Origin of the sequence: Halalkalibacter oceani (assembly GCF_040544555.1) — a bacterium.
GTDB lineage: Bacteria > Bacillota > Bacilli > Bacillales > Bacillaceae_D > Halalkalibacter > Halalkalibacter oceani.
In genome coordinates, this window is record NZ_JBEPKD010000014.1 from 1 (window position 1) to 102,433 (window position 102,433).

Sequence of the window (102,433 nt, forward strand, 5' to 3'; positions counted from 1 at the left end):
ACCCTAGACACCCTTGTCGTTGGCTAACAGTTACAGTGACCTTCACTGCTCGGGACTTGAACCCTATAGCCCATGCACATGCCGGGCACACCAAAAAAATGTTGACCCAATGGAAGCTTCTTCATTGGGTCAACAGCCTTCGTTCAATTTATGAGGTTTTCATATTCTTAAAATGCAATTCAAGCTGCCGTTCTTCAATCCATTTGATCAGCATTCTTTCCTTTTCATCTAAGCCCCTGCCAAGCTTACCTTCACACTCATCAATAAGCACTTCAAATAAAGCTTTTACTGCCATAATACGAAAACATTCCCTTCTCCAATTAGGATGTTTGACTACCTACGTGTAGAGTCGATTACAATGTATTCAGGCAAGTTTCGATTCATGCATGTAAATAGTATTTCGACGAGTATTTGCTAATTCCTGCTAGCAGAAGCGTAAAATTCCTATTAAAAATTGCTGCGTTCGTAGGCTTGCTTAATTTGCTCCAATCCCTGCTCCAGCGTTTTGCGCGGACATGCTAAATTCATCCGTTCAAAATCCTTCCCTTCTTCCCCGAAAATCAGACCATGATTTAAGGCTACCCGCGCTTCTTCAATGAACCACTTCTTCCTTTCATCCGCGGTCAATGGCAGTTTGGAACAATCGAGCCAGAGCAAATACGTTCCTTCGCAATCCATCACGCGCATACGCGGCAAATGCGTTTCGACGTAGCGTTTGACAAATTGATAATTGCTCTCTACATAGCTCATCAAGTCTTCCAGCCATTGTTCCCCATAGGTGTAGGCAGCTTCTGTCGCCACTTCAGCAAACATGTTCGTGCCGCTGACGAACATATTGGCTAAATGATTGGCCAGCTTTTCCCGTAATTGCTTGTTTTCCGCCACGACATAAGAAGTCTGGATTCCGGCAAGGTTGAATGTTTTACTTGGCGCAAGACAAGTAAGCGTCCGTTCGGAAGCATCCTTGTTTAACGATGCGAAAGGAATGTGCTGCTGTCCTTTAAATAGTAAATCGGCATGAATCTCATCCGAGACGACGAGAAGATCATGCTTCTTACAAATCGCCGCCAGCTTTTCAAGCTCATCCTGCTTCCAGACGCGGCCGACCGGATTGTGGGGATGACATAAAATAAGCATTTTTGTTTTTTCCGTAATAATCGATTCAAGCTGCTCATAATCCATTTCATACCGGTCTCCATCAAAGGCCAATGGATTGCGAAGCAGCGGGCGCTTGTTCTTTTTGACTACATCATAAAATGGGTAATAAACGGGCGTCTGAATAATGATTTCATCTTCAGGTTCAGTAACCGCCTGAATAATAAAGCTGATCGTCGGAACAACGCCCGATGTGTACAAAAACGAGTCTGCATCGACCTGCCACTGAAAGCGGCGTTGAAGCCAATTTTGCACCGCTTTGTCAACCGATTCACTATGAGCCGGGTAGCCGTAAATGCCGTGTTCCACCTTTTTGTGCAGCGCGTCAATCACGGCTTGCGGTGCCTTGAAGTCCATATCGGCGACCCATAAAGGCAGGATGTCTTTTTCACCAAATCGTTGCTCCGTCATGTCCCACTTCAATGAATTCGTGCCAAGACGGGGGATCACTTGATCAAATTGTTGATTCATTATGTACACTTCCTTCCGAAATAAAGCGACTATGCTCTTTCTTCTATCATATCATGTTTTCCCTTTTACGTATGAATAGGCGCCTCTCTTTTCTGTCCAGTTTTCATTATTTACTATGTCAAGACTATGGCTTCCTATGGTAAGATGAGGAGGCAAATATCGATGTTTTTTGAAGGATAGGTGGCATTTCATGAGTATTTTAACAGTCAAGAATTTAAGTCATGGCTTTGGAGACAGAGCCATTTTTCATAACGTTTCGTTTCGCCTGTTAAAAGGCGAGCATATCGGCTTGATCGGTGCTAATGGAGAAGGGAAATCAACCTTCATGAATATTATAACCGGAAAGCTGATGCCTGATGAGGGGACCGTTGAATGGTCGAAAAAAGTCCGCGTCGGCTATCTCGACCAGCATACGGTGCTGGAGCGCGGGATGACGATGCGTGATGTGTTAAAAAGCGCCTTTCAATATATGTTCGACCTCGAAGCCGAAATGACGGCAATGTACGATAAAATGGGCGAAGCCGACCCCGCTCAGCTTGAAAAGCTCCTGGAGGAAGTCGGTGTCATTCAGGACATGCTGACAAACAATGATTTTTATACAATTGATGCCAAGGTGGAGGAAACCGCCCGGGGACTCGGGCTTGATGAAGTCGGTCTCGACCGTGATGTAGCTGATTTAAGCGGCGGACAGCGGACGAAAGTACTGCTGGCCAAGCTTCTGCTCGAAAAGCCGGATATTCTGCTTCTGGATGAACCGACAAACTATCTTGATGAACAACATATCGTCTGGCTGAAGCGCTATTTGCAGGACTATGAAAATGCGTTCATTCTGATTTCGCACGATCTCCCGTTTTTAAACAGCGTCATCAATTTAATTTATCATATGGAAAATCAGGAATTGAATCGCTATGTCGGGGATTATCATCACTTCCGCGAAGTATATGAAATGAAAAAGCAGCAGCTTGAAGCAGCATACAAAAAACAGCAGCAGGAAGTCGCCCAGCTCAAGGATTTCGTCGCCCGTAACAAAGCGCGCGTATCCACGCGAAATATGGCGATGTCCCGGCAAAAAAAGCTTGATAAAATGGATATGATTGAGCTCGCCAAGGAAAAACCGAAACCGCAATTTCATTTCAAATCGGCCCGGGCAACAGGAAAGCTGATTTTTGAAACGAAAGACCTTGTTATCGGCTATGATGAGCCATTATCCAAGCCGTTACATTTACGGATGGAGCGCGGCCAAAAAATCGCCTTAACAGGAGCGAACGGAATCGGAAAGACGACGTTATTGAAAAGTCTCCTCGGGTTAAACCCGCCGCTTTCCGGTCAGGTTGAGCGCGGCGATTACCAGGAAATCGGTTATTTCGAACAGGAAGTAAAGGACCCGGACCGCACTTGTATTGAAGAGGTGTGGCAGGAATTCCCTGCGCTCAGTCAGGCAGAAGTGCGCGCCGCCCTCGCCAAATGCGGCTTAACGACAAAGCATATTGAAAGCAAGGTAGTCGTCTTGAGCGGTGGCGAGAAGGCCAAGGTCCGGCTCTGTAAGCTGATTAACCGTGAAACGAACATTCTCGTGCTCGATGAGCCGACAAACCATCTCGATATTGATGCCAAAGCCGAATTAAAACGCGCGCTCAAGGATTACAAAGGAAGCATCCTCCTCATTTGCCATGAGCCTGAATTTTACGAAGGTCTCGTAACCGATGTCTGGAACGGGGAAACATGGACGACAAAGCTTGTGTAAACAGAGCTGCAGAAAAAGAATGGGTTTCACTTTTTCTGCAGCTTTTCAACCTCCGCGATAATAAAACTCTCCGGCTTGAATCAAGCCTTTGCTTGATCCGAGCTCTTCAAGACTGTCCTCCCCGCGATAGGTCACCTGCTCATAAGGGGCTTCCATTTGATTGCGGGCCAGCTCTTCCCTTCCGCGCTTAAAGTTTTTGATCAGATCCTCCAGCTGTTCCCGCTCAATAACCGTTACTTTGGCGGCTGAAGCCAGCTTACGGCACGATTCTGTCAAGGAAGGTGCCGTTGTAATAATGAGCGCCTTATCCGCCTCATAATAAGCCTTGGCGGCAAACACCTCCTGGACAGCCGTCAATCCGAGCGGATCCGCTAAGCGCTTCGCCTGGACAACTGTTTTTTGCTCGTATGTATCGTAAAAAAGCAGGTCAGCTCCGAAATCACGGCTTTTTTTCGTCAGAAATGTTTCGTAGTCCAATGCCGTCAGCAGGACATATAAATACTCTTCAAACTCATGCCCGGTCATAAGGTCGATATCAGCGAGCGTGATCTTCGCGACATCAAACTTTCTTTTACGGCGAAGCCGCCAAAAGAGTAGCCCGAGAAAAAGCAATGCGATAAGCGCGAGCACAAAAAAAAGACTCGGCATAAACCATGGGGAGAGAGCTTCCTTCATTTTATTCGCCTCCTTCTTCCTATATTTTATGCGTTTTTCAGCAGTGATGCAAACATTCGTTTGCCAAAATCCTAGCTCATATTCTGACTAAGACTGGGCACACTACTAATAAACGCTAAAAGGAAGTGAGATTATTGGTTGGCTATTCATCACGTAAAAAAAAGGCAGCTCTTCTTCCTGTCGTGCTGTTTATTATGACATTCCTCCTTGTCCAGCTGTTTCATCTGGACTACACGATATTTGGATTAACGCTTTCTGCTCTTTTGACCTTTCTTGGCCTTCGACATATAGCGAAAAATGGAGCCCGGATCAAATTGCTTGATCCATCCGGCTCTCTGCTCGATATTGATGAGATGACAGAACAGGAATTTCAGCAGTTTCTTGTTCCCCTTTTTCAAAGTCAGGGCTATTCGGTTACCCGCCCGAAAAAAAATGAAAAACGAACTGCTGATCTTATTTTACGAAAGCGGGGCGTAAAAGCGGTTGTCCATGCCAAACGGCAAAATGGCCCGCTCGATAAGCAGGCCGTTTTAGAGGTAATGTCATTAAAGCAAAAATACAAAGCTACACGGCTCGTTATTGTGACGAACCGTTCGTTTTCCTTAGCGGCGATTAAACTCGCCCGGGCGAATAAAATAAACTTGATTGATCGGACTTCTCTCGAAGCGATGTACGACGCTTACATCGGACAAAAACAGAATCACCGCTTCATTCAACGGGTCCGCACTCTTTTTTTCCGGGAAGAGCCGGGTCAGTAAAAGGACAATGTCCTTTCCTCATTTTCCAGCAAACTAAGTAATGCTCCACTCGCCACAAGTCCGTTGTGAGAAAACCACTCACATCGGACTTTAAAAGTTCGTGGCGGTTCCTCTCATTGCTTAAAGGAGTGTTTGACAACACTCCTTTACCTTCCCATCCAGCCGCCGTCGACTACGATGACTTCTCCGTGGACGTAATTGGCAGCTGGTGTTGCTAAATAGAGTACGGCTCCGGCGATGTCTTCCGGCTGGCCCCATCTTCCGGCGGGAATCCGCTCCAGAATCTGACGGCTTCTCGTTTGATCGTTGATCAGTGCTTCATTCATATCCGTCGCAATATAGCCTGGAGCCACTGCGTTGACATTGACACCCTGACTTGCCCACTCATTTGCGAGCGATTTCGTAAACTGGGCAACGGCTCCTTTGCTGGCGGCATAAGCGGGAACGGTAAACCCTCCTTGAAACGAAAGCAACGAGGCGAGATTAATAATTTTCCCTTGCTTGCGTTCAAGCATCGCTTTGCCAAATGCCTGACATAAGAAGAAAACCGATTTTGTATTGACCGCCTGAACCAAATCCCAATCTTCTTCACTGAATTCCACTGAAGGGGCACGCCTTTGCACACCGGCGTTATTGACAAGAATATCAATATGACCGGCTTCCTTATTCACTTTGTCGACCAGCTCTTTCATGTGGCTCGTATCGCTGAGGTCATACTGGATTGAAACCGCTCGTACTCCTTTTTTCATCGCTGCTTCCACAACTTCTTCCGCCCGGCCTGATTGGCTGACGACAACAATGTTCGCCCCTGCATCGGCAAAAGCCAAAGAAATCGCCTTACCTAGTCCCCGGTTCCCCCCGGTAATTAAAGCTGTTTTTCCCTTTATATCGAACATACTCATATGAATGATTCTCCTTCCCCGGCTCGCTTTATTCAGAAAATGAAATCAGAGCTTTGACCATGTCACCGCCGGCTTTTAATTCTTTAAATAAGCGGGCAGTCTGCTCGACAGGTTCGACATTTGTAATCAGCTGCAACGCTTCTTCATGCTGATGGAGCAACGCGGCGGCAACTGTAAAATCTTTGTCCGTATACACTCTGGCTCCTTTAAGGGTAAGCTCTTTAAAGTTTACATTTTGTAAATCGAGCGGCGTCGGCTTTTTATACGTGCCGATCAGCATAATTTCTCCCTTGACGTGAGTGACATCCACCAGCCTCTCAGCTACGGAAGGATGAGCAGCGCAATCAAACACCAAATCATTTTTAGGGATAGTCGCGGTCGCCGGATCGACTGTGTGGAAGCCGAGTCTCTCTGCAAGCTCCCGTCTGAACTGATTCACTTCCACGACGGTAACACGCTTCGCCCCGAAAAATTGCAAAACGAGCGAAATACAAAGGCCGATTGGCCCCGCTCCAAAAACAGTAACCTCGTCCCCTCCTTTAAAGCGGGACTCCCTCACAGAATGAACGGCGACAGCAAATGGCTCCACCAGTGCACCTGCCTTCAAGGACATCCCTTCAGGCAATGGAATCACCTGTTCATTCGGTACCGCCACATATTCAGCCATTCCCCCGTCCCGATCAATTCCGACAAGCCTTAGCGATTCGCAGACATGGGGAATTCCTTCACGACAAGGCTTGCATTCCCCGCAATATAAAAGAGGATTAACCGTTACCGCCCTGCCATCTGCAATCGAAGGGTGATCATAAATATGGCCGGCCAGTTCATGTCCCATAATAAGCGGCGCCGTCGCCCGCGGATGTCCCCCTCCGTAAATATTCAAATCCGTACCGCAAATCCCGCAATAAGAGACTTTCATCAAGCACCAGCCTTCTGGCACACCAGGAAGGTTTACCTGCTCAGTCGTGATCGATTCCGGTCCTTGATAAATCGCGGCCTTCATTGTTTTTGCCATCACTATCACCCTTTCTCTCTACACCCATTAAGATAACGCTTTCATAATCATACTTTTTAATTTTACGCCTGATCAATCCCTTCGTCAACGAAACAATCGGAAAACTCTTATTTATCAGACGCTTCATCTATAAATACTGTGATCCGAATGTTTAGTTTCAGCAAAAGAAGGGATAGTAAGAACTAAGTACATTTTTTTACAAGGAGGCGCTCCCATGAGTGAACAGCACCACGTCGTCACAAAAGAAGGGAAAGTAAAGCTTAATAAGGTGGATAACGCAATTGAGCGTATGGATCAAGAACGCGTCGAAGATATTTTAGCCAGCTTTGAAGACTTTAAGGCCTATTTAAGCAAGCGGGTCGATTTAGCAAAAAAAATCGGTTTAAATGAAGAGCAGCTTGCTTTATCTGCCGAAAAAATCGGCGACTATCTCTCCAATCACGTCGAGCCACAAAACCGTGAGGAAAAATTGCTGCAGGAATTATGGAGAGCCGGCAACAAGGAAGAACGTCATATGCTCGCCCATATGCTGGTCAAGCTTGTGGATTAAAGACCAGTTAGCGTACAGGAGCAATGGCTCCACTCGCCACAATCCCGCTGTGAGAAACCCACTCACACCGGGATTTAAAAGATCGTGGCGGCTCCACTCATTGCTTAGAGGCTTGGATAAAAGGTAAAAAAACAACCTTTTATCCAAGCCTCATTTATTCACTTACATTTTCTTTTTTATATAATGCGCCGTTTTCTACATAATGTTGGGCACCGTGTTTCGCCCGTTCAATATTCTCAGGTGAAAGCTGACGGATCGCTTTCGCCGGTACCCCGGCGACGAGCATTCCAGGCTCGATGACCTTTCCTTCTGTAACAAGCGCCCCGGCTGCAACCAATGCACCCTCTCCAATGACCGCGCCATTTAAAATTGTCGCGCCCATTCCGATAAGCGCTCCATCCTTCACTGTGCAACCGTGCAAGATGACGTTATGGCCGATCGTCACGTTTTCACCAACGTTCACTGGATAACCCGGATCGACATGAACGACCGTGCCGTCCTGGACATTCGACCCTTTTCCAATTGTGATCTTTTCATTGTCGCCGCGCATGACAACATTAAACCAGACAGTCGTGTCCTCCTGTAATTCAATATTTCCGATTAACTGGGCTCCTGGTGCAATATACGTGCTCGGATCAACGCTTGGATAATGTCCCTTAAGTTTATGCAGCATATGCTTACCACCTTTTCGAATTAATATGAAAACGGATTAACTCTTTACTTCTTCTTTGCCGCTGTTGATAATTCCTTTCTCTTCAAGCTCTTTAATTTGCTCCGGCGTGTAATTTAATGCTGCTAACACTTCAGCAGAGTGCTGGCCAAGAGTAGGGGCAGCTGATTTAATTTGTCCAGGCGTTTCAGAAAACTTCGATGCCGGACCAATTGTTTTCATCTTCCCAATTACCGGATGTTCCACCTCTTGAATCATATCTCTTGCTAAATAATGTTCATCTTCAACCGCCTGGGCGAAGTTATTAATCGGGCCGGCCGGCACCTTCGCTTCTTCACATTTTTTCACCCAATAATCCGTTGTGTTGACGGCAAAAATTTCTTCAATCATTTCTTCAAGCTCTTCGACATTGTCATGCCGGTCTGTATTCGTTTTGAAGCGCGGGTCTTCGATCCATTCCGGCTTTTCAATGACAAGGCGGCAAAACGCTTCCCATGTCCGTTGATTCGCGCAACCAAGCATCAAATAGCCGTCTTGTGTTTTTAATGCCTGATACGGAGCTGATACACGGTGTCTCCAGCCTGTTGGTTCTGGAAGCGTTCCGTTGGCAAAGTAAGCCGCTGCTTCCCAGATAAACCATGGTAAGCCGGACTCAACAAGTGAAACATCAACATGCTGTCCTTTACCTGTTTGCAGCTTATGAACGTAAGCAGCGAGAATCGAATAAGCCGCTGTGATACCGGCACCGATATCATATACCGCGATACCGGATTTCAATGGGCGCTTTCCAGGTTCACCGGTCATGCTCATTAAACCTGTCATCCCCTGAGCAACTAAATCAAAGCCGCCTTTATGGGCATATGGACCACTTTGGCCATAGCCGGAAATCGAGCAATAAATGATGCCCGGATTGATTTCTTTAATCGTGTCATAATCAATTTTCAATGATTTCGTTACGCCGGGGCGGTAGTTTTCCACAATGACATCGGCTTCCTTCGCGAGCTTATAGAAGATTTCCTTTCCTTCCTGCTCTTTTAAGTTCAGACCGACGCTTTTCTTATTGCGGTTAATTTGGAAAAAGCATGTTGATTCGCCGTTCACATATGGCCCCATCTGGCGCGAATCATCTCCACCGTTTAATTTTTCAATTTTCGTTACCTCTGCTCCTAAATCGCTGAGCACCATTGTACAATAAGGTCCTGCCATAATTTGCGATGCATCTAAAATTTTCATTCCTTTTAATGCTGACATTTCTGTCACCTCCACTTTTTTTGGGAACGCTTACCTTCTTGCTATGTTTCTCTCTATCTATTAGTTCGACTCTGCCAAATCTTCTTTTTTCGTGAAAATAATCCGGCCGCGATTCATATCATTATTCACATGAGTTTCAATCGCTTCGATTGCTTTATGAACATCCCGTTCTTCAACCGCTTCAAGGATCTTCGCATGCTCTTCGGTTACTTCGCGATTGTAGGCTGTGTATTTCAGAGCATTCGCCCGATAAATGAGAAGCAGAGAACGAACATGTTCAAGCATTTGCACTAATCTTCTATTAGAACATGTATGATAGAAGACTTCATGAAACTGGGTATTCAACGTTAAAATATCCAAATGGTTTTCATTTTTCAAAGCGTTACGTGCCTGAGCCAAAATTTCTTCCGCTTTCTCTAAGCTCTCAGCTGTTATTTCGTCGACCACCATACTCATCACTTGTTTCTCTAATAACAAACGGCAGAAGTAAAGCTCTTCATAATCGGTTAAATTAATCGAAACCACTCTCGTACCTAAATGATTTTGAATAAGAAGCCCCTCTTTTTGGAGCTGCCTTAATGCTTCGCGAAGCGGTGTTCTACTAACCTGATATTCTTTAGCAAGCTTTGAAACAATTACCTTTGATCCTGGCTTCAATTCGCCTGTTAAAATCAGATGTTTAATTCTGTCATATGCCTGTTTATATAAAGGCTGCGCCAATTCAAACTGCACTTGTCATCCTCCTTCCCCAAACCACTGAACACTGGATCCAGCTTGGTTTCTATGATAAAAAATACTCTGATAACAGTCAAACTTTATCATAGAATCGAGATTAACACTGTAATCGTTATAATACTTACTAAAGTCGTAATAAATGTCGTACCGGAAACTAACTTCGCCTCTGCATTAAATTGAACAGCAAAGATTGTAGCTGCTGAGGCTGTCGGCATCGCCGCCGTTAAAATCAACACCTTCTGTAAAAGCGGATCCAGCGTAAACAATTGGGTCAACCCGAAGGCGAATAGCGGTGCGACGACAAGCTTCATAACCGTAGCAAATGAAATGTATTCCCATTGAAGGCTCTTCACTTTTATTTGTGCAAGCTGCATCCCCAAAATAACCATCACACATGGTATTGAGGCGTCAGCGACAAATGATACCATCGAAAAAATATTCTCCGGCAATTGCAAGCGAAACAACTTGACCAATGCCGCAGCGAGCACAGCATAAATCGCTGGTATCGTAAAGACGGCCTTCACCGCTAATTTCATATTCATGTTTCCGCGGGCGGCATAATAAAGGCCAACGGAATTTAAAAGAATTGAAGATAAAATATAAAAGGAAATGGCATAATCAAATGCAGTGGTTCCATACGCAAACAAAATGATCGGCGAGCCATAATTTCCGGCGTTCATAAAAGCGGTCGATAAAATCAATCCACTTTCCACCGATGACGGCAGTTTGCGTATTTTCGCATACAATTTCACCGTTACGATTGTTAATGTTAACAGCAGCAGGCTAAAGGCGATCAAATAAACGTATTGGACGGTCACTTCCGTCGTGTATAAAGTCCGAAAAACGAGACATGGCATGAATATATACACAACGAGAGTTGAAATAGCCTTCGTATCGATTTTTTTCGCCTTTTGCAAAACAAAGCCGACCGCAAACACTAACAACACTGGAACAATGACTTCAAAAAATATGCCCACCCGTTACCACTTTCTTTCTACAGTCATTCCTATCGCAAATCAGCTTTATTGCCCATCTGCTGCTGGTTTTGATTTTGTGAATAACTTCTTTATCGCTGGAGCAAATAGTGCCAGCACGGCCAACGCCAATAATGTTGCACTGATCGGTCTTGTGAAAAAGACTGAATAGTCGCCGCCCGACATCGTTAACGAACGACGGAATTCCGCTTCCCCGATCGGTCCAAGCACAACACCTAAGATGACTGTCGCCAATGGAAATTTTAATTTTTCAAGGAAGAATCCAATAATCCCAAACACAAACATAACCCAAATATCAAAAATAGAGTTTCTAACCGCGAATGTACCGATAATACAGAGCATCAGGATTAATGGCCCTAATACCGTGTAAGGTACTTTCATTACGTAAGAGAACATTTTGATAAACGGCTTGGCAAACAACAGGATTGAAAGGTTTACAATTAATAGCCCGATAAAGATCGTATAGACAAGCTCTGCCGATGACGTCAGAAGCATCGGTCCAGGCTGAAGCCCATGAAGAACAAATGCACCGAGGATAACCGCTGTCGTTGCACTTCCCGGAATCCCAAGAGCGAGCAACGGAACCATCGCTCCCATCGCCGCCGCGTTATTCGCGGATTCAGGTGCGGCAATTCCTTCCGGCACCCCTGTTCCGAACTCTTTCTTCGGACGCTTTGACCAACGAACCGCTTCACTATAGCTGAGCATCGATGCAGTCGTCGCTCCCACTCCCGGCAGAATCCCGACAAGAATACCTAAAATAGACGATCTGGCAAGAGTACTGCTAATTTGCTTAAAAATGGCCATTTCGAAGATTTTTGTTTTCACCTTTTGGAACTTTTGCTTAATCGTATGATCTTCCGCACTTTTCCGCAGCACTTCAGAAATCGCAAATAATCCAATTAGAATCGGGATTAGCTCCACTCCGGACATAAGATTGCTTGAGTCAAACGTAAAGCGGGCTGTTCCGGTCATGGAATCCATACCGATTGTGGCAATAAACAATCCAAACAATACACCAATTAATCCTCTCGTTAAATCACCGCCACTTAATGAAGCGACGACAGTCAGCCCAAGTACCGCTAAAGCAAAGAACTCAGGTGACGAGAAGTTCAAGGCAAATGTCGCTAACGGCGGCGTCAGGAAAATCAAGGCAATACAGCCGGCGACCCCACCAATGACCGAGCTTAAAATCCCGATACCGAGCGCCTGACCGGCCTTTCCTTTCTTCGTCATTGGATAACCGTCAAACACCGTCACGATCGCTTCAGGAGTTCCCGGCGTTCTAAATAAAATCGCGCTGATCAGCCCCGAGAAAACAGCTGACGCATAAATCCCCGTTAACAGCAGGAAAGCTGGCTCTGTTCCCATGCCATATGTGACAGGCAACAAAATGATAATTAGCATCGTTCCGCTAATCCCCGGCATCGCTCCACCAAGGAAACCAACAAATACAGCGACCAGCAAAACGAACAGGTTCATTGGATCAAGAACACTGACCACACCAGTCAATAATCCCTCTAGCATGAATCTCCCTCCTTATCGCTCATATCTTAATAAAGAAAATAGCTTAACTCTCTGAATATACCAACGCCTCGTGGTAATGGGATGTTCAGCGTGTTTGCAAACAAATAGATGAAACAAGCCGTCCCAAGTACCCCGGTCAAGGCCATCGAGTACCACTTTCTCATTCCGATAATAAGCGCAATTCCAATTAGCATAAATGGAGTTGTCGGTACAAATCCGATAAAGCTCAAGGATAGAATATAAAGAAACAGCGCTACTATAATAATGAGATAACGTGATTTATGCACTTCTTCCACTTCAAATTCTTCTTCTACCTTCTCAGCTTCACTTATGTTTTCTGCAACGACTGAAGGGCGTTTCATCTGACGCAGTGATTTAATAAGGAGGACAATCCCCATAATCGCTAAGGAAATGAGAACGATTCTTGGCCAAAATTCCGGTCCGATAGATGTTGAGGAAGAGGCAGGAATTTGCAATGTATAAATGAAAAAGAAAACAGAAAAGATAATCGTTGCAATCGACAACACTAAATTGCCCATAAGGTTCATACCTCCTCAAAAAGATCAAGAGGATGTCCTGAAAGGATAGTTTCAGGACAACCCTCAAAGTAATGATCGAAATGCTAGGTTACTTCTAAGAACTATTCGACTTCTACGCCTTCTAGGATTTCTGTAAAGACTTCAATGTCATTTCTTAATTTCTCTGTGTAATCCGCTGAGCCTAACCAGCCTTCACGGAGGTGTAGATAAGAATTCTCTTCATATTGCTGATATTCTTCTGAATCGTAAACCTCTTTTGCAACCTGCTCCAATTTATCGATAATTTCTTGTGGAACTTCGTTGCGAATAAGGAAACCGCGCTCAACCCCATTTGTAATATCCCATCCGTTTTCAACACTTGTTGGTATTTCAGGGAAATCTTCAATTCTTTCTTCCGCGAAGAAGATAAGCGGCTGAATTTCTCCACCTTCAACAGAAGAGATCGTCGGTCCAATTTCCTCTAACATTGCTTCAATATGTCCACCAAGTACAGCTGCGTGCATTTGACCTGCTCCCTCGAAAGGAACAAACTCTAAATCAAGACCCGTTTCACGCTCTAACAATGTGAAGACAACCTGGTCCATTGTCCCTACACCAGTACCGCCAATGCGAATTGTTCCCGGATTGGCTTCTGCCTGGGCAACAAAGTCTTCAATGCTTTCAAATGTTCCTGCTTTTGCTTGTAATGCATACGTGTCACTTTGGAAGCGAGCAAGCGCATTATAGACATTCAATTCGTTATTTGTATTAATTCCTGTTGCAACCTGGATTGGAAGAGCAGAAGTTGCCACGATTGTGTAACCGTCAGCCGGAGCCTTTGCTCCCATTTCTTTCGCAATCGCACCACTTGCCCCTTCCTGGTTAATAACATTAATATTAACACCAAGAATTTCTTCCATTTGCTTCGCTACCTGACGGGCAAAGTTGTCTGTTCCGCCACCGGCACCGTGCCCTACGAGAATTTCAATGTCTCTTTCCGGATAACCGTCAGCAGCTCCTTCAGCAGCTGCGCCGTCGTCTCCCCCATCTGCCGATTCTCCTCCACCATCTGTTTCAGAGCTTCCACAAGCTGCAAGACCAACGCTAAGCAATAATGCAAATAATACATACAGTAAGTTTTTCTTCATCATTTTCCCCCACCTTTTTAGTAAAATTCAAATAATTGATAACGGATACATTTTTGATCATTCAATCTGTTTATTTCGCCAATTCGCTTCTTTGCTTTCTTCCTGTGACTAAGCGCACTGCCAGCTTCATCGCCGCCTCCATCGCACCTGAATCCGCTTTCCCTTTCCCTGCAATATCAAAGGCAGTTCCGTGGGCAGGAGTCGTTAACACAACAGGTAAGCCTCCGCTAACTGTTACCCCTCTGTAAAAACCGAGCAGCTTCATCCCTGTCTGCGCCTGATCATGATACATACCGACGAGACAGTTGAACGGTTCCTTATCTCTCCGTAAAAAGAGCGTATCTGCCGGGAACGGTCCACTTACATTGATCCCGTCTGCCTGTGCCGCTTTCACAGCCGGAATAATTTCGTCAATTTCTTCTCGGCCGATCATACCACCTTCACCAGCATGCGGGTTCAATGCCGACACAACGATTTTTGGATTTTCCACTCCGGCTGTCGTCATGTTTTCATGAGCAAAATTGATTACTTCTTGGACGCGCTGCTTCGTAACAAGCGAGCTGACTTTACTAATAGGAACATGTGACGTTACACGTGTCACCCAAAGGTCGTCCATGACGTTGATTTCGCCAAACCCTTTCTCGCAATCCAGCAAAGAGGCAAAATAATGAATCTCATCTTCAAAATGATGTCCGCCACGATGAAGTGCTTCTTTGTTTAACGGTGCGTACACAATTCCGTCTAAATCGCCTGCTTTAGCGAGATCCATTGCATATTTTAATGTTTCTCCTGTAACGCGACCTGAATCGATCGAAAGCTTTCCTAACTCATACGTCTCAGGATTTAAGTTTCCGAGGTCAATAAACCAAACGCGATCTTCCTCCGGCTTTACGTCAGCCATCGATTTAATTTTTGTATATTCGACCGATAGCCCAGTGACTGCCTCTCCCTGGCGATAAACTCTCTCATCACCAATTAGTACCCATGTCGCGTGATTTTTGATTTCAGCTTTCTGAAGTGCTTTAATAACAAGCTCAGAACCAATACCGGTTGCTTCTCCAAAAAGCAAGCCCATTGTTAACTTTTCTCCCATTTACGCCCCCCCTAACGTGATTTCAAATGAATAACTGAAACAGTTACAACTGCGCTATGTGAGAACCCTTTCATAATTCATTGTTGCTTTTAAAGGGTATCCTGGATCCAGCACCCAGCTAAAAAAAAGAGGTACATAAACCCGATATTCTGCATTTCGACAAATTTCTCAGCGAGTGCAAAAAAATTCACAAATTTGTAACTGACAAGTTAATAGTAAATTAAACCGTTTACATTCGTCAACATATTTTTAAAATTTTTTTAAAAAGCAGTAAACTCCGGCAGCCAACTGATTTTTTGAAATATTTTAATATTGGCAGCTGAAATAACCCACTTTCTTCCTATTTAGTAAACTCATTTTTCAGATTGGAATTCTCCTTATCATTTAACCGCCATATCAGTCAGCGTTTTATAAGAATCATTTCATTCCTGACTCGCTCAATCGATTTTATTCGTCTACTAAAAAAAGGCTGGAAGAGAGGAAAAAAATCCCTTCAAATCCAGCCTTCTATTATTCTATTATAATTTCATCGCCGGTCCAAAAAATTCATAATGCTTTTGTTCCTCAGCGATCCCCCAGTTCGTCATTATCTGATCGACGGCTTTCATAAAGCCAACCGGTCCGCAAAAGTAATAATCAGCGTCCTTATTTCTAATAATGGTTTGGAGCCACTCTTCATTAAGATAGCCGCTCTTATCATATTGTTGATCTTCTGCCGCAGGCCGTTCATAACAATAAAAAGCCCGAACATGCTCATGCCCGGCGGCCAGCTGATCAACTTCAGCACGCAACGCATGGTGCTTGCTGTCAATCGCCGCATGGATAAAGGTCACGTCTCTCCCCTTCTGCTCCCGCACCGCTGTTTTCAGCATGCTGACAAGCGGTGTTAAACCGACTCCTCCGCTGATCAATACTAACGGACGTGCGCTCTTTGACAGGATAAACTCCCCGGCTGGAGCACTAACTAACAGGCGATCACCTTCATTGAGATGCTGATGGAGATAGGTCGAAACTTTCCCCGCCGGTTCTTGCTGATCCTCGCGCTTCACGCTGATCCGGTAATAATCCTGTCCCGGAGCATCCGACAAACTGTACTGGCGAATATGCGTATATTGTTCCCCTGGAATTTCAAGCTTTACACTAATATATTGCCCTGCCAAAAACGGTGGAAGCACCTTGCCGTCAGCCGGTTTCAAATAGAAGGAAGCAATGACCTCACTTTCCTTCACTTTTCGATCAATAACAAATGATTTGAAGTCAGGCCAGCCACCTTGTTGTGCCTCTGCCTGCTCATACATGTCCGCCTCAACCGAAATAAAAATATCGGCGATGACCCCATAAGCGTCAGCCCACGCCTGAATAATTTCCTCCGTCGCCGCTTCCTGCAAAACGTCCTTCATCGCTTGAAGCAAGTGCTCGCCAACGATCGGATAATGCTCTGCTTTCACCCCAAGGCTTCTATGCTTATGGGCAATCTGCTGAACGACAGGTAAAATTGTTTCAAGCTGATCAATATGTAATGCCGCGGCATAGACGGCATTCGCCAAAGCGGCTTGCTGTCTGCCTTTCTTTTGATTCGCATGATTGAAAATATTCAATAGCTCCGGATGATTGGTAAACATCGTCTGATAAAAATGTGTTGTGATTTTCTCCCCATGCTCCTGTAACACTGGTACTGTTGATTTAATAACCTCAATTGTTTTCTGATCTAACATTTTAACTCCCCCTACCCCATTAGTTTATGAAGCTAGTTTCATTCTTTCACTAATGGAGGCTAAAAGCAATATTTTAAATACTTCTTTAATAATTTGGACACAAATCTTACGCATTACATGCCATTTCTCTTTTTTGATGATACCATTACTAGTGAGAGAACTTATTAGACAGAAGTTGTCCACTCCTTAGAAAGGAAAGATACTATGCGCTTAACAAATTATACTGACTACTCCTTACGCACTTTAATTTATTTGGCCGTACGCAAACAGGAAAAGCTGGCGACGATTAAAGAAATTGCCGACAGTTACCACATATCGAAAAATCATCTGATGAAGGTCGTATATGAGCTTGGAAAAGCCGGATACCTCGAAAACATTCGCGGGCGCAACGGCGGACTTCGTTTAGGAAAAAGCCCGGAAGAGATTAACATCGGTCAGGTTGTCCGGCTGATGGAAGAGGATTTTCATACGGTTGAATGCTTTGATCCGAGTAAAAATCTATGCGTCATTTCACCGTCCTGCCGTTTAAAGGGGGTTCTTGGCGAAGCGATGCAGGCCTATCTTCAAGTGCTCCATAAATACACGTTAGCCGACGTCCTCGTAAATGAAGAGGAGCTATTTCAGTTACTGCGTTTTGAATAGACGAAAACAGGCAGCTGCCCCAAAAAGCCAATACTTTTTGGGGCAGCTGCCTTACTCTGGACTGACAGCGGTTCCTTTTATGTTCAAACGATGCACAAACGTTCCTCTTTAATTGTTGTTGTTTCTGCTGTTGTTGTTGTTATTCCGGTTGTTGTTGTTGCCGTTGTTATTGTTATTGTTGTTATTGTTGTTGCTGTTGGAAGGCTGGTTATTTGAGGAGGAATTTCTTCCGCCCTTTTGACCGATCTCCTGAAAATGCTCTCTATCATGCTGACGGGCATTTTCTTCTCCACCCTTTTTTCCAATCTCTTGATAAAAGGAACGATCATGATTTTGGCTTGTCTGTTCGCCGCCTTTTCTGCCAATTTCCTCGAAGTGCTCTCGGTCATGCTGGCGAGCATTCGCTTCTCCACCTTTACGTCCTGCTTCCTCACGTGTCATGTTGCTAGTAGAATTGTTTGTAGCCATTTCCATCATCCTCCTTGAAAAAGTTTATTGGGTGTTACATAACTCTGTGTACCAACATTACCGAAGCACAAAACCCTAAATTTATGATTAAATTGATAATTAGTCCATTTTATCTAGTATTTGTTAATAATTATCTATTTCTTATGATATAGGTTTCCGTCTTCCTCCCTATTCAAACAAAACAATCGTAAAAGGAGGCACATTAGTTTCCTTTCTTCCAAATTATTAGTAAAATAACTACGTGAAGCTTTGCTGATAACCGTATCTTTTTAGAAGAAAGCTGCACAAATGCATTACATATTAGTAACTGCATCTGAAAACTAAAGGAGGAACAAAGATGACACACTTATTTTCCCCGTTTTCCTATAAGGGACTTACATTAAAGAACCGTATCGTCATGGCCCCGATGTGCCAATACTCGGTCGAAGCGAAGGATGGCAAGCCGAATGACTGGCATTTTACCCATTACACGTCACGGGCAGTCGGCGGAGCTGGACTGATTATCATCGAGATGACCGATGTCGAGCCGGATGGCCGCATTACTGATTATGATTTAGGGATCTGGTCCGATGAACATGTTCCGGCATATGCAAGGATTGTCGAAGCGTGTCATAAACATGGCGCAAAAATGGGTATTCAAATCGCCCATGCCGGCCGCAAAGCAGAAGACGCCAAGCTTCCGGTTTCTTCCTCAGCGATTGCCTATGATTCAACCTTCAAGGTGCCAAAAGCGTTAACAAAGGATGACATTAACGCCCTTGTGGAAAAATTCCGCCAAGCTGCCAGAAGAGCCGTTCAGGCTGGATTTGATACGATTGAGCTGCACGGCGCACACGGCTATTTGATTCATCAGTTTCATTCTCCGCTTATTAACAAACGTGATGATGAATACGGAGAGAACCTGGCAAAATTCGGCGTCGAAGTCATTCAGGCGGTAAAAAGTGAGCTGCCGGCGGAAATGCCGCTGCTCATGCGCGTTTCAGCGACTGAATTTGCAGCTGGTGGATATGATGTCAATCACATGATCGACATTTGTAAGCAATATGAAGCAGCCGGTGTCGATATTTTTCATATTAGTGCTGGCGGTGAAGCTCCGCTCGAAGTCGCCGGAATGGGCCCGCACGGCAAACCAGGTACGCACTCCGGCTACCAAGTACCGTACGCGCAGGCGTTTAAGCAGCAATTTGACCTGCCAATCATCAGTGTCGGGAAGCTGGACAGCCCGGAGCTGGCCAATGCCGTCATCGGAAACAATGATGCCGATTTAGTGGCGATTGGCCGCGGACTGCTGCGCGATCCTTATTGGCCGATTCATGCAGCCCGCACGCTCGACCATAAAACCGACATTCCGAAACAGTATTCACGAGCATTGTAGATTTCATGTAACTGGGGGAGATGCTTATCATCTGGTTAACGATTTTACTTTGTTTAATTTGGGGATTTAATTGGGTCGTTATGAAAACGGCCCTTGATTATTTTCCTCCTGTCCTTTTTTCGGCCATTCGTTTCTGTTTAGGAGCCGCTGTTCTTTTAGCTGTTTGCTACTATAAACGGATTCCCTTACCTAAAAAAGGGGACTGGAAATGGTATGCACTTTGCGGCTTGCTGCAAACCGCGTATGTCTTTACGATCAATCAGCAGGCTTTACAGTATATCGATGCTGGGATCACTAGTTTATTGTCATTTACGATGCCGTTTTGGTTCGCCTTCCTCGCTCACTTTTTTCTTGGTGAGCGCTTGACTGCGATCAAAATCACAGCACTCTTTTTAGGCATTATCGGCCTTTTTTTCGTCCTGGAAATTAATCCTCTTCAATTTGAATGGAGCGGATTCGCATTTATTACGCAGCTTCTCGTACTTTCGGGATCAGTCGCTTGGGCGATTTCCAATATTATCGTGAAAAAGATTCTTCAGCACCATAATAAGATTCAATTTACAACTTACCAGATGGCGATTGGCGCTGCTGGTCTGTTAGGCTACTCACTTCTCTTTGAAAGAGGTGAATCGATCCAATGGGGCACCCCCGCTGTTTTATCTTTGCTATTTGCCGGAGTAGTCGCCTCTGCCTTTGCGTTCGTCCTTTGGTTTTATTTACTGGAAAAGGGCGAGGGCGGCAAGGCTTCCCTGTCGCTCCTGCTCGTACCGATGATCGGCGTCCTCTGCGGATGGCTTCTGCTCGGGGAGTCCATTCATCTGATCTCAATCGTCGGTATGGTGCTGATCCTCATTGGAATTGGCCTCGTTAATATAAACGAGACTCAGCGGCTCCGTTCCCCATTTAAACTGAAAAAGAAAGCGATGTAAGACAGTGTAACCAAAAGAGGTTGGGCAAAAGGTTGTTTTTTTACCTTTTTCCCAACCTCTTTAAGCAATGAGCGGCACCGCCACGATCTTTTAAAGCCCGTTGTGAGGAAGCTGCTGAAAAAGTACGATTTCCACTTTTCCAGCAGCTTTTTAGTAATGAGCGTAGCCGTTGCCTGATTTTGAAAGCCTTGCTACGAGTGGGTTTCTCGTAGCAAGGCGCGCAACGCGCGGAGCCATTACACTTCTTCGAGTTACGGAAAAAGAGGTTTTTCAGTGGCCTCGTTGTGAGTGGGTTTCTCACAACGGGCTTGTGGCGTGTTAAGCCATTGCCAGTAGGTCCAAAGCTAGTTTTGTCTCAAGCTCATTTCTTCAGAGAGCTTTCACCAGACAATCACCGTTTATTGGCGCGATTGTTCCTGCTCCTCTGTTTCTTCTGCTTCAGCTTCCACCTCAATGTCTTCTTCCTCAGGCTGCACTTCAGCTTCATCCGTGAGGTCTTCGGCTTCTGTGAATTCTTCGACTACTTCTTCATAGTCGCTGTATGCCTCGGCTGCATTATTATCCTCTAGCTGAAATTTGTTTACCTCTGCTAATAGCGTTTGCGAGAGCTGCAGAAGTTCCGTTGCCGAAATATTCACTTCTTCGATCGCCTTAATTTGATTTTCACTTGAAGCCATCACTTCTTCACTTGATGCGGCAGACTCTTCTGAAACTGCGCTAATATCCTGCATCGCCGCTACTAAATTACGTGACGACTCGGTTGCGGTCGTAAGAGCATGTCTAATCTTTTCCGTACTTTCTTCAATTCCCGTCACATGCTCAACAATATCATGGAACGAGGTTAACGTCTGATCGACTGTTGCTTGTTGACGTTGATTGTAAATTTCTAACTTCTGCGCTTCCGAAGTTGAGGCGACAATTTTTTCATTAATGGTCTTAATGACTTTCTGGATATTGTTTGTTTCTCCCTTTGTTTTCTCCGCAAGCTTGCTTACTTCATTCGCGACGACAGCGAAGCCTTTTCCTGCTTCTCCTGCCCGCGCTGCTTCGATTGCAGCATTGAGAGCAAGCAACCCTGTACTCTCAGAAATCTCCTCGATCGTCACAAGAATTTTAGCAATTTGCTGAGATTGATTCGCTACGTCTTCAACACTGTTGATTACCGTTTGAGCCAATGCCGTATACTCTCTTGACGTCTGATCAAGCTCATTGACGACTTCGATTCCAGCCTGTCCCCGCTCACTCGTTGTGTGAGCCTGAACGGCAATATCCTCAGCATGCTCGTTAATCGTATTAATTTGCGTCGTCATACCTTCAATCAAACGCGAGCCTTGCTCAATATCGCTCGACTGCTGTTGCGCTCCTGTCGCTACCTGTTCAATCGCCTTACTGACTTCATAGCTTTGCGCCGTTGTCTGTTCAGAGACAGCAGATAAAGACTCAGAGGAGGCTGACAGTTGATTGGCCGCATTCTTGACTTCGATCATTGATTTTTGCACTTGTGCCGCCATGTCATTAAAGGTGCGGGCCACTTTGCCAAGTTCATCTTTCCCGCTGTCTTCCACCCGGTAAGCGAGGTTCCCCTCCCCAATAATCTCAGCTCCGCTTTGTAACTGCTGAACCGATTTAGAAATTGAGCGCAGGACGAACATCCCGATTCCGACAAGAAGAATAAGAATAACGGCACTGACGGCTGCCATAATAATTATCAGCATGTTCATTAAGTTTTCTTTTTCCCCGACAATTCGCTCATAGCTTTCCGTCAGCACATTATTAATGTTGCCGACTTCGACATCCATTGTACCGATAATCGATTGGAACACCTGTGAGGAAGAAAGCTGGGAAATAATCAGCTGCTGAATCGAATTAAATATACCCGTATAGGAATTTAACGCATTAATCATTTCCTCCTGCTGCTCTCCCGAATAACCGCCGCTTGTAATTTGCGCTGCAATTTGTTCCCGGACTTGCGAAAATTCACTGACCGGAATCTGATCAGCAATAAAGTCCTTTTCAATCATCCGCAATTCCTGGAACAGCTGTAAAGCTACCGTGTCATTTTGTTCTCTCAGCATTGTGTCAAATTGCTCTGCCGCCTCGTTCAGTTCACCGCGCTTACCGCTGTCAGGACCGTACCCGACTTCCTGCTGGTTTTGAACGAGCTCCTGAAAGCGCGTGGAATACATCGTTGAATATTGGTTCAATATTCTACTGCTTTCACTGATCGCCTCGTTGCTCATCATACTGGCAAGCTCGTCCACCGAAGCTTGCAGCTGATTGATTTCCGATTCCACTTCGGCAACATTTTCTTCATCGAAGGTTTGCAAAAATTCTGATTCATTGACCCGGGCCTGATTAGCATGCAACATGACTCTCTGACCTAAGTTTACAGCATCGACAATCTGTTCCATTTCCTCATCCATGACTAGCAGTTCATTATAAGCATAATAAACAGCCCCAAGTAATAATACAAATCCAATTACTGCAGTTAAAATAATTCCAACAAGCTTCTTACGAATACTCATACTGCCCTCCTTAGTCCTTCTCACACTAAAATGTATACTTTCCTAAAAAAACATCAGGCCAATTATGTATAACACTCCTTCATTTGGAATGGTACTATTATACCTTACCATACTGAAAATGGTTCTATAAAGAAATTTTTTCAAATTCACTTATTTTTCGTCAGTAATCTACAAGGTCTTTCCTCACAAAAAAGGAAGAGGCTGGAGCAAAAGGTTGTTTTTTACCTTTTGGCCCCAGCCCTCTAAGCAGTGACGTAGCCGCCACGCTCTCTTAAAGCTCTTTTGTCTCAAGCTCTTCCTCTTGTAAAGAAAAGCTTTCAGCTTACTTTTTTCTTCCAGAAGCCGAGAATCAGCGCCGTGATCACAGCTCCTGCAATAATCGCCACGGCATAGAGGAACCAATTTCCGTACACAAGACCGATGACAAACGCCCCGCCATGCGGCGCAGGCAATCCAATGCCGAAAAATGCCGTTAACCCGCCGGCTACCGCCGCCCCAATAATTGCTGCCGGCAGCACCCGTCCAGGATCTGCTGCGGCAAACGGAATCGCGCCTTCGGTAATAAAGGACGCTCCAAGCAGGTAGTTCGTTTTTCCTGCTTCACGCTCTTGCTCGGTAAACTTGCTTTTAAAGAAGCTCGTCGCTAACGCAATCCCGATCGGGGGCACCATTCCTCCCGCCATAACCGCGGCATGCGGCCCAAAGTTGCCAGCGTCAATCATCGCAATACCAAAGGTAAATGCCGCCTTGTTGATCGGACCTCCCATATCAATGGCCATCATACTCGCCAAGATGACGCCGAGGAAAACGATGTTGGTCGTCCCCATACTTCCAAGCCAGCTTTCGAGCGCAGAGTTAAACGCACTGAGCGGACTAACGAGCAGCAGCATCGCCATCCCGGTTAGAAAGATATTTAACACCGGATAGAACAGAATCGTCCGGATGCCGCTGAGCGCGTCAGGCAGCCCTGCCAGCATGCTTTTGATCATCAATGCGATATAGCCGCCCAGAAAGCCAGCAATCAGCCCTCCAAGAAAACCGGCATCTCCATTGACCGCGATTAAACCGCCGACCATCCCGGCTGCAAAGCCAGGCCGGTCAGCAATACTCATTGCAATAAAGGCGGCAAGCACCGGGATCATTAAAGCAAAAGCCGTGCCACCGCCGATCGCATCAAGCATTGCCGCTAACGGATGATCTAAGTCAATATCGATCATAAAGGAGATCGCGATTAAAATTCCACCGCCGACAACGAACGGAAGCATATTGGAAACCCCATTCATCAAATGCTTGTAAAAGCCTCCGCCTCTTGTTCCTTCTTCCTTTTTTTCCTCTTGCTTCGAGCCTTGATACATAGGTGCGTTTCCTGCTAAAGCCTGCTCCAGCAATTCCTTCGGCCGCTTGATCCCATCAGCCACGGGAACCTGGATCAGCCGCTTTCCGGCAAAGCGCTCCAGCTCGATTTTTGTATCGGCTGCGACGATGATCGCCTCCGCCTGCTCGATTTCTTTAGCAGTTAAGCGATTCTTCACCCCGCTCGAACCATTGGTTTCCACCTTACATGAAATATTCTGCTCGTTTGCTGCCGCCTTCAAGGCATCCGCTGCCATATACGTGTGGGCAATTCCGGTTGGGCAGCCGGTGACAGCGAGTATCCGGTAGCCTTGCTGACCGGCTTCCTCGTTTTGCTCTTCCTCAACAGCCTCCTGCTCTTTCTTGTCAATCGCCCTGATGACATCATCCTCACTTTCGGCCTGAAGCAATGCCGCGCGAAAGCTTTCATCCATTAAAAAAGTCGACAAGCGCGAAAGTGTCGCCAAATGCTGCTCGTTTGCCCCGGCAGAAGCGGCGATCATAAACAGCAAATGAGTCGGCTGTCCATCAAGTGCCTCGTAATCAAGCCCGGCAGTTGAACGGCCAAACGCGATCGCCGGAGTGCGGACGGCTTCGCTCTTGGCGTGTGGAATCGCGATGCCATCGCCAAGCCCGGTTGTACTTTCGTTTTCCCTTTTCCAAATCGCCTCTTTGTAGCCCGCAGCATCTGCAAGACGGCCGGCTGAATCAAGCTTGGCAACAAGCTCATCAATCGCAGCTGCCTTATCCCCGGCTTTCATATCAATGATCATCGTATCTCTTTGTAACAGATCAGAAATTTTCACTTTACTCACCCTTCCCATATACTGGCATCAATCGTCCGTGCTAATCGTTCAACTTCCTCCAGCCGGCAAAATGTTGAGGAAAACGCCGTGGCACTGCCGGCCGCGACCGCAAAGCAAAAGGCTTCCTTCAGGGAACGCCCCTCTTTTTGCGCTGCTAAAAAACCCGCCACTACCGAGTCTCCTGCTCCGACCGAATTTTTCACTGTGCCCTTCGGCGGAGAAGCGGCAAAAATCTGCCCGTCGGCGCCAAGAAGCGCCCCTTTCCCGGCAAAGGAGACAAGCACATAGTGAATCCCCCGTTCATGAAGCTGCCTGATATAGGGAAGCGCCTGCTCAGGAGCTGAAATCACCGTATCGAAAAGCTCGCCTAGTTCATGATGATTCGGTTTAATAAATGTCGGTTTCGCCTCCAGCACCTGTCTCAGCGGCTCTCCACTCGTATCTACAAACACTTCTGCTCCCTTAGCTTGAGCTTCGGCAGTCATCGTTTTATATATTTCAAGCGGAAGTGATTCTGGGACACTGCCCGCTAAGACGAGCGCGTCACCTGGCGAGAGAGCGGCCAGCTGCTCATACAGCCGGCTGAGAGCCTGCTCGCTGATGACTGGCGAGACGCCGTTAATTTCGGTTTCCTCGCGCCCTTTTATTTTGATATTAATCCGCGTATCTCCCTCGACCGTTGTGAAGTTCGTCCCGATGTCTTCCTGTTCGACCACGTTTTTCACATACTCCCCTGTGAAGCCGCCGATAAAGCCTAATGCTTCGCTGTGATGACCGAGCCGCTTTAACACGCGCGACACATTGATCCCTTTACCGCCCGGCTCCTTTCGGTCAGCCGCGGAACGGTTCACCAGCCCGATCTTGACCTCATCGACCCGGACAAAATAATCCAGTGCCGGATTTAATGTCACCGTATAAATCATAGCGATACCACCTCAATATTCGTCATCTGGCTGACGTCACGCTCTTCTTCGACCTTTGAACTTGTAATTAGCGTCACCTCGTCGACCGCAGCAAACTTCGCGAAAGCAACTTCGCCGAATTTCGAGTGATCCGCTACGACATATGTTTGGCGCGATCGCTGCTTGGCATATTCTTTAATAAAGGCTTCCTGCGGGTCGGGAGTCGTGCAGCCGTCCTGCTTTGTCACCCCGTTCGTTCCAAGAAAAGCTTTATCAAAGCGGAACGTTTCGAGCGTTTGAATCGCCGATCGCCCGACAAAGGCTCTCGTGCCTGATTTTACTTCTCCCCCGACGACGTGAGTTTCAATTTCCAAATCAGCCAACAGTCCAATGTTCATCAGGCCGTTCGTCACCACAGCAACCTTTTTATTGTTAAGAAACGGAATCATCTCCAGCGTTGTCGTACCAGCATCGAGAAAAATACAGTCTCCTTCTTCGACGAACGCAGCTGCTCTTTCAGCAATCGCTTTCTTTTCCTGAATGTTTTTGACCGTTTTTTCAGCCAGTGTCGGCTCCTCAAGCTTTTTTTGCAAACGGGTCGCCCCGCCATGAATCCGCTTTACTTTTTTCTGCTGTTCAAGCTCGGTTAAATCCCGGCGGATCGTCGATTCGGAGCTTCCCGTTTCATCGAGCAGTTCCTGGATCGTTACCGTTTGCTTTTCCTGCAATAATTTCATTATTTTTTCGTGCCGTTCTACTGTCAGCATGTCCCTCACCTCATTGTCTTACTGTCTTCATTATACACGAAAAACGATCATATTCAATCAAAAACGATCATATTCAATCAAAGATATTCAAAACACTTACTGGGAACTTCTTTTTTCCTAGTGGAATAAAATAGAGCTTGAACCAAAAGGGTAGCTTTTCCCTTTTAGCTCAAGCTCGAAGCAGTGTGCGCAGAACAGAACCACTGCCATGTTGTTTCTTCTCACCTTCGACTTCTGTCCAAGCCTCCTCAATTCTCTTTCAATTCGCCACAGCCGCCTCAGTAAACTGACTGTTATACAGCTCGGCATAGAAACCGTTCTGATCGAGCAGCTCCTGATGCGTTCCCTGTTCGATAATGTCGCCGTGGTTCATGACGAGAATTCGGTCCGCGTCACGGATTGTCGAAAGCCGGTGGGCGATGACAAAGCTTGTGCGGTCCTTCATCATTTCGTTCATCGCTTTCTGAATGTTCATCTCCGTCCGTGTATCGACGTTGCTGGTCGCTTCATCAAGAATCAGGATGAGCGGATCCGATAAAATCGCCCGGGCAATCGTCAACAGCTGACGTTGTCCCTGCGAAATATTGGTCGCGTCCTCGCCGAGCACCGTATCGTAGCCATCCGGCAGCGTACGGATAAAATCATCGGCATAAGCGCTTTTCGCCGCCTGAATGATGTCCTCCTCCGTCGCCCCCTCCCGGCCGTAGGCGATGTTTTCCCGAATGGTTCCATTAAACAGCCATGTGTCCTGAAGCACCATCGCAAAACGACTTCGGACTTGCTCGCGTCTCAGCTTCGCATAGTCGATTCCATCCAGTAAAATCCGCCCGCGGTCAACTTCATAGAAGCGCATCAGTAAATTAATCAGCGTTGTCTTTCCGGCTCCGGTCGGGCCGACAATCGCGACCGTTTGACCAGGCTCGACTTCAAGTGTCACATCATTAATGACAGGCTGATCCTTATCATAGCCGAAGGAAATATGATCAAAAGTGATACGCCCCTTTACTTGCTGCAAATCGGTAACCGTTTCCGTTTCCGGCTTTTCTTCCTGCTCGTCAAGCAGCGTAAAAATCCGTTCTGCTGAGGCTAAGGCCGATTGAATCATGTTGGCAATGCCGGCAGCCTGAGCCATCGGATGAGAAATTTGCTGAGTATACTGGATAAAGGCCTGCACATCGCCGATACGAATGCTGCCATTGATAACGAGAATCCCGCCGGCGATACTGACAAGCACATAGCCAAGGTTGCCGATAAACGTCATCATCGGCATCATAATTCCGGAAATAAACTGTGATTTCCAGCCTGCCGTATACAGACGGTCATTCATTTTATCAAAACGCTTAATCGCCTCTTCCTCATGACCGTAGGCTTTCACCACCTGATGGCCGGTGAACATTTCTTCGATATGGCCATTCACCGCCCCAAGCTCCGCCTGCTGATTGACAAAGTACTTTTGCGAGCGTCCGGCGATAAAGCGGATAACAAGCACACTGAGCGGCAATGTTACGCAAACGACCAACGTCAGCAGCGGATTGATGACAAGCATCATTACAATAATCCCGACAATCGTAATGACGGAGGTAATGATTTGCGTCAGCGCCTGCTGCATCGACGTATTGATATTATCAATGTCGTTCACCGCCCGGCTCAACAAGTCCCCATGCGAATGCTTGTCGAAATAACGCAGTGGAAGCCTGGAAAGCTTCTCGTTCACTTCCTTCCGCATACTGGCAATCATCCGCTGGGACACCCCAGCCATTACATATTGCTGAACGTACATAAATAAAGAAGACACGGTGTACAGAACAAGCAGCCAGAACAGAAGCTGTCCGAGAAAGGCAAAATCGACTCCGACCGACTGCACAAAGCTGTCAAACAGCGAGGAAGTCGCATCCCCGAGCAGCTTTGGACTGATCACGTTAAAGAGGGTGCCAACTAAAGCCGCGATCCCTACAAGGATCAGCTTCCCGGCCTGGGGCTTTAAATAACGGGCGAGCCGGCGCAACGTTTTCTTAAATTCCTTCGGCTTCTCCCCAGGCATTCCTGCCGCTCTGTGCCCGCTTCCAAACGGACCTCCTCCTCCACCTGACTGTCCAGCCTTCGCTGTTGTCTTTTTCTGATCGGTCATGCGCTCTCCTCCTCTGATTGCTGGGACGCGACAATTTCCTGGTAAACGCCGCAGTTTGACAGCAGTTCTTCATGCGTGCCAATCCCGGCGACCTTCCCTTCATCCAGCACAATGATTTGATCGGCGTCGACAACTGTACTCACCCGCTGGGCCACAAGCAAAATCGTCGCCTCTGCTGTCGTTTCTTTTAAAGCCTGACGCAGCTTAGCATCGGTCTTATAGTCGAGCGCGGAAAAGCTGTCATCGAACAGATAAATTTGCGGCTTGCGAGCCAGCGCCCGGGCGATAGAGAGGCGCTGCTTTTGACCGCCTGAAAGATTGGCTCCGGCCTGAGCAATTTCAGCGTAAATCCCGTTCTCGCGCTCCCGGACAAATTCACCGGCCTGGGCCGTTTCCAGTGCAGCCATCACTTCTTCATCGCTGATTTCTTCATTGCCAAAACGAATATTGGCGGCGATCGTTCCGGTAAACATCGATGCTTTCTGCGGCACGTAGCCCAGCTTATGACGCAACGTCTGCTGAGCCAGCGCCCGAATATCGACCCCATCAATTTCAATCGACCCGTTCTCCACATCATAAAAGCGCGGAATTAGCTGAAGCAACGTTGACTTACCGGCCCCCGTGCTGCCGATAATCGCCGTCGTCTCTCCCGGCTTCGCCTCAAAAGAGACTGACTCAAGCGCCGGCTTCTCGGCTCCCGGATAACGGAACGTGACATGTTTAAATGTCAGCACACCCCGTTTATCGCTGCCTTCTGCCACTTCATCCGGATCCTGAATATCTGAAGTCATTTGCAGCACTTCATTGATACGTCTCGCTGAAGCCTGTGCTCTCGGAATCATCACAAATGCCATCGAAAGCATGACGAGTGAGAAGAGAATCATCATTGCATATTGCAAAAAGGCCATTAAATTCCCGACCTGCATCTCTCCCGCATTAATCCGGATGGCCCCGAACCAGACGATCGCGATATTCGTATAGTTCATCACGATCATCATCACCGGGAACATGCTAGCAAGAATCCGGTTGACGCGGATGCCCGTATCGCGAAACTGCTGATTCGCTTCGTTAAAGCGCGCCTTTTCAAAAGAAACCCGATTAAACGCTCTGACTACCCGTGTCCCAATTAACGTTTCCCGTAACAGCAGGTTAAGCCGGTCGGTTTTTTTCTGCAATTCACTAAAAAGTGGAATTGCGCGGCGGGAAATGAGCCAGATCGCCCCGCCCAGCACCGGCAGCGCCGCAAGGAAAATGAGCGATAAAACGGCATCGCGCGATATCGCCAAAATAATCCCGCCGACGAGCATCAAAGGTGCTCTTGTCATCATCCTCAGCATCATATTGACGACATCCTGGACCTGTTTAATATCGTTTGTCGTCCGCGTAATTAAAGAAGCAGCTCCGATTTTATCGTACTCCTGCAACGAAAAATGCTCGACATGGACAAACAGCTTGCGGCGAATATCCCGTCCGAAGCCGAGGGCGACCTTCGAGGCGAAAAAGGTGACGGCGACCGTCAGCACAACAGCGAGAATCGAGCAAACAATCATCCAGACGCCAATTTGCAAAATATAGCCAATATCACCATTTACGATTCCAATGTCAACAACATCCGCCATCAGTGTCGGCAAGTAAAGCTCTAATAAAATTCCTCCAAGTGTCAGGAGCAGAACGAGTCCAACTTGCCATTTATACTGCTTTATATAGGTCAGTAAATTTTTCATGCTTTTCCCCTCATTTTATCCTTGAACTGCTCTTCAATATAATTAAGAGCTTTCGTCAGTAATTCAGCCAATTTATCACTATCTTCCTTCCCAAGATAGGCCGTTAACCCTGAGAAGATACTGTAAATATTTTGCTCTATTTCCTCGGCCGCTACCCATCCTTCCTCTGTTAAATGGATTCTCACCACTCGGCCGTCCTTTGCATCCCGCTGGCGCTGAATCAAACCTTTTTCTTCTAACAGGTTGACCTGCTGGGTAACAAACGGTGACGTTACCCGCAAAGCGACGCTGAGATCGGATACTTTCAGGCCTCTCGAATTGCTTTTTTTTAATAGATAAAGGACTCTGCTTTCACTTGTTTTATGGTCAACAGATCGAATATTCGTTTCAAGCTGTTTACGGTGAAGCCGTATAAAAAGCTGGATAAGCTTTTCCGTTTCCTGATCCATTCCCTTACCCCTTTCCAGCCAAATTAATTAAGTAACTAACTTATTCAGTATTCTTTATCATACTCTTTCCGGCTTGAAAGTCAAGAATCTTTATCAGCCAAAAGGTTTACTCTTTTTCCAGAAGGGAAAACGTACATCAACAGCTGATTGGAGGTGTTGATCCCATGCCGTGGAATACAAAAGATTACCCGAGTTCATTGAAAAATCTTGACCCGGCCATCCGAAAGAAAGCAATTGAAATCGCCAATGCGATGGTCAAGGACGGCTATGAGGAAAGCCGTGCGATCCCGATTGCGACGAAGCAGGCGAAAGAATGGTATGAGAATGCAAGCAAGCAGGAGATCAAGCAGATCAAACAGGCCGGCGATCAGGAACTGCAATCCCACAAGAAGAACAGCAGCAGCCGGCCCGAGCTGATGGATAAAGGGGAACACGTCCTTGCCCATGAGGATGGCTGGGCCGTTCAGGCCGAGGATGCCAAACGACCTTCAGAAGTGTTCAGCAAAAAAGAAGAGGCGATTGACCGTGCCCGAGAAATCGCCAAAAATAAGCAAACTCATCTGATCGTCCATAAAAAGGATGGAGCTGTACAGGAAAAGACCTCCTACGAGCCGAAATAAAGACGGACGAAAAGCTAAGAGGCCGGTCAAAAGGCTCTCTGTTTTCCCTTTTGACCAACCCCTCTAGTCCGCGCTTTGATCAGATATATCAGAAGCAATCCTGCTCATAAACTCCTCTGCTGCGCTGTAGCCCTGCTGCCGCAAATACCAGTTATTCGCAGCCGCTTCAATCAATCCGGCGACATCGCGTCCGGGCTGGAGCTGAATTTCAATGGTCGGTACTTTCACGCCCATATAATCGGTAAATTCCGCTTCCTGCTCCAATTCATTGTTAAGCGCATCCTTCTCCCACTTCGTCAGGTTAATATCAAGCGCAATCCTCGTCTCCTCCTGAAACGCCTTCCGCCCATACATTCGCACAACGTTTAACAAGCCGACGCTCCGCAACGCCAAAAATTCCTTTGTTTTTTCATCATGGGTTCCTAACAGCGTCTGTGGACTGAGCTTCTTTAAGACGACGATATCATCAGCGACAAGCCGATGACCGCGTCCGATCAACGTATGAGCCGTCTCACTTTTCCCTACACCTGAATTTCCGCGCAGCAAAACACCGATCCCGGATACATTGACGCACACACCGTGAATCGACATTTCCGGCGCCATCTCCTTCACTAAATAGGCATCCAAATACGTTATGAACTCCGATGTCGTTTCAGGCTTGTTCGTGATAAGCAGGGGAATCCCCTCTTCGATACAATACTTCGTCAAATAGGTAAGCCCTTCTTCTCCCGCCGTTACAATAAAGCAGGGGGGATGATAGTGAACAATGTTTCCAATCCGGATTTTCCGTTCTTCTTTACTTAGCTTATGCAAATAATTAATTTCTTTTCTGCCGAGAATCTGTATTCGTTCTGTCGGAAAAAAATCAAAATGACCGACGAATTCCAATCCGGGCCGATGGACCCGTGACTGGGTAATCAGCTTTTCATTTAAGTTCTCGCCCGCCAGCACGCGCAGCGAAAATCGCCGCACCAGATTTTCAACCGTTATCGTTTTTCCGCTCATACCCGCCTCCTCCAGCCTTCTAACCTTTGATTATACTCAATATAGAAGAAAAGGTCACCCTCCACGCATGATCGCCACGAAATCTTCATGATGCCCGCCGCAAGGCTCGCCTAGCTTTTTTTCCATTCCGTCGCCAGCATGCCGTACACGACCGTATCCACATAATGATCATACAGCCATTCCGCCTGACGGATCGTACCTTCTTGAACAAAGCCAAGCCTTTCCGGCACCGCTCTGCTCTTTGTATTTTCCACCGCCGCCCGAATTTCCACTTTATTCAGCTTCAGTTCAGTAAACGCATAATCCGTCAACGCCTTCGCCACTCTCGTCATAATTCCGTTCCCCTGATAGTCCTTCGCTAGCCAGTAGCCGATATAGGCGGTTTGATTCGCCCGGTTAATCTGATTAAAGCCGGCCACCCCGACTGCCTGTCCGTGAAACAAAATGACGGTCTGTAAGCTTTTCCCTTCAATGAACCCTTGCAACGACATGTTGATATACGATTCCGTATCTTCGACTTTTGTCGTCGTATCAAGCCACGGAAGCCACTGGCGCAAATGCTCTCTTGAACGCTCGGTTAATTCGAAGATGTTGTCACGATCGTTGACCTCGATCAACTTCAGTGACAGCTCATCGTCAATTTTATGTATAAACAAATGATCCCTCCTGTCAGGACATGCTTTATCGCCGAAAGTATAATAAACCTGTGCGAGCTAGTCAAGGAGAACTCCGTTTTTATCGCTTTGTTAAACCAGTTCATTCCCCTTCTCATTTTCTTCAAGTAGTAGTACTATTTTGATACTGTCATAAACTGGAGGTGATCTTTTTGAACCCGCGTCTGCTCATTTTCTTTATATGCTTTTGCAGCTTTCTTCACCAGGCGATTATCCAGGGCATACGCCCGATGGTTCCTTTATTGGCAGTTGAGCTTGACGCCAGTACGTTTGAAATCGGCTTAATTGCAGCAAGCTTTTCTTTTCTGCCATTGTTTTTAGCCTTTAAGGCCGGTAAAATCATTGACCAATTTAAAGGAAGCCTCGCGATCATTCTCGGTATCTTAACGATCTCATTTTCGTTATTAATACCTTTTCTATGGCCGATGCTGCCAATGCTGTACCTCTCGCAAACCTTGTGCGGAATCGCTCATCTTTTCATCGTCATCGCTTTTCAAAACTCGCTTGGACACTATGTAGAGATCGATAAGCGTGACAAATATTTCGGCTGGCACAGCTTCTGGGTTTCAGGAGGACAGTTACTCGGTCCGTTAATCGGCGGCATCATCTCCGAAAACAGCATTTATCATACGTTCTTTATTTTTTCGATGATTTCTTTTCTTGTGACGATTCTCTGTCTGCTCGTCCTGCGTGACCGAAGCGAAAAAACGCCCGCTCAAGCCGGGCAGCCAGCGACGAAGCTGGCTCATGCTGCTGAATACAAAGCTTTTGATTTAATCAAAATTCCCGGGATGGCCAAAGCGATCTCGGCCAGTATGTTCGTCCAGTTTTCCAAGGATGTTCTTATTACATATTTTCCGCTCTTTTTACAATCAAAAGGCGCCTCAACAACACAAATCGGCGCGCTTCTCAGTGCCCAAGGCGTCGCCTCAATGGCGATCAGAAGCATTCAGGGGAAAATTTTAACATTGGGCCATCGCTATACGGTTCTCTTTGTCTCTTTATTGTGGAGCGGCCTCTGCTTTGCATTAATTCCAGCGTTTGACTCCTTCCTTTACTGGACATTGGTCTGTCTCGTTCTCGGCGCGGGGATGGGATTGGCCCAGCCGCTATCAACCGTCGCTGTGATCAATCTCTCACCGGCCGGCTACAGTGGACGCACCTTAGCGATCCGCATTACGGGAAATCGGATCGCCCAGTCGGCAAGCCCGCTATCCTTTGGCATCATCTCCCACTTAGTAGGCTTGACACCGATTTTTTTCATTTGTGGAGCCCTCCTCTTTGCCGGCTCATTTTATGTGAAATCCGCTGCTGGGAAAGAAAAAAAAGCTTAAGACATCGGCCAGCTCACCTTTGTCTTAAGCTCAAAGCATTTTAGCGCTCTAAAAAAGTTAACGCTGAGGATGAAAGAGCGCTTTTACATAGCCCTTGCCCCCATTTGTCATGTCACGGAATGCGTTTGGTCCTTCTCTTAGTGGCAATCGATGGGTAATCATCGGTTCCACCCGGATCGCGCCTGTCTTCATAAAATGGACGGTCGCCTCCCATTCCCGGCCTGGAAACGGGGAGGAGAGCGCATTCCACGAGCCATAGAGACGCAATTCATTGCGGACAATTTTCTCAAAATAAAAGCGTTCGACATTTACGTCACCGTAGGGGATTCCGAGAAAAACGACTTCTCCGCCTTTTTTCGGCAAGGCGAGCACTTGCGCCGAAGTGACAGGAGAGCCTGCCGCCTCGACTGCAAGGTCGACGCCTCGGCCGGCCGTCTTCTGATACATTTGTTCGTGGACCGGTGAGTGAGCGGCATGAATGATCACGTCAGCGCCGAGCCGCCTCGCAAGATCGAGCTTTGCTTCGTCGATGTCGATCGCAAAAACCCGCTTCGCGCCAAAAATTTTCGCCCATTGAACCGCCAGCAGGCCGATGCTGCCGCAGCCGATAATCGCGACATCCGCTCCAGCCTGGATTGTCGTTTGATAGAAGCCATGAGCAACGACCGCGGACGGTTCAATGAGAGCGGCGGTATCATAGTCAATCTCTTCCGGCAAGGAAATGACGTTCCGTTCCGGTAGCGTCACATAGGTTGCAAACGCGCCGGGATGCCGTGCCCCGAGTACTGTTAAAGCTTCACATTGCGATAGCTTCCCCTGCTGGCAGCTTGGGCAGCTTCCACAATGAAAGGCGGGACAACCCGCCACCCGATCTCCTACTTGGACGCTTTGTACATTCGCCCCTACTTCTTTCACGATACCGGAGAATTCATGACCGAATGTCATCCCTTTGACGTATGGGCCTAGTTTTTTATACCGTGATAGATCAGAACCGCATATGCCGGCAGCCATCACTTCAATTATGACGTCATCTTCGGAATTGAGAACAGGCTCTGGCATGTTCATATAACGGATATCCTGCACGCCATATAAATTTAACGCTTCCATGCTACGCCCTCTCCTGACCTTCACTCGTTTTCTTCACTTTCGGCTTTGCGAGAACGCTATAGAGAGCAAAGCCAACGATCAGCGAGTTGAAAATCATTTGATAGTCAACGTAAAAGCTGACCAGCCCTCTTAATGGACCCAGCATAAAATCAAGCATCATCTCGACCATGTTTCATCACTCCGATCTTTTTTGCGCCTTATTGTTCCTCCGGGACTAAAAGCACTTTAATCGCTTCTCCACTTTTGATTGCCTGATAGGCGCTTTCCCACTGTGTAATCGGAAACTCGTGCGTCACAAGCGCTTTCGCATTAACCTGACCTTCATTCAGCAACGCAAGCGACGGTTCCCAGTCGGCCGGCTTCTGACTCCGGCTGCCGACAACGCGGATTTCTTTTTGAATGATTTTTTCCAAATCAAAGGAAACCTCTGCAGTCGCAAATAAACCTACCTGGCCGTACTGCCCCTTTTTCCGTAAAAGATCAAGCCCCTGCTTAGCCGCCGCCGCTGCCCCTGAGCATTCATAAACGACATCAGCGCCATATCCGTCCGTCAAAGAGCGGACGAGCTCTTTCACATCCTCTTCCTGCGTGTTGACGACATAGTCGATTCCGAGCTCCTTCGCCTTTTTGAGCCGGAGTTCATCATTGGTCAATCCCGTAATGATGACCCGCGCTCCTCTGCTTTTTGCGACCTGGGCCGTAAAGAGCCCGATTGGTCCTGGCCCAATGACAACGACAAGATCACCGTTTTCAATCTTCGTTTTTGCCACAGCATGATACGTGCAGGCGAGCGGCTCCGTCATCGCTGCGGATTGATAATCAACACCTTCCGGCAGATGATGCAGGCTCTCTTTTCTGGCAATCAAGTATTTGGCAAAACCGCCATCGACCTGTGTACCCAATCCTTTGCGATGCGGACAAAGATTATAATCGCCTGACTGGCAATAGCGGCATTCCCCGCAAACCTCGAATGTTGTCTCCGACGTGACTCGGTCACCCACCTTGATATCCTTAACCCCCGCGCCGACCTCGACGATTTCTCCAGAAAACTCATGACCGAGCGTCACCGGGGTGCGTACTTTATAATGACCTTCGTACGTATGAATGTCCGAGCCGCAAATGCCGGCGTACTTCACTTCAATTTTCACCTGGTTCTCACCCGGCACTGGTTCAGGTTTTTCTTGAATATGAAGATGACCAAAGCCGTCTTCTGTTTTGACCAATGCTTTCATTCTGTCGCCTCCTAACCTGTTGCTCTTTTATCAGCTGAATAAAGCAAATAGCTTCACGATAATATAATTGATAATGTTGCCGCCCTGGTCGATGCTTGAAATCTGTCCTGCCCCTTCAGGTATGTTGAAATTGCTGTCGATCGCCATTTGCGTAAAAAGCGGCGCCACATCTGTCGCAATGTAAAGGGAGATCGCAATCATAATCGTACCGACGATAACCGAATGGACAATATTCCCGCGTGCCGCTCCGACAATAAAGGCGACAATAAACGGGATCGTCGCTAAATCACCGAATGGAAGCAGGGCATTCCCCGGCAGCACGACCGCCATAAATACCGTTATGGGTACTAAAATTAAGGCAGTTGAGATCACGGATGGATGTCCTAACGCGACAGCAGCATCCAGCCCGATATAAATTTCCCGATCGCCAAAGCGCTTATTTAACCACTCACGCGCCGATTCGGACACAGGCATTAGCCCTTCCATTAAAATTTTGACCATCCGCGGCATTAAGACCATTACCGCCGCCATCGCAATTCCGATCTCGATCACATCACCGATGCTGTATCCTGCCAGGAAGCCGATTGTCGCCCCAAGGACAAGACCGATAAACATCGATTCTCCTAAAATACCAAAGCGCTTTTCAATCGTTTCCGGATCGACATTCCACTTTTTCACTCCCGGAATCCGTTGCAGGCCTTTGACTAAAAAAATTCCCGGCGCGTACGAAATCGTACTTCCTGTTGCGATTGAAACCCCCGGCAAGTCGTAAAACTCGCCGATCATCGGCGCCGTCCAGTCGGCAATTTTCAGACAAACAATTTGGAAAAGAACGGCCGCAATCAACGCAAGCACAACCTGGTTCGTAATCGTGTAGACCATCGCCGCTGTAAAAGTATAATGCCAGAAGTTCCAAATATCGACATTCATCGTCTTCGTTGTTTTCGTCGCGAGCATAATCACATTGACCAGTAAACCAAGAGGAATAATAAATGCGGCAACAATCGAGGCCCAGGCAATCGACGATGAGGCAGGCCAGCCGATGTCGATGACATTTAATTCGACTCCGAGACGGTCAACCATCCCTTGCGCCGCCGGACCTAAATTATGAACGAGTAAATCAACGACCAGAAAGATCCCAACGAAAGCGATTCCAATTGTCAGCCCCGAGCGGAATGCTTTACCCGGCTTTTGGCCAAAAATCATGCCGAGGATAAAAATCGCGACCGGCAAAATAACAGTTGCTCCTAAATCTAAGAACCCTTGAATGAAATTCACGAAGCCCTCCATCTGTCTTCCCCCTTTTTTCCGAGCAGAGCCCGGTTTCCCTGTGCAAGGGAAACCGAGTCATTTATTGAACTGAGTTTCCTACGCTTTCAGCGCTTCGAGAATCTGTTTCTTTGTCTCGTCTGTGCCAATCCCTGTCAAAAACGATCTGGCGTTAATAACCGGAAATGGATATTCTGCTTTCGTCATCGCTGTCGTGACGAGAAGATCCGCTGTATCTTTATGACTTGCCACCTCGGCAATTTTAATTTGGACTAAATCGATTGTTAAATTATGCTCTTTCGCCATCTCTTCAATCGCGTTGTTGACAACCGTTGATGTAGCGATCCCGGCTCCGCAGGCCACTAATACTTTTTTCTTTTTCATTGTTATTCACCTCCTTCATCTGATAAACAAGTTAATTGATCTGTTAAGTATGTTTTCAGCGTTGTCGGATTCATTTCCTTGACTATCTTCTGCAGCTTTTCTTCACTTTGAAGAATGCGCATTAATTGCTGCAACAGCTTAAGTTGGGAATGCGCTTCATCCATCGCCAGCATGAAGACGACCTTCACCGGCACCGTCTCCGTCGGAGCTCCCCCCATCACTCCGAATTCAACCGGATGACGCAAGACAGCCACGCTAATCGACTTCCGCCTGACATGCTCGACATCCGTATGGGGAATCGCCACGGCTACCCCGCCAGTTGGAAGCCCTGTTGAATACTCTCCTTCTCTCTTAATGACAGCATCAACATAGCTCTCTTTAACCAAGCCGTGATCGACCATATTTCTTCCCATTACTTCTAAAATATCTTCCTTCGTTTTCCCGACGAGATCTATTAAAATCGTCGATTCATTCAGCACCCATTCGCTCATGACTCATGCTCCTATCCTGATAAACTCTCTTTCTCTCAATCACTTGAATACATCTCGATCATGTCATATATTTCAGCAACGGTGTTTGCCTCGATCAGCCGCTTCCGGTCTTTTTCTGAAGCGGCCAGCTTGAATAGCTGCCTCAACGCCCGGATATGCTGCTGCTTGTCGACAGCGGCTATGACGATCATCAGCTGGACATCCTCCTCGGCTGTAAAGGCGACCGGCTTCTGTAAGCGTAGTAAGCTCATTCCAACTTCTCTGGCTCCTTCTTCGGGTGCCGCATGAGGAATCGCAAGTCCTGGTGCAATGATAATATAAGGATCGCGCACCGGATTGCGGACGAGCGCTTCGACATATCGCTCTTCCACTACTCCGCCTCGAACGAGTGGTTCTGCCGCCAGTCGCAACGCGTCCTCCCATGATGGAGCCGAATGCCTGAGCGAAATATGCCCCGGTCGGATTAATTCACGTAAGCTGACTTTTTCATCACCGCGGTCAATCGCTGCCACCTGCTGCTGGTTTTGGAACAAATAATAGCCAAGCTCTTTTTTTAATCCTTTTTCATCCTCGATCTTCGTATAATTCCTGACGATGTCGATGACATAATCCAAGTTAATTTCATTCGGACTATAACCATGAAGATCTTGCATCACCTGTTGCTTCAGACGCTGTCTCTCTTCTCTGCCGAGAAACGTCTTCGTTACATAAAGCGGCTTTTCCGTTTCTAGCTTCGTTTGCGAAAAGACGATATCGTAAGAAAGATGATACTCATAAAACTCCCGCATCGATAGCGAGTCGAGAAAAATAAATTCAGGGAACAACCCGCTCAATTCCTGAAACATCAGCCTCGATACAGACACCCCTTGAGGACAGACGACAATCGCCTTAACTTTCTTTTCAATGCTTTCCCCCTGCCTTGTCATCCAGGAGCCGATCAGCATCGTAATATACATCACTTCCACATCTGGCATTTTAGCGCCGATGACTTTTTCAAGCGGTCCAATACTTCTCCGCACTAAATGAAGCAGCTCCTGATATTCCTGGCTGAAGGACTCTTTTACTTCATCGATTTCCGCCAATTGATATTTGATGCGATAACGCCGGCTTAATATGCTGCAGCAGCTTTTTGAACAGCAGCTCTCGTTCTTGAAAGTACACGCATGCACTTTGCTCAAACTGTCTCAGCATATCGGCAATTGCGGCCTGCAACTGCGGAATCACCGGATCGCCCTTCACCTCAGACCAATGAATATTGGAGGTCAGCAAATGCAAGGTAATAAACAGCCGCTCCTGTATCGGCGCCTCTGAACCGGAACGAAAAATCTCTTTTGTCGCCTCGTACTCCCTCGTCTCCGCCAGCTCCTGATAGCAGTCCGGAAAAGGTTCTAACAGGCATCCATTTTCAATTCGCCTTAACACAAGGAGAAAGACATAGGGCATCACTTGAAGCTTTTCGTCAGTAAATTTAATAGCCAGTTCGCTTTCCACTTTTTCGATTTGCTTGTTCAGCTGATCAATTTCAGCTTGTTCAATAGAGGCGGTCGCCATGAACAGCTTTTTCCCGGAATGAATGCCGAAAATGAAATTCGTCACCCTGACCAGCAGCCGGCGAATATGAAGCTCGTTCCCTTCCAACAGATAGCCGGATTTACGAGAGTAACGTACACTCAGCCCATATTCAAAGGCATAGTGATGCACCTGCTTCAGATCACTCAGGATCGTGTTCTTGCTATAACCAAGCTCTGAATGAAAATGAAGAAGGGAAAGCTCCTCTTTACTGCTAATGAGCATGAGCAGAATCAGGTAAACCCGCTGTTCCTCTGTTAAAAACTGAACAGTCTCCTGCTCCCCCGGAACATGCTCCCGATTTATCTTCGCAAAAACAGAGTGATCAACAACAAAATGGCCTTGTCTCGTCCTTTCGATTTCAGGAAGCTCTTCTTCCTTGAGCCAGGCATTTATTTGCTTAATCGTGTACCCCAGCTGACGTCTGGATAACTGATATTTCTTCACTAATAAAGCGCTTGTTACATTTGGATTACGTGCTAACTCATTAAGGATCTTTTGACTTCGCTCATTGAGTGCCAATCAAATCCCTCCTTGCAAAATTGATTATATCACCGAGAGGCACACAGAAGTATGCGCTTTCATCCCAAATTATGGGGCAACGATTGTACAACTTCGCGATTTACTATATCATTCAACGCCGGTAAATGGGAAAGAAACCAACCGCAACATGCTGTTGGTTTCCGTGATGATCTACTTTTAGTAAACCAAGCCCGTATCCAGAATAGTCACTTTAATTTGTGGTTTAACATCGATCTTTGAAAAACCTTCTGGCCAATTTAATTTTTTCCACTCATCAAAAGGCAGTTGCTGCCTAATATACTGCCCGAAACCAACATTATCTGCTGGGATCTCTTGCATCTGTTTAATTACGCCTGTTACTAGTTCCTCCAAATGTGCAGCAATACTGCGCTCTAATGAAAAGATCTCTTCTTTGCTTGATAAGTCCCTTGAACCTTGGTATTCCAATAAATACCCACTGAATTCAATATTCATGGTAACCTGTACGTTATCAATGCTTTCTACATTCACGCCAATCTGCCGATGTGGTGATAAAAAACTAAAAAGTGTTTTTTCATCATCAAGCTTAATACTTAAATCCCCTCTCTTAAAGTCACCTGTCACTAAAAAAAGAATACGTGATGTAGTAGGATCTAAACTTTTCACAAAACGATCTTCTTGAAAGAGCGCCACCCCGTTAGAGATCATTCCTTCCTCCCCAATTAATAAGTAAGCGGCCATCGGATCAATCCCATCATCGTAATAATCACTAAAGAAACGATTCAAGCTCATATCAGGAATCGTATTTAATTTGGCTTCTTTTTTTAATAAAAAAGCGATCGATTCGTCTAATTCAGAGAAATATGGGTATTTGTTTGTCATTAAATCGTTCGCCCGACCTTTTACAACCGAGATTCTAAGTCTTGTTCCGATGATCGGGTCTCTTTTTAACGTGTCAATAATTTGTTTTACTCCTTCTTTCGCTAAATCCTCACCAATTAAAATACTTCTAATCTGACCCGCTACTAAATTTTTATCTGTTTGTCTCGAAAGAAAAATCCACGCTTCTTTACTTGTTTCAGCAATAGTTGAAATCGTTTGCCGGGCTAATTCATTTGAATCATCTACCGGAAATGAAACTGTGACAAGTAACTTCCCCTCATGTTCACCAGCTGTAATTCTATCGTAGCCGATTGTATGTACAAATCCTAATTCTTCTACAATTTTATGATCCGCACATCCCGTGCACAGCAGTACAACAATGATCAATAACAAAATACTATGCTTCATTATGTGCACGCCTCCTTTTCAACAAAAGGTAAAAGAAAAGCAGCGCGATTAAGGTTAGAGTTATGATGCTTTGTACAACAATCATGTTTTGAATCCACAGATCAAGTTCATACCTTGTATTCCATGAATATGTGACAATAAAGCTAATGGCGAACAAAAAAAACGCAGCGAGTGGAGGATGAGAGACCGGACGAATTCTCAGCAACATTTGGACAGCTACCCACATATACATCCCACTTGTTACCAATACTTTCATCATAAATAGAATAAAAATCAAGCCATCAATTCGTTCAATAAATGGGAGCTGGAAATACCTCAGCATCGATATAATCGGATAAACTTGAGTGGTCAGATGATGAAAACTGGTGAAACCATAAGCAATAAACGTCACAACTAGATAAACCATCGTCGTTAACACGTGAGCGAAATAGACATACCTCATGGCTTTAGGTGTCTGCTCAATAAAATGAAAAAGAAAAAGGACCAGTTCAAACCCTAAAAAGGCAGAGAAGGTTTCAATACTCCCCCCGAATAAATCTCCTCGATATTCAAAAAAATAAGGTGTAAGATGTACCCATTCAAAGTCAGGAATAAAATAAAGCACCAACAAATCGAGCCAGACAGTTAAAAAAAACAAAAAAACTATACTTCTTACAATAGCTTGAATACTGCTGGTCACAAAAAAATAGAGAAGAACCACAAACACCACCAACAAAAGATTAACGTTAGTCGAAGGATAAAATATCATTTTGACAATCGATACATATTTTTTAGCAATGGTAAACGCACTAATTGCCCAAAATATGCTTAAAAATAAATACAGAAGCTTATGTATGATGCCTGGAAATATCCCCTCCAGTACTTCATATATCGATTTACCATCTTGCCAACGATAAATAAAATCCATAAGCACAATCAACCCTAATACAAATAGAGAGATAAGAGAAATAAGGATCCAGCCGTTTGTTCCAAAATTCAGCGCTATAATACGAGGTAGAGTAAATAAAATCACTCCCACTTGCGTCATGTAAACTAGAAAAAAAAGATGAATAGGATGAATTTTCTCTGTCATCAAATCAAAACTCCCCGCTTCGATATATGCTCCTTTACTTACTTGTCTTGTTTATTAATTAATGGAACACGAATGAACGTATCTCTCCATTTTGAAAAGGATATCGGCGCCAGTGGTACAAGGTACGACCTTTCTAAACTCGTTAATCTAGCCAAGTAAATAACAATAAAGGTAAACCCTGCAACGAAGCCAAAATTACCAAGTGTTCCTGCCAGAATAATTAGCAAAAAACGTGATACTCTTATGGAAGCACTCATAATAATATGTGGAATGACAAATGAAGCGATGGCTGAAACAGCTACTACAACTATAAGAATATTGCTGGTAAAGCCCGCCTCGACTGAAGCTGTTCCAATAACAATACCGCCCACAATTCCTATCGTTTGTCCAATTTTGTCGGGCAATCGAGCTCCCGCCTCCCTGAGCAACTCAACAATAAATTCCATAATTAACGCTTCAAATACCGGTGGAAAGGGTACTTTAGATCTCGATTCAATTAAACTTTTCAACAAAGCAACAGGTATCATTTCATAATGAAACATTGTTAGAGAAACATAAAAAGCAGTAAAAAAAAGGATAATGAAGAGAGCAATAAGCCTTAAGATTCTAGAAAGTGAGCCAAGTATCCACCGTTGATTATAGTCATCCGGAGATTGGAAGTACTCCCAAAAAGATGTTGGTGCAGAAAAGGCATAAGGGCTTCCGTCACATAGGCCGACCACTTTACCTTCCAGTAATTTAGAAACAACAACATCCGGTCTTTCTGTTGTTAAATACTGCGGAAATAAAGAAAAAGGATACTCCTCTATATACTCCAGCATCATGTTAAGATCATGTATTCCTTCAACTTTTACTTTTTGGAGCCTTGTTTTTATGGACTCCACATAAGAATAAGAAGTCTTCCCTTCAAGATATAAAACATTTAATTGTGTGTTTGTTAAATCGCCAATTTTAAAACTCAGGACTTTTAATTTATTTGTTTGAAGCCTCCTGCGAATTAAAGATAAATTAACTTGAACAGACTCTACAAAAGCTTCTCTCGGCCCAACAATAACCGTTTCAATTTCAGCCGCTGTAATAGATCTTATTTCTGGAGCGAATAAATCAATTAAGTATGTGGCGGTTTCTTGATAAAAAATGGCGGCTTTCCCAGCCAAAATTCCTTCAATTAGCTTTTCTTCACTCTCACACTTTTCATATGGAGAGCTCTCCAACACTGCTCTGACTTCATTTTCACTTATATGAGAAAAAGGATGAATGATATTCTGCTCCAGTTCTTCGTTCCCAACTAAATGTCCAAAATATAAGGTAACAATTTCAAGTTCAGGAAACGAACGAATAACGAGATCATCACAACCACTAAACGCGTTTTTCAAATGATTTAACTTATTTTTGCTTCTGAACATTACGACGTTACCTCACATGTTTATGATCATGATGCTTATATTTCCCTATAACGTACTGATTTATTAACCTTTATTAAAACTATTTTCCCATCATAAAAAGCCTTCAGATGGCAATAGAAAAAAGACGAGAGGTCAATGCCCTCGTCTTTCCGATAATTTCACCCTCATGAATTTAAATCAATGTCATGAATTTCGTTTATTCCACACAACTCTACCCTAGAGGTTGTTCCTTACGCATCACACTTTTCTTTCTTATCGTCTGGCTTTAGTTTCTTATAGAGCAAATTTATTTAAACCTGCTAGAGAGGTTGAAATATCCTTAAAGCACAAAGCGAATATTGCAAAAAGGGATATGTAACTTATAACAAAAGCTACAGCTGGAAAGAAAAATTCCATTCCTCCCAGCTGCACATTTTTTAACTTTCTAATCCAAGGTGTTACTCACAAGCATTATCCTTCCGTTGAAATATCCTTTTTAAGCCGGTCAATTTCGTTTAACGTATCGACTAAATGATTATGGAAGATTTGTCTTGCTACAGCGAGCAGATCCTTAATCATCGGATCGCGCAGTGAATAAATGACACGATTGCCTTCCTTTCTTCCATAAACAATATTATTTGAACGCAAGACCATCAGCTGCTGCGAGCAGGCCGAGCCCTCACTTCCAATTAGCGCTTGCAGTTCATTTACATTTTTATCTCCTTCACATAACTGCTCTAAAATCTGAATCCTTAGTGGATGTCCAAGAGCTTTAAAGAATTCAGCTTTAAATAGTTGCAGGTCCTTTTGCAATATAGCTCCTCCTTTTGGTGACGTTAAGATGTTTGCTGACTGGCACTTAGCTGCGCACACTCTTTAAACGCAAAATGCTTGCAGCCGAGGCATTTCTGTTGTTGAATATGGCGTAACGCATACGTAATCGCGTCGCCCGTATGGAGAAAGAAATGAGATTCCCCAATCTGTTGCGCTAAACCGGAGCGCTCCAATACGTCCTTTGGCTGGGCCTGAACGTTTGTTAATAAAACAAGTCTACCCTGCTTGCTAAATGTTGAAACGATGCTTTCAATCTGGTTCATTCCGGTAGCATCGAGCAGGGGAACCTTCCCCATTCTCAGAATCAGGATCGTCGGGGTCATTTTCAAAGTAGGGATAATTTTCTTCTCAAATAGTTGCGCCGACCCGAAAAACAACGGTCCTTGAATGGTAAAGATGCTCACTTGCGGACAGTCATGATGCTTCGTTACGACATCTGACTTCACTTTTCTTTCAAGTGTACCATGATCGGGTAAAACTTTGGAGACATCAAGCATTTGACTGACTCTTTTGACAAATAACAGCATCGCTAATAGCAGACCGACACTGACAGCAAGAGTTAAATCGGTAAAGACCGTCAGCAAAAACGTCACAAGCAGGACGATTGAATCACTCCCCGTTGTTTTTAACACATGGGCAAATTCCTTACGTTCACTCATATTCCAGGCGACAATCATTAAGACGGGCGCCAGACTTGCCAATGGAATGAGGGAGGCGTATTGCGCAAACAGCAGCAGGACAAGCAAGACAAAAACACTGTGAATCATACCTGACATTTTTGTTACAGCCCCGCTTTTAATATTCGTGGCCGTTCTGGCAATCGCCCCCGTCGCCGGAATGCCGCCAAACAATGGCGTAACCATATTGGCGATACCTTGCGCGCGCAGCTCTTTGTTGCTGTCATGACGCTCTCCTGTCATCCCGTCGGCCACAACGCATGATAATAATGATTCAATGCTGCCAAGGGAGGCGATGACAAGAGCCGGTCCTAATAGACTGATCAGCACAGACAGGGAAACATCCGGCATTTGCAGCTGGGGAAAGCCATTCGGAATCGTTCCATATACTGTACCGACGGTAGCAACCTTATCATCAAGCAGAAAAACCGCGACAAGTGTCGAGACGACAATTCCCACTAAAACACTTGGAATCTTTCGCACGACTTTCCCGGCAAATAGACTCGTAAACAGGCAGATCAAGCCAATCAGCACACTATAGATGTTCAGCGTATCGAGATGAAGATAAATCTCCTTCATATTCAGAAGAAACGACTCATGTTTTTCAACATCACTCAAACCGAGAAAATTGCTCACTTGTCCAGTAAAAATAATAACCGCAATTCCGGCCGTAAAACCGATCGTCACCGGCCGGGGAATGTATGTAATCAAATTACCGAGCTTACATATGCCTAACAGCAGCATAATCGCCCCTGCCATAAAGCCGGCAATTAGTAGCTGCTCATAGCCGTACTGCAGAACAATGGCCAGTAAAATCGGGATAAACGCTCCTGTCGGGCCGGCAATTTGAAAGGTTGAACCACCAAGCAGAGACACGATGATTCCGGCAATGATCGTCGCATACAGCCCGTATTCCGGACTGACTCCCGAAGCAATTGCAAACGCCATCCCTAATGGAATGGAGATAACCCCGACAATGATCCCCGCCATCGCATCTTTTTGAAATGTTTCTAAAGAATAACCACGCTTCACAATAATCCTCCCCAACACTATACATATTTGAATATTTGAATATTCGTATTATAACATGGTTATTCCTTCTATTGTGAACGATTTTCAACCTGAGGTGCCGGATTCCGTAGTACAAGATTCATTGGAGTAGGAACGAGATTCCGTTATTAGGTCTGTTTTATGCTTTTTCCTCAAAGAAGCGGAACCAGATTCCGTTATTCACCAAAAAAAGCGGTTAAATCACTAGTTTAAGCACCGTTAACGGAATAGCGTTCCTCCTATTTTTTATCAAGGCTGATTATAGGTTAATAGCGGAATGACGTTCCTGAAATCAATCTACTTCTAGCAGCTAAAGCCGTATTTTGCTACAATAAGATCGTTCCCCTTCATTTTCTCCCACCCGCCAACCGGCATACAAAACCCTTGTCTAGTAAAGTCAACAAAAGAGGTGATTTTGTATTGAAAAGATCACAATTGTTCGATGAAAAGTTTAGTCAATGGATGGCTGACAACCTCGCCAATGCTGGAAATTCTCGCAGACGTGAAATACTGGCGAAAGGACTTGGGCATGGTACGATGGAATTTTTACGTCATATTTGGTTTCCAGTTGTAGGACATTTTCAACATTTATACCCGGAATGGGAAGTTCGTGATTTCAACAATGGGTTTCGTTACCTTGACCTTGCCTATATGCCAGGTGGGGCCAAAGGTGGAATTGAGATTCAAGGGTACGGGCCTCACGCCAGAGACCTCGATGTCAGACGTTTTAAAGATTAATGCTGGCTACACTCATTATTGGCTCTGAATGGCTGGACATTTTTACCTATTGCCTATCTGTCAATCAGGGACGAGCCTAAGCAATGCCAACAGCTGGTGCTTTCCTTCATTGGTAAATTCATGTCAACGGACGCGCCCTCCCAATTATCCTGGCTTGAAGCCGAAGTTGTCCGTTTTGCCCGCCGTTTGCTTCGACCCTTTACCCCGCAAGAGTGTGCACAGCATCTCAGAATCAGCGATTGTTACGCCAGAGACATCCTCCATAAATTGGTCGACCTTAATCTTCTTCAAATCGCAAGTGGAAAACAACGAATTCGTTCTTACAAAATCAGCATGTAAAACTAAATTAGCATTTCGCTAACATTTCCCGCTCCTCCACACACAGCAAACCCGCGACTCCAGAAAAGAATCGCGGGGTTCCTTTTGACTATTTATTCAATAACTCGCGCCACCATAACCGAGAATTCAGCTCTCGTAATATCGCGCTGTGGCCTGAATGTACCATCCAAATATCCAGAAGTTATGTTATTGCTCGTTAAGGCCGCTATATACGGATAGGACCATGAATCTTCACTCACATCACTGAAAGAGTCGGAACTGTCTCCACTTAGTTCATAAGCTCTAACTAGAATAACGGCCATCTCCTGGCGGCTCAGTCTGCCATCCGGCTTAAATGTACCGTCCGGATATCCGGTCAAAATTCCGGCACTCTCCACCGCGCCGATATCCCCGGCTGCCCAGTGCCCTGCCGCCACATCGGCAAAGGTGCTTTCTCCAGCCTCCAGTCCTAATTCTCTTGCGATAATTCTTGCTGCTTCTGCCCGGCTGATGCTGGCATTCGGTCTAAACGTACCGTCCGGATACCCTGAAATCAGCCCCAGCTCTACAAGAGAGTCAATATAATCAGCTGCCCAGTGGCTTCCAACATCGGTAAAGCGAGGCTCCTCAATCGGTCTCTGCTCAAGCGGTGGCGCGAACTCAGTCAGCAGCTGAGCCTGCGTCAACTGCTCCAGTGCATACCCCATGCCGAGCACATCCCCATCATCCCAGGCGCGCCCGACCAGCTGCATCGAAATCGAATAGCCGTGCGGATTAACGCCCACTGGTACGACGACTGTCGGCAGCCCGACATTTGAAGTGAGGACACCAGTTGCCCGGTCCGCAGTTAATTGACTGGCCGCGCTGTCGTTATTGTACACATCACTGATAAAGCCCGGGTAAACGACGACGTCAACTTCGTATTCATCCATCCATTCAGCGATCACTTCTTTGTAGCGCGCTCTGTATTCCATCCATTGCTCAACTTCTTCTTCCGTCATTCGCGCCCGTTCTTCGTATTCACGTTGGTTGTATAACAGCACATCAGGAGAAGAACGTACTTGTTCGCCATTTTCATATGGAAAATCTTCATGCAGTTCAATATATCGCGCCCAGCCTTCGCCATTCATATTGAGACTCGGCCGATCTCCCGCACTTGGCGGCTCGCTCATCTCAATCATCGTCGCCCCGCCTGCTTCAAGGTCAGCAAAGTGCTCGATCGTCGCTTCTCCTGTTCCATCATCAGCATAGGATGACTCGAAAGAGGAAGGAATATAGCCGATCCGCTTTCCTTCTAAGGCGTTGCGATCAAGATATTCGGTCCAATCATCCGGCTTATAGCTGTCCGCATCTGCTGTCAACATATCAAGCTCATCCGTTCCAGCTGTAACATTGAGAAGATAAGCCAAATCCGTTACCGTTCTCGCAATAGGACCGACGTAATCCTGGCCCCATGTAAGCGGCATAACGCCACGCACACTTGCCATTCCATCCGTGCCGCGGAACGTCGTCAAGCTCGATCCGACCGTCGGCGCGTACAAGGACACACCCGTCTGAGAGCCTAACGCCGCCGGAGCCATGCTCGTTGCGACAGAAACCGCAGACCCACCGCTTGATCCAAAGGACGTTTTCGATGGATAAAGGGCGTTCCACGTTTGCATCCAGCCACTTTCACTAAAGCTGCCTGAGTTTGCAAATTCGGATGTATTTGTTTTCCCGATGATCACAGCTCCCGCCTCTCGCAACTGTTCCACTTGATAGGCATCCGCTTTCGGCTCCCATCCGTCAAGCGCCCGGGAACCGCCGGTCGTCGGCATATCCTTTGTATCAATAATGTCCTTGATCGCAATCGGGATACCGAGCAACGCTCCTTCTTCTCCATTGCTGCGGGCTTGATCTGCCGCTCTTGCCTGTTCAAGTGCATCTTCTGCCACATGGATAAAGGCATGGAATCCTAATGGCCCTCCGTCATAGGCGGCAATTCGATCCAGATAAGCACGGGTAATTTCCTCCGATGTTGTCACACCCGCAGCCAAATCCCGTTGCAGCTCAGCGATTGTTTTGTTCGTCACATCATACTCAGCAGTCGTGTACATGTCTGCTTCTGCCGGAGCCTGCGGCACATCCAATCTCGTCAGCTCTGGACAGGCGGCTTCATCAAACTGTGGCAACTGCGCTAAATCCCAGTTGCCAATCGTACACAGCTCTTCCGTCGTCAAATTCGTAAAGTCCGGTTGCTCAGCCAGCTGCTCCATTGATGCCACTGTTTGCCCGGCCCCTTCTTCTCCGGCCTCCCCTGTCACAACAAATCTGGCAAGCGACTTCGTTTCTCCGGGTTCAATTTCCAATTGATGAAGAAATCCGAAAAAATTAGCCTCATGACCGGTTGTTGCCAGCGGTGTTTCAAATGGATTTCGCTGCTGGTTCCCCGTGCCTTGCAAGGCACCGGCAAACGGTTCAGGGCTTCCTAGCACGACCCCGACTGGATGATTTTCTTCATCAGGAGTTGCGACAAGCAGCCACGCATCGTCCCCATCGACTTCCAGATCACCGCTTGACGTCGCTTGAATGGCACCATGGTTGTCTCCTGTCCCATACCCGACAGAGCCGCCAAACGATACATCGACCGTCACGGACTCATCTGCTATATTCGTAAATGTATCAAAAAATCGTGCCGTATTCGCTTCCTCGTCAAAATAGATTTCACGTGTAATCAAGACATCTCCGAGATTCACAGATTGATTCGTTTCAAACGTATTATCTCCATCGAATTCCAGCCCAAAGCCGCGCATCATTTCTCCATTTAGCCGCGGTTCAGGTGAGGTCGACACTTGAACAAAAATATTCCCAAACCCTTGCATCGGCGTTCCACTTGCCCGCCGAATACTGCCTGTATCAAGATTAGGCGGAGCGGCATCGTGAAACTCCCATTCTACTCCATTATCTGATGGCAGGCTCATCAGGGCTAGCGCACTGTTCATCGGCGCTAATCCGATGATAGCCACCATCATGACAATAAGGGCGAGAAAGCGTGGCTTTCTCCTATGTACGCACCTTGCCTCGTCGGCTTCAGAGGCCGAATTTCGGGGTGATCGGATTCGTTTTTTCACGTCATTACTAGTTGGCATCATTCTCCATCTCCCTTTTCTAACTTGTTGAAAATAACTGAATCTTAGCACGATAAAAAGAATCATGTCTATCGCTCTGTCATATAAGCTAACAACTTTTTTCTAGTTTAATAGAGATGGAGACAGGTTTTTTTCACACGAAAAAGGCGGTGTAAGAACATCCGCCTTGTATAGGTTTGAAACGTTTCATTCAGGAGAGCTTCGCTAACTTTCGAATAACATTCAAAAACAGATCGTTCATGCTTTTCACCTGGTACGCCGTCTGATTAAAGCTGCCTGTAAGATAAACATCCAGTGCCGGCAAATAAAGCATGAACGAACCTCTGGCGCAGAGGATGCCCCCATACCGTGTACGTTTGCATCAACGGAAGAAATTGCTGCTTCATCAGCCCATATCCAGCTTTGCTTTTGACCTCAACTCTGATAAACACAGAAGATCGTCTAATGTACATACGGTCGGACATGTCCCTCCTCTTTTTACAGCGCTTCGACAATGTCGATTTTTCCTCCGTACGGCAATTCAGGCCAATTTGCCGTTAACGAGGTGGCTTCTTCCAGCGAATCTGCTTCGATAATGGAAATGCCAAATACGTCTCCATCATAATCAGAAACCATATCGTTCGTAACCGTTTTTCTGCCATTTCCCGCAAAACGTATCACTTCATAACCGTTCTCCTTTAGCTCATCCAGCCATTGCCATAAATCACGAATATTTTGCTCAGCCTTCTCCTCCGGAACCTGCCCTCCACGATAAATGAATAAATAGTTCAATCGTTTCAACCTCCTTTTATTTCAGTTGCTTTTTGAAACTAACTTGAATTATAATGAGTAAAAAGCTATCAGTCAAGGGGGACCTCATATGGAAAAAACGAAACGAAGCAGACGGTCGGACTGTCCGATCTCTTATTCTCTTGATCTGCTTGGCGACTCATGGTCGCTCTTAATTATTAGAGATATTGTGTTCGCAGATAAGAAAACGTTCGGGGAGTTTCTTGCCTCAGATGAAGGAATCGCCCGCAACATTCTAACCAACCGCCTGACAACTCTCACTCAAAAAGGAATTTTAACGAAGCAGCCGCACCCATCAGACAAAAGAAAAGACCTCTACCAATTAACAGAGGCCGGGCTGGATTTAATACCGATTTTACTTGATTTGTCATTATGGGGGGCTAAACATGAGCCAGCAACCTCAGAATCCCAGGCTTGGCTCGCTAACGTCCAAGCAGACAAAGACACCCTCGTCGGACTCATCCGCGAAACCTTGAAAGAGGGCGGATCCGTTTTCACTGGACCGGATAGTGTCATGAACAAACTGGAACGGCTAGGGAAAATGAAATGACAAAATCTCTCACCTTCGCAATTGAAAAGAAATGCGTAGCTCGATAATTTTTTATAATAAAATAAAACGGGAGGATGAGAGATATGGCGAATATTGAACAGCTGCAAATGATTCATGCTCCGGCTGCGCAGGTGTATCAAGCGCTAACCTCAGCGGAGGGGCTTGCTGAAGTTTGGACGAGAGAACTTCTCGTTCAGGAATATATCGGAGCAGTTAACGTATTTCAATTTGGCAAGAAAGACATAACGAAGATGGAGGTCGTCGAGCTAGTCCCCAATCAGAAAGTCGTCTGGCTCTGTGTCGATTCAGACCCTGAATGGATCGGAACAACGGTCACTTTTGAATTAGAAGAAAAACAGAATCAAACTGTTGTAACGCTCTGTCACGCCAACTGGCAGGAGGTCACTAACTTTTACCGGTTCTGCAATTATAATTGGGCGATCTTCCTGTACAGTTTAACGCGTTACTGCGAAGAAGGAGAAGGAATGCCTTATCAAGCACGAACATTCTAAATAAAAAAGAAGCAGCCTTTTCTTCCAAGAAAAAAAGTTGCTTCCTTTTCCATTTATCAATTAGAAATCTTCCATTTTAAACGACAAGCCCTCTTCCTCCAAAGCGGCTCTCAGCTTTGGAAGTGAGGAAGGGCCGATGCCGTGCAATTGCAAAATCTCTTTTTCCAGATAGCTCGCCAGCTCTGTTAACGTCGTAATGCCGGCATGCTCAAGCGCCCGCCGAGCCGGAGCCGACAGCACCGCAAGAAATCCGGACGTGGGTTTGCGTTCCTGCTCACATGTCGGGCATGTCGGACAGTCGCTGCTTTTATAATAGCGATGTCCCTGATCACATATACGCAATGTTTTAACTGAAGCCATCACAATCGCCTCCTTTTCCCCATCATAGCACAGCTAGGCTGAAAATCGCTGCTGCTTCCATATGGTCAGCGCTACTGCTCCCATCCACAGATAAACCGTTGCATAGAGAACACGCTGCAACAAGCCTCCTGGCAGGCTCATCCATTCAGGCTGATAAAAAAGCAAGATGAGCGCTCCGGTCGTTCCCACCCAGCAAATGAATGTCCACCATGCCAACAGCGGCTTGGACTTGCGAATCGCCAGACCGAGTAGCAGCAGTGCCGGAATTTGCACGACCATACCAGGAATCGAACCGAGCGTATGCAGCCAAAAATCCACATCAGCCGGAACCAGCCCCGCCGCAATGTTGCTCAGCCCGTGCACGACGAGCAGCCAGAGCGCGATATCGACCTTTTTTCCAGCCGGCCACCAGGTGCGAAGGCCGAGTGCACCAGCAATCGTTGCTATACCGGAAAGCGCGAACGACCAATTGATGAGCAAATGGTACGGCGAACAAATGTCGTTCGTCGTCAACAGATATGCATCCTCACCACAAACTGTCACTCCGAGGTCGCTCATCGGCTGATGGAAAAAATCATATGGCGCGGCCACATTCAAAATCACGACATACTCAACAAGAAAATAAGCGCTAATCAACAGCCAACCGATCCAACCAAGCATGGCGACCATCCTATGGCGGCGGTAAGTGAATATAGCGGTCAGCGCCGCTATACTGACGACTGCCATTACGAGATAAGCTGTAGGCATCCTTACCGGCTCCTCTCATTGGAATCTTTGCCTTGATCCCGTTCATAAACCACATAAGCCGCTTCGATAAAATCGAGAAAGGACGGCTCCAGTGGATAAAACTGAACCTGATTCGACTGTTCTGGCGATTTGCGAACTTCCCACAGTCTCTCTAAAAATAACGGTTCGTCACCAAACGTATCCTCCAACTTCTCAGCCATCCGCCGGATGATGCGCTGCACAGACACCGCTTCCGGCCCGTCGCCCTGTACTTTTTTTAACTGTCCAAGCAGACCGATCCATTCGAGCGAATCGGGATCGTCACGATTGACGTTTGGCAACCGCTCCCAAAGCGTGTCCTCATGTTCATTAAAATACGTTTCTCGAAAGTGCTTCTTCTGCGCTTTCTCCCGCCTGCTCAATGTAATCAATTGCTCAAGCATCTCCATACTCACTTCGCCTTCCATCACATGAGTGTGCATCAAGCCTCGTAACGAAGCTTCCATTTTATCCAGCTTGCGGCGCTCCTCCTGAACATAGCTCATTTGCTTGTTCAAGCCGGCCGACCAATTCCACTTCGGCTCGGTTAGCATATCTTGAATTTCCTGCAGCCGAAATCCAACCGCCTTCAGAAACTCGACCTGCTGCAGCTTCTTCACATCATCTTCACTGTATAAACGGTGCCCTCCCTCTGTCCGACTACTCGGCTTCACAAGTCCGATTTGATCGTAATAACGCAGCGTGCGCACTGTCATACCGGTTTGCTTCGTTAAGACTTGGATCGAAATCATTTCCTGCTCCTTTCAGTCCTATCTACAAGATCACTGCCTAAAGAACCTCGAGGTCATTATACAAGATGACGCGACGTCAGTTTCAAGCGGTATCGAAAAAAGGGGGTATCAAATTTTGACACACCCCGAAGAAGCCGCGCAGCCCCAGCACGAATTATCACTTTTTATCGATATTATTCTTTTTCTTCTTGTTTAAAACATGAAGAAAATAAAAACCCGCCAGAAAAAAAAAGGTAGGTGCAATAAAGAGTTCAAATCCTGCTGGTGGTCCTGCCACTCTTCTTCCTTCAATCATAAAATCCATACCAGAATACCTCAACTGAAATTGGACGATCTGAATAATAAAGACTAGCAGCATTCCAATTGAGAATGCGAAAAAAGCCATTACCTCTTCACGTTTCAAAACACCACATCCTCTCTCCCTTAAGCCAGAAGCATAGAACATTTATTTTTCTTTGGAAAAACGAATGGTTTCTTCATACTCTCCTTCCTTTGTCATCCATGAGACCGTAATGGCGGCATTCTGAATTTCCTCTTGAATAATCTCAATATCTCTATTATGATTGCCCCCACTGGTTCCCAATGAAAAAACCTTTTGATTTTCTTCCGAAGCCTCCAAGCTCCCAGTTGTCCTTCTGCCGAAAGACGGAGGAAAATTTATCTCATACGAGAGAGCTTCCACCGCTCCCTCTCCTTTAAAAGTGATCATGCCCGTGTATTCCAAATAATCTTCAGCTATCGAATAATCAATTGTCGCATCCCAAGACTCGCTCTCGCCCCTAACGATAAAAGCGTCTGTGTATGAACAGGCTATCAAACTAATAAACAAGCAACTTATGATGACCACTATTTTGACCTTCATTTTATCCCCATCCTCATCCTCAACCTTTTTTCTCATTATATCACTTTTCCAGTACTTCCCTTTGACATATTTGGTATTTATTCCATCAGTCTAATTTGCATGTCTCCAAAGTCAACAAAAAACAGCTCTATAAATTAAATCACATTCAAATTTTAATATATTCCTTTACAAGAATATTCCCAATATGGCATAATGTTTTCAACAACATGATTGCTTTTGACATGCATAGATGAAAATACGGAGGTGAATTTCTGAAGCAACTACAGCGTTCATCAATTAAAAATTAAAAGTTGGGGAGAGGGTTCAACATGAACGAACAAACTTTCAGTGCCCTGGCTGAGCCCAATCGCCTAGATATCGTCGACCTTTTGCTGCAAGGACCGCTGCCTGTAGGAGAGATTGCGAATCGGTTACAACTCAATCAGCCCCAAACTTCCAAACATCTCCGCGTACTTTGCGACGCTGGTCTTGTCGAGGTTCAACCAGTGGCCAATCGTCGAATTTACAGTCTGAAGCCTGAACCGTTTCAAGAACTCGACAAGTGGCTCGATTCTTACCGCCGATTATGGGAAGCCAGGTTGGATCGGTTGGACGATTATCTTAATGTGCTACAGGGCAAAAAACCGTTAAATTAATAGGAATGAAACAATCACAGTATGAGGAGGAGAAAGTAGGATGTCAAATAACGAAATAATTTCCCGAGTTGAAAATGATCGCATTCTGGTACTCGAACGCATTTTCGATGCACCACGTGATCTCGTGTTCAACATGTTTAAAGAACCGGAGCATCTCAAGCATTGGTGGGGACCTAACGGTTGGGAACTTCCGGTTTGCCACATCGATTTTCAACCGGGCGGTGTATGGCACTTCTGCATGAAGTGTACGGATCGAAATCAAGGTGAATATTATGGAATGGAATCTTGGGGCAAAGTCATTTACAAGGATATTATCGAACCGGAGACAATCATTTACACCGATTACTTTTCGGATGCTGAAGGGAATATCGACGAGAATATGCCGTCTACCGAGATTACATTAGAATTCATTGAACTCGATGGTAAGACAAAGCTAATTAACCGTGCTGAATATGCGTCTGCAGAAGCTCTTAAGTCTGTTATGGACATGGGTATGCTTCAGGGCATCACTGAAACTTGGGATCGGCTGGAAAATTATCTGGATGGTAAGTGAGGAAACGATAATGAAGATGAGACAAAACTAGGTAGCATGGAGTAGCAATGACAACACTTTCCACTTAGCCCGTTGTGAGAACTCCACTAACAACGGGCTTTGAAAGATCGTAGCGGTTCCATCCATTTGTTTATGAGCTTGGAAAAGGGTAAAAAAACTACCTTTTGGCCCAGCCTATTCTCTAAAAAATAAAGCTTATTGTCTGACATCAGTTCAACATTTATGACCAAATATCGGCAACGACGGGATGTGCGAGACCACTGAAAAAGTGAAAATCGTACTTTTTCAGCCGCTTCGATACCCGCCAGCTTTCACCGTCAAAATAGCAAAAGGTCCGTCTTTCCCTATAAGTTTAACTGTTTAAAAGCCTCCATAATCTTTTCCTCGGTGATCGGTTTCGCAATATAGTATTTGGCGCCACTTCGCAAAGCTTGATAAAGCAGATCCTGACTCCTATTTCCACTTATAATGATTACCTTCGCCTTCGGAAAAGCCTTCACCAGTATCTGGAGGGCCTGAATACCGTCGATTCCCGGCATCGCAATGTCCAAAGTGACTAATGAAGGCTGGTAGTATTCATATGCTTGAACCGCTTCGGCGCCATTGGACACTTCATCGACAACGGTATGGCCCAGTTTTTCAAAGATATCTTTTAACATCGTCCGAAAAAAATGAGAATCATCACAAATTAATATACGTTCCATTCCAGCATTACTCCCTGTACTTTTTTCGTGTTGACAACCCTGCAGTATGAAAATTAAAGGAGTCACTTCCTGCAGCGTTCATTTTCGCTGTACACTCCCACTCTGTCCTTTTCCGCTTTTCACCAGGATTTTGTGCCTTGCCAATTAAAAATTCATACTTTTCCTATTGTATTTCCAGTCTTCTGAAAATGTAAGTAGACACTTTCGTATGCACCCTGGTTAACATGCAATAGAAAAAAGCCTCCATTACAGAGACTCCTTTTCACGTCCAGGGTACATTAATGTAACCGTCGTTCCTCGGCCGGGCTGACTCGTTACTTTTACCTTTCCCCGATGCGCATTCATTATTTTTTTAACATGAAACATGCCCAAGCCAAAATTGTATCCTGACTTATGCTTCGTTGAATAAAAGGGTTCAAATAGGTTGTTTATTTGCTCTTTATCCATTCCTCTGCCGGTATCTGTAAAATGAATCTTCACATGACGCTTCGTTTTTTCCATAATAATTGTAATCTGTCCCTGACCATCGATTGCTTCGACTGCATTACTAATAATATTTGAAAAACATTCTGTCATCAGCGTCCGATCAACAGCCAGTTTTACTGATGAAAACTGCTTTTCAAACGAAACCGGGGTATGAACAAACTCATCAATCACTTCCTCCAGCACTAGCGCAATATCAGTCGGTTCAAGCTCGACGTTCAACCTTCGCCGTGTTAGGTAGGACAGCTTTGACACCATGTCCATCAGATGATCATTGGAACGCAGCAAGCTGTTCAGATGATCATCAACTTCTTCATATTGCTTCGTTTCAAGGCTCCGTTTTATAGTAAGCGCATATAATTTATTTTTTGAGATCGCGTTTTTAAATGCGTGCTGCATCAAGCTCGTCCCAAGCTGCATCTTCGTGAGTACAGCCGTCGATTGGAAGCGTGTAAAAACATTGTATCCATATAAAATCAAGCCTGCCAGCAAACTGAACAGACATAGAATCGGAATCAGGATTAATAGCTCAACAGGTGATTGAAAATAGCTGCCCTCCAGTTGAAGAATCAGTAAAAACGCTTCAGGGATGAAGATGATCATCCCGAGACCAAAATATTGCAGCTTCTTGACCTTCTCTTTTTCTATCTTCAGCATCCCTTTGACAAATAAGATAATCGAAGCGAGCATATACGGAATTCCCCAGCTCAAAATATACGAATAATTCATCCAGGAAGTCGTATACGCATCTGTAAAGACAAACGCCAGCAATACCGGAACGAGCAGCAGGACAGTCACCACCGTTTTCGGATAACCGGCGAAATGAATGAAGAAGACGAGGATCAAATAGTAAGGGAACGAATGGACAATGATATTCAAAAAGGCCGTTAAAACAGACAACACCGTCACAGCCGTGTCACCGGCCCCTAAGGAGGTTATATGCGGAAGGATAATTTTTTCCAATCCGACTTGCAGCCCGCTCAAGCCCGCCGTAAACAAAAGTAGCGCTCCCCACACGAGCAGACGGTTTTCACCATGCTTCGCCAGTAAATATAAACTCATCGGTGTCATCACGAAAAATAACAGCAAGAAAAAAGCAACGATCATGTCCCGACTCTCCTTACTCCAGCAGCCCCCATTTGTGGCATTTATCTGCTAACTCTTTCGTCGGGCGACTCCAGTGAAATTTCTCCAATATCCGGCCGACTCGTTTTTTCACTGCTGACAGGCTTACACTGTTCATATCAGCAATTTCCTGCTGCGTCTTCCCTTCCCGTATAAGCTTCAACAGCACGACATCATACGGATTTAGCAGCTTCTTTTTCTTGTCATATACGAGTTTTTTCAGCCTTGGCCCGTATTTCGTAACCTGTTCACTCATCGCATTGGCAATAACCGCAGGAATTTGTTCAAACTCATTTTTATAAACAAAGTCGTATGCCCCGTTCAAAAACGCTTCATTAAACACTTCATCATCATCTTCCAATGAGCTTACTATAATCACCTTTACCGCAGGATACTTGTATGTAATATCCAGTGCAGCATCCAATCCAGTTGCCTTCGCATCCCCTAAAATAATGTCCATCAGCACGACATCAACCGGTGTTTGATTGAGCTCTGCCATACAGGCTTCCATATTGTCTACACAGGAAGTGATCGTAAACCCGGTTTCGTTGGAAAAGTACGCCTGCAAGCCGTTGCTCCAGTCTACATCATCTTCGACCAGCATCACTTTCGCCCGATTCAAGCTACTCACTCTCCTCTCTTCTCTATCGCTATTATCCTATATTTCCGTTTCAAAATGGAGTAGACAATTTCGTGTGTACCAAAGTATTACATCAGTCCTCGTTCATGACTAAAAGTTTATATAAGTCATAGATTTGTTTCCTATGCAAGGCCTAATCAACAAGTACTTCTATCATGCTTAAAAGGTGTCTTTTAAGGTAAAGTGACTAAAATCATGTCGGGGAAAAGGCCGAAGGGAAGGAAACTACAACCTCTCCCGACATCTCCTACATAGTTACGACTTCTCGACAAATATCCTCAAATGAGGGGGCGGTCTGTTTAAACAAGGCACAGACACCACTTACCACTGAGTAGTTATCCCCACGCAGGATTGCTCATCTTATCTTATCCTATCTTTCCTTCAACTGTCTCTCTTTGTCTCTAACATCCGCAGAAGAATAATTGTCGTCTCTGCCCTTGTCGCTTTATCATTCGCGACAAATCGTTCCCCTTCACGTCCATTCACAAGCCCCTGCTGATGAATCGCTTCCACCGAGGCTTTTGCCCACTGCGGAATGTCTTTGTCATCAGTAAAGCTGGTTGATGCATAAGCTTTGTCATTTACCTTTAGCGCTCGTGCCACCATGACAGCGACTTCCGCTCGAGTGATAGGTGCATTCGGTCGGAAGCTTCCATCTTCGTAACCGGTAACAATCCCCTCCTGTACTGCCTGAGCGAGAGCTGGATTCGCCCATCCAGTTTGGTCGATGTCTGAAAACACCAGTGTCGCTCCCTCCCCCTCCAGTTCCAACACATTTGCCAGCATGACGGTAAACTCAGCGCGGGTGATAGGATGATTCGGTTTGAATACGCTGTTCGGATAGCCGTTGACGATACTTTCCGATGTGGCACGCTTAATCTCGCTTTCCGCCCAGTGTCCCGCAATGTCAGTAAATTCAGCTGGTTCAGCTGGCAGTAGCGCTTTACGGGTAAGAGTCAGTGTATAGTTCTTTTTTGTGCCATTCTCCGCCTGCACGATCAACACAAATGTATTGTCGCCTTCCTCAAGATCGACTGTGGCCCTGTTCATCAAGACTTTATCCCTCAGCATCACTTTTGCCCCAGAGTCGGCCCTTTTTACCATAATGTCCACTTGTTCGGCTTCCGTATCTCCTCTGTATTTCATTACACCGGAAGAAAATGCTGGGCTGAGCGTCAGATTTATGTCATCAGCCCACACTTGAAGCTCCGTCAGATGAGCATCGTCGGATAAAACAGGAACAGGACGATCTCTGCTGCCACCCGAGCCTCCACTTTCTGGCGTTGCTCTTGGGGTCGCTGTCGCTATATTGGAAAAGTCGCTGTCACCTTCAGCATCATTCGCCTTTACGGCAAACGTATAAGGTTTGCCGTTCGTCAGTCCGGTAACAGTATAGCTGCTGTCCATAATAGTAGCTTGAATAGGTCGCCAGTTTGCTGGATCATCTGGAGCTGATGAACCCTCCACTTGGTAAACCATATAAGTCACAGTACCTTTTCCAATGACTTCATTCCATTTTAACGTAACAGAACGATCACCCGCCGACGCAGTCAGATTCGTCGGTTCCAGCTTCGTTGCGATTGTGTATTGTTCAGTCATCACTTCGCTATCCATCATCCCGTCTTTCACAGCAATTGCCTTGATGGTCATGTCAGCCGTAACTTCGATTGGGGAGGTATATTCCGCACTGCTGCTTGTCGGCTCGCTGCCATCCGTCGTGAAGTAGACCTTCGCCCCAGACGTCACTGTTGCTAATGCAATGGCTGTTCCTGTCTCAACTGCTCCTCCTGCTGGAGTTGCAGCTGGTCTTGCGACTTGTTCGGAAGCCTGAATTGTATAATGTTCTTCCATCACTTCGCTATCCATCATCCCGTCTTTCACAGCAATTGCCTTGATGGTCATGTCAGCCGTAACTTCGATTGGGGAGGTATATTCCGCGCTGCTGCTTGTCGGCTCGCTGCCATCCGTCGTGTAGTGGATCGCCGCTCCAGCCGTTGTTGTCGTCAGCGTAACCGTTTCCCCATGCGGTACCCTCCCTCCTAAAGGTTCTGCACTCGGTTTAGCGGTCTGCAGCAACACCGACTGAGTCACTGCGAATTCCTGTGCCCTTGCATGATCCGCTTCCACTACGATGGTCGCCGTGTACGTTCCCCTTCCCAACGTGTCCTTCGCTTGCACCGTAAACGTCGTCTCCGGAGTCATATTATCCAGCGTTGCTTCTAGCGGCTGACTGATCGTAAAACTATCGGCATCTTTACCCGTTAAACGAACCGTAAGATTATCCAATTTACCTGAGTACGCGCGCTGGATCGTGATCTTTTTTTTCTCCTGTGTTCCTGAAACGTAACCAGTCTTAAGATGCGCCAGCGTCTGATCAGCAAACTCTGCAATTTGATAGAGGTCATATTTCATCACCGTAGCTTTGTCGCCATTGGCTTCATCGATATAGGCCAAATAGGCGCTTCCATCATCTATAGTGAACGCCAAATTGCCGACCTCACCTTGTGAAAATCCAGCAGTACCAACTGTCTTCCATACGCTTCCGTCAAACGTCATGACCGTCGCTTTCTCTGAAGATGATGAATCCCTGAAGCCAAAATAAGGAATGCCTACATCCATGGCAAAAGCCGTGTACGATCCATTTGGTGAAAACTCTGGCGTTCCTACAGATTCCCATCCATCTTCCCCAATATATTTCGTCACGGTCGCCTTTGACTGTGGGGTAAAATACGCCACATAAGGAGTTCCGTTATCAAGTTGCATGATCGTTTTTTGACTTCCTACCGTAGACAAGCTTGCCTGTTCCAGCGATTCCCATATACTTCCGTTCAACTTCGCAACAATTGCTTGAGGGGTCAAGCTCCTGTATCCAAGATAAGGCGTGCCCTCATAAACATCGATCGAAACACTGCTCCCTCGCGATAATCCAGATGACCCCAAAGAACTCCATCCGCCCCCACTAAAACTGTACGCTCCGATACTCCCAGTTGAATTATTAACAAAAGCGACATAAGGTGTCCCTTCATATACGCTTAAAGAGGTTGTGGTGGCGCTTGTATACCCCACTTCGCTTCCCAACGACTCCCAAGTGGTTCCATTATATTTTTTTACATATACTTTGTCCGGCCCGAAGTCTTCCTCTCCAGTATAAGCGACATAAGGTGTCCCATCATAAAGAACGAGTGAAATCCCTGACGCTTCATTATCCGAAATACCATTTTCCTCCCCTACAAATTCCCAAATTGCCCCGTTATATGCCTGTACGACCAACCTACCACCCTTTGATTCATCTGCATATGCAACATAGGGCACACCCTCATCCACGTCAATTGATACCGTGGTGATCATCGAGTTGCCAGCGGCGACAGCCCCTTCTGAAAATCCTGCTTCGCCCACCGTTTGCCAATTAACATCACTTGCATAGACCGCACGGTGATTAGAAATCAGCAAGTCCCCCCATCCCAAACAAAGAAATGTTACAATCAATAGTAGAGCGAACTTCATATGCCAATTCAACATTTCCAACCTCCCTCCCCCAAAAGTCTCCTCCTATTTACTATTAAGTATCGCCAGGAATCCCTTAGTCACCATAGGGACGTTTAACATTTCCTTGTATAGATTGTCATGGAGCAGACAACCATCTAAATAAGCATAGAACATCTTCGCTATTTCTAAGGAGTTTGTTTCTTGTGGTAAAAATTGATTTGCTCTCAACAGGTCGATAAAATTTCGAATTTCACTAATCCAATCATCATAAAGAGTCTGATACACGGCTCTCGAATTCGAATGACGTTTAGCCTGCATGTAGAAATCGACATAGACTAGAATCCATTCCGGTGTCTTCTGCAATTGTCCAACGATGATTTCCATCGACTCCCGAATGATCTGTTCTAATGAAGAGCCGGTTTCAATCAATGAAATAAAAGGGAGATGAATCTCTGCCCGCCTTTCTTTTCGGTAAGTCAGCAAATCGAGCATGAACTGTTCCTTAGTCTTAAAATGCACATAGAAAGCCCCCTTCGTAAATCCCGCTTGCTGGACAATATCATCAACAGAAGCCCCTGAATAACCTTTCTGACATAAAACCTCAAACCCAGCTTCAATCAACTTAGTATAGGTAGCTTCTCTTTTGAGTTGAAATTTATTTTTCTCCGTCATGTTCATCCCCCTGCCTGCAACTTATCAATTCCAACTTCCTTGTCCCTCCTATTTTTGGTAGATGCAATAAATTTAAAAACTGACTGGTATGTATTTGATTTTATCGTGACCGTTTCATAAAAGCAACGTTAAATTGCTGTTCTTTCTCTACCCTCAGCCAACTCGTTAAATTGTGCCGAACACCGAGTCATTTTAGACTGAATTATATTTTTCCATTCGATTGCCAAATCTTCAAAACAATAAACATAAAAACCCAACTCCCTTATATAAATGGTACTATTCCGTTTATAAAAGAGGTGATTGATTATTAAGCTTTCCACCCCCTTTCACGAATATGTCTGTGAGACCTTTCAAGCGCTGACTGATGCTTTAGTCCCCCAAACTCCTCCGATGCAGCACGGTTCGTATTTTATTGATTCAGATATGAATGTTCATGAGTATGTCATTCATGCGCTTAATCATGAAATTACGATTCAGCAGCAGTTCTTTCTGACCCCGATCCCGCTCGCCTATCCAACTGCCTTGATGCTGGATTCAGCGGCAGCACAGCTTATAGCTGCCGGTCAACTGCAAACTCCCTCGAAAAAATCAAATGCCAGAGGGGCCTTTTCCAGCCTTCTCCGTGAGGATCGGATCAGAGTGTTAGCTGCTCTTGAGGACTTGAGTGTCGATGTTAATTCTTTACCGTCTCCTTATACGAATAACGCCGGAATGGTGAAATATGTGACAGACGCCTTAAACCGTTTATCCTTATTTGGCTATTATTCCGAGTGGTCGGCTTACGGTACAACAAGACTGCTGCCACCTGATAAGCGGCGCCTTCAGTTTTTCCCTTTAAGCTGGCAGCAAGTCGGATACCCAGGTGTTTCGTTAGGTTATCGCGACTTTCGCGGGTTTTTGATGAAAATGCCGAGAAATGAGGAAAACGCATAATGAAAAATCCAGATGTCATTATTATCGGTGCAGGCGGCGGCGGGGCGGTTGTCGCCAAGGAGTTAGGTGAATTAGGCATTCAAGTACTCGTCCTTGACGCAGGTCCATGGTTTGGCAACAAAAAATGGCCTGATCCGAATCAGCATCGCGGCTCAGCTAAAGAAAGCTCTGATCCAGCTGATTTAGACGGGGCGCTCTACCGCCAACAGCTGACAAGACGGGAAAATGATATGAATGATATCGTCAGTGGAAAGTTCCGCTGGGGTCCGGCCGATCGAAGGCGCAGCCCCTGGACCAGAGATGTCCCGGATCCAGCGGTATTGTGGCAAAATGCTGGCATTGGAGGAACGACTCTGCATTACTACGGTAACTCTCCCCGGGCGTTCCCTGAAGCGATCAGCGAGTGGCCTCTAAGCTATGAAGAGCTGATCCCCTATTATGAAAAAGTGGAAAGCACCTTACCGGTGGAATTTGCGCCGACGATTTCAAAGGAAGCATTGTTCTATTATGGGGCGGAAAAGGCCGGCTTTTCACGTAATCAGACGTTGGATGTGACAGAGAGCGGGTATCGGCCTCAGCCAAATGCGATTCTGCCTCCAAACGAACATCTGATGAACCCCGAATATTCATTAGAGCAATTAAGTCATATGGAGGGCTGTACATTAAGCGGGCATTGTGCCCAGGGCTGTCCTTACGGGCCATCTCTTGAACGGATGGCGAAACGATCAACGAACATAAGCTATGTGCCATTGGCGATGAAGACGGGGAACGTGACCTTTCGTCCAAATACATTTACAACAAAAATATTAACGGAAACAGGAGCTGATGGTCTCCCTTCTGCTGTTGGTGTAAGATGCCGCGATACATGGACTGGAGAAAGCGAGGAAATCCAGGCTAAAGTAGTCGTTATGGCCGCGGGGGCCGTTGAAAGTCCACGCCTGTGGCTCAATTCCGACTTACCGCATAACCCTTGGGTTGGAAGAGGGCTGACGAATCATTTTATGGACACGGTCACGGGGACATTTGACGAGCAGACATTGATGCAGCTTCTCGACAGCCCGAGCGCAGCTCCCTTTATCGGTCATACATCTGGAGCGCGCCTTGACTATCCAGGGCTCGGAATGATTGAAACATTAGGGGAAAGCCCGGGGCTAAGCGCCCAAGTCGTATACGGTACGAGCGAGGTCGGATATAGTGAATTTGTCGCTTCGGACTTTTGGGACCAGGAAGGCAGAATCGTCGGGGATCAGTTGGCTGAAGCGATGGATCATTACAAAAACAGCCTGACGATTGCGATCTTTACAGCCGATGACGTTCATTACCGAAACAGGGTCGAAGTCGTCCCGACTATTAAAGATGAACATGGTCCAATCCCGCTCGTCCACTATGTTCCCGGGAAGCAAGACAGGCAAAAGCGAACGGAATTGGCTAAAATCGCCACGGCTATTTTACGGCAGGCCGGAGCACATACCATCCACCGAAGCGTTCTCCCGCCTAACGTTTACATTCATCTCGAAAGTACGATGAGGATGGGGTATGTCGTCGATTCAACATGCGAAGCCTATCAGGTTCAGCGGCTTTACATTACAGACAATAGCAATCACTACAATTCCATCGGAGGCCCCAACCCGACCTTAACGACACAGGCACTTGCCACACGCACCGCCGAATTGCTGGCAAAAAAATATTTTTCGTAATCAACACCAGTAACCATAGAAACGATCGAGAAATGAGGAGGAAATGATGAAAAACCCGGATGTCATCGTCATTGGTGCCGGTGGTGGAGGGCCCGTGATCGCAAAGGAGCTTGGGGAAATGGGGATTCAAGTGCTTGTTCTTGAAGCCGGCCCATGGTATGGCAATAAACAATGGCCCGAGCCTAATCAACATCGCGGATTAGCGCAGGAAAGCTCCGACCCGCAAGACCTGGATGGATCTCTTTATCGGAAGCAAATAACAAGACTTGAACATGACATGAATAACCCGGTGAGCGGAAAATTCCGGCTCGGACCGGCGGACCGCAGACGCAGTCCCTGGTATCGAAACCTCCCTAATCCAGGCTTGTTATTATGGCAAAATGCAGGCATTGGCGGCACAACCCTTCATTATTGGGCAAATTCACCACGCGCTTTTCCTTATGCGATCGATGAAGGGTGGCCGATCAGTTATAAGGAACTGATTCCCTATTATGAAAAAGTCGAAGAGACACTACCGATAGAGTTTGCGCCGATGACCTCGAAAGAAGCGCTGTTCTTTTATGGTGCTGAGCAAGCGGGATTTTCGCTTAATCGAACGTTGGATGTGACAGAGAGCGGATACCGCCCCCAGCCGAATGCGATTTTGCCTCCAAACGAGAATTTAATGAATCCCGAGTATTCATTAGAACAATTAAGTCATATGGAGGGCTGTACGCTGAGCGGACATTGTGAGCATGGCTGTCCTTACGGTCCCTCTCTTGACAAAATGGCAAAGCGATCAACGAATGTCAGTTATGTTCCGTTGGCCATGAAGACGGGAAATGTCACCTTTCGTCCGAACACCTTTACAACAAACATATTGACTGAACTGGATGCAAGCGGCAATGTCTCCGCTGTCGGCGTACGATGCCGAAACACATGGACCGGCGAAGTTGAGGAAATCCTCTCAAAAGTTGTGGTGATGGCTGCCGGTTCGATCGAAAGCCCGCGTCTTTGGCTAAATTCGGATTTGCCGCATAATTCCTGGGTAGGCAGGGGATTAACGAATCACTATATTGACACAGTGACCGGAATATTTGATAAAAAAACATTAATGCAGGTTATCGGCAGCCCGACCATTGATCCGTTCGTCGGTCATACTTCAGGAGCAAGACTCGACTATCCAGGCCTCGGAACGGTACAAGATATGGGCTTAAGTCCAGGTCTGCTGGCAATGATGCACTATGGTTCAAGTCAGGCTGGTTATAATGAATTTCTTGCTTCCGGTTTATGGGATCAAAAAGGAAGAATCACGGGAGCTGAGCTGAAAGATAACATGGACGATTATCGAAGATCCCTCAGCCTTTTGCTCATAACGGATGATGAAATCAAGTTTCATAACAGAGTGGAGCTGGACCCTCACACGGAGGATGAACATGGACCGGTAGCTGCCGTACACTATACACCGAGCAAAACCGAAGAAAAGAAAAGAATCCAATTAACCAAAATAGCGATGAACCTCCTGCGCAAGGCAGGGGCCCGGAAAATTCACCGCAATGATATCGCCGCCAACTTCTACATCCATCCTAAATCGACCATGCGAATGGGAAAGGTGGTTGACTTGTCATGCGAGGCCTACCAGGTCAATCGTCTCTATCTCGCTGACAACAGTGTCCAGGCCAACGCAATCGGCGGGACCAACCCAACATTAACAACCCAGGCACTTGCCACACGCACCGCCGAATTGCTGGCTCGGAAGTACTTTAGCAACTAGCCAAGCAACCCGTCCATTCGTTTAGGAAGGAAGAAACTAGCTTTGACCTATTGGAAAGCCGCAGACAAAGGGAACATCATCCTTTTTCTGCGGCTTTGTCAACTGACCGAAAAGTCGTTCCTTCTCTTATGCCCGCAAAATCTTTGCCATTGCTTTTCCCTTTGCCAGCTCATCGATCAACTTATCCAAATAACGGATTTCCTGCATAGTCGGTTCTTCGATATTTTCCACGCGGACACCGCAGACGACCCCTTTAATTAAAGCCCGGGAAGGGTTCATCTTGGGAGCTTCGGCGAAGAACGTCTCAAAGTCGGTTTGTTTTTCCAGTTGTCCTTCTAACTCTTCCTGACTGTACCCTGTCAACCAGCGGATAATTTCATTGACTTCCGTTTTCGTTCGTCCTTTTCTCTCCGCCTTCGTCACATAATGGGGATAGACACTTGCGAAACTCATTGTATAAATCTTGTGTTTGGTCATGATGTACCTCGCTTATTATCGTTTTCCTTATCTTAACATGAAGACGAACCGGGTAACACCTGACTGTCGCTTACAAAAGATGGCTAAGAATCTTTCTTAATCCCTCAATTCGGACTGTCTTACCAACTCACCCTCAATTTTTGAATCTGTTACTTACATAGCGTTTACCCAGCATCACATTAAAATCGCTGTCTATGGAATTAGTTAAGGTGACGCTTTTGGGAATGACCAATTAGTTAACCTTCTTGTTGTATTTAATTGATTAATAATGAAGGTGAAAAGGGTGGGAAATTACCATTCACTTTGAGTCGATCTCTCTTCCGAGTTTTTTCAGGATGTCGCGATTCAAAGCCTCGCGCCAGTTTTCTGTGTATGTGTTGGCACTGCGCAAGAGTTCGTCGCAAAATGAAGCAACATCTTCACCGGTTATTTCCAAAATATGCTTGCCGTCCGCCGCCCCTGCTTCAAACAGCTCGATCAGGTCATAGTGGATCTTCATCATGTCATAGCCGGCTCCCGCCGCAAACATCCACATGTGACTTTGGATTTTCTTAAATACGTATTGATAATCTTTCGGCAGCGCCTCCACCCTTGCCATCTGTTGCTTATACTCACGCTTGCTCTCAAACATTTTTTTGATATTTAGATAATTGTCGAAAAATCCGGACATTCCCTTATTCCTCCCTTAATTGGTTAATTTTCTCCGAGACAAACTCCCACTTTTTCCAGAACCTTTGCAACTCCTCGCGCCCCGCTTCGTTAAGCACAAAAAATTTTCGCGGCGGCCCCATATCAGATGCCTTTTTGCTGACCTCTACCAGCTTGTTTCTTTCAAGGCGGACCAAGATTGTGTAAACTGTCCCCTCGACCACATCTGAAAAGCCGAGAGCGTTTAACTGCCGGGTGATTTCATACCCATAAGTTTCTTGACGGCTTATAATTTCAAGGACGCATCCTTCAAGCACGCCCTTGAGCATCTCTGTCAGGTTTTCCAGTATACTCACCTCTTACTATTCTGTATAACTAATATTCGGTATTACTTAGTACCACTACATAGTATTACAGAATAGTCACTTTGTAAACAGTATTTTTAAAAAAAGGCCAATCCCCTGGTCACTTCCAACAGTCCATGTACGAAAAGAGATCAATCCAATGAACTGATTTTCAAAAAACAAACTCCGGACCGGCTTTATATGCTTTGGGTCCCAGGCGAGCAAAAGGAAGACCGCTCCTTATGAGCAACCTTCCTCCTGCTGGCGATATAAAAATAAAAATGTCTGTTTTAGTTAAAAATCATCTTCCATTTCCCGTTTATCTCTTTCAGCTCTATTTTGGCATCAGCTAGTTCCAATTGTCTTCCATATGTACTCATTACAGTAGCCTTATCTAGTAAATCAGAATTTCCTTCTAAAATGTCGTGATAAAAATCTTGTAAGACGTAATAGTCACCGAAATCATGCTGTACTACGAAGTAATTCTCTATAGAAAAACCCTCTATCTGTTTTATAAAAACCTTATACGTATGCTTAGCAAAAATCATATATAAGAAATAATAGGTTCCATTATCAGATTCAAGGTCTTGCAAAATGAGATGACGTCCTTGCTTGAGCATTTTCAGGATTAAGTGACGCTTCTCCATACTCATTTCAATACCTAGGTACAATAGCTCTTCCTCATTTCCCTCGTGAAAATCGTTTACAGTTAAACCGTTTAGAATATCATCAACGTTCGCCAGTGTTAAATACATATAAACTCTCCTCTTTTTGAAAAGACGGATAGGAAGTTTGATTGGGTAAGGTTTTATCTATCACTTTAGACAATGAGAAAGTGCCTTATCAAGGAAATTCAATTCGCGTGGCTTGCGAGGTTGCTGGAGCAGAATCCAAAATCCCCTCTGTCCAAATTGATATCGTTTGCCCTACCGAATATTGCTCTATTAAGTTAGAATCAGGGATGCCAAATCTGATTTCAGAACCAATATTTGTTCTATAAGGAGATGTTTGATACGGGACCTCCTGAATCTGGACTATTAACGTGTTGTCCTGTATATCGACAATATTGCCAACCATGTCATGACCGTCAGAAGGGGGCGCGCTGTTCGCACATGATACCAAAATGACACTTACAGTGATAAATACTAATAAGCTTTTCAATGATACACCCTCCCATGAGTGTAACGTCATTATCCCAAGAAAGTATGGATCAGCTTAAGGCAATTTTGAACAATCTTTTCCGGTGCTTTTTCTTTCATAGTAAAGCCTCGCGCGCGCCAATCCAGACTTTTCACTTGATCTGTTAAGATCACTCCCTCAATCGCTAATTCACCTGGAAGAGCCACTTCAAAAGGATAGCCTTTTTGTTGACGGGTGATTGGACAGACTACCGCAAATCCTGTCACCTCATTAAAAGGTTTCGGACTTAAAACAATAGCAGGTCTTGTTCCAGCTTGTCCATGACCGGATTGAGGGTTGAAATTAACATAAACCAAATCTCCACGATCAGGAGTACTCATTATAAGGATTCATTCCCTTCCGTGCCAAAGTCGATTTCTTGATGCCGATTCTCTTCTGTCACTTTGGATAATAACCCATCTAATGTCACTTTTTCCTTTTTCGCTTTAACTGTCAACGTATCATTTTCAACATGCAGCTCAATCTCTGAGCCCTGCTCGATCTCAATTTGCTCCGCAACATGTTTAGGAATGCGAATCGCTAAGCTATTCCCCCACTTTTGTACTTTTGTCGTCACGGTCATCACATCCTTATTTTTTGTTCCATGCTTATTATCCATTGTATCACCTCGCTCTTTTGTTGTATATACTATGTATATACAACAAAAGAGGACTCTATACATACTGCCTCATTCTTCAGACGCTCATCTAAAAACAAAAAAGACCAGATGTCCTTCAAAAAGAAGAACAATCTGATCTTTTATATTCCGATGGAGCCAAGGGGGCTCGAACCCCTGACCTCTACGCTGCCAGCGTAGCGCTCTCCCAGCTGAGCTATGGCCCCGTATTCGATTTGTGTCGGACAACATCTAATTTACCTCTCTTGCGCAAAAAAGTCAAGCATAAATTAGAAAGGAGGCTGATTAAAAAATCAGCTCCAGCACCCACCAGGCGAGACCTGCTATGACGGCGGCGACTAGGGAGCTCAGGACGTTTTCCAGTGTTAGCTTACGCTGCTTGACGATATCCACTATCAGCCAGCCGCAAAAAATAGCAAATGCAAAGACAATCGCAGAAACCAAGGTCGCTCTCTCCTTCTTTTACTCATGCTCCTTATCGTAACAGAGCGTGACTGATCCGGCAAGAGCTTGGCAATACTAGCTGACAGGAGAATTAGAAATGAGGAGACGTTATGCTACAGTGGTTGATGTTTCGAACATTAATGGGAAAGGTGCCTTTTCTCGTCAAATTGCTCTTGGTCATTCTGTCCATTGCCTGCCTCATTGGTGGAGCCGTTCATTTGCTTGAACCGTTGAAGTTTCCGACCTGGTTTGATGGCATTTGGTGGGCGTTGGTTACGGTGTCGACGGTCGGCTATGGAGATTTTGTACCTGTGACGATCATCGGGAGAGCTTTGGCGATTTTACTGATTTTTGTCGGTGTCGGAGTAATGACGTTACTTGTCACGACTCTTGCGTCAATTGCATTTTCCACCAATCAGTCGTTTCGTTATGGCGAGCTCGCTTTTGTAGGGGAGGGGCATATTATCATCATTGGCTGGAACGAGCGGAGCAAGCATACGATTGAAAATGTTCAGGAGGTTGAGCCGGGAACACCGATCGTGCTGATTGACGAAACATTAACCGAGGCTCCTCCCGGCTATAAGCAGCTGCATTTTGTTAAAGGCAACAGCAGTGAAGACGCCGTGCTGAAACAGGCCAACATCGGTCTCGCTCAAAGTGTGCTCATTACTGCCAAGCAGCAGGGAAATGAATTTACAGCGGACGCGCGGACGATCTTAACGACACTGGCAGTCAAAAGCCAAAATCGCGATGTCTATACGATCGTCGAAATTTTGACGAAGGAGCAATTGGAAAACGCCTATCGGGCCGGGGCTGATGAATGCATTGAATCAACCACGCTGACAGGCGCTGTTCTCGTATCCAGCCTTCTCCACCACCATATGAGTGATGTTGTCGGCGACTTATTGAAATTTGATCAGATGAATCAATTATCGTTTCAGCCGGCTTCTGATCATCAGATTGGCTATCGCTTCATTGATGTATTGAAGGCAGGCTATGACGCCGGTGAACTGCTGATCGGCATTAAACGCCGGGAGCGTGTACTGCTTCATCCGCCTGCCGAAACGCTCGTCCAGGTTGACGACGAATTAATTATGATCATCCGCCGCCTTACTAAAGCAAAGTAAGCTCAAGCTCCTGAATAAGGCTGCGGGCCGTCGGCATAAATTTCGGATCGAGTGAAGCGTCCTTATCGACCGGCTTCTGGAATTGATTGACGACGCTATTGTACGACATCCGAAACAAGCCGTCGAACGGATCTGCATCCTTCTCCAGGTCCTCTTGAAACTGATGGTTGAGCAAGAACGGCTGACCGAGTTCAACCATTACGCCGCGCTGGTCCAATTCGCCGTCCACCGCCTTAAAGGGCAAGCGTAAAAACGTGTAGCCATCCTGTTCATCAATTTTGTAATCAAAGTAACCGTGATCATACTCCCAGCCGCCGCCAATCCGATAACCAAGCGGCTTAAGCTTTTCCTCCAGTACACTCAGCTTATATTGTTTCCCCTCAACAGAAGAAGGAAGTGCAAGCATCCGGCTTCACCCTTTCCAAGAAATTCACTCTTGGTCGTAGTGTAGCCTGCTCTTGCTGCTTTTATGTAAGGGAGGCAAAATCGCCAGCGACGGCTGTCCTGCAAGGAGTATTACTTTAATCTTGCTTCAAGCTCGGCTTTTTCTTTCTCGAAGCCGGGCTTCCCAAGGAGCGCGAACATATTTTTCTTATATGCCTCGACGCCAGGCTGATCAAACGGATTAACACCGAGCAAATAGCCGCTTATACCGCACGCTTTTTCAAAAAAGTAGACGAGATAGCCGAAGTGGAATTCATTTAATTCCGGGATATGGACAATCAAGTTAGGCACTCCACCGTCGGTATGGGCAAGCATCGTCCCTTCAAACGCTTTTTTGTTGACGAAATCAATCGTTTCCCCGGCTAAATAATTCAAGCCGTCCAAATCGCTGTCCGCTTCCTCAATCGTCAGTTCTTCCCTGACCTTTCCGACATGCAGCACCGTTTCAAACAGATTGCGCCGCCCATCCTGAATGTATTGGCCCATCGAATGAAGGTCGGTCGAAAAATCGACAGCCGCCGGGAAGAGACCTTTGCCGTCCTTCCCTTCACTTTCGCCGTACAGCTGCTTCCACCATTCACCGACAAAGTGCAGCGCAGGCTCATAATTAACCATCACTTCAATGCTCTTTCCTTTGTTGTAAAAAATTTGGCGAATCGCCGCATATTGATAGGCCTGATTTTTTGCTAAATCAGGAGTCGCTAAATCTTCGCTTGCCTGACGCGCGCCATTCATCATCGCTTCGATATCAAGGCCGGCTGCGGCAATCGGCAACAGTCCGACCGCCGTCAGCACAGAAAAGCGTCCTCCTACGTCATCAGGGACAACAAACGTCTGATAGCCTTCCTCATCGGCCAATGTTTTCAGGGCGCCCTTCTTCCTGTCAGTCGTGGCGTAAATCCGTTTTCTTGCTTCCTCGCACCCGTACTTCTGTTCAAGGTACTGGCGGAAAATCCGAAAAGCGATCGCCGGCTCGGTCGTTGTCCCTGATTTGGAGATGACATTGAGCGACACATCCTTTCCATCAAGCAGCGTCAGCAAATCCTTGATGTACGTCGAGCTCATATTGTGACCAACGAAAAAGACTTGCGGTGCTTTGCGCTCTTCTTTTCCTAGAAGATTGTAAAACGAATGCTGCAAGGCTTCGATTGCGGCGCGCGCCCCTAAATAAGAGCCGCCAATTCCGATCACGAGCAGCACGTCGGAATCTGACTTTATTTTCTCGGCCGCTGCCTGAATCCGGCTGAACTCTTCGCGATCGTACGCTGAAGGCAAATCAACCCACCCAAGATACTCATGGCCCGCTCCGCTCTTCTGATGAAGAGCTTCGTGAGCGGCTGTGACCGCATTTTGCATATACGTTACTTCATCTTGTTGAAAAAATGAAAGAGCCTTTGAATAATCAAATTGAAGTGTCATCGTTCCATCTCCTTTATCCAAACAACATTAAGTCAAGTCATCCCCAACTTTAACGAATCCGGCCAAAAGAAGCAAGTTGTATATACAAGATTGTCCGCTTCCCTTTCCTCTATTCAAAAAAGTCCTCTTACTTGATGCCCGCCCTGCAAAAAAAAGAAACCTCTTTGGCTTAAACAAGCGGGCTTTTGTGTCTATTGGCAATGGCTTCACACGCCCCAAGCCCGTTGTGAGAAACCCACTCATAAAAACAAAGCCGCAGAAAAAGGGAAAATCATCCTTTTTTCTGCGGCTACGCCCTATAGGGCAGCTGTTAAAATTTTCTCCACATCAGCTTGCGCTAACTTTTTGAAATTCCCAAATTCCCCGCGATTTGAAGCAATTTCAGCCATTCGCGCTACCTGGCTGTCATCAATTTCATAATCAGCAAGCTTATTTGGCGCGCCGAGCGACGTCCAGAATTCAGTCAGGCGGGCGATGCCTTCCTTCGCAATGTCCTGATCGCTTTTGCCTGCCGGATCAACGTTGAAGACGCGGGTTGCCAGCTGGACATGGCGTTCGATCCGTTCGTCCAGGGTATAAGCAAGCCAGTGCGGGAATAAGATCGCCAGTCCGCCGGCATGTGGGATATCATAAACGGCGGATACGGCATGCTCCATATTATGGGTTGCCCAATCACCTTGCAGCCCCATTTGCGTAATGCCGTTCAAGGCCATTGTTCCGCAATAGAGAATCGTTTCCCGATGCTCTTCGTTCTCTAAATCATCAAGCAGCTTCGGTGCTGTCTCGATGACTGTAAGCAAAATCGATTCCATAATCCGATCCTGCAACGGTGTGTTGTCCGCTTTGTGAAAATAAGCTTCGATTACATGGCTCATCATATCGACGATGCCGTAAACGGTTTGATCGCGCGGAACCGTAAGCGTATTTTTCGGATCGAGAATCGAAAAAGCCGGATAGGAATACACGCTGTTCCAGCCAAGCTTTTGATTGATCTCCCAATTGGTGATCACTGAATTGGCATTCATTTCCGAGCCTGTCGCCGCCAATGTTAAAATCGTGCCTAACGGCAATGCTCCTGTCGGCTTCGCCTTCTTCGTGATGACATCCCAAAAATCGCCGTCAAACTTGGCTCCTACCGCAATTGCCTTACTCGCGTCAATGACGCTTCCGCCGCCAACAGCAAGCACAAGCTCAACATCATGCTCACGGCACAGGTCGATCCCTTTTTGTACAGTCGTCAAACGGGGATTAGGCTCCACTCCGGCAAGTTCCACTACGGAAGCATTGATTGATTGAAGCTGGCCGATCACCTGGTCATAGAGACCGTTTCGTTTAATGCTGCCACCGCCGTAAACGAGCAGCACACGTTGGCCGTACTTTTGGACCTCCGCAGCCAATGCGCTGTTTTGTCCTTTGCCGAATAGTAATTTTGTCGGATTGCGAAAAATGAATGGATTCATCATACCCCTCCTTGATTATCGTCTCTTCTATTATCCTCAATTGCTCAAAAAATGTAAACGATTGGCACTTGCGATCCATGCATAATTGTTAATCTGTTATCTCATGCTATGGGTAAGACACAACCACGACTTGTTGTGTACATTCTTCGACAATGGAGGTGAATAAGTTGAGCGGTATTCAACGCACAGCGTTAGTATTAGCCATTATCGGCGCAATAAACTGGGGTCTGATTGGCTTCTTCCGCTTTGATTTAATTGCTGCAATCTTCGGTGGACAGGCAGCGGCATTCTCACGGGTCATTTACGCAATTGTTGGTTTAGCTGGTCTCTATTGTATCTCTATTCTATTCAAGCCTGATGAAGAGCTTGAACGCGTTCCGGAAACCCAACGCTAATTAAAGAGGGTGTCCCGCTTGGGACACCCTCTTTTCTATTATTTTTTCGCGCGTTTGTTCAGGTCAGCTTGAATTTCATTTGATTGCTTCAACCACTCTTTAAGCTTATCTTCAAGTGTGTTAAAGCCTTGCTGCTGGCTTTTTTGCGGCTGTGGCTTGCGTCCTCCCGGTGCGCCGCCCCCTGCGTTGCGCGGCTTAGCCGGACGAGCCGGGCGTTCAGGCGCTTCTTGTGTAGCGCGGATGGAAAGAGAGATCTTTCCTGATTCTTCCTCAACGTTCATAATTTTTACTTTAACTTCATCGCCAACTTTCAATACGTCGTTAATGTCCTTTACAAAACCATGAGCTACTTCTGAAATATGAACAAGCCCCTGCTTTTTGTCATCAATCGCTACGAAAGCACCGAACGGCTTAATGCCTGTAACCTTTCCTTCTACAATACTGCCTACTTCATAATTTGACATACACATACATCTCCTAAATAATTTTTAACCTTTTGATTTTAACACAGAAAGGTCCTTTACGCAAAAAACAGTTCTTTTTGAACGTTTACCCGTTTTTCCGAAAAGAAAACAAGGGGCCGCTTTTTCGTAATGATCGTAGCCGTTTCCTGATTTTGAGAGCCTTTCTAAGCATTGTGCGAGGCTGTCGCTCGTCATCTTTTATATAAAACTACGCCTTCAGCTGGCCGTGCGTCAGAAAACGTTCCTGTAATGTAAGCTTCAGATCACGCTCATATTTTTCCAGCTTATATTCACTTGCTTTATCAATCAACGTAATGACCGTACCGGCTTTCCCCATTCTTCCTGTCCGTCCGGCACGATGCAAATAGCTGTCAGGATGGGACGGGGCGTCGACCTGGATCACGTGGGTAATGTTCTCGACATCCAGCCCCCGGGCCGCGACATCCGTTGCCACGAGAATGTGGACGTCTCCTTGTTTAAATTGCTGCAGCGCCTGCTTGCGTTCCTCTTTTGATTGTTCAGAAGAGAGGGCTGACGCCTTCACGCCTTTAAACGTAAACTTATCCACGGTCTCATAGACGGTTTCCAGCTGGTTGACGAAGACAAGTCCCTTCGTAATGTTTTCAGCGTGAATAATCCGTCTGGCGACATCAATCCGATCCCGCTTGTCCGCTCTGACAAAAAGATGCTCAACTGTCTCTGTCTGCAACAGGCCACCTTCGGCTTCGACCTGAACGACAAACGGAACAGCATCAGCAATCTTTGCTTGAAAGTCAGCTGGGATCGTCGCTGAGACAAATAAAAACTGCGTGTCGCGGCCGGCGCGCTTGGCGATTTGCAGCGTCGCTTCCCAGGATGGGCGCTCGGCAATCATCCGGTCTGCTTCATCAACCGCGACGACTTTCACTTCATGAACCTTCAGCTTTTTCATTTCAATTAATTCAAGCAGCCTGCCCGGCGTTCCCACCGCGATTTGCGGCTTTTGCTTTTTTAGTCGTTCGACCTGACGCTTTATATTCGCCCCGCCGATAAAAGAACCGATTTGCAACGGATGGTCGGCTGTCAGCTCCTTCGCGACGTCAACGATTTGCATCGCCAGCTCCTGTGTCGGTGCCAATACAACCGCCTGCAGCCCCTTTTGCCCAGCGTCGATGCTGGCCAGCATCGGCAATAAGAACGCCAATGTCTTTCCCGTCCCCGTTTGGGAGCGGGCAATGAGCGACTGCCCGGCCAGCGCCTCAGGCAGCATTTTCTGCTGAATATCTGTTGGCTCCGTGATCCCTTGCTTCGCTAAAGAATGCTGCAAGTAATCCGGTAATTGTTGAAAGATTTCATTACTCATTTCCAGTTCCCTCATTTCTGCCATGTTCCACACGGCGCAGCTCGCTTACTTTTTCATCATCAAGCCGTGACAGCTGATCGAGAAACGCCATTTGGAATGAGCCGATACCCTTTTCAGCTGTTTCTCGATACGCCAGCTCGGCAGCCACTCCATAGCATGCCACCGCTTCGGTTGTCAGCTCAAGAATCCGCTCACGGTCAAGCGCGCTAAAGGCACCGATCACCGCGCCAAGCAGACAGCCTGTCCCGACGACTTTTGTTAACCATGGATGGCCGTTCGCCACCTTCAGCATTCGAGTTCCGTCTGTGATGACATCGACTTCCCCGGTGACAACGGCGACACAGTCAAATTGCTTTGCCGCGCGACGAGCAACGTCACCGGCATCACCAGAAACCGACCCGTCAACTCCTTTGACAGCTCCCTCCACACCGATCAGCGAAGCGATCTCTCCTCCGTTCCCCCGCAGGACATCGACCTTCACTTCAGCTAAAATTTTCAGGCTCATCTCCGTGCGAAATGTTGTCGCTCCGGCGCCGACAGGATCAAGAATGACTGGCACACCGGCCTGATTGGCTGCCTTCCCCGCTTTGACCATACTCTCAATCTGCTCTGCTGAAAGCGTGCCAATATTTAACAAAAGCGCCCCGGCGACAGCGGCCAAATCGGCGACTTCTTCCTGCGCGTACGCCATCACAGGGGAAGCGCCAATCGCCAGCAGCCCGTTCGCTGTAAAGTTCGTTACGACGCTGTTTGTCATACAATGAACAAGTGGATTATGCTCCCTCATTTGCTCAAGCACTCTCATCTATTATTCACCCTCCATCTTCGGTATAAAAGTTCCAGTTATTGGCCACACTGCTTAGTACAATCGTAATCCCCTACCACATAAAGCAGGGTGACTCATCTGGAAGCTTGACTCGGTCAAAAAGTCAACTTCCTATGAGTCACCCCTTTTTTTCGTCTGAAGCTTACAATTTTTGCAACAGGTTCCCGATTCTTTCGACGGCCACTTCCAAATTGTCCATGGAAGTCGCGTAGGAGCAGCGGATATGTCCTTCCCCGCCAGCCCCGAATACATGACCGGGGACAACCGCCACCCGTTCTTCCAGCAAAAGCTTCTCGGCAAACTGTTCAGAAGTCAGCCCGGTTGAAGCGATCGATGGAAAGGCATAAAACGCCCCGCCCGGAGTATGACAGCTTAAGCCGATCTCTGCAAAAGATTTCACGATAAAATTGCGCCGCTGTTTATACGACTGCTTCATTTTCTCGACATCATCCATCCCGCTTTGCATCGCTTCAAGCGCTCCGTATTGGGCCATCGTCGGGGCACACATTAAGCTGTATTGATGGATTTTCAGCATCGCCGCAAGCAGGTCGGGCGGAGCCAATACATAGCCAAGACGCCAGCCCGTCATCGCAAAAGCTTTCGAAAAGCCTGAAATTAAAATCGTCCGCTCTCTCATGTTCGGCAATGAAGCGAAGCTGACATGGTCTTCATCATAGCTGAGCTCAGCGTAAATTTCATCCGAAAAAACAATCAGGTCATAGCGTTCGGCGATTTCGGCGATTTCTTTCATCTCCGCCGCATTCATCGTGGAACCGGTCGGATTATTTGGAAAACAAAGCATAATCGCTTTTGTTTTCGGCGTAATCGCCGCCTCAATTAGCGCTGCCGACGCTTTGAAATCATTTTCACTACTCGTCCCGACCGGAACCGCTACCCCTCCGGCCATTTGAACGAGCGGGGCGTAAGAGACGAAGCTCGGTTCGACGACGATCACTTCATCGCCTTCATCGAGAATCGCGCGCATCCCGATATCAATCGCTTCGCTTGCCCCGATCGTCACGAGAATTTCGTTTTCCGGATCATAGCTGACCGAAAAGCGCCGCTCCATATAAACAGCGATTTCTCTTCTCAGCTCGATAAGGCCGGCATTGGCGGTGTAGGCGGTAAAACCACGCTCAAGCGAGGAAATGCTTGCTTCCCTTACATTCCACGGCGTGACGAAATCCGGTTCTCCAACGCCGAGCGAAATGATATTTTCCATTTTTGAAGCCAAATCAAAAAAGCGTCTAATCCCTGAAGGCTGGATCGACTGCACCCTTTTTGAAAGGCGGCTGTTCACTTTCGTTTGTGAGGGCGTCATCATGGCGTCACCACAATGCGGTGATCTTCTTCTCCTTGCTCGAATACGACCCCGTCATGCTTATATTTTTTCAATTGAAAATGAGTCGTCGTGGAGATGACAGTATCAATCGTTGACAGCTTCTCTGAAACGAAACGCGCCACTTGAGACATCGTCTTTCCTTCAATCACGACAGAAAGATCATACGCTCCGGACATTAAATAAAGAGCTTTCACTTCCGGGAAACGATAAATACGCTCCGCCACTTCATCAAAGCCTACCCCTCTTTGCGGTGTTACCTTCACATCAATAACAGCTGTTACACTTTCCTGCTGTTCTACTTTGCTCCAGTCGATTACCGCGGAATAGCTTAAAATGACTTTATCTTCCTCAAGCTTCTTTAAAATCGCGCTAACCTCTTCCTCCGTTGCATCGACCATCTTTGCTAAAGTAGGCAAGGAGACGCGACCATTCTCTTCAATAATGTGCAATATTTCTATCTCGGTTCCCTTCATCCCTCATACTCCTTCCATTGAAACTCACTTTCATCTTTATCTTATATTTTATTTATCATACCATATCAATGAATCGAGCACGAATGGCTTTTCAATCTTTTTTTGAACATATTTTAATTCATCACCATCGTCAGGTTTTCTTTCTTTACAGCGGGGAACGATATAGAAGAAAGCTCAGCCTCAGCGATGAGTGAGTCAGAAAAAATGGAGGTGAGGGTCTGATGGAGCCGCCAGCTCGCTCGCGTTATGCGTTGTTAATTATCGATATGATTAATGATCTTGAGTTTGAACACGGTCCTTGTTTATTTCCTTATGCGTTTGAAGCGGCAAAACAAATCGCCATCTTAAAAAAACGGCTGAAAGCAATCGGAGTGCCGATTATTTACGTCAATGATAATTATGGGAGATGGCAGTCCGATTTCCCCGGAATTGTCGATCATTGCATGCAAGAGGGAATGACCGGCAAGCCGATCGTCGAGTTAATTAAACCGGATGAAGATGATTATTTCGTCCTGAAGCCGAAGTTCTCCGGCTTTTTCGCGACACCATTAGAGTTACTGCTTACACATTTAGAAGTCGAAACGCTTATTATTACGGGTGTAGCGGGCAATATGTGCGTTCAGTTCACCGCCAATGACGCCTATATGCGTGACTATAAACTCATTGTCCCGGCTGACTGTGTCGCTTCAAATACGGTCGATACCAATAACGAAGCGATTCATTTAATGCGCGACGTCCTGAAAGCAAACGTCTCTCCAGCGAAGGAAATTGACTTTGAATAAGAAAATCGCTGTGCGAATTTCTTAGAAGCACTGTGCGGAGCTGTCACAAAGGCCTTTGTTCTCCATGAACGTGGGGTTCTTTCATGGAGAGCGTAACGCGCGGAACAAGTCGTTCTTCCTTTATAAAATCGCTGCCGGAAGAGATTAGACATTCATAATAAAAAAATGGCTGAGCCGCCTTACAGCAGCCCAACCACTTTTCATTTTACTTAGCCAAATACTTGCTCCAGCTCGGCCTTGTCCTGTTCAAGCCAAAAGCGCATCAGTCGCTTGGCTCCTTCAAGGTCATGGAGCTTCGCCTGCCCGCATTGCTTTTCCGTCGCTGCCGGAACTTCGTCCAGTTCAACCGAATAGGTCATCGTTTTTTCAAGCACGTCGATGATTTCTTTGACCGTTGGGGAACCGCTCATAATTAAGTAGAAGCCGGTTTGACAGCCCATCGGCGATAAATCAATGACATCAAAATGCTTGTAATCTTCCGCAAAACGGCGAATGTTAAGCGCAAGAAGATGCTCCATCGTATGGATCACATCCGGCTTCATCGCCTGTTTATTTGGCTGGCAAAAACGAATATCGAATTTATTAACTTCTCCATCTGTTCCGACGACATGCTTTCCGCAATGTCTTACATAGGGCGCCTTGACGATCGTATGATCGAGCTCGAAGCTTTCAACAGTTGGCATAATATGTTCAACTCCTTAAAATTGGCTAGTTTCATTATAACAGAATTCAGCCTGGCCTTCATCGTTTACCATCGACCTCCACCGGAAGCTGATGCTCAGCAGCAAACGCTCGAAGATGCCCGCTGAAATCGCTCGGCTGAAAGCGGTGAAGGCGCAAACGCATAGCTTTTTTCACATAAATGAGGACGATCGTCCGCTCGCCGAGATGAATAAAATGCAGCTTCTCAATTTGTCCGGCCTGAACGATCCGCTGCTTCACCATCAGGCCGAGCAGACGAATCTCATACCGCAGTCCATCGTCTGACACATGGAGGCGGTAATGGGTCGTCATCGCGGCCACAAAGAAAAACAGCAGCACATAAGCGAGGTAGGAATAGTGGGATTCCCAGGCGTATGCGTACGTCAGCGTGACGATAAATAACAAAATCCAGAGAATCTTGCCTTCCTTCGCGTAATACGTCGCTTGCCCGCCCTCCTTGTCATCAGGCCGTTGTTGCGTCGTTTCGTTCATCATCATTTCTCCCTTCTTAGGACCGGTACAGCTTTTCCGTTTTCCATTATACATGAGATTCAAATTCGGGTAAGGTAGAATAAGAAAGAAGGTCGTTTCTTAAGAAAAACGCTAGTGTCCTTTCTCGTATCAACCGGCAATTTTTTTACTTTTTGATCTTTGGACAAAGGAGTTATGGAATGAGACAGTCACGTTTTTTGACGATATTCATTAAACAACTTAAAACAGATCCAATTCCCGACTGGGCAGCGACCCTCGCTTATTATTTCATGCTTTCGATTTTTCCGCTGCTGATCTTCATGCTCGCCCTTATTCCCTATTTTAACTTGGACGGGGATATGATCGGTCAGCTCATTCACGATTATTTGCCGGCCGATTTAGCCGACCTAATTTCAACGACGATTCTTGAAGTCGTCAGCGAGCCGCAAGGAGGGTTATTATCTTTCGGGATTTTGGCGACAATCTGGTCAGCTTCCAACGGCGTCAATGCCTTGATCAGAGCTGTCAATCGCTCCTACAATATTGAGGAGACCCGCAATTTTTTTAAGCTGCGTATTCTTTCGATTTTTCTCACGCTCGGGATGATCATCGTCATCGTCGCCACCTTGCTGCTTCCTGTTTTCGGCAACGTGATTATCCGTTTTATTGAAACGTACTTCTTTCTGCCGGAGGAGACAGCCGTTCTGTTGAATATGCTGAGATGGGTAATCGGCATTGCCTTGATGACGTTCGTTTTAATGATTTTATATTGGGTGTCCCCCAACGTTCGTTTAAAATTCAGGGATGTGATCGTCGGGGCGCTTACTGCAACGGTCAGCTGGCAAATTATTTCCTTCGCCTTTTCTTCCTATGTCAGCAACTTCGGCAATTTCTCGGCGACGTATGGAAGTTTAGGAGGCGTGATTATTCTGATGCTCTGGTTTTTCCTGACCGGCTTAATTCTCGTCCTCGGCGGCGAGTTGAACGCATCGCTCTATTTGCAAAAAAAAGACAGAATTCCTCCACATAAATAATCTACCATGTATAAAGCAAATGATTTTGGACATAATGGTAGCAGATTGCTAGTTAAAGGAAATGGAGTTGATTAAGATGAATAAAACAGAACTCGTTCAGGCAGTAGCAGAACGCACGCAATTATCGAAGAAGGATGCGGGGAACGCTGTCAATGCAGTATTTGATTTAATTACAGAAACGATGTCTTCAGGAGATACCGTTCAACTAATTGGCTTCGGAAACTTCGAAGTACGCGAGCGCGCCGCCAGAAAAGGCCGCAACCCGCAAACTGGAGAAGAAATTGACATTGCAGCAACAAAGACACCGGCCTTTAAAGCTGGTAAACAGCTGAAAGAAGCTGTTAAATAACAAAAAAAGCGAGGAGCTTCCTCGCTTTTTTTGTTATTTGTCATGGGATCGTTACTTTGTTATCATTTTGTTAGCATGCTATCCCGAGGTGATTTGATGTCTTTCCTTATGAGCCTAGTTGTTGGCCTCATTGTATTAGCTCTCCTCTTTCTCATTACCCATCTATTTCAGCTTGAGTGGCTGAAAACGGCCAACTATTCAGTCTGTCGACAAAGTCGACAGGTTTTTTTGTTTAGTAGTCAGGGTTCGACGCTTCGACCTCGCTACCGGGATGGGGGGCACGCTTTCCGCAGGCGGGCGTTGAACTAACCGGCAAGCCGGTGGATTTCAACCTGCCCTTCCCTCCTGCAGGAGTCGGCCCTCCCATCCCGTCCGCTTTTTCTTGTGCGATACCCTGAGTACAGCTCCAATCCGAGTGTGTGTCAGAACTGTCCAGTGCTTTCTCAATGTACCAAAAACAAAGACCATAAGAAGCTGGTTTTACGCCACATTTGGCAGGTTGCGTTTGACGAAGCTGAAGGGGCTCGAACAAAATTCCATGCAGGCGATGCTTGCTTTTGCTGCCTTGAATCTGAAAAAACTGGCGACATGGCTCTGGAGGAACACTAAACCGACAGTCCCATCTCAGGAAAACCATACAAAAAATGTAAAAACGGATTTGTGAGTCATATCCCAAAGCCGTTTTGTCTACGGTCTGTATTCCTTTGTTTATTTTCTTTCGTTAGTAGTGACCATCATTATTGTCGTGTTCGTGCGAAAGCGAAGAAAGGAGTAGCTTCAGCAGCTTTTTTTCTTCGCGTTACGAAAAGGAAGTTTGGCAGTGGATTCTTCAGCCCAGCAGTGTTTTCAAGGTTGAGTTAGCGGCCTGTCTAATTTTATAATCCGGATCGTGTCCATACGCTCTGACGATTGGTTCAGCTATCTCCTTATATTTACGGCCCTCTGCTGTCGAAAATAGTTTGATCACATTTTCCACTTTACATTGCCATTATCGCTCTGCCGCCACTCCTCGATTTCGGCTTGTAATAATTGCTTTATCCATTCCACTCTCCTGATATATTCTTTTCTGTAATTAGAAAGGAATAGAAAACGCCAAATCAAACGGACAACAATCCAGCTGATTTGGCGTTTTTGTTAGCTTTCTTCTTGATAGGGATTGATGTCTTTCGGTTTTTGATAGGTGACATATGTTTGGGCCAGCATGTCATGGATCGAGCGTTTATCCTTGCGGAAGACCACCATAAAAATACTCACAATGAAGGCAATTCCCAGTGTAATGACATAGACAAAGCCCGCGACGATCGTCCGCAGCAGCATCGCACCAATTCCGACATCACTTCCGTCCAGCTTCACAATGCGGATGCCGCAAATCCGTTTGCCGACTGTATAGCCGTGCCAGAAAACAGGCAGCAGCAACGTGTACAAGAGATTCACTGCGCCTTGAAAGTTCTCAAACGTATCCGATTCTAAACTGACATCGATTCCGATCAAAGAACCAACAATCAACACCGCAACAAAAATTAATAACCCATCAATAATAAGTGCTCCTAAACGAATCCAAAAACCGGCTGGTTGTTCGACCACTTCCATCACTCCTATGTATCTCTATATTTGAGTCAATTACCCATTATACCTTGATTTCACTCCAATGAAAACAATCGTTAATCAACTAAATTAGGAAGTTGACAATCATCGAAAATATGACTATTCTATTGTTAACCAATTAAAGAAAGTAGTGAACAATAATGTCAACCCGTAAACGTTTTATTGCGACAGGAGACATGGTACTTGTCGCGATGTTTGCCGCTTTAATGGCGATCGGCGCCAACCTGACATCGTTTCTCGTGATTGGCTCTGTGCCGATTACGTTGCAGACGCTTTTTTCGATTCTTGCCGGGGCATTGCTCGGCAGCAGGCTGGGCGCTTTAGCGATGACGGTTTATCTTTTCGTCGGACTGGCGGGCTTCCCGGTGTTCGCTCAATTTCGCGGCGGGTTATCGACCTTGCTTAGTCCCAACTTCGGCTTTTTGCTTTCTTATCTTCTCGTTGCTTTCGTCACAGGACTCATCATTGAAAAAAGCCGCACAAAAGCGTTGCGCACTTTTCTGATCGCCTGCTTTACCGGACTCGTAATAAACTATGTATTCGGCACTCATTATATGTATTATGCTTTTCAATTTCTTGCAGGACTGGAAGCGATCAGCTATCAGCTCGCCTGGGCATGGATGGCCGCTCCGTTCGTAAAGGATACGATTCTGACCATTTTTGCCGCGATTCTTTCCCGCCGAATGTACGGTGTGATCCGCAAACGAGCTTGAGACAATGGGAGGCTTCTCCCTCTCAAGCTTAAGCAGTGTGCGAAGTCTGCGTCTGTGCCTGCTTTAAAAAAATCCGCTACCGAAGCGAGTTACTTCGATAGCGGATTTGCGCAAAACGGAGCCACTGCGCTTGCTCGACTCTTCTCTCACTTCCCCGTTTTAAAACTGCTCAAGAATTATATCAAATCGTTCACAGCACCATCGCTGCAAACCAGCCGAATAAAAAGAGCGGAATATTAAAATGGACAAAAGTCGGTACGCATGTGTCCCAAATATGATTGTGCTGCCCATCGGCATTAAGTCCGGCTGTCGGACCGAGCGTGCTGTCGGACGCCGGCGCTCCGGCATCACCTAAAGCTCCCGCCGTGCCGATTAACGCGATGATCGCCAATGGCGAAAAACCGGCCGCCATTCCTAATGGAACAAACAGCGTGGCAATAATCGGGATGGTCGCAAAGGACGAACCGATTCCCATCGTCACAAACAACCCGACGACGAGCATTAAAAAAGCGGCAGCCGCCTGGCTATCCCCGACGATGTTTGCCACCTGATCAACAAGCAGATCAACATGACCGGTTTCCCTGATCACAGCGGCAAACCCTGATGCTGCGAGCATGACAAATGAAATAAAGGCCATCATTCGCATCCCGTCCGTTACAACCCCATCAGCTTCCTTCCATTTCAACGTACCGCCTGCCAGAAGGACAATAATCCCCGCTAATGCCGCGATAATCATTGAATCTGAAATCGTCTGGACGACTAATGTGAGTAAAATCGCGATCACTGCAACAATAATCGACGCTCTCGTATAGTCCTGCTTTTCCTGTTTCACTCCGATCAAAGCACGGTTCTCATACGTCCGGCGCTTGCGATACGTCAGAAAAATCGCGATCAGCAGTCCGACGACAAGACCGGCTGTCGGGATCGCCATCGCTGTCGGAATATCCGCGAGCTGAATCGGCAAGCCATTTTCGTTCATGTTTTCAGCAATAATTTCATGAAACATCGCTCCAAAGCCATAGGGCAAAAAGATATACGGCGCCGTTAACCCAAAGGTCAAAATCGTCGCGATCGCTCTTCGATCAACCTTGAGTTCATTAAGAATTTTTAAAATCGGTGGAATTAAAATCGGAATAAAGGCAATATGAATCGGCACAACATTTTGCGAAAAACACGAAACAATCACTAGTAAAAAGAAGATCAACGCTTTCGACAACGCCTGTCTGCGGGAGTCCTGGCTTTTTCCGACAAGCTTAATCACAGCAGAAACCATCACCTCCGGCAAGCCGGTACGCGCAATCGCAACAGCAAAAGCCCCTAACAACGCATAGCTCAAAGCAACCGGCGCACTTCCGCCGAGTCCATCACTAAACACGCTGACGGTCTGCTCAAAGCCCAAACCGCCTAACAACCCGCCAATAAGCGCCCCAAGCGCCAGCGCTATCACCACATGAACCCGCGCCAAACTTAAGACGAGCATCACGATAACCGCAATTAATACAGCATTCATCTCTCTCAACCCCAAATCCTTTATCTTATTAAATCACTAATGAGAAAAAGCATCTTCTACGTTATCAAATCTGTTAAGTTATTGTCAAATACTATTTTTGGGGTGGGTGATGGGAATGGGCGAAGTTCGGATGCGGATTAAAAGAGGGTAATCCACCGCTCCTGAAATTTTTTTTACCAACATAAAATAGATAAAGAGCTTGAGACAAAACTAGCTTTGGACCTACTGGCAATGGCTTCACACGCCACAAGCCCGTTGTGAGAAACCCACTCACAACGGGCTTTAAAAGATCGTGGCGGTTCCGCTCATTGCTTAGAGAGGCTGGGAAAAAGGTAAAAAACAACCTTTTGTCCCAGCCTCCCTCCCTTATTCTGCCTCGGCAATCTCCTGCTCGAGCAAATCAAACATTTCCACACCTGCTTCGCTGATCTGTTCACGGAAATAGTTGCGTAACGGCATCGCCAGTTCTCTAAAGGCCTCGCGCTCTTCTTCCGTCAATTCAATGATCTCAGTCGGGTTATCTGTATCATCAATGATCGCCTGAAGCAGTTCTTCATTCATTTCCGTCTGCATGTCGAAGACGATTGGCTGCATTTCTTCGACCGTTTCATCGATCATCGCGCGAATGTCTTCCGGCAGCCCATTATAGAAATCAGGGTTGACCGTCGTCATCGCGACATAGTTGTTATGATTGGAAATCGTCAGATGGCTTTGCACCTCATGGAAAGAAGCATCTTCGATAAAGAAGATCGGGTTCTCTTGTCCATCAACTACGCCAGAATCAAGTGACGTGTAAAGCTCGCCCCAGCTTAAATCAATCGGTGAAGCTCCGTACGCGCGATAGGATTCCTGAATTAAAGGGGAAGCCTGTGTACGCATTTGAAAGCCTTCAAAGTCCGCCGGAGTTCGCAGCTCACGATTACCAGTCCAAGCCATTGCCCCTTCCGTCCAGAAAGCAAGCGGCTTAATATTTTGTTCTTCATACATGGCGGCCAGCTGAGTATTCAGCGCCTCGCTCGTATTTAAAATCTCCTGCGTGACAGCCTGGTCATCAGGAAAGAGAAATTGCAGCGCAAACACTTGCCCTTCGGCAACCATTCCACCAGTAAATCCCGGGGATACAATCGCAAATTCGACAGCCCCGCTCTGCAGCTGCTCAACCTGGTCAACCTCGCTGCCTAACGCACCAAACTCGAACGGATCCATCGTAATCCGGCCATCTGATTTCTCATAAAGGCGGTCGGCAAATTCAGCCGCATATTCATATTGAACCTGACCCTGCACTTCCTCTGTTACAAATTGCCAGTGGTACGTTTCTTCTCCGCCGGCAGCACCATCGCCATTGTCTGTTCCTTCATCACTAGCCGAATCATCAGCCCCTCCACATGCAGCAAGTGTCATGGTCAAAGCTCCAGCGAGGAAAATCGTTTTCCAATTTCTTCTTTTAAACGTCATCAAATACCCCCTGTTTGTTTTTTTATCTATTTGAAGGACGCCTCACTATAGTAAAAACAGTGAAATCTCCTCAAATACTATGATCAGTACCGAACAAAGCAACAGAATGAGAATGTACGGTGGTGTTCCGCGAATCACATCCAAATAGGATTTATTAAAGACCGCACTCGCCGTAAAAATATCGACCCCAAACGGCGGAGTCGCCGAGCCTAAAGCAGCCTGGAAGACGATGACAACACCGAGGTGGATCGGATCAATATCAGCCGTCATCGCAATCGGATAAAAGATTGGCGTTAAAATCAAAATGACGACAATCGGATCGACAAACATACAGCCAATAAAGAAAAACAAGGCGACAATAAAGAGAATTTGCAAGGCTGAAGGCTCAAAGCTGAGAATCGCATCCGCCGCCATTTGCGGAATACGCGCCCGCGAAATCAGCCACGAAAACGCCTGTCCCGCCGCTACAAGAATAAAGACAGCGGACGTGACCAGCCCGGTTGAAAGGGCGATTTTCGGAACTTGAGTAATCTTTATCGTCCGGAAAATAAGCAATTCTAAAATAAGAGCATATAAGACGGAAATACCGGCAGCTTCGGTCGGAGTGAAATGTCCAAAATAAATCCCGCCAACAATAATGACCGGAAATCCTAATGGAAACAACGCTTTGGCCGTGACCCTGCCGCGCTTGGCCCAGCTAAGCTTTTCGACTTTTGGGATATTATAAATCCGGGCATGAATATAGCTGTACAGCGCAAACATCACGAAGACCATCACACCTGGTCCAATTCCGGCGATAAACAGATCACCAACCGAAACGCGCGGTGCCGCCAGCGCATAAATGATCATCCCGATACTTGGCGGAATGAGTAAAGCAATATCACTGGAGTTGATAATGAGAGCAATCGCACTTGAGTCTTTATATCCAACTGAAAGCAGCCGCTTTCGCATCGGTCCGCCGATTGCCACCACGGTCGCCTGCGTCGAACCGGAAATCGAGCCGAATAACGTACATGCGGCGGCAGTCGTAATCGCGTAGCCACCCCGCAAATGTCCGACAAAGGCGCCGACAAAATCGAGCAGCCGTTTTGACGTTTTCCCTGTCGCCATAATGTCCGCCGCAAAAATAAACAACGGCACAGCGAGTAAAACATACGAGGAAATTCCCTGCATCATCTGCTGGACGAGCAGCATCGGGTCGACGTTCGGCATAAAAAAGACAATGACGGCCATCGCTGCTGCCAGCATCGGAATCATCATCGGGAACCCCAGTAATAAGAGCACAATCATAATTACGAGCATCGTTGCTAACATTCTTGGTTCCTCACAGTCGTTTTTTTATGAATAATCCTTTTTCTCCTGAGCTAAATACACTTCTTTTTCCTTAATATTCACCCACATGTTCCGTAAAAACTGAAGCGCGCCCAACCCGAGGCCAAGCGGCACAAAAAAGGCCATAAAGTACACCGGCATCCGCATCGCCGTCGTCACACGGCCGCTTTCATACAGCGACATAAAATAATCAAATCCATACTTAGCTAAAATAAACAGAAGAATAGAAGTAATAGCTGGAATAATAATGGAAAGAGCTTTTCTGATGGGAAACGGGGCGATATCAAAAAAAGCAGACATACTGATGTGCCTTCCCTTTCTGGCAGCATAGCTGATACCCATGAATGTCGCTACGGTAACAGCAAATAAACTGACTTCTTGAGAGAATGACCACCCGTCGCCTGTAATCGACCTGCTTAATACATTGCCGACAATCATAATCGCAATCACAATAATCGCGTAGCTCAAAATATATTCTTCAATTTTCATAAGCACTCGGTCTAACATCTTAACTACTTTCAAAGATTCATAACCTCCCTCCTATGAAATTATGTAAAAAAATGAATTCTAATCAAGAGCTATTAACAATCTTACTTGAATTGCTCCAGTTCCCACAATCTCCAGATTTTGTCTTAATTTTGGCTGAGCCTGAATATAAAGAGCTGAGCGTAGATCATAAGGCTCAGCTCTTTATATTCTCCTTACAACGCAAAAATAATCGCAAATACTCTGTCCATGTAAGATAAACTTCCATCAGTTGCCGATGAGGCTGTAAGCTAATGTGCGGGCGATCGCCCCGGTTGCCCCCTTCGGCTGAAGCGGGGTCGGGCAGGATTGCAGCGCTGTTCCGCCGATATCAAGATGGACCCATGGCGTGCTTCCGGCGAATTCAGCCAGAAACAGCCCATTTGCAATACTCTCAGCCTGCAGACAAGGATAGGTCAGATCTGCCAGATCACTTGCCGCCAATAGCTGTCGATAGCGCGTATCATTCGGCAAGCGCCAAATTGTTTCTCCTACATGCTCAGCCGCCGCTTGTACGCGCTCCAGCGATGCCGGATGATTCGTGATCGCGCCGGTCATCACCTCGCCAACGAATGAACGAATGGTCCCGCCGAAGAAAGCAACATCAATCAGAGCCGTCGCTCCAAGCTGCTTTGCATAGGTGATCCCGTCGGCGAGCAGCAAGCCTTCTTCCGCTCCTTCACCGGTGATTTCAATTGTGTTCTCGTTTAACGTACGAATCACAGCACCCTGCCTGATCGCCGGACGGTCCATTCTCCGTTCAGCCAGCGGTAGAACCGCCAAAATATTAGCGGCGGGCCGCACCGTGCCAATCATCTCCATCGCTGCCAGCACCGCCGCTGCACCGGCCCGTTCCCCGGCAAAGCCGTCCACCAGTCCGCCGCCAATCAAAGCGACTGCCTCTGCCGACGCCGGGTTCCCTTGATAAGAAAGAGTAAGCATCACCGCTTCGTTATCCTCCCCGGCTACAGCAACCATCGCTCCCAGCGCCAGCTTTTCCAATTCGGGACGTTTCAGTACATCATATTCATACTGATACTGTTCAGCGATCCGGCGCGCCTCCTCGACCACTTCCTCAAGCGTCAGCAAATTGCCTGGCACACTGCCGATTCGCCTCGCCAAGTTGACTCCTTCACCGATGCGAAAGCCCTGTTCCATCTCCTTTTGCAAAGCAGGATCAGCAGTAACGAGCGTGATTGCTTCAAGATAGATGTCAATTTCATTTGTTTTCGCTTTATAATCGATCCGCTCGTAAGCACTTAAAGCGATCGCTTCCCCTACCAAATATGCCGCCCGCTCCAGCGTCACAGACGGAGAACAGAAGCTCTCAGCCAAGAAAGCCACACCCTTGAGTTTATTGACACGGGCTTTTTTCACCGCTGTTGCGACAGCTTCCTGACATGCCGTTGGCGTATACTCCTCCAGCTTTCCTAAGCCGATGATATACACCACCTCCGCCGGCAGCCCGGCAAATGGAAAAAGCGTCGTGCAGGCACCGTGCTTCGCCGATATCCGCCCTTTTTTCTTTAAGCCGGTCAGCTGCTCATACAGCTGAGGTCCGGTTTCGTTAACGGCGGTGCCGAACCCCTCTTTTTCAAACAGACCGATGACCAAAGCTTCCTCACTGCTATTTGCCTCATACGTCTCCTTTATGTAGAACAAGTTCCTTCCCGTCCTTTCTTTTCATCCAAATAGAAAAACTCACTCTAACGCTAAAAATCTCCACTTACTTTATGATATAATGAATGTCACTCTTCCCCTACACATTTATCTTATTTCTTAGTAGGATATCGTGGGGACCGTGTCAAATGTTATGTGGGGCTCTATTAACAGGATTATTCCCTTTGATACCCCTTTACGATACCGGACGCCAAAAAGAAAGGACGTAATAACGACAATGGAGATACTCCACAACTTCCCTCTATGGGCGGCTCTCATCGCGATCGGGTTTGCTCAATTTGTGAAAGTCCCGCTTGCCTTCATCGCGACCAGAAAATTTGAATGGTCATTATTAACGAGCACTGGCGGGATGCCAAGCTCACACTCTGCTGCGGTAACCGCCCTTTCCACCGCCGTTGCGATTGAAGCGGGACTCGACTCAACTCTATTTGCGATTTCGGCTGTTTTCGGCATTATTGTCATGTTTGATGCGACAGGAGTCAGACGCCATGCCGGCTACCACGCGACTGTCATTAATCAACTGGTTACTGATTTTAACAAGCTCGTCGAAGAAGTAAAATCATGGCCAAAAAAGGAAGAAGTCGAAAAAAGAAAAGAGCTGAAGGAACTTCTCGGCCATCAGCCGATTGAAGTATTTTTCGGAGGGTTGCTTGGAATTGTAATCGCCATTATTCTTCATCTCAGCATTCATTAAAGGAGCGTCGGCATGAGACTGATATCAATTTGCCCAAGTAATACAGAATTGCTGGCTTATTTGGATTTGACCTCTCATTTAGTTGGAATCGATGACTATTCGGATTGGCCCCCGCTGGACCATCTTCCCCGCCTCGGACCTGATTTATCGATTCGCATCGATGAAGTGGAGGCATTAAAGCCGGACCTTGTGCTGGCCTCTCTAAGCGTTCCCGGAATGGAACGCAATATTGACGAACTTCAAAAACGAAATATCCCTCATGTCGTATACCAGCCAAATTCCTTGGCAGACATTCATGCTAATTTAGTGCATCTCGGTTCCTTAACCGGAAAAGAAGCCGAAGCAAAAGCTGTCGGCGAAAAGTTCCAAGCCTTTATCCGCCATTATGAGGAATGCGCCAAAAACGTGGAGCCGGTCCGCTTGTACTGGGAGTGGTGGCCTAAGCCCGTCTTCACCCCCGGAGGCCTTAACTGGTTAACGGAAATCAGTGCCCTGGCCGGTGGAAGCAACGTCTACCAGCACGTTGATGTCGCAAGTGTCCAAACAGACTGGGATGATGTGTACAACCAACAGCCCGACCATATTTGCCTTGCCTGGGTCGGCGTGGCAACCGATAAAATGAAGCCGGAGCTTCTATGGAAACGGCCAAACTGGCCGGAGCTTGAGGCCGTGCGAATGAATCGGATCCATCTGCTCGAAGAGTCGCTGTTCTGCCGGCCTTCGCCGCGTCTGCTGTTCGGCTTAAAGAAGCTTGCCGCCATCCTTCATCCACATGCCTTCCCTAAAAATGATGAGCTTGATCCGTTACGATAAGAAAGCGCCACCGTCAGTCATCGGCGTAACATACGAATCCGGCGCTTTCCTCGAATCATCTAAAAAAAAACCGCCTCCAGGTAAACCAGCTCCTGGAGCGCGATTCTGATTGCTTAATTCAGTTGATTGCGAAACACCTGGACAGCTTCATTTTCATTCAGAGCAAGCAATTCTTCCTCTGTCAATGTGCCATCCCCTTTTTTCACAACGTACACATCCACTTCCCGCTTTCCCCATTTTTCATAAACATCTTTCACCGATGGATAATATAAGTCTATTTTGTTCCCCTTGATCGCAGAGCCTGTATCAGCGACTACGCCGTAACCATAACCAGGAATAAATAAGACCGTTCCGATCGGATAGACGTTCGGATCAGCGGCAATCGTCGAATAAAGGTCACGCTTCACCTGAACGCCTGAGAATGTTATCCCGTAGCTCGGGTGATCCGGATGCTTTCCCGTTGATTCATAGCCGGCTGTATATCCGGTCGCCACGACTCGCTCGCTTGGATATTTCGACCAGTCAATCGCTTCCTCTAACGTCACATCTTCCGCTTCGACAACTTCATAAGACATCGATTGTGATGATGTGTTCAAAAATGGAAGTGACTTTGCCTGCAACGTCACGGCTTTGTGCATCGTATCTCTAGCTGTATGTAGCACCTCGGCTTCGTTAAATTTGTCCTGAAAAAACCATTCTTGAATATCGGCTGCTTTCACGCCTGAGAATGTTTGAAATGTTGACATGAATGCGAGCACGAATAATCCGAGCATACCCATTCTTTTGCCTACACTTTTCAAATAAACCACTACTTTTCACTCCTCTCTTGGATACATCCTCCCCAGAGAAAGCGCAAATTATACACAAAATTAAAAAAGCGGCTCCGGCCGCCTTCCTAAAAAAAAGGTTATTTGAACGCTGTCCCTCCGTTCAAATAACCTTTTTTCAACATATTAAAACATTTGATAGCCGCGCACACGCAGCATTTTAATCACAATACCAGCAACGATCGCGCCAATAAAACCACTTGATAAGATGAGAATATCAACAATTTGCAAAGCCATCAAGTCAGTACCCAGCTTTGAAAACGCCGCGCCCGGGGCAGTGAAATACTCCATGATCCCCACATTATCAACAATCAGAATCACAATAATCGGATAAATAAACGCCATAATCCACGTAGACCGTAACACCATATTTAAAAGAAATCCAATTCCAAAAAACAAAATGAGAAAGAGGATCATTGAAATTAATAATTGCGGCAAAAACATTTGCTCCACCCCCATGTCCTTTATTAGTTTACTGAACGAGCTGCCGGTAAGTCAACTCAATGTCTTGACATCTTTGTGGCGGTTTAGAAGCCTGCGCCCGGTTCCATCAGCCGAACAGAAAAGAATGCCTCACTGGTCATTAAAAGCCAGGAGGCATTCTTCTTCATTCCATTATCCTTTTTAGAAAGGGCTCTTTCCTTTTTTCAAGACAAGGCCAGGTCCACCTAGAAGGAACAGGTAACGGTTATCGATCATTTTCTTCATGAAGTTCGCAGAAGAACCGAACAATTTACGTGTACCGACAACGCCGATCGCTTCTTTTCCGCCTAGGGACGCAACCGTTCCTTTAATATCCGGCTTAAACGTTTTCAACGGATCATTTTTGATCAGTGCTTTAATGTTATGCGCACATACTTCTGCCATCTGCATCGCAATTTGAGCAGTCGGCGGGTACGGACGGTTGATTTCTTCGTTAATTAGCAGCGCACAGTCACCGATGACAAAAACATCTTCATAACCAGGCGCACGCAAATCAGGTTCTACCTTAATCCGTCCGCGCATCGCTTCAAAGCCTGATTTTTCAATAATAGAGCTGCCGCGCACCCCAGTCGCCCAAACGACTGTTTCCGCTTTAATTTCATCCCCATTGGCCAGACTGACGCCTGTTTCCGTTACTTCCTTGATCGGACAGTTGATTTTGAACTCAACCCCGCGGCTTTCAAGAAGGTTCATCGCATATTCAACAAGCTCCGGATCAAATCCTGGTAATGCTGTTGGCGCCGCTTCAATCACATAGAGCTTCACTTTTTCGCGTGGAATATCATAGTGTTCACACAGCTCTGGTACGCGATCAGAAAGCTCACCGATAAATTCAATACCCGTGAAGCCTGCTCCTGCGACAACGAATGTAAGCAGCTCGTCCTTCTTCTCAGCTGTATTATTATACTTCGCAAACATGTACTCAATATGCTCTTTCACTTCACGAGCGCCGTTCACAGTCCACTTGCTGAAAGCATACTCGTGAACCCCAGGAACGCCGAAGGTTTCCGCTTCAGACCCTAAACCGACAACTAAGTAATCATATTCAAGCTCGCCGTTTTCAAGCACAACCTTTTTATCGGCGGCTTTAATTTCCACGACGATATCTTGAACGAATTTAATTTTATTAAGATCAAGCACGCTGCCAATCGGCATCCGTGTTCTTTCCGGTGATAATGTACCGGCAGCCGGCTCATGTAGCCATGTTGTCTGGTAATGGTAATCATGCTTGTTCACTAACGTAATGTTTGCTTCGTTATGTCCCAAAAGCTTAGACAGGCGAGTTGCTGTAATCATTCCGCCATATCCAGCGCCAAGAATAACGATATTCGGCTTTTTCAAACTAATCACTTCCGTTTCTATTTTTTTCCATGCTCGAACAACATTGTGATCCTTTTCACGAACTAATACAGAAAAAGAGACAATAATGACATAAGATCGTAAACTAGTCACAAAATACATCTTTTATAATATGACTTTTCTCGGCTTTTTTCAACTATATTTTTAAAAACTTATCGACTTCCTTTACAAACAGCGTTATTCCCGTTTGTCTTTATTTTATCATAATGTAACCGTAATCAACAGAAAAGCTTTTCCTTTTTTGAAACCGCTTTTAAAAAGATCCTTTCCTTTCTTTTCGGTTTAAATATGCGTATAATTGTCCATAAGAAAAGCGACCGTGTCGCCTTCCTTATTTCTTTTCCGGGAGTGATTGTCAGATGACGAATACCGAGAATATGTACGATATTACGATTATTGGTGGCGGCCCCACCGGACTGTTCGCCGCTTTCTATGCGGGAATGCGACAGGCGAAAGTCAAAATCATTGAAAGTATGCCGCAGCTTGGTGGACAACTTTCCGCCCTTTATCCAGAAAAGTACATCTATGATGTTGCCGGCTTTCCGAAAGTAAAAGCCCAGGATTTGGTGAACAGCCTCGAAGCTCAGGCTCAGCAATTCTCACCAACGATCGTGCTTGAACAGTCGGTACAGGAATTGAGTCAACAGGAGGACGACAGCTACATAATTACGACAGACAAGGAAACGCATTACACGAAGGCCGTGATCATCACCGCCGGGGCCGGGGCCTTTCAGCCACGCCGCCTTGAAGTCGAAAAAGCCGATCACTATGAAGGGAAGAACCTTCACTATTTCGTCAAGGACCTCAGTATCTTCACCGGAAAAAAAGTACTGATTTCCGGCGGAGGCGATTCGGCGGTTGACTGGTCGCTGATGCTGGAACCAATCGCGAAAGAAGTGACTCTCATCCACCGCCGTGACAAATTCCGTGCTCACGAACATAGTGTAGAGCTGTTAAAGCAATCAAACGTCAACATTCTGACTCCATTTGAAATTAAAGAGCTACACGGCAGTGACGAGGCGATTGAGCAAGTCGTCATCCAGGAAATTAAAGGGGATACGTCAAAAACGATCGAAGTTGATGATGTGATCGTCAATTTCGGCTTTGTTTCCTCACTCGGACCAATCAAACAATGGGGACTTGAAATCGAACGAAACGCGATTGTCGTCAATACGAAAATGGAAACAAACCTTAAAGGCGTCTACGCCGCCGGGGATGTCTGTACATACGCCGGCAAAGTGAAATTAATCGCGACAGGCTTCGGGGAAGCCCCAACCGCCGTTAACAACGCCAAAGCATACGTCGATCCAAACGCCAAAGTCTTCCCCGGCCACAGCACAAGTTTGTTTTAAAAGACTTGGACAATGAGCGAAACCGCCACGATCTTTGAAAGCCCGTTGTGAGGAAGCTGCTGAAAAAGGACGTTTTACACTTTTTCAGCAGCTTTTTCGTAATGAGCGTAGCCGTTGCCTGATTTTGAAAGCCTTGCTACGAGCGGGTTTCTCGAAGCAAGGCGCGCAACGCGCGGAGCCATTACACTCTTCTTCGAGCTACGAAAAAGGAAGTTTTCAGTGCCCTCCCCCGTTTTAAATCCTTATTCCTCAATAAGGTTAACTAATATATCAGCATTGAGTTCGCCCAAAAATCTTTCCTTCACTTTAAAGTTTTCATCTATTATGAACGTTTCAGGCATATCAATAACTTTATATAAATTTGATACTTCATCCTCGGTATCAAATAGGACTTCCAGGTTTATTTGATGTTCTTTTATAAATTCTTCAGGGGCCGTGACAGTTCGTTCAGTTAATGTACGGTTAACGGCTACTACAACGACCTTATCTTTGTATAATTTTTGAATTTTCATTAATTCTGGCATTTCATTGATACAAGGTTTGCACCAAGAAGCCCAAAAGTTAACAATTATTGTCTTTCCTTCAAATTCAGATAAGGTTACAATTTCTCCTTGCATATTTTCCAAACTAAAATTTATTGCATCATCACCTGCATTTACAGGTGAATCATTATTGAATCCAGATAATAAAATAACAAATGCTGCCAAAGAGATGGCGATTACGATTATAACTACCGTAATAATTCGTTTTAGCATTTCCTTTCTCCTTATGACTAAATTAAGACTCTCTACTTATCGTCAAGCCCCCCATCCCGTGAGCGAGGTCGAAGAGTCAAAGCCTTACTATAAATCTCTCTCTTTGTTTTTTGTAAATTGTAACAGTAATTTCCTTTATTAAATATATAATATAATGAAAAAAAAGTCCCAAAAGGCTGTTAAACCTTTTGAGACTTTTCTCTTTTTTAACATTCTTCCGGTGTTCCAGCGTGAGCCGCTGTGCGGAAAGATGAGCCGCAGCCGCATGAAGCAATCGCGTTAGGGTTATCAATCGTAAATTGGCGAAAGGTTCCCCGTTCAGTTGAACGCTAGATAAATGCGGTAATATCAACGTTTTTATTATGTACGTACGATTACTAATTACGTTTAGGGATAATAACACGCAACCTTAATAGCGATGGTTGACGCTAATTAAATAATACCCAAAATCTCCCGTTACGTAAAGATGGAATGTACGTTTGTTCATCATTTCCGTTTCGAGAGACGTCAAACCTCAATCGCCTCGTAAGCCGCGTCAATCTCGTCCCGTGTAATACCGATATACTTTAAAGTCATGGCCGGCGTGCTATGGTTAAGAATCGCCATGATCCGGGTGACATCGATGCCCTGCTTATAAATTTTGAATCCGAATGTCTTTCGAAGCGTGTGTGTGCCGATGGCTCCGATCTTATCCGCAATGCCCGCTCGTTCCGCTGCCTCGTTTAATATACGGTAAGCCTGAACGCGAGAGATCGGCTTATTGCCGCCCTGGCGTGAACGAAAGATATATTCGTCGTCGGCCCCGTCGAGCTTCTTCACTTCCGCGATAACCGTTTTACTCAATTTGATACGGCGGGGCTTCTTCGTCTTCGTCTCGGTAACGACTAGCTCCGTTTTGCCGCGGACATCCCCGATCTTTATTTCGAGCAAGTCGGAAATACGTAGTCCAAGCGATACGCCCATGACGAACATTAGTCGGTTGCGTCCGTGTAGGGCCGCTTTCATTTTCGCAATATCCCGGTCAGATTTTATCGGATTCACTTCGTTAGACATCGGCTTCCCTCCGTTAGTGTAACGTTAATTTTATTTTGTTACAGTTATTATAACGGAGGATATTTCTCGCGTCAATCTACTTTACATGGCGATTCACTTTACACCGAGATTTTAAAATTTTGTACGCAACTTTAACCGGCCAGAATGGGGGATTCCGGAGGCCCCCGCTTGGGGGGCGACCGTGCCGAAAACGAACGAAAAATCACAGTCAAATGATCGTTTTTGCGATGAATATTAAATACATTTCAACGAATAAACAGCGTAACATTTGTACGTTTTGTTACGGTCGCGGACGCAATGAAACGTTGATACGACGTGTGTTACAGCAATTCCATGCCGCCCCCTATTCGTCGATTACTTTATTCATCGCGAAACCCTTGCCGTATAAGCATCGCGGATATGACCGATTGCTTAACGTTATGTATAAAATCGTGCATAAACATACACCACCGCGTTAAAGTGCGAATGTGACACGCGAACCGACCCCGGGGTTTCCGAGGCCCGCACGCGTCAGGGCGGTGTCGCAGATATGTAAAGGGTGGGAAAGGGACGAATCCCCCTCCTCCTACTCGATCATGCGGTTCAACTCGTCTACCGCATCGGTTAACTCTTCGCGGCTCATACGTGGTTCGCCCGAGGCGTATACGTGAATGTCCGGGGAATCCTTAGCGAGTCTACCCAACACCTTATATGCGAGTTCAATCGCCTTTGTCGAGGGTATACCGTTGTTACCTCCGCGAACCGCTTTCATCAACGCAGCGTCAATTTCCGGTAAATGCGCTGATAGCATCGTATAACTAAGCGCGTCCATATACTTGACGAACTCCGGTTTCTTCCTTATTAAATAAAGCCCCTGCCGTGTGAGATCGAACTCGGCCGCTATCTCCTCGAGGTTCTTCCGATCCTCCTTAGCGGCAAACTCGTTCTCGATCAAACGTTGTGCAATCGCTTTGTCTCGGTTAGATAGTTCGTTATTCAT

104 protein-coding genes, 1 tRNA gene and 3 pseudogenes are annotated in these 102,433 nt (G+C 46.3%); 26 read left to right on the plus strand and 82 right to left on the minus strand.

What is annotated here, in order from left to right; genetic code table 11:
• Nucleotides 1–148 precede the first annotated feature (148 nt).
• Together ABMB67_RS14630 and ABMB67_RS14635 are read right to left on the minus strand one after the other, a co-directional pair.
• The gene (locus ABMB67_RS14630) at nucleotides 149–295 is read right to left on the minus strand and encodes a hypothetical protein (protein WP_251222959.1); all 147 of its coding nucleotides are present in this window, start codon (nucleotides 293–295) and stop codon (nucleotides 149–151) included.
• A 152-nt stretch (nucleotides 296–447) separates the two neighbouring features.
• Nucleotides 448–1,626, minus strand: coding sequence for a MalY/PatB family protein (locus tag ABMB67_RS14635; protein ID WP_354572506.1), 1,179 nt, complete (start codon nucleotides 1,624–1,626; stop codon nucleotides 448–450).
• 190 nt (nucleotides 1,627–1,816) lie between these two features.
• Here ABMB67_RS14635 and ABMB67_RS14640 point away from each other — a divergent pair, with 190 nt between their 5' ends.
• Nucleotides 1,817–3,370 (plus strand): ABC-F family ATP-binding cassette domain-containing protein, encoded by a 1,554-nt coding sequence (locus tag ABMB67_RS14640; protein WP_354572507.1) that lies wholly within the window; start codon nucleotides 1,817–1,819, stop codon nucleotides 3,368–3,370.
• 45 nt (nucleotides 3,371–3,415) lie between these two features.
• Here the strand turns inward: ABMB67_RS14640 and ABMB67_RS14645 are convergent, their stop codons facing one another.
• Nucleotides 3,416–4,045 carry a restriction endonuclease gene (locus tag ABMB67_RS14645; protein WP_354572508.1) on the minus strand — a complete coding sequence of 210 codons (630 nt, stop codon included), beginning with the start codon at nucleotides 4,043–4,045 and terminating at the stop codon, nucleotides 3,416–3,418.
• A 134-nt stretch (nucleotides 4,046–4,179) separates the two neighbouring features.
• Between ABMB67_RS14645 and ABMB67_RS14650 the strand changes: the two genes are divergently transcribed.
• Nucleotides 4,180–4,803 carry a restriction endonuclease gene (locus tag ABMB67_RS14650; protein WP_251222955.1) on the plus strand — a complete coding sequence of 208 codons (624 nt, stop codon included), beginning with the start codon at nucleotides 4,180–4,182 and terminating at the stop codon, nucleotides 4,801–4,803.
• A 146-nt stretch (nucleotides 4,804–4,949) separates the two neighbouring features.
• On the opposite strand, the gene ABMB67_RS14655 is transcribed toward ABMB67_RS14650, so the two are convergent.
• Both ABMB67_RS14655 and ABMB67_RS14660 read right to left on the minus strand, forming a co-directional pair.
• Nucleotides 4,950–5,705, minus strand: coding sequence for a glucose 1-dehydrogenase (locus ABMB67_RS14655; RefSeq protein ID WP_251222954.1), 756 nt, complete (start codon nucleotides 5,703–5,705; stop codon nucleotides 4,950–4,952).
• 28 nt (nucleotides 5,706–5,733) lie between these two features.
• Complete coding sequence (locus ABMB67_RS14660; RefSeq protein ID WP_354572509.1) at nucleotides 5,734–6,720, minus strand: zinc-dependent alcohol dehydrogenase; 987 nt, start codon at nucleotides 6,718–6,720, stop codon at nucleotides 5,734–5,736.
• A 214-nt stretch (nucleotides 6,721–6,934) separates the two neighbouring features.
• Between ABMB67_RS14660 and ABMB67_RS14665 the strand changes: the two genes are divergently transcribed.
• The gene (locus ABMB67_RS14665; RefSeq protein ID WP_251222952.1) at nucleotides 6,935–7,270 is read left to right on the plus strand and encodes a DUF3243 domain-containing protein; all 336 of its coding nucleotides are present in this window, start codon (nucleotides 6,935–6,937) and stop codon (nucleotides 7,268–7,270) included.
• A gap of 154 nt (nucleotides 7,271–7,424) precedes the next feature.
• Here ABMB67_RS14665 and ABMB67_RS14670 read toward each other — a convergent pair whose 3' ends face one another.
• The 9 genes from ABMB67_RS14670 to hmpA all read right to left on the minus strand — a co-directional run bounded on the left by ABMB67_RS14670 (nucleotide 7,425) and on the right by hmpA (nucleotide 16,922).
• Nucleotides 7,425–7,943 carry a gamma carbonic anhydrase family protein gene (locus ABMB67_RS14670; protein ID WP_354572510.1) on the minus strand — a complete coding sequence of 173 codons (519 nt, stop codon included), beginning with the start codon at nucleotides 7,941–7,943 and terminating at the stop codon, nucleotides 7,425–7,427.
• A 36-nt stretch (nucleotides 7,944–7,979) separates the two neighbouring features.
• Nucleotides 7,980–9,191, minus strand: coding sequence for a CaiB/BaiF CoA transferase family protein (locus ABMB67_RS14675; protein ID WP_251222950.1), 1,212 nt, complete (start codon nucleotides 9,189–9,191; stop codon nucleotides 7,980–7,982).
• Between the two features lie 60 nt (nucleotides 9,192–9,251).
• On the minus strand, nucleotides 9,252–9,923 hold the full coding sequence (locus ABMB67_RS14680; protein WP_251222949.1) for a GntR family transcriptional regulator: 672 nt from the start codon (nucleotides 9,921–9,923) through the stop codon (nucleotides 9,252–9,254).
• An 86-nt stretch (nucleotides 9,924–10,009) separates the two neighbouring features.
• A complete protein-coding gene (locus ABMB67_RS14685; RefSeq protein WP_251222948.1) occupies nucleotides 10,010–10,903 on the minus strand; it encodes an AEC family transporter in 894 nt (297 codons plus the stop codon).
• A gap of 45 nt (nucleotides 10,904–10,948) precedes the next feature.
• Complete coding sequence (locus tag ABMB67_RS14690) at nucleotides 10,949–12,448, minus strand: tripartite tricarboxylate transporter permease (protein WP_251222947.1); 1,500 nt, start codon at nucleotides 12,446–12,448, stop codon at nucleotides 10,949–10,951.
• 26 nt (nucleotides 12,449–12,474) lie between these two features.
• A complete protein-coding gene (locus ABMB67_RS14695) occupies nucleotides 12,475–12,987 on the minus strand; it encodes a tripartite tricarboxylate transporter TctB family protein (RefSeq protein ID WP_354572511.1) in 513 nt (170 codons plus the stop codon).
• A gap of 101 nt (nucleotides 12,988–13,088) precedes the next feature.
• Nucleotides 13,089–14,114, minus strand: a complete 1,026-nt coding sequence (locus ABMB67_RS14700) for a tripartite tricarboxylate transporter substrate binding protein (protein ID WP_354572512.1) — start codon at nucleotides 14,112–14,114, stop codon at nucleotides 13,089–13,091.
• Nucleotides 14,115–14,184: 70 nt separating this feature from the next.
• On the minus strand, nucleotides 14,185–15,207 hold the full coding sequence (locus tag ABMB67_RS14705) for a 4-hydroxythreonine-4-phosphate dehydrogenase PdxA (protein WP_354572513.1): 1,023 nt from the start codon (nucleotides 15,205–15,207) through the stop codon (nucleotides 14,185–14,187).
• Between the two features lie 518 nt (nucleotides 15,208–15,725).
• Complete coding sequence (gene hmpA / locus ABMB67_RS14710; RefSeq protein ID WP_354572514.1) at nucleotides 15,726–16,922, minus strand: NO-inducible flavohemoprotein; 1,197 nt, start codon at nucleotides 16,920–16,922, stop codon at nucleotides 15,726–15,728.
• A 204-nt stretch (nucleotides 16,923–17,126) separates the two neighbouring features.
• Between hmpA and ABMB67_RS14715 the strand changes: the two genes are divergently transcribed.
• Entirely contained in the window at nucleotides 17,127–17,564 is a 438-nt protein-coding gene (locus ABMB67_RS14715; protein ID WP_354572515.1) for an Rrf2 family transcriptional regulator, read from the plus strand.
• Nucleotides 17,565–17,672: 108 nt separating this feature from the next.
• Here the strand turns inward: ABMB67_RS14715 and ABMB67_RS14720 are convergent, their stop codons facing one another.
• Nucleotides 17,673–18,032 carry a general stress protein gene (locus tag ABMB67_RS14720; RefSeq protein ID WP_354572516.1) on the minus strand — a complete coding sequence of 120 codons (360 nt, stop codon included), beginning with the start codon at nucleotides 18,030–18,032 and terminating at the stop codon, nucleotides 17,673–17,675.
• A gap of 337 nt (nucleotides 18,033–18,369) precedes the next feature.
• On the opposite strand from ABMB67_RS14720, the gene ABMB67_RS14725 reads away from it, so the two are divergent.
• Together ABMB67_RS14725 and ABMB67_RS14730 are read left to right on the plus strand one after the other, a co-directional pair.
• On the plus strand, nucleotides 18,370–19,407 hold the full coding sequence (locus tag ABMB67_RS14725; RefSeq protein ID WP_354572517.1) for an NADH:flavin oxidoreductase/NADH oxidase: 1,038 nt from the start codon (nucleotides 18,370–18,372) through the stop codon (nucleotides 19,405–19,407).
• Between the two features lie 20 nt (nucleotides 19,408–19,427).
• Complete coding sequence (locus ABMB67_RS14730) at nucleotides 19,428–20,336, plus strand: DMT family transporter (RefSeq protein ID WP_251222940.1); 909 nt, start codon at nucleotides 19,428–19,430, stop codon at nucleotides 20,334–20,336.
• Between the two features lie 398 nt (nucleotides 20,337–20,734).
• Here ABMB67_RS14730 and ABMB67_RS14735 read toward each other — a convergent pair whose 3' ends face one another.
• The 7 genes from ABMB67_RS14735 to ABMB67_RS14765 form a co-directional block, all read right to left on the minus strand.
• Nucleotides 20,735–22,861 (minus strand): methyl-accepting chemotaxis protein, encoded by a 2,127-nt coding sequence (locus tag ABMB67_RS14735; RefSeq protein ID WP_354572518.1) that lies wholly within the window; start codon nucleotides 22,859–22,861, stop codon nucleotides 20,735–20,737.
• 317 nt (nucleotides 22,862–23,178) lie between these two features.
• Nucleotides 23,179–25,020, minus strand: a complete 1,842-nt coding sequence (locus ABMB67_RS14740) for a PTS fructose transporter subunit IIABC (protein ID WP_354572519.1) — start codon at nucleotides 25,018–25,020, stop codon at nucleotides 23,179–23,181.
• A 5-nt stretch (nucleotides 25,021–25,025) separates the two neighbouring features.
• Nucleotides 25,026–25,943 (minus strand): 1-phosphofructokinase, encoded by a 918-nt coding sequence (gene pfkB / locus ABMB67_RS14745; protein WP_354572520.1) that lies wholly within the window; start codon nucleotides 25,941–25,943, stop codon nucleotides 25,026–25,028.
• Nucleotides 25,940–26,689 carry a DeoR/GlpR family DNA-binding transcription regulator gene (locus ABMB67_RS14750; protein WP_354572521.1) on the minus strand — a complete coding sequence of 250 codons (750 nt, stop codon included), beginning with the start codon at nucleotides 26,687–26,689 and terminating at the stop codon, nucleotides 25,940–25,942. The genes pfkB and ABMB67_RS14750 overlap by 4 nt, the downstream gene beginning before the upstream one ends.
• A 259-nt stretch (nucleotides 26,690–26,948) precedes the next feature.
• A complete protein-coding gene (locus ABMB67_RS14755; protein ID WP_390188913.1) occupies nucleotides 26,949–28,817 on the minus strand; it encodes an ABC transporter ATP-binding protein in 1,869 nt (622 codons plus the stop codon).
• Entirely contained in the window at nucleotides 28,814–30,541 is a 1,728-nt protein-coding gene (locus ABMB67_RS14760) for an ABC transporter ATP-binding protein (protein ID WP_354572522.1), read from the minus strand. The genes ABMB67_RS14755 and ABMB67_RS14760 overlap by 4 nt, the downstream gene beginning before the upstream one ends.
• On the minus strand, nucleotides 30,538–30,990 hold the full coding sequence (locus ABMB67_RS14765) for a MarR family winged helix-turn-helix transcriptional regulator (protein WP_354572523.1): 453 nt from the start codon (nucleotides 30,988–30,990) through the stop codon (nucleotides 30,538–30,540). Before ABMB67_RS14765 ends, ABMB67_RS14760 begins: the two co-directional genes overlap by 4 nt.
• Before the next feature lie 164 nt (nucleotides 30,991–31,154).
• On the opposite strand from ABMB67_RS14765, the gene ABMB67_RS14770 reads away from it, so the two are divergent.
• Nucleotides 31,155–31,610: a DUF2188 domain-containing protein gene (locus ABMB67_RS14770; protein WP_354572524.1), complete on the plus strand. Its 456-nt coding sequence runs from the start codon at nucleotides 31,155–31,157 to the stop codon at nucleotides 31,608–31,610.
• 63 nt (nucleotides 31,611–31,673) lie between these two features.
• Here the strand turns inward: ABMB67_RS14770 and hprK are convergent, their stop codons facing one another.
• Nucleotides 31,674–32,615, minus strand: a complete 942-nt coding sequence (hprK, locus tag ABMB67_RS14775; RefSeq protein ID WP_251222931.1) for an HPr(Ser) kinase/phosphatase — start codon at nucleotides 32,613–32,615, stop codon at nucleotides 31,674–31,676.
• A 110-nt stretch (nucleotides 32,616–32,725) separates the two neighbouring features.
• Nucleotides 32,726–33,271 carry a GNAT family N-acetyltransferase gene (locus ABMB67_RS14780; protein ID WP_354572525.1) on the minus strand — a complete coding sequence of 182 codons (546 nt, stop codon included), beginning with the start codon at nucleotides 33,269–33,271 and terminating at the stop codon, nucleotides 32,726–32,728.
• Between the two features lie 170 nt (nucleotides 33,272–33,441).
• Between ABMB67_RS14780 and ABMB67_RS14785 the strand changes: the two genes are divergently transcribed.
• Nucleotides 33,442–34,623, plus strand: a complete 1,182-nt coding sequence (locus ABMB67_RS14785; protein ID WP_354572526.1) for an MFS transporter — start codon at nucleotides 33,442–33,444, stop codon at nucleotides 34,621–34,623.
• Nucleotides 34,624–34,680: 57 nt separating this feature from the next.
• Here the strand turns inward: ABMB67_RS14785 and ABMB67_RS14790 are convergent, their stop codons facing one another.
• The 13 genes from ABMB67_RS14790 to ABMB67_RS14850 all read right to left on the minus strand — a co-directional run bounded on the left by ABMB67_RS14790 (nucleotide 34,681) and on the right by ABMB67_RS14850 (nucleotide 47,466).
• Nucleotides 34,681–35,730, minus strand: a complete 1,050-nt coding sequence (locus ABMB67_RS14790; RefSeq protein WP_354572527.1) for a galactitol-1-phosphate 5-dehydrogenase — start codon at nucleotides 35,728–35,730, stop codon at nucleotides 34,681–34,683.
• 1 nt (nucleotide 35,731) lies between these two features.
• Nucleotides 35,732–35,899, minus strand: coding sequence for a hypothetical protein (locus ABMB67_RS14795; RefSeq protein ID WP_354572528.1), 168 nt, complete (start codon nucleotides 35,897–35,899; stop codon nucleotides 35,732–35,734).
• 28 nt (nucleotides 35,900–35,927) lie between these two features.
• Nucleotides 35,928–36,962: a zinc-binding dehydrogenase gene (locus tag ABMB67_RS14800; protein WP_354572529.1), complete on the minus strand. Its 1,035-nt coding sequence runs from the start codon at nucleotides 36,960–36,962 to the stop codon at nucleotides 35,928–35,930.
• Between the two features lie 30 nt (nucleotides 36,963–36,992).
• Nucleotides 36,993–38,252 carry a galactitol-specific PTS transporter subunit IIC gene (locus ABMB67_RS14805; protein ID WP_251222925.1) on the minus strand — a complete coding sequence of 420 codons (1,260 nt, stop codon included), beginning with the start codon at nucleotides 38,250–38,252 and terminating at the stop codon, nucleotides 36,993–36,995.
• Between the two features lie 78 nt (nucleotides 38,253–38,330).
• A complete protein-coding gene (locus ABMB67_RS14810; protein WP_251222924.1) occupies nucleotides 38,331–38,615 on the minus strand; it encodes a PTS sugar transporter subunit IIB in 285 nt (94 codons plus the stop codon).
• Nucleotides 38,616–38,617: 2 nt separating this feature from the next.
• Nucleotides 38,618–39,106, minus strand: coding sequence for a PTS sugar transporter subunit IIA (locus ABMB67_RS14815; RefSeq protein ID WP_251222923.1), 489 nt, complete (start codon nucleotides 39,104–39,106; stop codon nucleotides 38,618–38,620).
• A gap of 35 nt (nucleotides 39,107–39,141) precedes the next feature.
• Nucleotides 39,142–40,275 carry a BglG family transcription antiterminator gene (locus ABMB67_RS14820; RefSeq protein ID WP_354572570.1) on the minus strand — a complete coding sequence of 378 codons (1,134 nt, stop codon included), beginning with the start codon at nucleotides 40,273–40,275 and terminating at the stop codon, nucleotides 39,142–39,144.
• Nucleotides 40,172–41,197 carry a BglG family transcription antiterminator gene (locus ABMB67_RS14825; RefSeq protein WP_354572530.1) on the minus strand — a complete coding sequence of 342 codons (1,026 nt, stop codon included), beginning with the start codon at nucleotides 41,195–41,197 and terminating at the stop codon, nucleotides 40,172–40,174. The genes ABMB67_RS14820 and ABMB67_RS14825 overlap by 104 nt, the downstream gene beginning before the upstream one ends.
• A 177-nt stretch (nucleotides 41,198–41,374) precedes the next feature.
• Nucleotides 41,375–42,466: a Ger(x)C family spore germination protein gene (locus tag ABMB67_RS14830; RefSeq protein ID WP_354572531.1), complete on the minus strand. Its 1,092-nt coding sequence runs from the start codon at nucleotides 42,464–42,466 to the stop codon at nucleotides 41,375–41,377.
• Entirely contained in the window at nucleotides 42,456–43,538 is a 1,083-nt protein-coding gene (locus ABMB67_RS14835; protein ID WP_354572532.1) for a GerAB/ArcD/ProY family transporter, read from the minus strand. Before ABMB67_RS14835 ends, ABMB67_RS14830 begins: the two co-directional genes overlap by 11 nt.
• 38 nt (nucleotides 43,539–43,576) lie before the next feature.
• The gene (locus ABMB67_RS14840) at nucleotides 43,577–44,944 is read right to left on the minus strand and encodes a spore germination protein (RefSeq protein WP_354572533.1); all 1,368 of its coding nucleotides are present in this window, start codon (nucleotides 44,942–44,944) and stop codon (nucleotides 43,577–43,579) included.
• A 450-nt stretch (nucleotides 44,945–45,394) separates the two neighbouring features.
• The gene (locus ABMB67_RS14845; protein ID WP_251222918.1) at nucleotides 45,395–45,736 is read right to left on the minus strand and encodes an ArsR/SmtB family transcription factor; all 342 of its coding nucleotides are present in this window, start codon (nucleotides 45,734–45,736) and stop codon (nucleotides 45,395–45,397) included.
• 23 nt (nucleotides 45,737–45,759) lie between these two features.
• Entirely contained in the window at nucleotides 45,760–47,466 is a 1,707-nt protein-coding gene (locus tag ABMB67_RS14850) for a SulP family inorganic anion transporter (RefSeq protein WP_354572534.1), read from the minus strand.
• A 480-nt stretch (nucleotides 47,467–47,946) separates the two neighbouring features.
• Between ABMB67_RS14850 and ABMB67_RS14855 the strand changes: the two are divergent.
• Nucleotides 47,947–48,561 (plus strand): annotated as a pseudogene (locus tag ABMB67_RS14855) (transcriptional regulator).
• A 92-nt stretch (nucleotides 48,562–48,653) separates the two neighbouring features.
• Here the strand turns inward: ABMB67_RS14855 and ABMB67_RS14860 are convergent.
• The 3 genes from ABMB67_RS14860 to ABMB67_RS14870 form a co-directional block, all read right to left on the minus strand.
• Complete coding sequence (locus tag ABMB67_RS14860) at nucleotides 48,654–51,671, minus strand: amidase family protein (RefSeq protein WP_354572535.1); 3,018 nt, start codon at nucleotides 51,669–51,671, stop codon at nucleotides 48,654–48,656.
• A 263-nt stretch (nucleotides 51,672–51,934) separates the two neighbouring features.
• The gene (locus tag ABMB67_RS14865) at nucleotides 51,935–52,132 is read right to left on the minus strand and encodes a hypothetical protein (protein ID WP_251222916.1); all 198 of its coding nucleotides are present in this window, start codon (nucleotides 52,130–52,132) and stop codon (nucleotides 51,935–51,937) included.
• A gap of 13 nt (nucleotides 52,133–52,145) precedes the next feature.
• Nucleotides 52,146–52,439 carry a YciI family protein gene (locus ABMB67_RS14870; protein WP_251222915.1) on the minus strand — a complete coding sequence of 98 codons (294 nt, stop codon included), beginning with the start codon at nucleotides 52,437–52,439 and terminating at the stop codon, nucleotides 52,146–52,148.
• Nucleotides 52,440–52,527: 88 nt separating this feature from the next.
• On the opposite strand from ABMB67_RS14870, the gene ABMB67_RS14875 reads away from it, so the two are divergent.
• Both ABMB67_RS14875 and ABMB67_RS14880 read left to right on the plus strand, forming a co-directional pair.
• Nucleotides 52,528–53,007, plus strand: coding sequence for a winged helix-turn-helix transcriptional regulator (locus ABMB67_RS14875; protein ID WP_251222914.1), 480 nt, complete (start codon nucleotides 52,528–52,530; stop codon nucleotides 53,005–53,007).
• Between the two features lie 83 nt (nucleotides 53,008–53,090).
• Entirely contained in the window at nucleotides 53,091–53,519 is a 429-nt protein-coding gene (locus ABMB67_RS14880; protein ID WP_251222913.1) for an SRPBCC family protein, read from the plus strand.
• A gap of 60 nt (nucleotides 53,520–53,579) precedes the next feature.
• On the opposite strand, the gene ABMB67_RS14885 is transcribed toward ABMB67_RS14880, so the two are convergent.
• The 5 genes from ABMB67_RS14885 to ABMB67_RS14905 form a co-directional block, all read right to left on the minus strand.
• Nucleotides 53,580–53,879 (minus strand): RNA polymerase alpha subunit C-terminal domain-containing protein, encoded by a 300-nt coding sequence (locus ABMB67_RS14885; RefSeq protein ID WP_354572536.1) that lies wholly within the window; start codon nucleotides 53,877–53,879, stop codon nucleotides 53,580–53,582.
• A gap of 33 nt (nucleotides 53,880–53,912) precedes the next feature.
• The gene (locus tag ABMB67_RS14890) at nucleotides 53,913–54,626 is read right to left on the minus strand and encodes a DUF998 domain-containing protein (RefSeq protein ID WP_251222911.1); all 714 of its coding nucleotides are present in this window, start codon (nucleotides 54,624–54,626) and stop codon (nucleotides 53,913–53,915) included.
• Between the two features lie 2 nt (nucleotides 54,627–54,628).
• The gene (locus tag ABMB67_RS14895; protein ID WP_251222910.1) at nucleotides 54,629–55,396 is read right to left on the minus strand and encodes a MerR family transcriptional regulator; all 768 of its coding nucleotides are present in this window, start codon (nucleotides 55,394–55,396) and stop codon (nucleotides 54,629–54,631) included.
• A gap of 157 nt (nucleotides 55,397–55,553) precedes the next feature.
• Nucleotides 55,554–55,799 (minus strand): hypothetical protein, encoded by a 246-nt coding sequence (locus tag ABMB67_RS14900; RefSeq protein WP_251222909.1) that lies wholly within the window; start codon nucleotides 55,797–55,799, stop codon nucleotides 55,554–55,556.
• 42 nt (nucleotides 55,800–55,841) lie between these two features.
• A complete protein-coding gene (locus ABMB67_RS14905) occupies nucleotides 55,842–56,294 on the minus strand; it encodes a hypothetical protein (RefSeq protein WP_251222908.1) in 453 nt (150 codons plus the stop codon).
• Between the two features lie 272 nt (nucleotides 56,295–56,566).
• On the opposite strand from ABMB67_RS14905, the gene ABMB67_RS14910 reads away from it, so the two are divergent.
• Both ABMB67_RS14910 and ABMB67_RS14915 read left to right on the plus strand, forming a co-directional pair.
• Nucleotides 56,567–56,893 (plus strand): ArsR/SmtB family transcription factor, encoded by a 327-nt coding sequence (locus tag ABMB67_RS14910; RefSeq protein ID WP_354572537.1) that lies wholly within the window; start codon nucleotides 56,567–56,569, stop codon nucleotides 56,891–56,893.
• Nucleotides 56,894–56,933: 40 nt separating this feature from the next.
• Nucleotides 56,934–57,446 carry an SRPBCC domain-containing protein gene (locus ABMB67_RS14915; RefSeq protein ID WP_251222906.1) on the plus strand — a complete coding sequence of 171 codons (513 nt, stop codon included), beginning with the start codon at nucleotides 56,934–56,936 and terminating at the stop codon, nucleotides 57,444–57,446.
• 344 nt (nucleotides 57,447–57,790) lie between these two features.
• Here ABMB67_RS14915 and ABMB67_RS14920 read toward each other — a convergent pair whose 3' ends face one another.
• The 5 genes from ABMB67_RS14920 to ABMB67_RS14940 form a co-directional block, all read right to left on the minus strand.
• Nucleotides 57,791–58,150, minus strand: a complete 360-nt coding sequence (locus tag ABMB67_RS14920) for a response regulator (RefSeq protein WP_354572538.1) — start codon at nucleotides 58,148–58,150, stop codon at nucleotides 57,791–57,793.
• 246 nt (nucleotides 58,151–58,396) lie between these two features.
• Nucleotides 58,397–59,740 (minus strand): sensor histidine kinase, encoded by a 1,344-nt coding sequence (locus tag ABMB67_RS14925; RefSeq protein ID WP_354572539.1) that lies wholly within the window; start codon nucleotides 59,738–59,740, stop codon nucleotides 58,397–58,399.
• A gap of 13 nt (nucleotides 59,741–59,753) precedes the next feature.
• Complete coding sequence (locus tag ABMB67_RS14930; RefSeq protein ID WP_354572540.1) at nucleotides 59,754–60,380, minus strand: response regulator transcription factor; 627 nt, start codon at nucleotides 60,378–60,380, stop codon at nucleotides 59,754–59,756.
• Nucleotides 60,381–60,779: 399 nt separating this feature from the next.
• Nucleotides 60,780–63,917 (minus strand): chitobiase/beta-hexosaminidase C-terminal domain-containing protein, encoded by a 3,138-nt coding sequence (locus ABMB67_RS14935; RefSeq protein ID WP_354572541.1) that lies wholly within the window; start codon nucleotides 63,915–63,917, stop codon nucleotides 60,780–60,782.
• 30 nt (nucleotides 63,918–63,947) lie between these two features.
• The gene (locus tag ABMB67_RS14940; RefSeq protein WP_251222901.1) at nucleotides 63,948–64,556 is read right to left on the minus strand and encodes a TetR/AcrR family transcriptional regulator; all 609 of its coding nucleotides are present in this window, start codon (nucleotides 64,554–64,556) and stop codon (nucleotides 63,948–63,950) included.
• A gap of 300 nt (nucleotides 64,557–64,856) precedes the next feature.
• Between ABMB67_RS14940 and ABMB67_RS14945 the strand changes: the two genes are divergently transcribed.
• Genes ABMB67_RS14945 through ABMB67_RS14955 form a run of 3 tightly spaced genes read left to right on the plus strand, consistent with a single transcriptional unit; the run spans nucleotide 64,857 to nucleotide 68,939 of the window.
• Nucleotides 64,857–65,489, plus strand: coding sequence for a gluconate 2-dehydrogenase subunit 3 family protein (locus ABMB67_RS14945; RefSeq protein ID WP_354572542.1), 633 nt, complete (start codon nucleotides 64,857–64,859; stop codon nucleotides 65,487–65,489).
• Complete coding sequence (locus tag ABMB67_RS14950) at nucleotides 65,489–67,186, plus strand: GMC family oxidoreductase N-terminal domain-containing protein (RefSeq protein WP_354572543.1); 1,698 nt, start codon at nucleotides 65,489–65,491, stop codon at nucleotides 67,184–67,186. The genes ABMB67_RS14945 and ABMB67_RS14950 overlap by 1 nt, the downstream gene beginning before the upstream one ends.
• Before the next feature lie 43 nt (nucleotides 67,187–67,229).
• The gene (locus ABMB67_RS14955; RefSeq protein WP_354572544.1) at nucleotides 67,230–68,939 is read left to right on the plus strand and encodes a GMC family oxidoreductase N-terminal domain-containing protein; all 1,710 of its coding nucleotides are present in this window, start codon (nucleotides 67,230–67,232) and stop codon (nucleotides 68,937–68,939) included.
• 126 nt (nucleotides 68,940–69,065) lie between these two features.
• On the opposite strand, the gene ABMB67_RS14960 is transcribed toward ABMB67_RS14955, so the two are convergent.
• The 9 genes from ABMB67_RS14960 to ABMB67_RS15000 form a co-directional block, all read right to left on the minus strand.
• Entirely contained in the window at nucleotides 69,066–69,416 is a 351-nt protein-coding gene (locus ABMB67_RS14960; RefSeq protein WP_354572545.1) for a DUF2200 domain-containing protein, read from the minus strand.
• Between the two features lie 298 nt (nucleotides 69,417–69,714).
• The gene (locus ABMB67_RS14965) at nucleotides 69,715–70,086 is read right to left on the minus strand and encodes a DUF1048 domain-containing protein (protein ID WP_354572546.1); all 372 of its coding nucleotides are present in this window, start codon (nucleotides 70,084–70,086) and stop codon (nucleotides 69,715–69,717) included.
• Between the two features lie 4 nt (nucleotides 70,087–70,090).
• Complete coding sequence (locus ABMB67_RS14970; RefSeq protein ID WP_354572571.1) at nucleotides 70,091–70,393, minus strand: PadR family transcriptional regulator; 303 nt, start codon at nucleotides 70,391–70,393, stop codon at nucleotides 70,091–70,093.
• Between the two features lie 305 nt (nucleotides 70,394–70,698).
• Entirely contained in the window at nucleotides 70,699–71,163 is a 465-nt protein-coding gene (locus ABMB67_RS14975; RefSeq protein WP_354572547.1) for a hypothetical protein, read from the minus strand.
• Between the two features lie 88 nt (nucleotides 71,164–71,251).
• Nucleotides 71,252–71,569 carry a DUF3221 domain-containing protein gene (locus ABMB67_RS14980; protein ID WP_354572548.1) on the minus strand — a complete coding sequence of 106 codons (318 nt, stop codon included), beginning with the start codon at nucleotides 71,567–71,569 and terminating at the stop codon, nucleotides 71,252–71,254.
• Nucleotides 71,570–71,598: 29 nt separating this feature from the next.
• Complete coding sequence (locus tag ABMB67_RS14985; protein WP_354572549.1) at nucleotides 71,599–71,928, minus strand: type II toxin-antitoxin system PemK/MazF family toxin; 330 nt, start codon at nucleotides 71,926–71,928, stop codon at nucleotides 71,599–71,601.
• On the minus strand, nucleotides 71,928–72,206 hold the full coding sequence (locus ABMB67_RS14990) for an AbrB/MazE/SpoVT family DNA-binding domain-containing protein (RefSeq protein ID WP_354572550.1): 279 nt from the start codon (nucleotides 72,204–72,206) through the stop codon (nucleotides 71,928–71,930). The genes ABMB67_RS14985 and ABMB67_RS14990 overlap by 1 nt, the downstream gene beginning before the upstream one ends.
• A 151-nt stretch (nucleotides 72,207–72,357) precedes the next feature.
• Nucleotides 72,358–72,430, minus strand: a tRNA-Ala gene (locus ABMB67_RS14995).
• A 79-nt stretch (nucleotides 72,431–72,509) separates the two neighbouring features.
• Nucleotides 72,510–72,668 carry a hypothetical protein gene (locus ABMB67_RS15000; protein ID WP_354572551.1) on the minus strand — a complete coding sequence of 53 codons (159 nt, stop codon included), beginning with the start codon at nucleotides 72,666–72,668 and terminating at the stop codon, nucleotides 72,510–72,512.
• A gap of 110 nt (nucleotides 72,669–72,778) precedes the next feature.
• Between ABMB67_RS15000 and ABMB67_RS15005 the strand changes: the two genes are divergently transcribed.
• The gene (locus ABMB67_RS15005; protein ID WP_251222886.1) at nucleotides 72,779–73,795 is read left to right on the plus strand and encodes a potassium channel family protein; all 1,017 of its coding nucleotides are present in this window, start codon (nucleotides 72,779–72,781) and stop codon (nucleotides 73,793–73,795) included.
• Here the strand turns inward: ABMB67_RS15005 and ABMB67_RS15010 are convergent.
• The 3 genes from ABMB67_RS15010 to ABMB67_RS15020 form a co-directional block, all read right to left on the minus strand.
• Nucleotides 73,782–74,201, minus strand: a complete 420-nt coding sequence (locus ABMB67_RS15010) for a YugN-like family protein (protein WP_354572552.1) — start codon at nucleotides 74,199–74,201, stop codon at nucleotides 73,782–73,784. The two genes, ABMB67_RS15005 and ABMB67_RS15010, sit on opposite strands and share 14 nt — an antisense overlap.
• A gap of 110 nt (nucleotides 74,202–74,311) precedes the next feature.
• Nucleotides 74,312–75,658 carry a glucose-6-phosphate isomerase gene (locus ABMB67_RS15015; RefSeq protein ID WP_354572553.1) on the minus strand — a complete coding sequence of 449 codons (1,347 nt, stop codon included), beginning with the start codon at nucleotides 75,656–75,658 and terminating at the stop codon, nucleotides 74,312–74,314.
• Nucleotides 75,659–75,954: 296 nt separating this feature from the next.
• On the minus strand, nucleotides 75,955–77,118 hold the full coding sequence (locus ABMB67_RS15020) for an iron-containing alcohol dehydrogenase (RefSeq protein ID WP_354572554.1): 1,164 nt from the start codon (nucleotides 77,116–77,118) through the stop codon (nucleotides 75,955–75,957).
• Nucleotides 77,119–77,285: 167 nt separating this feature from the next.
• Here ABMB67_RS15020 and ABMB67_RS15025 point away from each other — a divergent pair, with 167 nt between their 5' ends.
• Complete coding sequence (locus ABMB67_RS15025) at nucleotides 77,286–77,513, plus strand: DUF378 domain-containing protein (RefSeq protein ID WP_251222882.1); 228 nt, start codon at nucleotides 77,286–77,288, stop codon at nucleotides 77,511–77,513.
• 38 nt (nucleotides 77,514–77,551) lie between these two features.
• Here ABMB67_RS15025 and yugI read toward each other — a convergent pair whose 3' ends face one another.
• The 5 genes from yugI to ABMB67_RS15050 all read right to left on the minus strand — a co-directional run bounded on the left by yugI (nucleotide 77,552) and on the right by ABMB67_RS15050 (nucleotide 81,960).
• Nucleotides 77,552–77,977, minus strand: coding sequence for a S1 domain-containing post-transcriptional regulator GSP13 (yugI, locus tag ABMB67_RS15030; protein ID WP_251222881.1), 426 nt, complete (start codon nucleotides 77,975–77,977; stop codon nucleotides 77,552–77,554).
• Between the two features lie 208 nt (nucleotides 77,978–78,185).
• Complete coding sequence (locus ABMB67_RS15035) at nucleotides 78,186–79,319, minus strand: DEAD/DEAH box helicase (RefSeq protein ID WP_354572555.1); 1,134 nt, start codon at nucleotides 79,317–79,319, stop codon at nucleotides 78,186–78,188.
• On the minus strand, nucleotides 79,312–80,124 hold the full coding sequence (gene thiM, locus ABMB67_RS15040; RefSeq protein WP_354572556.1) for a hydroxyethylthiazole kinase: 813 nt from the start codon (nucleotides 80,122–80,124) through the stop codon (nucleotides 79,312–79,314). Before thiM ends, ABMB67_RS15035 begins: the two co-directional genes overlap by 8 nt.
• Before the next feature lie 163 nt (nucleotides 80,125–80,287).
• Nucleotides 80,288–81,466 carry an aminotransferase gene (locus ABMB67_RS15045; protein ID WP_354572557.1) on the minus strand — a complete coding sequence of 393 codons (1,179 nt, stop codon included), beginning with the start codon at nucleotides 81,464–81,466 and terminating at the stop codon, nucleotides 80,288–80,290.
• The gene (locus ABMB67_RS15050) at nucleotides 81,466–81,960 is read right to left on the minus strand and encodes an Lrp/AsnC family transcriptional regulator (protein WP_251222878.1); all 495 of its coding nucleotides are present in this window, start codon (nucleotides 81,958–81,960) and stop codon (nucleotides 81,466–81,468) included. Before ABMB67_RS15050 ends, ABMB67_RS15045 begins: the two co-directional genes overlap by 1 nt.
• A gap of 221 nt (nucleotides 81,961–82,181) precedes the next feature.
• Here ABMB67_RS15050 and ABMB67_RS15055 point away from each other — a divergent pair, with 221 nt between their 5' ends.
• Nucleotides 82,182–82,742, plus strand: coding sequence for a cysteine hydrolase family protein (locus ABMB67_RS15055; RefSeq protein WP_251222877.1), 561 nt, complete (start codon nucleotides 82,182–82,184; stop codon nucleotides 82,740–82,742).
• Nucleotides 82,743–82,951: 209 nt separating this feature from the next.
• Here the strand turns inward: ABMB67_RS15055 and ABMB67_RS15060 are convergent, their stop codons facing one another.
• A complete protein-coding gene (locus ABMB67_RS15060) occupies nucleotides 82,952–83,425 on the minus strand; it encodes an S-ribosylhomocysteine lyase (protein ID WP_251195248.1) in 474 nt (157 codons plus the stop codon).
• 58 nt (nucleotides 83,426–83,483) lie between these two features.
• Entirely contained in the window at nucleotides 83,484–83,936 is a 453-nt protein-coding gene (locus ABMB67_RS15065; protein ID WP_354572558.1) for a hypothetical protein, read from the minus strand.
• Nucleotides 83,937–84,115: 179 nt separating this feature from the next.
• On the opposite strand from ABMB67_RS15065, the gene ABMB67_RS15070 reads away from it, so the two are divergent.
• The 3 genes and pseudogenes from ABMB67_RS15070 to ABMB67_RS15080 all read left to right on the plus strand — a co-directional run.
• Nucleotides 84,116–84,949 carry a YihY/virulence factor BrkB family protein gene (locus ABMB67_RS15070; protein ID WP_354572559.1) on the plus strand — a complete coding sequence of 278 codons (834 nt, stop codon included), beginning with the start codon at nucleotides 84,116–84,118 and terminating at the stop codon, nucleotides 84,947–84,949.
• Between the two features lie 76 nt (nucleotides 84,950–85,025).
• Nucleotides 85,026–85,298, plus strand: a complete 273-nt coding sequence (locus tag ABMB67_RS15075; protein WP_251195251.1) for an HU family DNA-binding protein — start codon at nucleotides 85,026–85,028, stop codon at nucleotides 85,296–85,298.
• Between the two features lie 390 nt (nucleotides 85,299–85,688).
• Nucleotides 85,689–85,962, plus strand: a pseudogene (locus tag ABMB67_RS15080) (hypothetical protein); the annotation flags it as partial.
• 470 nt (nucleotides 85,963–86,432) lie between these two features.
• Here ABMB67_RS15080 and ABMB67_RS15085 read toward each other — a convergent pair.
• Nucleotides 86,433–86,888 carry an RDD family protein gene (locus ABMB67_RS15085; protein WP_251193145.1) on the minus strand — a complete coding sequence of 152 codons (456 nt, stop codon included), beginning with the start codon at nucleotides 86,886–86,888 and terminating at the stop codon, nucleotides 86,433–86,435.
• A 155-nt stretch (nucleotides 86,889–87,043) separates the two neighbouring features.
• On the opposite strand from ABMB67_RS15085, the gene ABMB67_RS15090 reads away from it, so the two are divergent.
• Complete coding sequence (locus ABMB67_RS15090) at nucleotides 87,044–87,616, plus strand: biotin transporter BioY (RefSeq protein WP_354572560.1); 573 nt, start codon at nucleotides 87,044–87,046, stop codon at nucleotides 87,614–87,616.
• Between the two features lie 190 nt (nucleotides 87,617–87,806).
• On the opposite strand, the gene ABMB67_RS15095 is transcribed toward ABMB67_RS15090, so the two are convergent.
• From ABMB67_RS15095 to ABMB67_RS15115, 5 genes are all read right to left on the minus strand, one after another.
• Nucleotides 87,807–89,126, minus strand: a complete 1,320-nt coding sequence (locus tag ABMB67_RS15095) for a Na+/H+ antiporter family protein (protein WP_354572561.1) — start codon at nucleotides 89,124–89,126, stop codon at nucleotides 87,807–87,809.
• A 366-nt stretch (nucleotides 89,127–89,492) separates the two neighbouring features.
• Complete coding sequence (locus ABMB67_RS15100) at nucleotides 89,493–90,581, minus strand: DctP family TRAP transporter solute-binding subunit (RefSeq protein WP_251222870.1); 1,089 nt, start codon at nucleotides 90,579–90,581, stop codon at nucleotides 89,493–89,495.
• 45 nt (nucleotides 90,582–90,626) lie between these two features.
• Nucleotides 90,627–91,895: a TRAP transporter large permease gene (locus ABMB67_RS15105; RefSeq protein WP_354572562.1), complete on the minus strand. Its 1,269-nt coding sequence runs from the start codon at nucleotides 91,893–91,895 to the stop codon at nucleotides 90,627–90,629.
• A 24-nt stretch (nucleotides 91,896–91,919) separates the two neighbouring features.
• Complete coding sequence (locus tag ABMB67_RS15110) at nucleotides 91,920–92,435, minus strand: TRAP transporter small permease (RefSeq protein ID WP_251193150.1); 516 nt, start codon at nucleotides 92,433–92,435, stop codon at nucleotides 91,920–91,922.
• A gap of 231 nt (nucleotides 92,436–92,666) precedes the next feature.
• Nucleotides 92,667–94,100 (minus strand): M17 family peptidase N-terminal domain-containing protein, encoded by a 1,434-nt coding sequence (locus ABMB67_RS15115; protein WP_354572563.1) that lies wholly within the window; start codon nucleotides 94,098–94,100, stop codon nucleotides 92,667–92,669.
• Nucleotides 94,101–94,335: 235 nt separating this feature from the next.
• Here ABMB67_RS15115 and ABMB67_RS15120 point away from each other — a divergent pair, with 235 nt between their 5' ends.
• Both ABMB67_RS15120 and ABMB67_RS15125 read left to right on the plus strand, forming a co-directional pair.
• Complete coding sequence (locus ABMB67_RS15120; RefSeq protein WP_354572564.1) at nucleotides 94,336–94,812, plus strand: divergent PAP2 family protein; 477 nt, start codon at nucleotides 94,336–94,338, stop codon at nucleotides 94,810–94,812.
• A gap of 12 nt (nucleotides 94,813–94,824) precedes the next feature.
• Nucleotides 94,825–95,625 (plus strand): cobalamin-binding protein, encoded by an 801-nt coding sequence (locus tag ABMB67_RS15125; RefSeq protein ID WP_354572565.1) that lies wholly within the window; start codon nucleotides 94,825–94,827, stop codon nucleotides 95,623–95,625.
• Nucleotides 95,626–95,738: 113 nt separating this feature from the next.
• On the opposite strand, the gene spsC is transcribed toward ABMB67_RS15125, so the two are convergent.
• The 3 genes from spsC to ABMB67_RS15140 all read right to left on the minus strand — a co-directional run bounded on the left by spsC (nucleotide 95,739) and on the right by ABMB67_RS15140 (nucleotide 98,276).
• Nucleotides 95,739–96,404: a stationary phase survival protein SpsC gene (gene spsC, locus ABMB67_RS15130; protein WP_390188939.1), complete on the minus strand. Its 666-nt coding sequence runs from the start codon at nucleotides 96,402–96,404 to the stop codon at nucleotides 95,739–95,741.
• 174 nt (nucleotides 96,405–96,578) lie between these two features.
• Nucleotides 96,579–96,896 (minus strand): YuiB family protein, encoded by a 318-nt coding sequence (locus ABMB67_RS15135; protein ID WP_251222964.1) that lies wholly within the window; start codon nucleotides 96,894–96,896, stop codon nucleotides 96,579–96,581.
• A gap of 180 nt (nucleotides 96,897–97,076) precedes the next feature.
• Nucleotides 97,077–98,276 (minus strand): NAD(P)/FAD-dependent oxidoreductase, encoded by a 1,200-nt coding sequence (locus ABMB67_RS15140; protein ID WP_354572572.1) that lies wholly within the window; start codon nucleotides 98,274–98,276, stop codon nucleotides 97,077–97,079.
• A gap of 377 nt (nucleotides 98,277–98,653) precedes the next feature.
• Between ABMB67_RS15140 and ABMB67_RS15145 the strand changes: the two genes are divergently transcribed.
• Nucleotides 98,654–99,646 carry an NAD(P)/FAD-dependent oxidoreductase gene (locus tag ABMB67_RS15145; RefSeq protein ID WP_251222864.1) on the plus strand — a complete coding sequence of 331 codons (993 nt, stop codon included), beginning with the start codon at nucleotides 98,654–98,656 and terminating at the stop codon, nucleotides 99,644–99,646.
• Between the two features lie 242 nt (nucleotides 99,647–99,888).
• Here the strand turns inward: ABMB67_RS15145 and ABMB67_RS15150 are convergent, their stop codons facing one another.
• The 4 genes and pseudogenes from ABMB67_RS15150 to ABMB67_RS15165 all read right to left on the minus strand — a co-directional run.
• Complete coding sequence (locus tag ABMB67_RS15150; RefSeq protein ID WP_251222863.1) at nucleotides 99,889–100,401, minus strand: TlpA disulfide reductase family protein; 513 nt, start codon at nucleotides 100,399–100,401, stop codon at nucleotides 99,889–99,891.
• Nucleotides 100,402–100,607: 206 nt separating this feature from the next.
• Nucleotides 100,608–100,700, minus strand: a pseudogene (locus ABMB67_RS15155) (iron-sulfur cluster assembly accessory protein); the annotation flags it as partial.
• A gap of 208 nt (nucleotides 100,701–100,908) precedes the next feature.
• A complete protein-coding gene (locus tag ABMB67_RS15160; RefSeq protein WP_354572567.1) occupies nucleotides 100,909–101,454 on the minus strand; it encodes a tyrosine-type recombinase/integrase in 546 nt (181 codons plus the stop codon).
• A 565-nt stretch (nucleotides 101,455–102,019) separates the two neighbouring features.
• Nucleotides 102,020–102,433, minus strand: a 414-nt coding sequence (locus tag ABMB67_RS15165; RefSeq protein ID WP_354572568.1) for a phBC6A51 family helix-turn-helix protein, incomplete at its 5' end; no start/stop codon positions are given.

Bases quoted from the DNA above. Each gene is read 5' to 3' on its own strand.
- ABMB67_RS14630 (WP_251222959.1), bottom strand. From the start codon at position 295: ATGGCAGTAAAAGCTTTATTTGAAGTGCTTATTGATGAGTGTGAAGGT.
- ABMB67_RS14635 (WP_354572506.1), bottom strand. From the start codon at position 1,626: ATGAATCAACAATTTGATCAAGTGATCCCCCGTCTTGGCACGAATTCA.
- ABMB67_RS14640 (WP_354572507.1), top strand. From the start codon at position 1,817: ATGAGTATTTTAACAGTCAAGAATTTAAGTCATGGCTTTGGAGACAGA.
- ABMB67_RS14645 (WP_354572508.1), bottom strand. From the start codon at position 4,045: ATGAAGGAAGCTCTCTCCCCATGGTTTATGCCGAGTCTTTTTTTTGTG.
- ABMB67_RS14655 (WP_251222954.1), bottom strand. From the start codon at position 5,705: ATGAGTATGTTCGATATAAAGGGAAAAACAGCTTTAATTACCGGGGGG.
- ABMB67_RS14660 (WP_354572509.1), bottom strand. From the start codon at position 6,720: ATGGCAAAAACAATGAAGGCCGCGATTTATCAAGGACCGGAATCGATC.
- ABMB67_RS14665 (WP_251222952.1), top strand. From the start codon at position 6,935: ATGAGTGAACAGCACCACGTCGTCACAAAAGAAGGGAAAGTAAAGCTT.
- ABMB67_RS14670 (WP_354572510.1), bottom strand. From the start codon at position 7,943: ATGCTGCATAAACTTAAGGGACATTATCCAAGCGTTGATCCGAGCACG.
- ABMB67_RS14675 (WP_251222950.1), bottom strand. From the start codon at position 9,191: ATGTCAGCATTAAAAGGAATGAAAATTTTAGATGCATCGCAAATTATG.
- ABMB67_RS14690 (WP_251222947.1), bottom strand. From the start codon at position 12,448: ATGCTAGAGGGATTATTGACTGGTGTGGTCAGTGTTCTTGATCCAATG.
- ABMB67_RS14695 (WP_354572511.1), bottom strand. From the start codon at position 12,987: ATGGGCAATTTAGTGTTGTCGATTGCAACGATTATCTTTTCTGTTTTC.
- ABMB67_RS14700 (WP_354572512.1), bottom strand. From the start codon at position 14,114: ATGAAGAAAAACTTACTGTATGTATTATTTGCATTATTGCTTAGCGTT.
- ABMB67_RS14705 (WP_354572513.1), bottom strand. From the start codon at position 15,207: ATGGGAGAAAAGTTAACAATGGGCTTGCTTTTTGGAGAAGCAACCGGT.
- hmpA (WP_354572514.1), bottom strand. From the start codon at position 16,922: ATGTTAGATCAGAAAACAATTGAGGTTATTAAATCAACAGTACCAGTG.
- ABMB67_RS14715 (WP_354572515.1), top strand. From the start codon at position 17,127: ATGCGCTTAACAAATTATACTGACTACTCCTTACGCACTTTAATTTAT.
- ABMB67_RS14720 (WP_354572516.1), bottom strand. From the start codon at position 18,032: ATGGCTACAAACAATTCTACTAGCAACATGACACGTGAGGAAGCAGGA.
- ABMB67_RS14725 (WP_354572517.1), top strand. From the start codon at position 18,370: ATGACACACTTATTTTCCCCGTTTTCCTATAAGGGACTTACATTAAAG.
- ABMB67_RS14730 (WP_251222940.1), top strand. From the start codon at position 19,428: ATGCTTATCATCTGGTTAACGATTTTACTTTGTTTAATTTGGGGATTT.
- ABMB67_RS14735 (WP_354572518.1), bottom strand. From the start codon at position 22,861: ATGAGTATTCGTAAGAAGCTTGTTGGAATTATTTTAACTGCAGTAATT.
- pfkB (WP_354572520.1), bottom strand. From the start codon at position 25,943: ATGATTTATACGGTGACATTAAATCCGGCACTGGATTATTTTGTCCGG.
- ABMB67_RS14750 (WP_354572521.1), bottom strand. From the start codon at position 26,689: ATGCTGACAGTAGAACGGCACGAAAAAATAATGAAATTATTGCAGGAA.
- ABMB67_RS14755 (WP_390188913.1), bottom strand. From the start codon at position 28,817: ATGACCGATCAGAAAAAGACAACAGCGAAGGCTGGACAGTCAGGTGGA.
- ABMB67_RS14760 (WP_354572522.1), bottom strand. From the start codon at position 30,541: ATGAAAAATTTACTGACCTATATAAAGCAGTATAAATGGCAAGTTGGA.
- ABMB67_RS14765 (WP_354572523.1), bottom strand. From the start codon at position 30,990: ATGGATCAGGAAACGGAAAAGCTTATCCAGCTTTTTATACGGCTTCAC.
- ABMB67_RS14770 (WP_354572524.1), top strand. From the start codon at position 31,155: ATGCCGTGGAATACAAAAGATTACCCGAGTTCATTGAAAAATCTTGAC.
- hprK (WP_251222931.1), bottom strand. From the start codon at position 32,615: ATGAGCGGAAAAACGATAACGGTTGAAAATCTGGTGCGGCGATTTTCG.
- ABMB67_RS14790 (WP_354572527.1), bottom strand. From the start codon at position 35,730: ATGGAAGCGTTAAATTTATATGGCGTGCAGGATATCCGTTATATGAAC.
- ABMB67_RS14795 (WP_354572528.1), bottom strand. From the start codon at position 35,899: ATGGTCGAGATGATGCTTGATTTTATGCTGGGTCCATTAAGAGGGCTG.
- ABMB67_RS14800 (WP_354572529.1), bottom strand. From the start codon at position 36,962: ATGAAAGCATTGGTCAAAACAGAAGACGGCTTTGGTCATCTTCATATT.
- ABMB67_RS14805 (WP_251222925.1), bottom strand. From the start codon at position 38,252: ATGGAGGGCTTCGTGAATTTCATTCAAGGGTTCTTAGATTTAGGAGCA.
- ABMB67_RS14810 (WP_251222924.1), bottom strand. From the start codon at position 38,615: ATGAAAAAGAAAAAAGTATTAGTGGCCTGCGGAGCCGGGATCGCTACA.
- ABMB67_RS14815 (WP_251222923.1), bottom strand. From the start codon at position 39,106: ATGAGCGAATGGGTGCTGAATGAATCGACGATTTTAATAGATCTCGTC.
- ABMB67_RS14830 (WP_354572531.1), bottom strand. From the start codon at position 42,466: ATGAAGCATAGTATTTTGTTATTGATCATTGTTGTACTGCTGTGCACG.
- ABMB67_RS14835 (WP_354572532.1), bottom strand. From the start codon at position 43,538: ATGACAGAGAAAATTCATCCTATTCATCTTTTTTTTCTAGTTTACATG.
- ABMB67_RS14840 (WP_354572533.1), bottom strand. From the start codon at position 44,944: ATGTTCAGAAGCAAAAATAAGTTAAATCATTTGAAAAACGCGTTTAGT.
- ABMB67_RS14860 (WP_354572535.1), bottom strand. From the start codon at position 51,671: ATGATGCCAACTAGTAATGACGTGAAAAAACGAATCCGATCACCCCGA.
- ABMB67_RS14865 (WP_251222916.1), bottom strand. From the start codon at position 52,132: ATGTCCGACCGTATGTACATTAGACGATCTTCTGTGTTTATCAGAGTT.
- ABMB67_RS14875 (WP_251222914.1), top strand. From the start codon at position 52,528: ATGGAAAAAACGAAACGAAGCAGACGGTCGGACTGTCCGATCTCTTAT.
- ABMB67_RS14880 (WP_251222913.1), top strand. From the start codon at position 53,091: ATGGCGAATATTGAACAGCTGCAAATGATTCATGCTCCGGCTGCGCAG.
- ABMB67_RS14885 (WP_354572536.1), bottom strand. From the start codon at position 53,879: ATGGCTTCAGTTAAAACATTGCGTATATGTGATCAGGGACATCGCTAT.
- ABMB67_RS14890 (WP_251222911.1), bottom strand. From the start codon at position 54,626: ATGCCTACAGCTTATCTCGTAATGGCAGTCGTCAGTATAGCGGCGCTG.
- ABMB67_RS14895 (WP_251222910.1), bottom strand. From the start codon at position 55,396: ATGATTTCGATCCAAGTCTTAACGAAGCAAACCGGTATGACAGTGCGC.
- ABMB67_RS14905 (WP_251222908.1), bottom strand. From the start codon at position 56,294: ATGAGAAAAAAGGTTGAGGATGAGGATGGGGATAAAATGAAGGTCAAA.
- ABMB67_RS14910 (WP_354572537.1), top strand. From the start codon at position 56,567: ATGAACGAACAAACTTTCAGTGCCCTGGCTGAGCCCAATCGCCTAGAT.
- ABMB67_RS14915 (WP_251222906.1), top strand. From the start codon at position 56,934: ATGTCAAATAACGAAATAATTTCCCGAGTTGAAAATGATCGCATTCTG.
- ABMB67_RS14920 (WP_354572538.1), bottom strand. From the start codon at position 58,150: ATGGAACGTATATTAATTTGTGATGATTCTCATTTTTTTCGGACGATG.
- ABMB67_RS14925 (WP_354572539.1), bottom strand. From the start codon at position 59,740: ATGATCGTTGCTTTTTTCTTGCTGTTATTTTTCGTGATGACACCGATG.
- ABMB67_RS14935 (WP_354572541.1), bottom strand. From the start codon at position 63,917: ATGTTGAATTGGCATATGAAGTTCGCTCTACTATTGATTGTAACATTT.
- ABMB67_RS14940 (WP_251222901.1), bottom strand. From the start codon at position 64,556: ATGACGGAGAAAAATAAATTTCAACTCAAAAGAGAAGCTACCTATACT.
- ABMB67_RS14950 (WP_354572543.1), top strand. From the start codon at position 65,489: ATGAAAAATCCAGATGTCATTATTATCGGTGCAGGCGGCGGCGGGGCG.
- ABMB67_RS14955 (WP_354572544.1), top strand. From the start codon at position 67,230: ATGATGAAAAACCCGGATGTCATCGTCATTGGTGCCGGTGGTGGAGGG.
- ABMB67_RS14960 (WP_354572545.1), bottom strand. From the start codon at position 69,416: ATGACCAAACACAAGATTTATACAATGAGTTTCGCAAGTGTCTATCCC.
- ABMB67_RS14965 (WP_354572546.1), bottom strand. From the start codon at position 70,086: ATGTCCGGATTTTTCGACAATTATCTAAATATCAAAAAAATGTTTGAG.
- ABMB67_RS14970 (WP_354572571.1), bottom strand. From the start codon at position 70,393: ATGCTCAAGGGCGTGCTTGAAGGATGCGTCCTTGAAATTATAAGCCGT.
- ABMB67_RS14975 (WP_354572547.1), bottom strand. From the start codon at position 71,163: ATGTATTTAACACTGGCGAACGTTGATGATATTCTAAACGGTTTAACT.
- ABMB67_RS14985 (WP_354572549.1), bottom strand. From the start codon at position 71,928: ATGAGTACTCCTGATCGTGGAGATTTGGTTTATGTTAATTTCAACCCT.
- ABMB67_RS14990 (WP_354572550.1), bottom strand. From the start codon at position 72,206: ATGGATAATAAGCATGGAACAAAAAATAAGGATGTGATGACCGTGACG.
- ABMB67_RS15005 (WP_251222886.1), top strand. From the start codon at position 72,779: ATGCTACAGTGGTTGATGTTTCGAACATTAATGGGAAAGGTGCCTTTT.
- ABMB67_RS15010 (WP_354572552.1), bottom strand. From the start codon at position 74,201: ATGCTTGCACTTCCTTCTTCTGTTGAGGGGAAACAATATAAGCTGAGT.
- ABMB67_RS15015 (WP_354572553.1), bottom strand. From the start codon at position 75,658: ATGACACTTCAATTTGATTATTCAAAGGCTCTTTCATTTTTTCAACAA.
- ABMB67_RS15020 (WP_354572554.1), bottom strand. From the start codon at position 77,118: ATGAATCCATTCATTTTTCGCAATCCGACAAAATTACTATTCGGCAAA.
- yugI (WP_251222881.1), bottom strand. From the start codon at position 77,977: ATGTCAAATTATGAAGTAGGCAGTATTGTAGAAGGAAAGGTTACAGGC.
- ABMB67_RS15035 (WP_354572555.1), bottom strand. From the start codon at position 79,319: ATGAGTAATGAAATCTTTCAACAATTACCGGATTACTTGCAGCATTCT.
- thiM (WP_354572556.1), bottom strand. From the start codon at position 80,124: ATGAGAGTGCTTGAGCAAATGAGGGAGCATAATCCACTTGTTCATTGT.
- ABMB67_RS15045 (WP_354572557.1), bottom strand. From the start codon at position 81,466: ATGACGCCCTCACAAACGAAAGTGAACAGCCGCCTTTCAAAAAGGGTG.
- ABMB67_RS15050 (WP_251222878.1), bottom strand. From the start codon at position 81,960: ATGAAGGGAACCGAGATAGAAATATTGCACATTATTGAAGAGAATGGT.
- ABMB67_RS15055 (WP_251222877.1), top strand. From the start codon at position 82,182: ATGGAGCCGCCAGCTCGCTCGCGTTATGCGTTGTTAATTATCGATATG.
- ABMB67_RS15060 (WP_251195248.1), bottom strand. From the start codon at position 83,425: ATGCCAACTGTTGAAAGCTTCGAGCTCGATCATACGATCGTCAAGGCG.
- ABMB67_RS15065 (WP_354572558.1), bottom strand. From the start codon at position 83,936: ATGAACGAAACGACGCAACAACGGCCTGATGACAAGGAGGGCGGGCAA.
- ABMB67_RS15070 (WP_354572559.1), top strand. From the start codon at position 84,116: ATGAGACAGTCACGTTTTTTGACGATATTCATTAAACAACTTAAAACA.
- ABMB67_RS15075 (WP_251195251.1), top strand. From the start codon at position 85,026: ATGAATAAAACAGAACTCGTTCAGGCAGTAGCAGAACGCACGCAATTA.
- ABMB67_RS15085 (WP_251193145.1), bottom strand. From the start codon at position 86,888: ATGGAAGTGGTCGAACAACCAGCCGGTTTTTGGATTCGTTTAGGAGCA.
- ABMB67_RS15090 (WP_354572560.1), top strand. From the start codon at position 87,044: ATGTCAACCCGTAAACGTTTTATTGCGACAGGAGACATGGTACTTGTC.
- ABMB67_RS15095 (WP_354572561.1), bottom strand. From the start codon at position 89,126: ATGAATGCTGTATTAATTGCGGTTATCGTGATGCTCGTCTTAAGTTTG.
- ABMB67_RS15100 (WP_251222870.1), bottom strand. From the start codon at position 90,581: ATGACGTTTAAAAGAAGAAATTGGAAAACGATTTTCCTCGCTGGAGCT.
- ABMB67_RS15105 (WP_354572562.1), bottom strand. From the start codon at position 91,895: ATGTTAGCAACGATGCTCGTAATTATGATTGTGCTCTTATTACTGGGG.
- ABMB67_RS15120 (WP_354572564.1), top strand. From the start codon at position 94,336: ATGGAGATACTCCACAACTTCCCTCTATGGGCGGCTCTCATCGCGATC.
- ABMB67_RS15125 (WP_354572565.1), top strand. From the start codon at position 94,825: ATGAGACTGATATCAATTTGCCCAAGTAATACAGAATTGCTGGCTTAT.
- spsC (WP_390188939.1), bottom strand. From the start codon at position 96,404: ATGGGTATGCTCGGATTATTCGTGCTCGCATTCATGTCAACATTTCAA.
- ABMB67_RS15135 (WP_251222964.1), bottom strand. From the start codon at position 96,896: ATGTTTTTGCCGCAATTATTAATTTCAATGATCCTCTTTCTCATTTTG.
- ABMB67_RS15145 (WP_251222864.1), top strand. From the start codon at position 98,654: ATGACGAATACCGAGAATATGTACGATATTACGATTATTGGTGGCGGC.
- ABMB67_RS15150 (WP_251222863.1), bottom strand. From the start codon at position 100,401: ATGCTAAAACGAATTATTACGGTAGTTATAATCGTAATCGCCATCTCT.
- ABMB67_RS15160 (WP_354572567.1), bottom strand. From the start codon at position 101,454: ATGTCTAACGAAGTGAATCCGATAAAATCTGACCGGGATATTGCGAAA.